This is a genomic window from Rhizobium sp. BK377 (assembly GCF_014193935.1).
In the GTDB taxonomy this organism is placed as follows: Bacteria; Pseudomonadota; Alphaproteobacteria; order Rhizobiales; family Rhizobiaceae; genus Rhizobium.
Map to the genome: position 1 here is coordinate 228725 of NZ_JACIAC010000004.1, position 115343 is coordinate 344067.

The 115343-nt window shown below is 60.3% G+C and carries 100 protein-coding genes and 1 pseudogene (2 of these 101 running past the window's edge); 44 read left to right on the forward strand and 57 right to left on the reverse strand.

What is annotated here, in order from left to right:
* Both rbbA and FHT92_RS18255 read left to right on the forward strand, forming a co-directional pair.
* On the forward strand, positions 1 to 2585 hold the 3' portion of the coding sequence (gene rbbA, locus FHT92_RS18250) for a ribosome-associated ATPase/putative transporter RbbA (RefSeq protein ID WP_183827975.1). It extends 136 nt beyond the left edge of the window; 2585 of the gene's 2721 nt are visible here — the last part of the coding sequence; the start codon falls outside the window, past its left edge; the stop codon is at positions 2583 to 2585.
* A 1-nt stretch (position 2586) separates the two neighbouring features.
* Positions 2587 to 3708 carry an ABC transporter permease gene (locus FHT92_RS18255; RefSeq protein WP_183828503.1) on the forward strand — a complete coding sequence of 374 codons (1122 nt, stop codon included), beginning with the start codon at positions 2587 to 2589 and terminating at the stop codon, positions 3706 to 3708.
* Positions 3709 to 3828: 120 nt separating this feature from the next.
* Here FHT92_RS18255 and FHT92_RS18260 read toward each other — a convergent pair whose 3' ends face one another.
* Entirely contained in the window at positions 3829 to 4260 is a 432-nt protein-coding gene (locus FHT92_RS18260) for a universal stress protein (RefSeq protein ID WP_183827978.1), read from the reverse strand.
* Positions 4261 to 4442: 182 nt separating this feature from the next.
* On the opposite strand from FHT92_RS18260, the gene FHT92_RS18265 reads away from it, so the two are divergent.
* Complete coding sequence (locus FHT92_RS18265) at positions 4443 to 4892, forward strand: hemerythrin domain-containing protein (RefSeq protein WP_183827981.1); 450 nt, start codon at positions 4443 to 4445, stop codon at positions 4890 to 4892.
* Positions 4893 to 5055: 163 nt separating this feature from the next.
* Here FHT92_RS18265 and FHT92_RS18270 read toward each other — a convergent pair whose 3' ends face one another.
* The 3 genes from FHT92_RS18270 to FHT92_RS18280 all read right to left on the reverse strand — a co-directional run bounded on the left by FHT92_RS18270 (position 5056) and on the right by FHT92_RS18280 (position 6577).
* Complete coding sequence (locus FHT92_RS18270) at positions 5056 to 5619, reverse strand: LysE family translocator (protein WP_183827984.1); 564 nt, start codon at positions 5617 to 5619, stop codon at positions 5056 to 5058.
* Between the two features lie 339 nt (positions 5620 to 5958).
* Positions 5959 to 6423 (reverse strand): hypothetical protein, encoded by a 465-nt coding sequence (locus tag FHT92_RS18275; protein WP_183827987.1) that lies wholly within the window; start codon positions 6421 to 6423, stop codon positions 5959 to 5961.
* Complete coding sequence (locus tag FHT92_RS18280) at positions 6407 to 6577, reverse strand: twin-arginine translocase TatA/TatE family subunit (RefSeq protein ID WP_183747872.1); 171 nt, start codon at positions 6575 to 6577, stop codon at positions 6407 to 6409. The genes FHT92_RS18275 and FHT92_RS18280 overlap by 17 nt, the downstream gene beginning before the upstream one ends.
* A 286-nt stretch (positions 6578 to 6863) precedes the next feature.
* Between FHT92_RS18280 and FHT92_RS18285 the strand changes: the two genes are divergently transcribed.
* Positions 6864 to 7151 carry a hypothetical protein gene (locus tag FHT92_RS18285; RefSeq protein ID WP_183747875.1) on the forward strand — a complete coding sequence of 96 codons (288 nt, stop codon included), beginning with the start codon at positions 6864 to 6866 and terminating at the stop codon, positions 7149 to 7151.
* A gap of 210 nt (positions 7152 to 7361) precedes the next feature.
* Here FHT92_RS18285 and FHT92_RS18290 read toward each other — a convergent pair whose 3' ends face one another.
* The 3 genes from FHT92_RS18290 to nirK form a co-directional block, all read right to left on the reverse strand.
* Positions 7362 to 8057, reverse strand: a complete 696-nt coding sequence (locus FHT92_RS18290; RefSeq protein ID WP_183827990.1) for a Crp/Fnr family transcriptional regulator — start codon at positions 8055 to 8057, stop codon at positions 7362 to 7364.
* Positions 8047 to 9009: an SUMF1/EgtB/PvdO family nonheme iron enzyme gene (locus FHT92_RS18295; RefSeq protein WP_183828004.1), complete on the reverse strand. Its 963-nt coding sequence runs from the start codon at positions 9007 to 9009 to the stop codon at positions 8047 to 8049. The genes FHT92_RS18290 and FHT92_RS18295 overlap by 11 nt, the downstream gene beginning before the upstream one ends.
* Before the next feature lie 83 nt (positions 9010 to 9092).
* On the reverse strand, positions 9093 to 10241 hold the full coding sequence (nirK, locus tag FHT92_RS18300; RefSeq protein WP_183828007.1) for a copper-containing nitrite reductase: 1149 nt from the start codon (positions 10239 to 10241) through the stop codon (positions 9093 to 9095).
* 200 nt (positions 10242 to 10441) lie between these two features.
* On the opposite strand from nirK, the gene FHT92_RS18305 reads away from it, so the two are divergent.
* Complete coding sequence (locus FHT92_RS18305; RefSeq protein WP_183828010.1) at positions 10442 to 11641, forward strand: NnrS family protein; 1200 nt, start codon at positions 10442 to 10444, stop codon at positions 11639 to 11641.
* 154 nt (positions 11642 to 11795) lie between these two features.
* Here the strand turns inward: FHT92_RS18305 and FHT92_RS18310 are convergent, their stop codons facing one another.
* The 6 genes from FHT92_RS18310 to FHT92_RS18335 form a co-directional block, all read right to left on the reverse strand.
* A complete protein-coding gene (locus tag FHT92_RS18310) occupies positions 11796 to 12233 on the reverse strand; it encodes a CBS domain-containing protein (protein ID WP_183828013.1) in 438 nt (145 codons plus the stop codon).
* A 182-nt stretch (positions 12234 to 12415) separates the two neighbouring features.
* Positions 12416 to 12703: a DUF6522 family protein gene (locus FHT92_RS18315; RefSeq protein ID WP_246735508.1), complete on the reverse strand. Its 288-nt coding sequence runs from the start codon at positions 12701 to 12703 to the stop codon at positions 12416 to 12418.
* Between the two features lie 102 nt (positions 12704 to 12805).
* The gene (locus FHT92_RS18320; protein ID WP_183828016.1) at positions 12806 to 13111 is read right to left on the reverse strand and encodes a metal-sulfur cluster assembly factor; all 306 of its coding nucleotides are present in this window, start codon (positions 13109 to 13111) and stop codon (positions 12806 to 12808) included.
* On the reverse strand, positions 13098 to 13625 hold the full coding sequence (locus FHT92_RS18325) for a DUF2249 domain-containing protein (RefSeq protein WP_183828019.1): 528 nt from the start codon (positions 13623 to 13625) through the stop codon (positions 13098 to 13100). Before FHT92_RS18325 ends, FHT92_RS18320 begins: the two co-directional genes overlap by 14 nt.
* On the reverse strand, positions 13609 to 14982 hold the full coding sequence (locus tag FHT92_RS18330) for a hypothetical protein (RefSeq protein WP_183828022.1): 1374 nt from the start codon (positions 14980 to 14982) through the stop codon (positions 13609 to 13611). Before FHT92_RS18330 ends, FHT92_RS18325 begins: the two co-directional genes overlap by 17 nt.
* Before the next feature lie 15 nt (positions 14983 to 14997).
* Positions 14998 to 15282 (reverse strand): DUF2249 domain-containing protein, encoded by a 285-nt coding sequence (locus tag FHT92_RS18335; protein ID WP_183828025.1) that lies wholly within the window; start codon positions 15280 to 15282, stop codon positions 14998 to 15000.
* A gap of 256 nt (positions 15283 to 15538) precedes the next feature.
* On the opposite strand from FHT92_RS18335, the gene hemN reads away from it, so the two are divergent.
* On the forward strand, positions 15539 to 16891 hold the full coding sequence (gene hemN, locus FHT92_RS18340) for an oxygen-independent coproporphyrinogen III oxidase (protein ID WP_183828028.1): 1353 nt from the start codon (positions 15539 to 15541) through the stop codon (positions 16889 to 16891).
* Between the two features lie 144 nt (positions 16892 to 17035).
* On the opposite strand, the gene FHT92_RS18345 is transcribed toward hemN, so the two are convergent.
* The 6 genes from FHT92_RS18345 to FHT92_RS18370 form a co-directional block, all read right to left on the reverse strand.
* The gene (locus FHT92_RS18345; RefSeq protein WP_183828030.1) at positions 17036 to 18922 is read right to left on the reverse strand and encodes a nitric oxide reductase activation protein NorD; all 1887 of its coding nucleotides are present in this window, start codon (positions 18920 to 18922) and stop codon (positions 17036 to 17038) included.
* Between the two features lie 7 nt (positions 18923 to 18929).
* A complete protein-coding gene (locus FHT92_RS18350; RefSeq protein ID WP_183828033.1) occupies positions 18930 to 19742 on the reverse strand; it encodes a CbbQ/NirQ/NorQ/GpvN family protein in 813 nt (270 codons plus the stop codon).
* Between the two features lie 27 nt (positions 19743 to 19769).
* Positions 19770 to 21110, reverse strand: a complete 1341-nt coding sequence (locus FHT92_RS18355; RefSeq protein ID WP_183828036.1) for a cbb3-type cytochrome c oxidase subunit I — start codon at positions 21108 to 21110, stop codon at positions 19770 to 19772.
* An 18-nt stretch (positions 21111 to 21128) separates the two neighbouring features.
* Positions 21129 to 21581 (reverse strand): c-type cytochrome, encoded by a 453-nt coding sequence (locus FHT92_RS18360; protein ID WP_183828039.1) that lies wholly within the window; start codon positions 21579 to 21581, stop codon positions 21129 to 21131.
* 231 nt (positions 21582 to 21812) lie between these two features.
* Positions 21813 to 22094, reverse strand: a complete 282-nt coding sequence (locus tag FHT92_RS18365) for a cytochrome C oxidase subunit IV family protein (RefSeq protein WP_183828042.1) — start codon at positions 22092 to 22094, stop codon at positions 21813 to 21815.
* Positions 22091 to 22633: a cytochrome c oxidase subunit 3 gene (locus FHT92_RS18370; RefSeq protein WP_183828045.1), complete on the reverse strand. Its 543-nt coding sequence runs from the start codon at positions 22631 to 22633 to the stop codon at positions 22091 to 22093. Before FHT92_RS18370 ends, FHT92_RS18365 begins: the two co-directional genes overlap by 4 nt.
* 161 nt (positions 22634 to 22794) lie before the next feature.
* Here FHT92_RS18370 and FHT92_RS18375 point away from each other — a divergent pair, with 161 nt between their 5' ends.
* Positions 22795 to 22950, forward strand: a complete 156-nt coding sequence (locus FHT92_RS18375) for a hypothetical protein (RefSeq protein ID WP_007823775.1) — start codon at positions 22795 to 22797, stop codon at positions 22948 to 22950.
* A 34-nt stretch (positions 22951 to 22984) separates the two neighbouring features.
* On the opposite strand, the gene FHT92_RS18380 is transcribed toward FHT92_RS18375, so the two are convergent.
* From FHT92_RS18380 to FHT92_RS18405, 6 genes are all read right to left on the reverse strand, one after another.
* Positions 22985 to 23260 carry a hypothetical protein gene (locus tag FHT92_RS18380; protein WP_183828048.1) on the reverse strand — a complete coding sequence of 92 codons (276 nt, stop codon included), beginning with the start codon at positions 23258 to 23260 and terminating at the stop codon, positions 22985 to 22987.
* A gap of 87 nt (positions 23261 to 23347) precedes the next feature.
* A complete protein-coding gene (locus tag FHT92_RS18385; RefSeq protein WP_183828051.1) occupies positions 23348 to 24937 on the reverse strand; it encodes a copper resistance CopC/CopD family protein in 1590 nt (529 codons plus the stop codon).
* A gap of 23 nt (positions 24938 to 24960) precedes the next feature.
* Positions 24961 to 25488, reverse strand: coding sequence for a YcnI family protein (locus FHT92_RS18390; protein ID WP_183747929.1), 528 nt, complete (start codon positions 25486 to 25488; stop codon positions 24961 to 24963).
* A 59-nt stretch (positions 25489 to 25547) separates the two neighbouring features.
* Positions 25548 to 26000 carry a pseudoazurin gene (locus FHT92_RS18395; RefSeq protein ID WP_183747932.1) on the reverse strand — a complete coding sequence of 151 codons (453 nt, stop codon included), beginning with the start codon at positions 25998 to 26000 and terminating at the stop codon, positions 25548 to 25550.
* A gap of 291 nt (positions 26001 to 26291) precedes the next feature.
* Positions 26292 to 28217: a PAS domain-containing sensor histidine kinase gene (locus FHT92_RS18400; protein WP_183747935.1), complete on the reverse strand. Its 1926-nt coding sequence runs from the start codon at positions 28215 to 28217 to the stop codon at positions 26292 to 26294.
* Positions 28218 to 28234: 17 nt separating this feature from the next.
* Positions 28235 to 28963 (reverse strand): Crp/Fnr family transcriptional regulator, encoded by a 729-nt coding sequence (locus FHT92_RS18405; RefSeq protein ID WP_183747938.1) that lies wholly within the window; start codon positions 28961 to 28963, stop codon positions 28235 to 28237.
* 232 nt (positions 28964 to 29195) lie between these two features.
* Between FHT92_RS18405 and ccoN the strand changes: the two genes are divergently transcribed.
* From ccoN to FHT92_RS18480, 15 genes are all read left to right on the forward strand, one after another.
* Positions 29196 to 30818, forward strand: a complete 1623-nt coding sequence (gene ccoN, locus FHT92_RS18410) for a cytochrome-c oxidase, cbb3-type subunit I (RefSeq protein ID WP_183747941.1) — start codon at positions 29196 to 29198, stop codon at positions 30816 to 30818.
* An 8-nt stretch (positions 30819 to 30826) separates the two neighbouring features.
* Positions 30827 to 31561: a cytochrome-c oxidase, cbb3-type subunit II gene (gene ccoO, locus FHT92_RS18415; RefSeq protein WP_183747944.1), complete on the forward strand. Its 735-nt coding sequence runs from the start codon at positions 30827 to 30829 to the stop codon at positions 31559 to 31561.
* Positions 31562 to 31569: 8 nt separating this feature from the next.
* Entirely contained in the window at positions 31570 to 31722 is a 153-nt protein-coding gene (locus tag FHT92_RS18420) for a cbb3-type cytochrome c oxidase subunit 3 (protein ID WP_183747946.1), read from the forward strand.
* A 1-nt stretch (position 31723) separates the two neighbouring features.
* Complete coding sequence (gene ccoP / locus FHT92_RS18425) at positions 31724 to 32587, forward strand: cytochrome-c oxidase, cbb3-type subunit III (RefSeq protein WP_183747948.1); 864 nt, start codon at positions 31724 to 31726, stop codon at positions 32585 to 32587.
* Positions 32588 to 32601: 14 nt separating this feature from the next.
* Positions 32602 to 32787, forward strand: a complete 186-nt coding sequence (locus FHT92_RS18430) for a hypothetical protein (protein WP_183828054.1) — start codon at positions 32602 to 32604, stop codon at positions 32785 to 32787.
* A gap of 258 nt (positions 32788 to 33045) precedes the next feature.
* Entirely contained in the window at positions 33046 to 34614 is a 1569-nt protein-coding gene (gene ccoG / locus FHT92_RS18435) for a cytochrome c oxidase accessory protein CcoG (RefSeq protein WP_183747950.1), read from the forward strand.
* Positions 34611 to 35096 carry a FixH family protein gene (locus tag FHT92_RS18440; RefSeq protein WP_183747952.1) on the forward strand — a complete coding sequence of 162 codons (486 nt, stop codon included), beginning with the start codon at positions 34611 to 34613 and terminating at the stop codon, positions 35094 to 35096. The genes ccoG and FHT92_RS18440 overlap by 4 nt, the downstream gene beginning before the upstream one ends.
* Entirely contained in the window at positions 35093 to 37375 is a 2283-nt protein-coding gene (locus FHT92_RS18445) for a cation-translocating P-type ATPase (protein ID WP_183747953.1), read from the forward strand. The genes FHT92_RS18440 and FHT92_RS18445 overlap by 4 nt, the downstream gene beginning before the upstream one ends.
* Positions 37372 to 37530, forward strand: coding sequence for a cbb3-type cytochrome oxidase assembly protein CcoS (gene ccoS / locus FHT92_RS18450; RefSeq protein WP_183747955.1), 159 nt, complete (start codon positions 37372 to 37374; stop codon positions 37528 to 37530). Before FHT92_RS18445 ends, ccoS begins: the two co-directional genes overlap by 4 nt.
* Before the next feature lie 278 nt (positions 37531 to 37808).
* The gene (locus tag FHT92_RS18455) at positions 37809 to 38537 is read left to right on the forward strand and encodes a response regulator (RefSeq protein ID WP_183747957.1); all 729 of its coding nucleotides are present in this window, start codon (positions 37809 to 37811) and stop codon (positions 38535 to 38537) included.
* Between the two features lie 63 nt (positions 38538 to 38600).
* A complete protein-coding gene (gene ccmI, locus FHT92_RS18460) occupies positions 38601 to 39752 on the forward strand; it encodes a c-type cytochrome biogenesis protein CcmI (RefSeq protein WP_183828057.1) in 1152 nt (383 codons plus the stop codon).
* Complete coding sequence (ccmE, locus tag FHT92_RS18465; RefSeq protein WP_183828060.1) at positions 39749 to 40351, forward strand: cytochrome c maturation protein CcmE; 603 nt, start codon at positions 39749 to 39751, stop codon at positions 40349 to 40351. Before ccmI ends, ccmE begins: the two co-directional genes overlap by 4 nt.
* Positions 40348 to 42345 (forward strand): heme lyase CcmF/NrfE family subunit, encoded by a 1998-nt coding sequence (locus FHT92_RS18470; protein WP_183828063.1) that lies wholly within the window; start codon positions 40348 to 40350, stop codon positions 42343 to 42345. The genes ccmE and FHT92_RS18470 overlap by 4 nt, the downstream gene beginning before the upstream one ends.
* Positions 42342 to 42809: a cytochrome c-type biogenesis protein CcmH gene (locus FHT92_RS18475; protein ID WP_183828065.1), complete on the forward strand. Its 468-nt coding sequence runs from the start codon at positions 42342 to 42344 to the stop codon at positions 42807 to 42809. Before FHT92_RS18470 ends, FHT92_RS18475 begins: the two co-directional genes overlap by 4 nt.
* A gap of 74 nt (positions 42810 to 42883) precedes the next feature.
* On the forward strand, positions 42884 to 43576 hold the full coding sequence (locus tag FHT92_RS18480; protein WP_183747968.1) for a CBS domain-containing protein: 693 nt from the start codon (positions 42884 to 42886) through the stop codon (positions 43574 to 43576).
* A gap of 88 nt (positions 43577 to 43664) precedes the next feature.
* Here FHT92_RS18480 and FHT92_RS18485 read toward each other — a convergent pair whose 3' ends face one another.
* Genes FHT92_RS18485 through FHT92_RS18495 form a run of 3 tightly spaced genes read right to left on the reverse strand, consistent with a single transcriptional unit; the run spans position 43665 to position 45150 of the window.
* A complete protein-coding gene (locus FHT92_RS18485) occupies positions 43665 to 44228 on the reverse strand; it encodes a DsbE family thiol:disulfide interchange protein (protein WP_183828068.1) in 564 nt (187 codons plus the stop codon).
* On the reverse strand, positions 44229 to 44384 hold the full coding sequence (locus FHT92_RS18490; protein ID WP_183747974.1) for a heme exporter protein CcmD: 156 nt from the start codon (positions 44382 to 44384) through the stop codon (positions 44229 to 44231).
* Between the two features lies 1 nt (position 44385).
* On the reverse strand, positions 44386 to 45150 hold the full coding sequence (locus FHT92_RS18495) for a heme ABC transporter permease (protein ID WP_183747976.1): 765 nt from the start codon (positions 45148 to 45150) through the stop codon (positions 44386 to 44388).
* A gap of 262 nt (positions 45151 to 45412) precedes the next feature.
* On the opposite strand from FHT92_RS18495, the gene FHT92_RS18500 reads away from it, so the two are divergent.
* Positions 45413 to 47263: an ABC transporter transmembrane domain-containing protein gene (locus tag FHT92_RS18500; protein ID WP_183828509.1), complete on the forward strand. Its 1851-nt coding sequence runs from the start codon at positions 45413 to 45415 to the stop codon at positions 47261 to 47263.
* A gap of 92 nt (positions 47264 to 47355) precedes the next feature.
* On the opposite strand, the gene FHT92_RS18505 is transcribed toward FHT92_RS18500, so the two are convergent.
* Complete coding sequence (locus FHT92_RS18505) at positions 47356 to 48546, reverse strand: ROK family transcriptional regulator (RefSeq protein ID WP_183828071.1); 1191 nt, start codon at positions 48544 to 48546, stop codon at positions 47356 to 47358.
* Between the two features lie 172 nt (positions 48547 to 48718).
* On the opposite strand from FHT92_RS18505, the gene FHT92_RS18510 reads away from it, so the two are divergent.
* The 5 genes from FHT92_RS18510 (at position 48719) to FHT92_RS18530 (ending at position 55153) form a co-directional block, all read left to right on the forward strand.
* On the forward strand, positions 48719 to 49993 hold the full coding sequence (locus FHT92_RS18510; protein WP_183828074.1) for an ABC transporter substrate-binding protein: 1275 nt from the start codon (positions 48719 to 48721) through the stop codon (positions 49991 to 49993).
* 69 nt (positions 49994 to 50062) lie between these two features.
* Positions 50063 to 50947 carry a carbohydrate ABC transporter permease gene (locus FHT92_RS18515; RefSeq protein ID WP_183828076.1) on the forward strand — a complete coding sequence of 295 codons (885 nt, stop codon included), beginning with the start codon at positions 50063 to 50065 and terminating at the stop codon, positions 50945 to 50947.
* The gene (locus FHT92_RS18520) at positions 50947 to 51798 is read left to right on the forward strand and encodes a carbohydrate ABC transporter permease (RefSeq protein ID WP_183747987.1); all 852 of its coding nucleotides are present in this window, start codon (positions 50947 to 50949) and stop codon (positions 51796 to 51798) included. The genes FHT92_RS18515 and FHT92_RS18520 overlap by 1 nt, the downstream gene beginning before the upstream one ends.
* A 52-nt stretch (positions 51799 to 51850) precedes the next feature.
* The gene (locus FHT92_RS18525) at positions 51851 to 52996 is read left to right on the forward strand and encodes an ABC transporter ATP-binding protein (RefSeq protein ID WP_183747990.1); all 1146 of its coding nucleotides are present in this window, start codon (positions 51851 to 51853) and stop codon (positions 52994 to 52996) included.
* A gap of 18 nt (positions 52997 to 53014) precedes the next feature.
* Positions 53015 to 55153, forward strand: coding sequence for a beta-galactosidase (locus tag FHT92_RS18530; RefSeq protein ID WP_183828078.1), 2139 nt, complete (start codon positions 53015 to 53017; stop codon positions 55151 to 55153).
* Positions 55154 to 55342: 189 nt separating this feature from the next.
* On the opposite strand, the gene vapC is transcribed toward FHT92_RS18530, so the two are convergent.
* Positions 55343 to 55741, reverse strand: coding sequence for a type II toxin-antitoxin system tRNA(fMet)-specific endonuclease VapC (gene vapC, locus FHT92_RS18535; RefSeq protein WP_183747996.1), 399 nt, complete (start codon positions 55739 to 55741; stop codon positions 55343 to 55345).
* On the reverse strand, positions 55741 to 55974 hold the full coding sequence (gene vapB / locus FHT92_RS18540) for a type II toxin-antitoxin system VapB family antitoxin (RefSeq protein ID WP_183747999.1): 234 nt from the start codon (positions 55972 to 55974) through the stop codon (positions 55741 to 55743). Before vapB ends, vapC begins: the two co-directional genes overlap by 1 nt.
* A 181-nt stretch (positions 55975 to 56155) precedes the next feature.
* Between vapB and FHT92_RS18545 the strand changes: the two genes are divergently transcribed.
* On the forward strand, positions 56156 to 56479 hold the full coding sequence (locus tag FHT92_RS18545) for a hypothetical protein (RefSeq protein WP_183748002.1): 324 nt from the start codon (positions 56156 to 56158) through the stop codon (positions 56477 to 56479).
* A gap of 326 nt (positions 56480 to 56805) precedes the next feature.
* On the opposite strand, the gene FHT92_RS18550 is transcribed toward FHT92_RS18545, so the two are convergent.
* From FHT92_RS18550 to FHT92_RS18575, 6 genes are all read right to left on the reverse strand, one after another.
* Positions 56806 to 57867: an ABC transporter ATP-binding protein gene (locus FHT92_RS18550; RefSeq protein ID WP_183748005.1), complete on the reverse strand. Its 1062-nt coding sequence runs from the start codon at positions 57865 to 57867 to the stop codon at positions 56806 to 56808.
* Positions 57868 to 57888: 21 nt separating this feature from the next.
* Positions 57889 to 58743, reverse strand: coding sequence for a sugar phosphate isomerase/epimerase family protein (locus FHT92_RS18555; RefSeq protein ID WP_183748008.1), 855 nt, complete (start codon positions 58741 to 58743; stop codon positions 57889 to 57891).
* A 31-nt stretch (positions 58744 to 58774) separates the two neighbouring features.
* Positions 58775 to 60013, reverse strand: a complete 1239-nt coding sequence (locus FHT92_RS18560; RefSeq protein WP_183828079.1) for an ROK family transcriptional regulator — start codon at positions 60011 to 60013, stop codon at positions 58775 to 58777.
* Positions 60014 to 60053: 40 nt separating this feature from the next.
* Complete coding sequence (locus FHT92_RS18565) at positions 60054 to 60896, reverse strand: carbohydrate ABC transporter permease (protein ID WP_183828081.1); 843 nt, start codon at positions 60894 to 60896, stop codon at positions 60054 to 60056.
* Positions 60893 to 61822, reverse strand: a complete 930-nt coding sequence (locus FHT92_RS18570) for a carbohydrate ABC transporter permease (RefSeq protein WP_183828083.1) — start codon at positions 61820 to 61822, stop codon at positions 60893 to 60895. Before FHT92_RS18570 ends, FHT92_RS18565 begins: the two co-directional genes overlap by 4 nt.
* 85 nt (positions 61823 to 61907) lie before the next feature.
* On the reverse strand, positions 61908 to 63206 hold the full coding sequence (locus tag FHT92_RS18575) for an ABC transporter substrate-binding protein (RefSeq protein WP_183828085.1): 1299 nt from the start codon (positions 63204 to 63206) through the stop codon (positions 61908 to 61910).
* Between the two features lie 276 nt (positions 63207 to 63482).
* Here FHT92_RS18575 and FHT92_RS18580 point away from each other — a divergent pair, with 276 nt between their 5' ends.
* Positions 63483 to 64529: a Gfo/Idh/MocA family protein gene (locus FHT92_RS18580; protein ID WP_183828087.1), complete on the forward strand. Its 1047-nt coding sequence runs from the start codon at positions 63483 to 63485 to the stop codon at positions 64527 to 64529.
* Between the two features lie 15 nt (positions 64530 to 64544).
* Here FHT92_RS18580 and FHT92_RS18585 read toward each other — a convergent pair whose 3' ends face one another.
* On the reverse strand, positions 64545 to 65681 hold the full coding sequence (locus FHT92_RS18585; RefSeq protein WP_183828090.1) for an ROK family transcriptional regulator: 1137 nt from the start codon (positions 65679 to 65681) through the stop codon (positions 64545 to 64547).
* Positions 65682 to 65929: 248 nt separating this feature from the next.
* Here FHT92_RS18585 and FHT92_RS18590 point away from each other — a divergent pair, with 248 nt between their 5' ends.
* Together FHT92_RS18590 and FHT92_RS18595 are read left to right on the forward strand one after the other, a co-directional pair.
* The gene (locus FHT92_RS18590) at positions 65930 to 66256 is read left to right on the forward strand and encodes an avidin/streptavidin family protein (RefSeq protein ID WP_183828093.1); all 327 of its coding nucleotides are present in this window, start codon (positions 65930 to 65932) and stop codon (positions 66254 to 66256) included.
* Between the two features lie 154 nt (positions 66257 to 66410).
* Positions 66411 to 66683 (forward strand): annotated as a pseudogene (locus FHT92_RS18595) (YybH family protein); the annotation flags it as partial.
* A 321-nt stretch (positions 66684 to 67004) separates the two neighbouring features.
* Here the strand turns inward: FHT92_RS18595 and FHT92_RS18600 are convergent.
* From FHT92_RS18600 to FHT92_RS18635, 8 genes are all read right to left on the reverse strand, one after another.
* A complete protein-coding gene (locus FHT92_RS18600) occupies positions 67005 to 69107 on the reverse strand; it encodes a beta-galactosidase (protein WP_183828095.1) in 2103 nt (700 codons plus the stop codon).
* Between the two features lie 108 nt (positions 69108 to 69215).
* Positions 69216 to 70091 (reverse strand): 2-hydroxy-3-oxopropionate reductase, encoded by an 876-nt coding sequence (locus tag FHT92_RS18605; protein ID WP_183828098.1) that lies wholly within the window; start codon positions 70089 to 70091, stop codon positions 69216 to 69218.
* A gap of 7 nt (positions 70092 to 70098) precedes the next feature.
* Positions 70099 to 70878 carry a 2-oxo-tetronate isomerase gene (gene otnI / locus FHT92_RS18610; protein WP_183828101.1) on the reverse strand — a complete coding sequence of 260 codons (780 nt, stop codon included), beginning with the start codon at positions 70876 to 70878 and terminating at the stop codon, positions 70099 to 70101.
* A gap of 10 nt (positions 70879 to 70888) precedes the next feature.
* Entirely contained in the window at positions 70889 to 72598 is a 1710-nt protein-coding gene (locus tag FHT92_RS18615; protein WP_183828104.1) for an ABC transporter ATP-binding protein, read from the reverse strand.
* A 10-nt stretch (positions 72599 to 72608) separates the two neighbouring features.
* The gene (locus FHT92_RS18620) at positions 72609 to 73796 is read right to left on the reverse strand and encodes an ABC transporter permease (RefSeq protein WP_183828107.1); all 1188 of its coding nucleotides are present in this window, start codon (positions 73794 to 73796) and stop codon (positions 72609 to 72611) included.
* A gap of 10 nt (positions 73797 to 73806) precedes the next feature.
* The gene (locus FHT92_RS18625; RefSeq protein WP_183828110.1) at positions 73807 to 74793 is read right to left on the reverse strand and encodes an ABC transporter permease; all 987 of its coding nucleotides are present in this window, start codon (positions 74791 to 74793) and stop codon (positions 73807 to 73809) included.
* Positions 74794 to 74890: 97 nt separating this feature from the next.
* Positions 74891 to 76999: a family 10 glycosylhydrolase gene (locus FHT92_RS18630; RefSeq protein ID WP_183828113.1), complete on the reverse strand. Its 2109-nt coding sequence runs from the start codon at positions 76997 to 76999 to the stop codon at positions 74891 to 74893.
* 86 nt (positions 77000 to 77085) lie between these two features.
* Positions 77086 to 79011 carry an ABC transporter substrate-binding protein gene (locus tag FHT92_RS18635; RefSeq protein ID WP_183748033.1) on the reverse strand — a complete coding sequence of 642 codons (1926 nt, stop codon included), beginning with the start codon at positions 79009 to 79011 and terminating at the stop codon, positions 77086 to 77088.
* Positions 79012 to 79195: 184 nt separating this feature from the next.
* Here FHT92_RS18635 and FHT92_RS18640 point away from each other — a divergent pair, with 184 nt between their 5' ends.
* Entirely contained in the window at positions 79196 to 80242 is a 1047-nt protein-coding gene (locus FHT92_RS18640; RefSeq protein WP_183748035.1) for a LacI family DNA-binding transcriptional regulator, read from the forward strand.
* Between the two features lie 149 nt (positions 80243 to 80391).
* Here FHT92_RS18640 and FHT92_RS18645 read toward each other — a convergent pair whose 3' ends face one another.
* Positions 80392 to 81618 (reverse strand): multidrug effflux MFS transporter, encoded by a 1227-nt coding sequence (locus FHT92_RS18645; protein WP_183748037.1) that lies wholly within the window; start codon positions 81616 to 81618, stop codon positions 80392 to 80394.
* 192 nt (positions 81619 to 81810) lie between these two features.
* Here FHT92_RS18645 and FHT92_RS18650 point away from each other — a divergent pair, with 192 nt between their 5' ends.
* Entirely contained in the window at positions 81811 to 82461 is a 651-nt protein-coding gene (locus FHT92_RS18650; protein ID WP_183748039.1) for a TetR/AcrR family transcriptional regulator C-terminal domain-containing protein, read from the forward strand.
* Between the two features lie 696 nt (positions 82462 to 83157).
* Here the strand turns inward: FHT92_RS18650 and FHT92_RS18655 are convergent.
* Together FHT92_RS18655 and FHT92_RS18660 are read right to left on the reverse strand one after the other, a co-directional pair.
* On the reverse strand, positions 83158 to 84405 hold the full coding sequence (locus FHT92_RS18655) for a type II toxin-antitoxin system HipA family toxin (protein WP_183748041.1): 1248 nt from the start codon (positions 84403 to 84405) through the stop codon (positions 83158 to 83160).
* Positions 84398 to 84733, reverse strand: coding sequence for a helix-turn-helix domain-containing protein (locus FHT92_RS18660; protein WP_183748043.1), 336 nt, complete (start codon positions 84731 to 84733; stop codon positions 84398 to 84400). The genes FHT92_RS18655 and FHT92_RS18660 overlap by 8 nt, the downstream gene beginning before the upstream one ends.
* A 617-nt stretch (positions 84734 to 85350) precedes the next feature.
* Between FHT92_RS18660 and FHT92_RS18665 the strand changes: the two genes are divergently transcribed.
* Together FHT92_RS18665 and tkt are read left to right on the forward strand one after the other, a co-directional pair.
* Positions 85351 to 88386 (forward strand): glycoside hydrolase family 38 C-terminal domain-containing protein, encoded by a 3036-nt coding sequence (locus tag FHT92_RS18665; protein ID WP_183828116.1) that lies wholly within the window; start codon positions 85351 to 85353, stop codon positions 88384 to 88386.
* Between the two features lie 202 nt (positions 88387 to 88588).
* Positions 88589 to 90619, forward strand: a complete 2031-nt coding sequence (tkt, locus tag FHT92_RS18670; RefSeq protein ID WP_183828119.1) for a transketolase — start codon at positions 88589 to 88591, stop codon at positions 90617 to 90619.
* A 100-nt stretch (positions 90620 to 90719) separates the two neighbouring features.
* On the opposite strand, the gene FHT92_RS18675 is transcribed toward tkt, so the two are convergent.
* From FHT92_RS18675 to FHT92_RS18695, 5 genes are all read right to left on the reverse strand, one after another.
* Complete coding sequence (locus FHT92_RS18675) at positions 90720 to 91223, reverse strand: GNAT family N-acetyltransferase (RefSeq protein ID WP_183828122.1); 504 nt, start codon at positions 91221 to 91223, stop codon at positions 90720 to 90722.
* 14 nt (positions 91224 to 91237) lie between these two features.
* A complete protein-coding gene (locus tag FHT92_RS18680; RefSeq protein ID WP_183748051.1) occupies positions 91238 to 92116 on the reverse strand; it encodes a carbohydrate ABC transporter permease in 879 nt (292 codons plus the stop codon).
* Positions 92117 to 92121: 5 nt separating this feature from the next.
* On the reverse strand, positions 92122 to 93012 hold the full coding sequence (locus FHT92_RS18685; RefSeq protein ID WP_183828125.1) for a carbohydrate ABC transporter permease: 891 nt from the start codon (positions 93010 to 93012) through the stop codon (positions 92122 to 92124).
* Complete coding sequence (locus tag FHT92_RS18690; RefSeq protein WP_183748055.1) at positions 93009 to 94103, reverse strand: ABC transporter ATP-binding protein; 1095 nt, start codon at positions 94101 to 94103, stop codon at positions 93009 to 93011. The genes FHT92_RS18685 and FHT92_RS18690 overlap by 4 nt, the downstream gene beginning before the upstream one ends.
* Before the next feature lie 105 nt (positions 94104 to 94208).
* The gene (locus FHT92_RS18695) at positions 94209 to 95465 is read right to left on the reverse strand and encodes an ABC transporter substrate-binding protein (RefSeq protein ID WP_183748057.1); all 1257 of its coding nucleotides are present in this window, start codon (positions 95463 to 95465) and stop codon (positions 94209 to 94211) included.
* A gap of 163 nt (positions 95466 to 95628) precedes the next feature.
* Here FHT92_RS18695 and FHT92_RS18700 point away from each other — a divergent pair, with 163 nt between their 5' ends.
* From FHT92_RS18700 to FHT92_RS18730, 7 genes are all read left to right on the forward strand, one after another.
* Positions 95629 to 96420: a GntR family transcriptional regulator gene (locus FHT92_RS18700; protein ID WP_183748059.1), complete on the forward strand. Its 792-nt coding sequence runs from the start codon at positions 95629 to 95631 to the stop codon at positions 96418 to 96420.
* Positions 96421 to 96788: 368 nt separating this feature from the next.
* Positions 96789 to 98123 carry an epoxide hydrolase family protein gene (locus FHT92_RS18705; protein WP_183828128.1) on the forward strand — a complete coding sequence of 445 codons (1335 nt, stop codon included), beginning with the start codon at positions 96789 to 96791 and terminating at the stop codon, positions 98121 to 98123.
* 228 nt (positions 98124 to 98351) lie between these two features.
* The gene (locus FHT92_RS18710; protein WP_183748063.1) at positions 98352 to 100604 is read left to right on the forward strand and encodes a CDC48 family AAA ATPase; all 2253 of its coding nucleotides are present in this window, start codon (positions 98352 to 98354) and stop codon (positions 100602 to 100604) included.
* Positions 100605 to 101287: 683 nt separating this feature from the next.
* Positions 101288 to 102433, forward strand: a complete 1146-nt coding sequence (locus tag FHT92_RS18715; protein ID WP_183828131.1) for an extracellular solute-binding protein — start codon at positions 101288 to 101290, stop codon at positions 102431 to 102433.
* A complete protein-coding gene (locus FHT92_RS18720) occupies positions 102433 to 103323 on the forward strand; it encodes an ABC transporter permease (RefSeq protein ID WP_183828134.1) in 891 nt (296 codons plus the stop codon). The genes FHT92_RS18715 and FHT92_RS18720 overlap by 1 nt, the downstream gene beginning before the upstream one ends.
* Positions 103320 to 104141 carry an ABC transporter permease gene (locus FHT92_RS18725; RefSeq protein WP_183828137.1) on the forward strand — a complete coding sequence of 274 codons (822 nt, stop codon included), beginning with the start codon at positions 103320 to 103322 and terminating at the stop codon, positions 104139 to 104141. The genes FHT92_RS18720 and FHT92_RS18725 overlap by 4 nt, the downstream gene beginning before the upstream one ends.
* 23 nt (positions 104142 to 104164) lie before the next feature.
* Positions 104165 to 105244, forward strand: a complete 1080-nt coding sequence (locus tag FHT92_RS18730) for an ABC transporter ATP-binding protein (RefSeq protein ID WP_183828139.1) — start codon at positions 104165 to 104167, stop codon at positions 105242 to 105244.
* Positions 105245 to 105250: 6 nt separating this feature from the next.
* Here the strand turns inward: FHT92_RS18730 and FHT92_RS18735 are convergent, their stop codons facing one another.
* The 3 genes from FHT92_RS18735 to FHT92_RS18745 form a co-directional block, all read right to left on the reverse strand.
* Complete coding sequence (locus FHT92_RS18735) at positions 105251 to 106084, reverse strand: inositol monophosphatase family protein (RefSeq protein WP_183828142.1); 834 nt, start codon at positions 106082 to 106084, stop codon at positions 105251 to 105253.
* Positions 106085 to 106215: 131 nt separating this feature from the next.
* On the reverse strand, positions 106216 to 107943 hold the full coding sequence (gene poxB, locus FHT92_RS18740; RefSeq protein WP_183828144.1) for a ubiquinone-dependent pyruvate dehydrogenase: 1728 nt from the start codon (positions 107941 to 107943) through the stop codon (positions 106216 to 106218).
* Between the two features lie 228 nt (positions 107944 to 108171).
* Positions 108172 to 110031: an adenylate/guanylate cyclase domain-containing protein gene (locus FHT92_RS18745; protein WP_183828512.1), complete on the reverse strand. Its 1860-nt coding sequence runs from the start codon at positions 110029 to 110031 to the stop codon at positions 108172 to 108174.
* Between the two features lie 480 nt (positions 110032 to 110511).
* On the opposite strand from FHT92_RS18745, the gene FHT92_RS18750 reads away from it, so the two are divergent.
* Positions 110512 to 115343, forward strand: the 5' portion of a protein-coding gene (locus FHT92_RS18750) for a DUF4082 domain-containing protein (protein ID WP_183748077.1). The gene runs 1477 nt beyond the window's last position; only the first 4832 of its 6309 coding nucleotides appear in the window; it begins with the start codon at positions 110512 to 110514; its stop codon lies beyond the right edge, outside the window.

Here is a 115343-nt window from a genome sequence, read left to right on the forward strand (position 1 = left end):
CGTTGCTTGCCCTTGCGGCGGGTATCACTCGCATCCAGCAGGGGCATATCGAAGTGCTTGGCGGCGACATGGCCGATTGGCGCTATCGCCGTGCCGCCCGTGCCCGCCTTGCCTTCATGCCGCAGGGCCTCGGACGCAATCTCTACCCGACGCTGAGTGTGGCGGAGAACCTCGATTTCTTCGGCCGCCTTTTTGGTCAGGACGGTCTGCAGCGGCGTGAACGCATGGACGCACTATTGCGAATGACGGGCTTGCTGCCCTTTCGCGATCGGCCGGCTGGCAAACTTTCGGGTGGCATGAGGCAGAAGCTCGGCATCTGTGCCTCGCTCCTCCATGATCCGGATCTGCTGATCCTCGACGAGCCGACGACCGGCATCGATCCGCTCTCGCGGCGACAGTTCTGGCAGCTCGTCGATCACATTCGCGAGCGGCGGCCGCAGATGAGCGTGATCGTTGCCACCGCCTATATGGAGGAGGCCGAACGCTTCGACTGGCTTGCCGCATTGCACGCCGGCAAGCTGATCGCCACCGGCAGCCCCGGCGATATCATGCAACAGGCCCGGCAACAGACCCTGGAGGCGGCCTTCACGGCACTGATGCCGAAGACCGGCAAGCTGAATGGCAGCCCGCTGACCGTCACGCCGCGTGTGATCGTCGACGAAGCGCCGGCAATCGAGGCGGAAGGTCTGACGTGCCGCTTCGGCGATTTCGTCGCCGTCGATCATGTCAGCTTCCGTATTGCGAAGGGCGAGATTTTCGGTTTCCTCGGCTCCAACGGCAGCGGCAAGAGCACGACGATGAAGATGCTGACGGGACTGTTGCCGGCGAGCGAGGGCGTTGCGAAGCTCTTCGGCCAGCCGCTGAAGGCCGGCGACATCGAGACCCGCAAGCGCGTCGGCTACATGTCGCAGGCATTCTCCCTCTACGGTGAGCTGACCGTTCGCCAGAACCTCAGGCTGCATGCGCGTCTGTTCGGTTTGGCGGCTGCAGATATCGACCGGCGCGTCGGCGAGATGCTCGCCGAATATGATCTCGGACAATTCGCCGACCAGCGGCCGGAAGACCTGCCGCTCGGCATTCGCCAGCGTCTCCAGCTTGCGGCCGCCGTCATCCACAAGCCCGAAATGCTGATCCTCGACGAGCCTACGTCCGGCGTCGATCCGGTGGCTCGCGACGCCTTCTGGCGATCGCTGATAACGCTGTCGCGCCGCGACGGCGTTACCATTTTCCTGTCGACGCACTTCATGAACGAGGCAGAGCGCTGTGACCGCATCTCGCTGATGCATGCCGGCAAGGTGCTGGCGATCGGCAGCCCTGGCGAACTGCGCGCGCAGCGGGGCAAGGCGACGCTGGAGGAAACTTTCATAGACGTGCTGACGGAGGCGGGTATGGGTGAGGGCGCCGACGCCGATGCCGGAAGCCCTGCGCTCGCCGGCGGGACCGCGCTGCCCACACGGCTCTTCGATCCCCGCCGGCTCTTTGCCTATGCGCGACGGGAGACGATCGAAATCCTGCGCGACCGGGCGCGGCTCGTGTTCGCTCTGCTGGGGCCGGTCCTGCTGATGCTCACGTTCGGATACGGCATCTCCTACGATGTCGAGCATTTGCCTTTCGCCATATACGATCAAGATCAATCTTCAGAAAGCCGGCAGCTGGTGGAGAGCCTGCAGAGCTCGCGTTATTTCCAGGAGCGGCCGCCGATTGCCTCGGCGGGGGAGCTGCAGCATCGGCTGCAGGATGGCGAGCTGATGGTGGCCATCGAGATTCCGCCCGATTTCGGCCGCGACCTCATGCGGCAGGAGGCGCCGGAGGTCTCCGCATGGATCGACGGGGCGATGCCGTTCCGTGCCGAGACCGCGCGCGGCTATCTTTCCGGTCTCGTCTCCTCCTATCTCGCTGATGTCTCGGCGCGGCGCTCAGGACGCTTCGAACAGCCCTATCCCGTCGATATCGAAAGCCGGTTCCGCTATAATCAGGATTTCAAGAGCGCCAATGCGATCGTGCCGAGCGTGATCATGCTGATGCTCGTATTGATCCCAGCCATTATGACCGCGCTCGGTATCGTCAAGGAGAAGGAAACCGGCTCCATTGCCAATTTCCAGGCGACGCCGGTCACGCGAATTGAATTCCTGCTCGGCAAGCAGCTTCCCTATGTGGCGATCGCCTTCGTCAGTTTCCTGATGCTGGTGCTGATGATGCGCCTCGTCTTTGACGTACCGATCAAGGGCTCCATCGGTTTGCTTGGCGTGAGTTCGATCCTCTATATTCTCGCGACGACGGCCTTTGGTCTCTTCGTTTCGAGCTTCGTGCGCAGCCAGGTGGCCGCGATCTTCGCGACGGCAATTGTTGCGGTCGTCCCGGCCGTAAATTTTTCCGGTCTGCTGGTGCCGGTCTCGTCACTCTCGGGGGGCGCGCGGTTCATGGGGCTGCTCTTTCCCTCGGCCTGGTATCAGCCTGTGAGCGTCGGCGTCATCACAAAAGGTCTCGGCCTTGCCGAACTTTGGCCCAACCTCATCGCCCTTGCCGGTTTTGCTGTCGTGTTCGTCGGAGCTGCCCTTGTGGCACTCAGAAAGCGGAGTGCCTGACATGTGGGGCAAGCTCAATCGGATTTTCCGCCTCGGCATCAAGGAGCTCTATAGCCTGAAGGCCGACCCTGTGATGATGGTCCTTATCGTCTACACCTTCACCATCGCCGTCTATACGGTATCGACCGGTGCCAAGCTCGAAGTCGCGAACGCCTCGGTCGCCATTGTCGACGAGGACCGGTCGATGCTCTCGACGCGTTTACGGGATGCGATGCTTCAGCCCTTCTTCAAGGAGCCGGTATTGATCAGCGCTGAAGAGGTGGATACGGCCATGGATGCCGGTCGATTCGTCTTCGTGCTGGAGATCCCGCCCAAGTTCGAGGAGGATGCGATTGCCGGTCGCAGGCCAACGCTGCAGCTCGATATCGACGCGACGGCCATGGCGCAGGCCGGCAACGGAGCCTCTTATGTTCAGAGCATTATCCTGCAGGAGATGGCGACGGCCTTGCCGAACAACGCCGTTGCGCTGCCAGTCAATCTCGTCGTCAGCACGCGATTCAATCCCAATCTGCAATCGACCTGGTTCACGGCGGTCATGCAGGTCATTAACAATGTGACGATGCTTTCGGTCATTCTGACGGGTGCGGCGCTGGTCCGCGAGCGGGAGCATGGCACGATCGAGCATCTCCTCGTCATGCCGGTCACGCCGGCGGAGATCATGATGTCGAAGGTCTGGGCGAATGGGCTTGTGATCGTCGTGGCGGCGGTGTTGTCGCTCGTCGTCGTGGTCGAACGCCTGCTTTCGGTGCCGATTGCCGGCTCGCTTTGGCTTTTCATCTTCTGTGCGGTGCTCTACCAGTTCTCCGTCACATCGCTCGGCATCCTGATCGCCACGGCGTCCAGCTCCATGGCGCAATTCGGGCTGATCTCGATGCCGATCCTGATTGGCATGAACCTGCTTTCCGGCAGTACGACGCCGATGGATAGCATGCCGCTCTGGCTGCAATATGCGATGGTAGTTTCGCCGGCGCCGCATTTCGTCTCGCTGTCGCAGGCGATCCTCTACCGCGGCGCGGGCTTCGATGCGGTCTGGCAGGAGGTGGCGGCGCTCACGGCAATCGGCGTGCTGTTTTTTTGCGGCGCGCTCATCAGGTTCCGGTGGGCGCTGGCGGATGCGCGGTAGAGACGATGGCGATGCCCGTGCCTTGCGCGCAGGCTGCCCGTTCCCGCCTGTATCTTTGCGTCAGCTACAGGGAGACGGACGACAGAAATGCGATCAGTGCGCCACTTCTCAACCGTGCGGTCAGCTTATGTCCTGGACTTTCTTGCGATCGACGAGGACCGAGCATTTGGCGTGACGAACCACGCGATCGACCACGGCTCCGAAAATATAGTCGGTAATATCTGCCACATGGGTCGACAGGATGATGAGGTCGGCCTCCTTCTCCCGCGCCGCCGCCAAAAGCACCCTGGCCGCGCTACCGGCATGGACCTCGATGAGGGCGGGGATATTCATCTGCCGACAGAGCAGGGTTAGCTTCTCCTCCGCATCCTTTATGGCGGCGGTCTCAAAGGCGTCCGGTAGGCTCGTGGTCATGTAGCGTGGCATGGCTTCGACGGCATGGATGACGAAGATCGAGCCATCCTTGTCGAGGAGGCCGGCTGCCTTGTTCAGAATACGCTCGGCCGTTTCGCGCGGGCCGTTGCCTATTGCGCAGACTATCGTTCGGTACATATCGGATCGTTGCCTTTGTCCGCCGGATGGTCAGCCAACTCTAGCCTTCTCCAGGGATCATACATTGACCGATGTCAAGAAATGATCCTGCATCATATTTCATGCAGGCAAGTTTGATGCAGGACAAGGCGGCTGCGGCAAGCGGGGTCTAATTTCCAGTCGCCGTTTCCAGGGGACCCGATATGGACATGATCGCGACGCAGCCACCGCTTGCCGAACTCGAAGAGAAATACCGCGAACTGGCATCGTGGTGCGATGTCATGCAAGCCCTTGCGGATTTCCTGCCCTGCCATATCGATGCGCAGGTATCGGATAACATCCGTGCCAATCTTGTCGCGCTCGTCGATCGTATTCACGGACTGGAAGAGGCGTTTCTGTTTCCGGCGATTGCTGGCTGTTATGGCTGCGAAACGGCGGCCGAGATCGCCATCGAGCGGCGGCGGAAGGACCGTCAGCATGATCGCGACGCCACACAGAACCTTGTCAACATCTTTCACGATCTGCAAAGCAACAGTAGCGAGCTGCGCTCCGAAACCATTGCCTATACGCTGCGCAGCCTGGCGCAGCGAATGCGCCGCCATATCGCTGCCGAGAGCGAATTGTTGAACCTCTTGAGGCGGAAAGCAGCCTAAGACGCGGCCTGGCTTGTTCACGGTTTCCCGGCTGGTCGCGACGGCGAGGCGCTGGCGGGCAGGCGGCGGCAGCTTTGCCGCTTGGACCGTATCGAGAATGGCCAGCGCGATACATGACTTAGAGGAAGTCAGCCGAACCGCTAGCGCGACCGCCTCACAGTTCTCAGGTCCAAAGAGCGCTGATCGCCAGTGTCACGGAGAATGCGACCAGCACCGCGCAACCGCAATGGCGCGCAAGAGCCGGCACTTGCGCACGACGTCCAACGAGCAGGCTGCCAAGGCCAAGCCAGATCGCCGACGTCACCGTCACGCAGCAGACGAACGCCACCATCGCTGCGGGTATTCCGGCTTCGACAGCGGGCACCAGCGTGAGGCCGATGATGATGGCTTTCGGATTGAGCAGCGTGGTGATGAAGAGCTGAACGCTGCCGAGCCTGTTCCGGCCACCCGCAGGCGCAGGAGCCCACAGCTTGATTGCAAGATAAAGAACCCAGATTGCCGAGATCAGCTTGATGATGCTGGCGATGCCAGGATGGTCATTGAGCAGCGGAGCGGCGATGCTCGAAACCGGACCGATAGTTGCGAGATAGGCGAGCACCACCGCGGCGATGAGCGACAGGAACCGCCTGACGGTCAATGCTGTCGACGCCATGGCCAGAACGGCATTGGTGGGACCTGGAAGGATCAGCAGCGAGAAGACGGCGATAGCGAATGTCGGCAGGTTCATCAAATTCGGTCCCCGATCGTCTGCCACCCTTCTCATGAATCCTGATAGACGGTCTTGATCTATATCAGTTCAAGCATTGCTGCGGCCAGATTGAGATTTGTCAAGGACGAGCGAAGCTCTAGCATCACATAGCTATGTGAACTCATCCTCGAAAAGCGGGCCCGTGCCAAAATGCTCCTGAGAGATATCGATCCAGCCACCGCCAGGCGCGTCCTGGACATTTATGAGGGTATTGCAGAGGCATCGTGGTTCAATCGCAACCGTGCCACCGAATGGGAGCTGCTCAAGCTCGTGCTTCACCATCTCACGCCCCATCAGGACGAGGAATATGTTCGGAAACTATGCACCCGCGAAGCGTTCGAGCGTTTCTGCCGAAGCGTGTAGCTCGCCCGAGGGATCGGTTCGGCAGGGAAAGGGGGTGAAGGCGCCGCCGATACCTTGCCACGTCCACAGCGGTTCTGACCGTGCATGGCCGCGGCGCCAGCAACTTACCTCGGTTGCAGTGACGACAACGGCCTGCGCACGCCTCGGATCGCATCTGCCATAGGCGAGGGCGATCTCGCAAAAGCTATGCAGAAACTGGAAAAGCCGCGCCTCGTTCGCCCGCGGGGGTGAGGCAACGCTCAACAGCGATCGCCTGGTGACGATCACGTGCCGGGTTTGGTCAGCGACTTGAAGATCGATGCGGCCGCATTTTTCCGCGTCGTCGAATCGGGCCGAGATGATCGAATACGCCACCTTGCGCTCTCCCGGACGTTCAGCGTGACCGAATATGCTTCGATCCGGATCAAGGCCGATCTGCATCGCCGTTCCCGTCCTTCTCGTCGTCGATGCCCTTCTTGAAGGCCCGGATCCCATGGGCGACGTCGCCCATCAGTTCGGGGATCTTGCCGCGTCCAAACAGGATAAGGACAATGGCGAGGACGATCAGCCAATGCCACGCACTAAAGCTTCCCATTCCGATGACTCCCTGCAATATGACGAGCTTAGAGTTTTCGGCTCGATCATGATTGATCTGGCGCAAACGCAATGATGATTTTGAAATCGGTGATCAATCACGGGCCACGCTGTTGAGAACGCCGACTCGCGGACATAGATACCCCTCATGACCGCCGCGCCTGCGTGACCGTTCATTTTCCCCGGTATTCGCGCGGGACATTCTTTCTCTTTGATGTCTGTCAAAGACGCCGAAACGCTATCCGGTATGCTCTGATCCATCATGGACGAAAGAGGAGGGAGCCCGGATGTTGCCGAGGTTCATCACCGCATTCCTGAAATCCTCCGGAGAAACAGGCGTCGTGCTGATGGAGCACGAAGGTGCGCAGCGCGTTGTCATCATCGATCGCGACGCCTTGCTCCAGATCAGCAATCCACCGCGCGCAGACGAAACCCGGCTGCAGGAGCATGTCGGCACGATATGCGAAATCGCCGCATCGAAGATGCTTCTGCAGCCGCAGTCGACATTTTCCCCGATACACGTATCGAAGGACGATATCGCCGCGTGGAAGGAAGCGCATGACACGTTTCATTAGGACAAAAGCTGAACCGTGACATTGCCGAACTCGGCTTGGAGGTACGTCCAGTCGGGCGCAAGGCTCGACGTTTCCGCTGCGGAAATACCGCCGGCTGCGGCCATCCCGGGCTTGAAATAGGGGCGACCGCCGGCCTCATGGCCGCATTTAGCACTCCGCAGTCAGGCCGCGACGCGTTATCCTCATATCTCACTCTTCAGACTTCGGCCGCTAGTCGCTCTTGCCTTCTGCAAGCTTCAAAAGACGCTGTGGATCAGTAACCGTCAGCTTCTGCCTGCCGCCCACGACGATGCCCTTGCCTTCCCATGCGCTCAGGATTCGCGATACTGTATGCAGTGTCGTCCCCGTCATCTCAGCAATATCCTGTCGAGATATCGGGAAATCGATTTTGATAGCGGTTCCCATCGCCTTGCCGGCCTGTTTGGACAGACGCAGCACCGCATGGGCGACCCGCTTTTCCACTTCTTCAGTAGACATTTCGCGTATGCGCGTATGCGCTTCCTCGAGCCGCTGGCCGATCGTCTGCATCGCAGTCACTGCCAGGCGAGGATTTTGCTCGACGAACCGCGACCACATGTCGGTCGGCCACCCGAGGATGAGACTTTCCGCTGCGGCGGTGGCCGTTCCCGGATAGTCCTGCCGGCGCAGCGCCATGGCGAAGCCGAACAGATCGCCTGGATGGACCATTCTGACAATGATCTGCTGGCCGTCATGCGTGACCTGCGTGACCTTGAGCCTGCCGTGGAGCAGAAGGAAGAACGATTTCGCAGACGCTCCCTGCTCGAAGACCGCATCACCCTGGGCGATGCGGCGCGGTGTGGCATGCTCGAGCATGGCGTCGAGGTCGGCATCCGTCATGCGCTCGAAAAGCGCCAGCGACTTCAAAACTGTACGGTCAACCTTCATCGTCGTCCCGCTGAACTCCTTTGAAAAGGACGTCGCCGATCATATCGGCGACGACACGGTGCGTGAAGTCTTCGATGCTCTCGACGAAGCCCGGCTGCCGGACGAGCCGAAAACCGAGATTGTCGGGCGGGCTGCCGACCGAGCATCCGCCGCCTTTGGGATTTCGCACGAAAGTGCTCATCGGAGCGCGGTGCCTGCCGGCGGCGATCATGATGCCGCAGTCTGCGGGGTCGGGGTCGTCGATGACGGCTTCCTTCTCGAGGTCGATACGCTTGTTGCAGGTCGAGGTCCATTCCCAGATGTTCCCGCCGAAATCGGCAAGCCCGGTCCGGCTCACGCCGAACGATCCCCTCGGCTGCGGCGCGGGGTCGCTCGAGGCGGCGCGGCGCGCCTCGCGTTCATAATCGGCAAGCCAGCGCAGCGCGGGGTTCTTGCTGTCGGCATCGACACCGAGCGCGTCGTCGGGAAAACGATCGGCGGCAGCGTAGGCCAGTTCGAAATCGGTCGGAAGTCGCCAGGTCTTGCCCGTCTTCTGCGATAGCCAGTTCGCGTAGCGCAGTGCGTCCTCGTAGCTGACGCCGGTCACCGGCGTGTCGTCGCCGGAGGTGGCGCTTCGCCCTTCCGGCTCGGAGCAGGCGCCATCGGCCACGCAAACGTCATACTCGGAAAGGCTGGTCTGATATTTCATGATCGCCAGAGGTGTGCGGACATTGGTCTTGCGCTTCGGCGCATCGACAGCCAGGCCGCGGCGAAAATACTCGGTCGCGTCGCGATATTGGAATTGATGGGGTGCAATAGTGACGATCTCGGGAGCGGCTAATGCGGCCTCGCGCCGCTCGATATTCACGAACCCGGTCTCAACCGCAAGCGCTGCGGAAAGGACCGCAAGAAGCGCAAGCGGAAGTGCGATCGATATGCCGGAAACTCCTGTGGTCTCGGCGTGCGGTGTCATGTCCTTTTCGCAACATGCGCCCCCTTTTTTAAGAAATCATACTGTGCAGGCCGCCCTCACGGCCTGCACAGTCCCCTTCAAGGTCAGCTGGCCGACGGCGACTTCACCGAAGTCATCAGATCGTCGTTCCAGTCCCCCGTGACCTTGAAGTGGGCAGCCGCACCGAGTTCGAACGCCTCGATGAGGTTGTGGTTGACATAGGCGTAGATCCCCGGCTGTGCGAACGTATAGAGTGCCGCACCTGCCGTGCCGCCCGGGATGAACCAGGTCTCCTGGTCGATGTCGGGCACGTTGGCGAATTTACCGGTCGCCCAGACATATTCGCCGTGGCCGCCGATAAGATGCGGTCGCGTATCGCGGTTGGCCTGCGAATGCACGATGAGAACGGTCTCGCCGACCTTGGCCGTCATCGCATTTTCGCCCGTCAGCGCGCCGACGGCGCCGTTGAAAACGACGTGGGTCGGTGTCAACGTCCTCATGACCGCAAGCGTATCCTCATAGGCCTCGCCAGGGCTGTCATACTTCTTGAATTTGCCGTTCTCGTCACGTGGAATGTAGAAGTCCTGCTCGCCGACATAGTAGATCTTGTCGTAGACGAGAGGTTTCCCATGGCCGTCGGTGAGACCTTCACGCGGAAGAACCATGATTGCGCCATTCATCCCCGATGTGACATGCCAGGGCACCATGCCGGGAGGTGCGCAGTGGTAGACGAAGACGCCGGCCTTCGTCGCCTTGAAGCGCAGGACGGTGCTTTCACCGGGATTGACGACGGTCAGCGCACCGCCGCCAAGGCCGCCGGTCGCGGCGTGAAAGTCGATATTGTGCTGCATGGTGTTCGTTTCAGGATTGACCAGCGTCAACTCCACATAATCGTCCTGGTGGACGACCATCAGCGGGCCGGGCACCGATCCGTCGAACGTCATCGCGTTCACCTCGGTCCCATCTTTGTCGAGCACCATCTTCTTTTCCTGGATGGTCAGCGTGAATTCCTTGATCTTCGGGCCACCCTCGGCCTTCTGGCTATGCGAGTGGACGAAGGGTGGCTTGACCAGCTCGACCTTCTCGCGCTGAAGCTTGGCGAGGTCGGCGGCCGGCGCTTTTCTGGGCGCGTTCGCTGCCATCACCTCCTCCGCATGAGCGGAACTATTGACGATGAGGATGGGCGTCAGCGCTCCTGCGACAGCAGCGCCCGTAAGCATCGTGCGACGGGTCATTTGCAGAGTATTCGTCATCTCTAATCTCCTGTAGTCGAAGAGCGAGCGCATGCCGCCCGGTCGAGAAGCAAAATAGTAGAAACCCCGTCGGACTCTTTGATTTGGAGCAAACTGACTGTTTGTGTCAGCGCAAAGTTCTGCCGCCGCTATTTGCGTAATCTCAACGACCACCCCGACAATCTTTGGCATTTCTGTGTGGTCAATTTGGAGACATGGAAATGAAAAACACTTCGGATGCCGCGCGAGATCTTCCGCGCGGCATGTCGCGAACCGGACCGGTGCTCTTCTCCTACGGCTTCCGGCCCTTCTTTCTGGCATCGGCGCTCTTTGCCATCGCAAGCATCGACATATGGGTTGCCCATCTCAGCTTCGGGGTTCCTGTCGCACCGGATTACGGTACATTATACTGGCATGCGCATGAGATGCTGTTCGGTTTCGCGCCAGCGGTTCTGGCCGGGTTCCTGCTGACGGCGATCCCGAACTGGACCGGCCGCCTGCCGATCGCCGGCAGGCCGCTTGCGATGTTGTTTGCGATCTGGTGCGCCGGTCGTATCGCCATGCTGCTCAGCGGTTCGATCGGGATCGTCCTTGCAACCGCTATCGACAGCCTGTTCCTGCCGGTGATGCTCCTCGTCTGCGCGCGCGAGGTCGTGGCTGGAAAAAAGTGGAAGGACTTGAAGGTCATCGCCGGGCTTTTTGTCCTCTCGCTTGCAAATGTCCTCTTTCACATCGCCGTCATCGAGGGCATAGGGCCCGAACTTGCGATACGTCTTGGGATCGGCGCCTACGTGCTGCTCGTGACGATCGTCGGAGGCCGGATCCTGCCGAGCTTCACCCGTAACTGGATCAATCAGTCCGGCCGCACGGACTTCCCCGTGCCCTACAACAGTTTCGATGCGGCAACCATCATCATCGGGGCGGTCGTGCTCGTTCTATGGGCATGCGCCCCTGATGCCATCGCAACGTGCGGGACGGCGGTGGTGGCAGCTGTCCTAAACACGATCAGGCTTATTCGCTGGCGCGGCTGGACCACCTGGCCTGAATCCATTCTGTTTGTCCTGCACGCCACTTTCTTATTCGTGCCGATTGGATTTGCTGCCATTTCACTTCAGGCATCCGGGTTGCTGCCCGAAGTGGCCGCACTGCATATTTTCGCGATCGGTACGATTTCGATGATGATGCTCGCAGTGATGACGCGGGCAACACGCGGCCACACTGGGCGGAAGCTAAAATCAAGCCGGATGGCCAATATATCCTATGTGTTGCTTGGCTGCGTTGCACTTGTTCGGCCGCTTGCCGAACTCATCCCTACGCTGAGCACGGAGATCCTTGCCCTGGCAGCGATCGGCTGGACGGCGGCCTTCGGATTGTTCGTGGTGGAACACGGCCCGCTTTTGTGGTCGGAACGCAACCTCTGACGATGAGGGGAGGGTGATCGTGCTTTAGGCGCCCCAGCTTGGCAGCTGGGGCGCTGCATGCATCCAGGCCCTCGCGCAGGGCTATGGCGCGAAGGCTCAAATGAGGAATGGCCGCGAGCAAGCCGGCAGTTTTGCGTTGGAGTTGCGCAAACCGTCAATGGGCTGTCTGCGAATGCGCGCCGCCGCGTTGGGAGATGCCGCCCAGCGCCTTGCCTGTTTCCTTGGCACTGCCTTTCATGGCGAGATCGCCAAGCGAGATGATGCCGACGAGCCGCTTTTTTCGGTTCAGTACCGGCAAGCGCCGGACCCTAAGATCACCCATATTATGAAGAACGTCTTCCACGTCTTCGTCCTCGAAGCAGTATTTGACATCGGTACTCATCACGTCTCGTACCTTTGTCTTCGGGCCTCTTCCCTCTGCCACGCCGCGGATCGCGATGTCGCGATCGGTGATCATGCCGACCAGCCGGTCATTCTCACCCACCGGGAGAACGCCTGTGTCGAGACGTCCCATCATCAAGGCGACATCCTGCAATGTATGCTCCGGATCGGTGATCTGGACGTCCGTCGTCATGCAATCGCTGATTTTCATGATAACCTCCCTCAGGTTGCCCACGCCGAATAGCTTGGGTCCAAGAACGAATAACGCGCACCAGTCGGAAACGTTCCGGACACGGGCCCAGCAGACCATCGTGCGAGGCTCGCTTTGCGGCCACTGTGGAGCGTCAAAGCGGGCCATATGTCCCGGGCGTGCATCGCTCAGCCGCGCTCGCCTCACGACGTCATGCGCAAAAACCGCATTTCTTCGCTGAGCACGCAGCCGTCTTCGCTGACGATCGCAACCCAGATCCGATTGCCGATGCGGACGGAGAGACGCCGCTTGCCGGCGTCGGCACCAGTGCCGACCTCCACTCTCGAGCGGACGAGACCGCGGCGCAGATGATCCATGAGAAGGTCTGGCGCAAGGTTGAAACGGTCGGCAAGGACGGCAGCATCGACGATGGGGCTGCCGTCTTTCTGCAATCCGAAAAGGCCCGTCCTATCCACCGTGTCTTCGCTCATGGGCTTCCAACCAGAAGGGAGGCAGACTAACCGTCCCGATTCGATATGATTCTGCTCGTCGGGCGGCAGTTCCGCCATCCGAATAATGTGACTGCAAAGCGTTCATGTCCTCGGCAGACCGAAGAGCGAGACCATATCCGGCGACCAGGCGGGTTCGTAGACGAGGTCGACGACGGCTCGGCTTATGCCGTCAATATCCTCAACCCGCTGACGCACCGCATCGGCAATATAGCCGGATGCCGGACAGAAACGGGTCGTCGTCGTCATCTTGATCTTCGCGACTGCGGGCTCGGTCATATCGATTTCGTAGACCAGACCGAGATCGATGATACTCGTTCCCATCTCGGGGTCTTCTATCTCGCGCAGCGCATTGCGAATGTCCTGTTCCGTCACCTCAGGCACCAGCATTGTTCTGTTCTCCCGTGGTCGTCCTGATCATGATCCGGTAGGTCTTGCCGGACGAATCGAAATTGCCGATCCATTCGTGGCCCCGTGCCTTCAATTCGTTGAAGAGGAAGACGGGTTCTCGGTTGAGAAGGGCAAACAGAACCTCGCCGTCCTCCATCGTTTCCAGCCGGGACAAAATGCGCTCCATCGGCTCGGGCGGGGCAAGGTCCGTCAGATCGAGGTTCCAGACCGGCTCGGGCCAGACCGCTTCCGTCGCGGCGACGGCGGGTTCCGATCGCTGAATGGGCTTGTTCGGGATGAATTCGATTTCCCAATCATCTTCAGCCAGACGCGTTGCGACATGTGAATAGCCGCGTTTTTCAAGTTGGCGGATCAAAGGGACGGGCTCGAATATTGCGCGCAGCTTCAGACCCTCATCGGGATCGAGGCCGGCGAACGCATCCATGATGAGCTGGAATGGCATGCCGCCATCGCGCAGGATCTGTCGGACGTCGAGTTCACGGAACTGAACCATTGGCGTTACCTCTTTGGTTTGCGGCGAAAAACAGCGCCGGTTTGTGAAATGGTGCGGTCTTGATCTCTGGTTTTACATTCGCGAGCGCGCGGGCGAGCACCAGCTCGATGATAAGAGCGAGCGTCGATGCGGTTTGAACGATCGCGAACACACGAAAACCCAAGTCCCATCCAGCGCAGAGCGCGGCTGCAGCGCCGACTACCGAAACGTAGAAGATGCCAAGCCAGACACCGGCGCGACGCCCGTTGATCAGTTCGCCAAGCTTTGGCGTCGGCCTGCGGCCAAGAAGCGGACCGAAGGCTTCGATCCAGGTGAGAAATGGAACGATCTTCAGAAGCTGGGCGAGCCCGAAGCCTGTGAGCCAGCCGAACACGAAAAGATAGACTATTGCCGATATGATACGCGTCTCGGCACCGAGGAAAAGGGACAACGCAAGAAGGGAGACGGAGAGGCCGAGCATCGCGAAGGCCGGCAGCGATCCCAGCGTATTCAGCTCGAGCGTGGGGCGGCGCCTGGCGCGATATGTTCCGTAAATTTCGAAGAGATAGGCAGCTACGATCAGGCCAAACAGCACCGCGGCCGACAGGAAAACGGCGCGCGCAAAATCGGGTTCGACGACGGGCGCGATCGCTGCCATCGACAGGAGAAGGACCGCCAGCGTACTCGATCGGCGAATGAGCTGCGCCTTGCGCATATCGTTGGACAGCAGGAACATCGGAAGCAACTTGTAGCTGACGCCGATCGCCGCAAAGGTCATCCAACCGCCGAGGCCGAAACTCGCATGAAAAGCGACCGCATCCATGCCATAGGCGACGACTTCGGGTGCTTCCACCTGGCCGGAGATCGTCAACGCAAACAGGGCGCCGAAGGCCGTCGTGACGAGCAGGCATCCGATACCGACGAGAACGATGAGGGAGGCGGCATGCACGCGTCTTCCTCGCCAGAGCAGGGCAGACAGGGATAGCATGACAGCGGCGATCGAGAGTGAAATCGTCGCGGACGCGGCAATCATGACCGGGCCGGCCGCAACGGAACCGAGGCTGATCAGGTGGAAGCCGAGCATGAGAAGTGCCGGACCGGCGACCATGCCGGCAAATGCAATCAGATCGAAGCGGCCGGCTGGTCTGTCACTGCCTGTCAGGACCGGCGCGAACTGGAGCAATGATCCGATCATCAGAAGCAAAAGCCATCCGAGCGTCACGGCATGCACGATGGCAAGCGCTCCAGGTTCGGCGACGTCTAGGGAGGGCGTCCAGACGCCTGCTGCCAGCAGGCACTCCGCCAGCAGCAGGTAAGACAGTGCCGCGCCGAAATACGACATCGTCCACCGCGACAGGGTCGCGCCCACTGGCATCATGGCGCCTCTCCTGCGCTAGTGGCTGCCGCAGCAGCAGTCGCAACCCGCATCGAGGCGGGTGATCTCCACGCGCCACACGTCCGGTCCCTGTTCCAGATATTCGAAGGAGAATTTTCCCGGCAGGGCGGTGTCGAGTTGGTACTGCAGAGGGCGGGGCTCGTGGTCGCTGGTAATGTGGAGGCTCTGGCCCGGTGTCAGCGAATTCAACGTGCCGAAGATCCGGGGATGGCGCTCGACGGGCGGCAGGATCCGCACATCGATGTGCGCAATCGTCGTCTGCGTGGCTGGCGCGTCTGTCATTATGGCTGCTTCCTTCTGCCGCGGAATGACTGATGACCGGACCGCGGCGCATCCGGTGTCGAGGCGGAAGATAGCCGGGTGCGGGTCGGGCGACTTTGACAGCGAGCAAACAGCCGGACGATTGTTGCCGCCGGACTCGGACTGCTGCCGAACTTGCCATCGTCAACTTTACACGGGTCGTTGTTGATCCAGGACAAGGAAGCTTGCCCCTTCGTCGGCTTATGAACATCATGATTGTCTCATGAAGGAAGCCGAAATGTCCGATGTCCTGGTCGCCAAATATGGCGAGGCCCGCCTGCCGCGTTACACCAGCTATCCGACCGCGCCTGCGTTTTCGCCGGTCGTCGGGCCGGAGCAATATGCGCATGGTCTTTCCGACGTCGCAGCTTCCGGACCCGTCTCCGTGTACCTGCACGTTCCCTTCTGTCGCTCCATGTGCTGGTATTGCGGCTGCCACACGACGATCACGCGCCAGGATGCACCCGTGCTGGAATATCTCGATGTCCTGAGCCAGGAGATCGAACTCGTATCACAGGCAGCCCGAAACGAGGTTCCGGTCAAAAACGTTCATTTCGGCGGCGGCACGCCGACGATCATGAAGCCGGACGAATTTTCGAGCCTGATGGACAAGCTCAAGAGCGCGTTCCAGTTTACCGGCGACAGCAGCGTTGCAGTCGAGATCGATCCGCGGACGCTGTCGGGCGCAATGATTGCCGCTCTCGGCGAGAACGGCGTCGACCGCGCAAGCCTCGGTGTCCAGAGTTTCGACCCGGTCGTTCAGAAAGCAATCAACCGGATACAGAGCTTCGAGCAGACGCAGGCGGCTGTGACGGGGCTCAGGGGTTACGGTGTGACGAGCATCAATTTCGACCTCATCTACGGGCTCCCCTATCAGACCATCCAATCCTGCATCGAAACGGTAAGAACGGCTGTCGAGTTGCGGCCCGAACGTTTCGCAGTCTTCGGATACGCCCATGTGCCGGCCTTCAAGAAGCATCAGCGGCTGATCGATGAAGCAGCGCTGCCCGATGCCGCGCAGCGCAACGAGCAGGCCGAGGCGATTGCACAGGAACTTGAGAGCGCCGGTTATGTTCGTGTCGGTCTTGATCATTTTGCATTGCCCGACGATCAGCTCGCGATCGCCTCGGTTTCGGGAACCCTGCGGCGGAACTTCCAGGGCTACACGACCGATGAATGTGAAACCTTGATCGGGCTCGGCGCGTCGGCGATTGGCCGGCTGCCTGATGGCTACGTCCAGAACCATGTCGCTCTTGGTCGTTACGCAGAGCGGATCAGTTCGGGGATCCTGGCGACTGCCAAGGGATATGAGCTGACCGATGAAGACAAATTTCGGGCGAGAGTGATCGAACGGCTGATGTGCGACTTCAAGGTCGATCTGGCAAAGCTTGGCGCGGAGGCCGGCTATGATGCCGGCTTTCTCCTCGAGCGGAACGACCGGCTGGACAGCCTCGCGTCGGATGGTGTGGTGACGATCGAGAATGGTCGCGTCACCGTCTCGAAGGAGCATCGCTTCATGGTCCGCGCCGTCGCAGCAGCCTTCGACGCCTACTTCGGTTCCTTCGGCCGGACGCACAGCAAGGCGGCATGATCTCTTCCTGACGGCCATGTTTCGATAGGCGGCCGGTGACAACGGCGATATGCCCGCCGGCCATCCTCCCCAAAATCAGAAAAACCAGGCTGGAAGCGATTCCGCCTGGTTTCTGCGCGTGAAAAGGCTCGGCTTTTCGCTTTGCTATGCCGTCAAGCTCCGGTAGATCGCCGGCAGTGCGCTCGGCAATTTCGAGATGTTCGACACGAGGGCAAACCCGGATCTGCCGAAGATGGCCGGAAGATAGTCGCCGGCGCTGCGGTCGACGGTCACGGCAAAGACGGCCTGTCCTTTCGTGCGAGCCTCCATGACGGCTTTGCGGCTGTCTTCGAGGGCGAAGCGACCCTCGTAGTGATCGACGTCGTTGGGCTTGCCATCTGTCAGGATAAGCAGCAGCTTCTTTCGTGCGCCGTCGCTCTCTAATTGCCTCGATATGTGCCGGATGGCCGCCCCCATGCGCGTGTAATATCCGGGCTTGAGATTTGCGATGCGGCTGGCAGTCCTGGCAGAAAAAGTCTCGTCAAAATCCTTGATCGTGTCGACGCGGACCCAGTCACGGCGCCGTGACGTAAAGGTTTGAATGGCGAAGCGGTCGCCGCACGATTGTAGGCCACGGGCAAGGACGTCGAGCGCCTGCATTTCGACGTCAAGAACCCTGCGATTGTCGACCCAGGAGTCCGTCGACAAGGAGACATCGACGAGGATCGAGGTCGCAAGTTCGTGACTGGCGGGGCGGGCACATCCGTAGATGCGGTCATCCGGCTGGCCGGTGGCGATGAAGTCGATGCGGGAGCGGATGGTCGCTTCGAGATCGATCTGGTCCCCGTCCAGTTGTGCCCTTCGCAGCTCCCGCTTCGGGCGCAGCGTCTCAAACTGGCGTCTGACCTTGCGCACAAGAGCGGCGTCGCTGACGATTGCCTGATCCACCTTGTCTGAGGGCGAGCCGACCACCACGCGGCAGTGGTCGGCAAGATATCGGTTTTTCCGGAAATCCCATTCCGGATAGATGAATTCGCCGGCTATCGTTGCCGGGTCGACGGCTTCAGGCGAGAGGTCCAGGCCGAAGTGGAAACTGGATTTCGGCCGCTCGCGCGTTTCGCTGAGTGTAATTTCTTCAAGCTCGTCAGCCGCAGCAGGATCGTGCTCCTCACTGTCATCACTAGGTCGGTCGACATTGACCATCTCAGCCATGGCGAGGATTTTCTCGAAGCGGTTCAATATGAAGGGATCGCGCTTGCGATCGTCGGCGTCGCGTTTGCGCGTTGCCTCATGCGATGGCCGTGCCTGTTGATCGTCACCCGCCTGATCAGACGGAAGGTCATCGCGCTCTGACGAGTTCGTCTCACTGCGGCCCCTGAAATCCGGCCAGATCGGCAAAGGCAGCATCGGCAGATAACCGGCAGGGGCGGCACGTATCTTCGGGAGGATGGCGTCGGGAAGGGAATGGTGCAAAGGAACGGTGAGTGCCAGCTGGGCGAATTCCTCGACCCATCGTTCGGCCTGTGGAAGCGTTCCGCGCCTGCGGCAGCCAAGCAGCGCCTGGGTCAGCCGGACATAGCGTGCCGCCGTTCCAGGAAACCTTTGGAGGACCAGAGCGGAATTTTTCCGACCCCTCTCGATCCGCCACAGATCGGCAAGAGCCGGATCGGCGGGGGACAAAGCGCACGGTGCGGTCGCCACATAGGCAGCCAGCCAGAAATAAAGATCCCGATTGAGCGCACGGTCGTCGAAAAGATCGATGGTCGCCGGCAGATGGATCGCCGTGCCGTCCCAACTCGGATGATCCGATCTTTCTTCGCCGAGGCCGATGACTTGCCTTAGCCGCAGTCTGTGCAGCGAGGTTTTCTGTCTTGCCCTCTGGATCTGCAACGTCGCGTCCCCGCCAAAAGCCCTGAAGCAGACGGCAAGCTGCAGTCTGAGATCGGCGAGGTGAACGGCTTGAGCAGGATGATGCGGCCATGAACTGGTGTCGCCGACAAGCCGATGCCAGGCGCGCCCCACCGTCTCCTCGAGTTCCAGAAATTCGAGCATGTTCCACCTATCCGATCGTAGCCCTGGCGACCTCGACCAGGGCGGCCTTGACGTCCGGATCGTCTGTCAGCGGCTCGATGATGGCCGCCCGCACAGCCTCGATCGTCGGCAGGCCGGCGTCTATGAGAGTGGCGCAGTAGATCAGCAGGCGGGTCGAAACGCCTTCCTCCAGATCCTGGCCCTTGAGAGCGCGCAGGCGCCGGGCAAGTTCGACGAGCGGTGCAACCCTGGCCTCGGCAAGGCCGCTTTCCAGAGACACCGTGGCGATTTCCCGCTCGCGCGGCAGGAAATCGAATTCGATCGAGACGAAGCGCTGACGCGTGCTGGGCTTCAGCGCTTTCATCAGATTCTGGTAGCCGGGATTATAGGAGACGACGACCATGAAACCGGGACCGGCTTCCAGGATTTCGCCGGTCCGCTCGAGCGGCAGGATGCGGCGATCGTCCGTCAACGGATGGAGGACGACTGTCACGTCCTTGCGCGCCTCGACGATTTCGTCGAGGTAGCAGATACCGCCGTCCCGAACGGCCTTGGTCAACGGGCCATCCATCCAAACCGTTTCGCCGCCCTTGAGAAGATATCGGCCGGTGAGGTCGGCGGCCGTGAGGTCGTCGTGGCAGGAGACTGTCGATAAAGGCAGGCCGAGACGGGCGGCCATGTGCTGCACGAAGCGTGTCTTACCGCAGCCGGTCGGCCCTTTCAGCAGGATCGGGAGCCGCCGGGTCCAGGCGTGTTCGAAGAGTGCGCACTCGTTTCCCTGAGGCGCGTAGTGCGGGATCTCGACGTCCGGATTAAGCGGATGATTGAAGGCTATCGTCATCTTTGTTCTCCAGGAAAATGGCCCGCCTCATTCGGCGGGCTGGACCAGTGGGCTTGCGACGCGCGTCCGTCCGGGAACGAGCACCGACCAGATGAACATCAGGGCGCTGATGAACACGAAGATGCCGGAGCCGAGTCGCACCCAGTAGAAGAGGGCGAGCTGATCCTGGACGTCCATGTATGACTGGCCGAGAACCCGCTGCAGATGCACCTGAATGATGCCTGCAAAAGTAAGCGCGAAGGTCATCACCGACATGGCAGTGCACATGATCCAGAAACTGGCGATCGATAGCCACTGATTATAGGGGGTGCGGCCGCGGATCTGCGGGACGGCGTAGGCCATCGCCGCGAGATTGAGCATCACGTAGGCGCCGAAGAAGGCAAGATGTCCATGGGCTGCGGTGACCTGCGTGCCATGGGTATAGTAATTGACCGACGAGAGCGTATGCAGGAAACCCCAGACTCCTGCGCCAAAGAAGGCCATGACCGAGCAACCGATCGACCAGAGAAGAGCAGCCTTATTCTCGTGCTTACGGCCGGCCCGCCAAGTCATGACGAAGGTGAATACGACCATGGTGAAGAAGGGTGCGACCTCAAGCGTCGAGAAAAGCGATCCGATCCACTGCCAGTAACCGGGGGCACCGATCCAGTAATAATGGTGGCCCGTGCCGAGGATGCCGGAAAAAAGCGCCAGACCGATGATGACGTAGAGCCACTTTTCGACCACTTCCCGGTCGATGCCGTTCAGCTTGATCATCAGGAAAGCGAGCACCGATGCCATGATCAGTTCCCAGACGCCCTCGACCCACAGATGGACGACATACCACCAGTACATCTTGTCGAGCGCCAGATTGGCGGGATTGTAGAAGGCAAAGAGGAAGAAGATCGCAACACCCCACAGACCGAAGAGCAGGATGTTGGTGATCGTCGTCTTGCGCCCCTTGAGCGCGGTCATGGTGACGTTGAAGAGGAACATCAGCGCGACGATCACGATCCCGACCTTGATCGCGAAGGGCTGTTCCAGGAATTCTCGGCCTTCGTGAATATGAAAGAGATAGCCGACGACGGCGACTGCTGCGGCTATCAGGAAGATCCAGAACTGCGCGATTGCGATCTTGGTGCTGTAGAGTTCGGTTTCGCATTCTTCCGGCAGCAGGAAATAGGTTGTTCCCATGAAGCCCATGAGCAGCCAGACAATCAGCGCATTGGTATGGATCATGCGCACGATGTTGAAGGGCAGTTCGACAGACAGCGTATTGGGCAGCACGTAGATGGTGCCGGCGAGCACGCCGAACAGGAGCTGGGCCATGAACAGGCCGAGAGTTCCGTAAAAATAGAGCATTGCGACGCTCTGGGTCTTGTACTTCATTTTTATAGCCTCTCGCTGTCAGCCGGCCTGGTTCGGGGGCCAGTTCTGAGTGTTGGTCTTGCTGACCCATTCGAGGAAGTCGGCGAGGTCATCGACCTCCTGGTCCGTCAGGTTGAATTGCGGCATCTGCCGTCGACCCTCGATGCCGGAGGGTTGCGCCGCCATCCACGCGTGGAGCGCTTCGCGGGCATTGGCCGGATCCTTGTCGCCACCCCAGCGGATCCAGACATTCGAGAGCTCCGGCGCGAAATAGGCGCCTTCGCCATCGAGCGTGTGGCAGTTGATGCAGGCGTTCTTTTCCCAGATGTGTTTCCCGCGGGCGACGCTTTCCGTCAGCTTGGTCTCATCGGTGGAGACCGTGCGGATGTAATAGTGACTGTGGGCCGTCAGGCCCACGAATATGGCGAAGAAAAATGCCGACCCGCCGTAGAACACGTTTCGGGCCGCGGTTTTTGTCAGGCGTTCAGCCATTGATCATCCTTTCATGTCAGTGGCGGTGCCGCCGTGACGTCGGAAATCGAGCCAGCGGGCTCGCTGGAAGGGAATGGCGGAATTCGACCGGGTGCTCTTTGCTCATTCGCAAGCAAGCCGACGAATGTGCTAGCAGAATGCGCAGTCGGGCATGCCAGCAAAGCCGCAGCCGCAGCCGCAGCCGCAGCCGCTTGCAGGTGCGCCCAGTTTTTTAGAAAGAGAAGCGAAATGTCAGACAGACAATTGCAACGCGGTGCGCACGACCGCAATCAGCAGCACGAATGCCGCCCAGGACCATAAGGCAGCGGTCAAGGGCGTGTTGGCTCCACGAAGCCCGAGAAAATCCAATACGACGAGCCGGACCTTGATGACGGCGATCGTGGCGATCATCACCGCCGCCAAAGCCGGCGGTATTCCGTCCGGCAGGGCGCGCGTCAAGACGAACATGCAGCCCGTCAGGGCGAGCAGAAGCAGCAGGGCGCGCGAGCAATTCGGGTGATCGGAATGCCTCATAACAGATAGATCACCGGAAACATGACGAGCCAGACGATGTCGATCACATGCCAGAGCGTGGTGATCAGATGGATGTTCTCGCGGGTCGGAAAGACTGCGACGAGGACGAGAATCATCGATCCAAACGCCACATGCGTCAGATGAAACCCGGTGATGAGAAGATAGAGCTGCGAGAAGGGATCCCCGGAAAGAAGTGACGCGCCTTCGAACACATATTCCAGGCATTTGAGACAGGCGAAGACGACCCCTCCCAGGGCCGCCAAAAGCAGCATCAAACGCCGGCCAGAGACTGCGCTCTGCTCAGTTGCTCTGGCGGCAAACCAGCCGCTTGCCAGAAGTACGATCGTGTTGACGACCGGCAGGATATGATGAAGCTTCGCCTTGCCGGCTGCGAATGTTTCCGGTTGCAGCGCGGAGGCGACGACGAAGGCCGTCAACAGGGCTCCGAAGGCGACCAGTTCGCTCCAGGCAAGGATCCATACCAGCAGATCGCCACTATCGGTATCGCGCGTCTCGCGAGTTGAGATCATCGAGGTCATGTTCTCAAGCTTATGGCGAGGCTGAGCGCCCGTCTTTGTGAAACCGCAAACAGCCGTGTGTCCCCTCCGGACGGGCCGCTCGCCGAGCGGGAATTTTCTTTGACCGATCTCAAAGAAGCGCCTGCCGCGGCTCGCTATCCTGCGCCCGCAAAGGAGACCTTATGAGCGACGCGCAAATCGGACTTTCGATAGCAACACCTGTCATCGTGATCTTCGCGATCATGCTTTATCGGATGGGCGTGCTGCAACGGACGGGTGTCGTGACCGCGGTCATCGCCGCGATCGCCATTGCCGCGAGCCTGTTTCTCCAGAGGTGAGCGATGACCCGCCCGACATCGGTATTTCACGAGCTTAAAGCGCGTTACGGCGAGCTTTTGTCCTGGGCGCGATCTTCTCGAGGCGATCGCCGATTTTCTGCCATGCCGCATCAATGAGCGGCTCTGCGTCATCGTCGCCGCCGGGCTCCTTCCTCTGCTTCTGACCAGTCATCGGCTGGAAGAGCAGATCGGTTACGACTGGTGCAGGATGTGGTTGAGGGTTGCAGGCGCTGCAATGTCGCCGCTGCTCGCGGTCCTTCGACGCGGTCAACTCCCTGCTCAGATCGTTCTTCTGTGTTTGCGTCGGCATATCGCTGCCCAGCGTCGGATCATCAGGCGGATAGACGAGGCATCCAGGGCCGAGCTCGGCGCGGCGTGATCCAGATAGGCCTGTGATCTAGTCGGTTTCTGCCGGGAGGTCGCCTTCAAGATGGACGAGGTTGAAGTCGTCGATCAGCACCTGAACGTCCACGCTCCAGCCCGCAATATCCGAAAGTGGCAGGTTTCTTGCAACCCATGTGCCGTCGGCAGCATTTGTCAGCCCGTACTTGAGAGGCTCGATCCCACGCAATGTGTTACGCAGGCCCAGAGATACGCTTCTTGGCTGCATCGGATCGAATTCCGATGTCAGGATCGAAACGCGAATATCGGCCGTGCCGTCAGGCTGCGGCGTCATTTCGAGTTCCGCCATTGCCTTCTGCCCATGCAGATGGAGCGACACCGGCGGTTGGGCATGCGCGTATTGATACTGTTCAGGACCGGCGAAACGCCATAGCGAGGCGGCAGCGACGATCAAAAGTGCGAGCCCGATCTCACTGCCGATACTCCAGCGCAGCCTGCGCCGGGCGACAGGATCTCCCGCGAGCGCCGGAGCGGTCAACCAGAAGCGATTGTAGAGCGCGAGCCCGCAGAGAACCGCAACAAGACCGACCTTGACGGCCAGCACGCGCGCAAACAGTGACGACCATGCGATCTCGATGCGGGGTATTTCCATCACTGCAAGCAGAAGTCCCGCCAGCAACATAAGGACGAAGGGGATCGGTATCAGGCGAGAGAAGAACCGCAGGGGACGCGGGTCTTCAGTAGACCGGCTGAGACTCATCAGCGGCGGCAGGCTGCCGATCCAGAAGAGCAAGACGGCAGCATGCAAGAAGATCGACGCCTGTGCGATGAAGCGCGGTTGCGCAATCGAACTATGGCCGGTCAGTGTGAAAGCGAGTGAGGCAATGACGAGTGCGGCGGCCGAAGCTAGACGCGCAGAGCGCGGATGACGGGCAAACGGCAAAACCGCAAGCACGATCGCCACAAGCTTGAGGCACTGGGCAACCCCAGTTTGGTCGGAAAAGACCTCGGCGATCGGCTCCAGGCCGCTCCAAACGAGGCCCACGCCAAGGTCGTCCAGTCCTTGCAGATAAAGTCCCGCCAGCACAAGCATGATCGCCATGGCCGTAAAGGTGGGGGATTGCCGGCGCGCGCCTGCCGGGGAGAACCAGCAATTGAAAAATGCGCCGCCGACGATAATGGCGAGACCGAGTGTTGAACCGATAGTAACGAGCCAGATGACGACATGCAGCGCCTTCGCCGATATATCGGAAACATCGCTGGAACGGGCCGACGGTTTGCCGACGTGAAAGACAATGGATCCGCCGATCGGATGGCCGTCCTCCGACACCACTCGGTAACTGAAGATTACTGTGCCGTCTGCGAGGGGATCGGGAAGGACCGCTTTGACTTCAGCACCTGTCGAGTTTGCTGAAATCCCTCTGGTCACTCCATCGGCGGCGACCATGCTGAAGCGAACGGCTCTCACCGCTTCGTTGAAACGCAGCAGGACCTTTTCCGGCGGCACGGCAAGAATATCGTTATTTGCGGGCGAGGATGCGATCAGGACAGCATGGGCGTCTGCCCCAGTCCCCAAAAGAAGGAACAGCCCCGCGACACGCGCGAGCAGGCAGAAGGCCGCCCATAGGGGGAAATTCCGCGCCATAGGCGACCCGTCCCTGGCCCGTCTCAGGAGTGAGGCTGCGCGACGATGTCGAAAAACGGCGCCGGCGTTTCATAATCATCGGATGTCTTGCCGGCCGCGGGAATGTCAATCCAGCGCTCGACCGCACCTTCGGCGCACTCCTGGACGACGGGGACATAAATTCGTGTCGCTGCGGGCAGTTCCTTCGCCACGGTGGCGCGAAAGATGAATTCGTCATATTCGTCGTCGGCAAGCTGGCCGCCTTGCCATACGATCTCGGTCAGGCCTTCCTTGACTGACTTGCCGTAGAGATCGTAGCTCTTTTCGTAGGTTCCGCGGATTTTTTCCACCGTCCAGCCCGCTTTGGGCATCGGTTTGGCAGACAGCAATCCTTCGGGGATTTTTACCCTAATCCGGACGGTTGCCTTGCCTTCGCAGCCGTGCCCCACGCGCAGCACGGCCTTGTAGGCCTTGCCGGATACCACTTCGGCCTGCTCGAGAGTGATATGGGCCTGCGCCGATCCGGCAATACAAAATATGCCCGCCATGGTGAGCGCCAAGTGTCTGATCATCACATGTCTCCTGGTCCGCAGGTGGGGCGCTTGGCGCCGCCACCTGTGAGGGCCTTGCATTATTGCGTGACCTGCGTGACCTGGCCGAGATCGGCATCAAGGCGTTTGCGCACCATGTTCGGAAGCTTAGCGGTCTTGATGGCTTCGAGGTTGGCCGGGTTGTCGCCAACCTGGATCAGCGCCACCATCCCCATGCCTGCGTGCGGCGTGCACTTGATGACATAGGCGCCGGGCACGTCGAACTTGGCCTGGTATTGCTCGCTCGGCTTGGATTTGAACTCAGCAGCCCCATCTGGAATAAGACCCTTGTAGGTCTCGACATTGTGGCTCTTGTCGGTCGGTACGAAGGTAACGGTGTCGCCGGGCGCGATCTTGACGAATCCCGGCTCGAAGACCATCGCGCCGTCAGCGCCCTTGTTGAGCATCTGGATCTGATGGTCGGCGGCCATGAGCGGCGCTGCCGATGTCATCAGAACCGCCGCGGCAGCGATCAGTCCAAATTTCAGACGCATTGCATTTCTCCTATCGTTCGGGGCCGATCTTGGCCTCGGCTGCGGTTGTAGGACATGCAAGCCCCTCACTCTTTGATGCCCGTCAAATTGGCGGTGCCAATTCAGGCGACAGGCGGCTCTCTTTGTCCGGTTTCGGCGACACGCAGGAAAACGGGAGAGCAGCGCTGAATAACGTTGATGACAGCATCCACGTTAAGGCAGGCGTGGATGCAGGTCTGCGTCCGCGAAACCGTCAAGGGCCTCGGCTGACAATCAGATTGCTGGATTTCTTGGAGGGTTTAAGCGCTCAAATCACCGAGCGTCGATGAGCTCACGTACTTTCAGAGCGAGGTCGCGCGCAGTATAGGGTTTTCGGAGCCATTGTGCGCGGGCGATGACCTCGTTTGCCGCCAGGGCCGGCTCCGAATATCCCGACGTGAAGAGCACGGCGAGGTCAGGCCGTTCGAGGCGGGCAGCTCTTGCCAGTTCGTCTCCGGTCATGCCGCCGGGCATGACGATGTCGGTGAACAAAAGCGCGACATCGGGCTCGTTCTTAAGCAATTCGAGCGCCCGGTGGCCGTTGTCTGCCTCGATCACCGAATATCCCATCCCGGCCAATCTGGCGACCGCAACTCTGCGGACGCGCGCGTCGTCCTCGACCACGAGAACACGTTCGTTGCCACCCGGCAGTGCCGCCTCGACCTTTTTATCGACTGCCGCCTCGTCCCCGGCACTGACGCTTGAAAGAGCCGGCAGGTAGATGCGGATCGTCGAGCCGCGACCGATCTCGCTATAGATCTGCAGGTGGCCCCCAGATTGCTTGACGAAGCCGTAGACCATGCTGAGGCCCAGTCCGGTTCCCGATCCCACTTCCTTGGTGGTGAAGAACGGCTCGATCGCGCGCTTCTTGACTTCCTCGCTCATTCCGACACCGGTATCGCTCATGGAGACGAGGACGAAATTGCCGCTGCGGACTTCCGGGTACATTTTTGCGTAGTCTGCATCGAGCCGCACACGTGAAACCTCGGTGGTCAAAGTGCCGCCTTTCGGCATGGCGTCGCGCGCATTGAGAGCGATGTTGAGGATCGCGTTCTGCAATTGAGAACTGTCGACCAGTACGTTGAAATCGGATCCTGAAAGGACAGTCGACAGTTTGATGTTTTCTCCGAGCGTCCTTCGCAACAGGTCCGAAAAGCCGGTGACGAGTTGGCCGAGATCGGCCTGCCTCGGGTTCAGCGGCTGGCGCCTGCCGAAGGCCAACAGCTGTCCCGTGAGCTTTGCGCCGTCGGCCGCCGCATCCTGTGCCTCCCGCAGCATGTCGCGCAGCGGGCCTGCCGGGAGCTTGTCCTCGATCATTTCGAGATTGCCGCTGATTACCGTTAGCAGATTATTGAAGTCGTGCGCCAGCCCGCCGGTCAGCTGACCCACGGCCTCCATCTTCTGGGCCTGGCGAAGGTCTTCCTCGATCTTGAACCTGCTGGTCAGATCGCGAACGAAACCGGTGAAGATCCGCTCGCCATTCGCCGTCGCCTCGCCGACATGGAGTTCCATCGGAAATTGACTGCCGTCGGCGCGCTGGCCCGTCACGACGCGACCGTACCCGATGATCCGCTTTTCACCTGTCTGAATATAATGGTCGATGTATCCGTCATGGGCTGCGCGGTAGGGTTCCGGCATCAGCCTTTTGACGTTATGGCCGCAGATTTCTTCCGAGCGGAAGCCGAAGAGCGTCTCGGCCGCCTTGCTGAACGACATGACGTTGCCGTGCTGGTCGATAACGACCATCGCGTCCGGCACCGTGTCGAGGATCGACGACAGGTGCGCCTCGCGCGCCCGTACGGCCTCTTCCGCCTTGCGCAGGGCGCTGACGTCGCTGTTTGCCTCGATGACGACCGGATCACCGTCGGGAAGATTGACAAGCACGCAACGCGTTGCAACGAATATGTCGCGACCGTTCTTGTGACGATGAACGACTTCGCCTTGCCAGAAGCCGCGCGTCGTCAAATGCGCGCGTATGGTCTCCATCGGCTCAGGGAAACGGGTATCGAGCAAACTGTAGACGGTCTCGCCCACGGCCTCTTCACGGGTCCAGCCGTACATCGTCTCACTGCCAATCGACCAATGGGTGATCGTTCCTTCGAGCCGGTGCACGATGATGTCTGCCCCGTCGAGAACATGCACGAGCGCGTCCAGTTCCTGGGGCGATGCAGTGCGCGGCGAGATCAGGCGGTGAGGCATGGGCATTGGTTCCGCAATCAGTGGACGCTACCCCTATGGCAGGTTCTTTCAGAAAAATCATCTACATTGCCCGACAATTGCGCGAGGCGGGCAAGGTTGACGATGCGCAGATTGTGGCGCCCATCCGGAACGACGATTTTCCTCTGGGCGAGCTTGCTGATCGAGCGCGAGACGGTCTCGATGGTCAGACCGAGATAATCGGCGATGTCCTGCCGGCTCATCGGTACCTCGAGCAGTCCCTGGCGAAGCGACTGGTCGTCCCGGGTTGCAAGCTTCATGAGGAAGGTGCAGAGGCGTTCCTCGGCATTTTTCCTGGACAGGAGCACGAGCTGATCGTGGGCCGACGCAGTTTCCCGGCAGAGCAAGTTGATATAAGCCGGCCGCAGAAGCTCGGAACGCTCAATTTCTTCCTGGAACTGCTTGCGCGACAGGCGGCGGATCTTGCAGTCCGTCACGGCTTCGGCGGTAAAAAGGAAATCGCCCTGCAGGAAAGAGCCGACGACGTCGCCGGCGAAGTGAAAGGCGGTGATGACCCGGCGTCCGTCGCCGATGATGCGATGAAGACGCACGACCCCCTCGGTAATCTGGAACAGATGCCGTGCGGCATCCCCCTCCCAGCAGATCGCCTTTCCTGCTTCGACCGTTTCTGTGGCCGACGTCTGGAAAAGCGACGACAGCGAATTGCCCTGAACCGCTTTTGCGCCAAGATCGACGTTCTCGAATGCCTGTTGGCCCTGCATCAACATTCCAATGATCCCCGTGTCCGATTGAATGTGAGACCAATAGAAAGGCGTTCGGTCACAGCCGAATGAGCGGACGGTGCCAAAGGGTAAGGCTCTGTAACAGTCTGTAACAACGCACAAAGGCGAGGTTCCGTTGACCTGGATCAAGGAACGGGCGAGCTCTCCATGACACTCGTTCCTCAAAGTACGAGAAAGGCGACCGCCCTGTGGCCGTCTGCGCACTGGGGACGTCATCATGAACTACACTACGGAAACCATGGTGGTCGCCGTGGCAGCATTCCTGGCACTGCTTGGCGCTGCTTTCGCCCACGACCATCTATTCGCAATTCACATGGGAATACTGAGCTTCTGCCTTTTCGCGGGGACCGTGCTTCTTGTGAGAAACGTGGATTTCTCGCCTGCGGGCCGGCTGCCGAAAGCCGAGCCGTCCGGCTATTTCGACGAGGTCATCCGCTACGGTTTGATCGCCACCGTGTTCTGGGGCGTCGTCGGTTTCCTCGTCGGTGTCGTCATTGCGGCCCAATTGGCGTTCCCGGATCTCAACTTCGCTCCCTATCTGAATTTTGGCAGGCTCCGGCCCGTCCACACGTCTGCGGTGATCTTCGCCTTCGGCGGCAACGCGCTGATCATGACGTCTTTCTACGTCGTCCAGCGCACCTGTCACGCACGCCTCTTCGGTGGCAGTCTCGCCTGGTTCGTCTTCTGGGGTTATCAGCTCTTCATCGTCATGGCGGCGACCGGCTATGTTCTCGGTATTAATCAGGCGCGCGAATATGCAGAGCCTGAATGGTACGTCGATCTGTGGCTGACGATCGTCTGGGTCGCCTATCTCGCCGTCTTCCTCGGCACCATCCTGAAGCGCAAGGAGCCGCATATCTATGTGGCGAACTGGTTCTATCTCGGCTTCATCGTGACGATCGCGATGCTGCACGTCGTCAACAATCTCGCCGTGCCGGTCTCCTTCCTCGGCTCGAAGAGCTATTCGCTGTTTTCAGGCGTTCAGGACGCTCTGACGCAGTGGTGGTACGGCCACAACGCTGTCGGTTTCTTCCTGACTGCGGGTTTCCTTGGGATGATGTATTATTTCGTGCCCAAGCAGGCCAACCGCCCCGTCTATTCCTACCGGCTGTCGATCATCCATTTCTGGGCGCTGATCTTCATGTATATCTGGGCCGGGCCGCATCATCTCCACTATACCGCGCTCCCCGACTGGGCACAGACCCTCGGCATGGTCTTCTCGGTCATGCTCTGGATGCCCTCCTGGGGCGGCATGATCAATGGCCTGATGACGCTGTCGGGCGCCTGGGACAAGATCCGCACCGATCCCATCATCCGTATGATGATCGTCGCCATCGCCTTTTACGGCATGTCGACCTTCGAAGGCCCGATGATGTCGGTCAAGACCGTGAACTCGCTCAGCCACTATACCGAATGGACCATTGGTCACGTGCATTCGGGTGCACTCGGCTGGGTCGGCATGATCACCTTCGGTGCGATCTACTATATGACACCGAAGCTTTGGGGCCGCGAACGCCTCTACAGCCTGCGCATGGTCAACTGGCACTTCTGGCTCGCAACGCTCGGCATCGTCGTCTATGCGGCGGTCCTGTGGGTTGCCGGCATCCAGCAGGGCCTCATGTGGCGCGAATACAATTCCCAGGGTTTCCTCGTCTATTCCTTCGCCGAAACCGTCGCTGCGATGTTCCCCTATTACGTGCTGCGCACGCTTGGCGGTGGTCTCTATCTGGCCGGCGGCCTCGTGATGGCCTGGAACGTCTTCATGACCATCCGCGGCCATCTGCGCGACGAAGCCCAAATTCCTTCTGCCTACGTGCCGCAGGCACAGGCTGCCGAGTGAGGTGACACATGGCATCAATCCTGGACAAACATCAGATCCTCGAGAAAAACGCGACCCTTCTTCTGGTCGGCTCGCTGCTCGTGGTCAGTATCGGCGGTATCGTCGAAATCGCGCCGCTGTTCTATCTGCAGAACACGATCGAGAAGGTGGAGGGCATGCGTCCCTATACGCCGCTCGAGCTGGCAGGCCGCAACGTTTACATCCGTGAGGGCTGCTATCTCTGCCATAGCCAGATGATCAGGCCGTTCCGCGACGAGGTGGAGCGATACGGCCATTACTCGCTGGCCGCTGAATCCATGTACGACCACCCCTTCCAGTGGGGCTCGAAACGCACGGGTCCAGATCTTGCGCGTGTCGGCGGTCGTTACTCCAACGAGTGGCACGTCCAGCACCTGTCGGACCCGAGAGCCGTCGTGCCGGAATCGATCATGCCGAGCTATGCCTTCCTTAAGGAGCGCGAGGTCACCGTCAAGGATGTCGGCATGGACCTGAAAGCGAATGTCGATGTCGGCGTGCCCTATAGCGACGACATGATCGCCAGCGCGGAAGCGGACATGAAGATGCAGGCTGACCCCAACGCCGATACGACAGCGCTTCTCGCGCGATATCCCAAAGCCAAGGTCGGCGACTTCGATGGAGATCCGTCGAAACTCACCGAGATGGACGCCCTTGTGGCCTATCTGCAGATGCTCGGCACGCTCGTCGACTTCTCGACCTATGACGACGCCACCGGCTATCGATGAGGTGAAACATGGAAACCTACACCGCAATGCGGCACTTCGCCGACAGCTGGGGCCTTTTGGCAATGACGGCCTTCTTCATCGGAGCGATCATTTTTACGCTCCGTCCCGGCGGCAAGCAGGCCGCCATGGATGCCGCCAACATTCCTCTGAAGGATGATTGAGATGTCGGAAAAACATATTGATGAAATCAGCGGCGTCGAGACCACCGGCCACGAATGGGACGGCATCCGTGAATTGAACAATCCAATGCCCAGGTGGTGGGTCTGGACCTTCTATGCAACGATCCTGTGGGCGATCGGCTATGCCATCGCCTATCCGGCCATTCCGATGATCACATCGGCCACGAAAGGCTATTTCGGCTTTTCCAGCCGTGCCGAGCTGCAGCAGGACCTTGACCTCGCTAAGGCTTCCCAGATGAAATTCCAAGACATGATCGCCGCCAAGACCGTGCAGGAAATCGACGCCGACCCGGCGCTTCGCGAGTTCGCGATCGCTGGTGGCGCCTCGGCCTTCAAGGTCAACTGCGCTCCGTGCCACGGTTCGGGTGCAAGTGGCGGACCGGGTTTTCCCAACCTCAACGACGACGACTGGCTCTGGGGCGGCGACCTTGATTCCATCCAGACGACGATTGCCCACGGCATCCGCTTCGACAGCGATGCCGACACACACGTCTCCGAAATGCCGGCTTTCGCCGACATGCTCGACAAGGATCAGACCAGGCAGGTCGCAGCCTATGTCTGGAGCCTGACGAACAAGCCATCGGACGAGGCCCTAGCAGAAGCGGGTAAGCAGGTATTTCTCGACAACTGCGCAGCTTGTCACGGCGAGGATGCCAAGGGCAAGCCGGAGATGGGCGCACCTGATCTTGCCGATGCCATCTGGCTGAAGGGCAGGGGTGAGGATGCCATTATCCGTCAGGTCACGGCTCCGAAGCACGGTGTCATGCCGGCCTGGTCTGCGCGCCTCGGAGACACAACCGTCAAGGAACTCACCGTCTTCGTCCATGCGCTCGGCGGCGGCCAGTAAGAGGAGCCGACACGATGACGAACCATGACCATAATGCCCTCCTTGAACTCTATGGCATGCCGCGCGCTGTCATCCACGCGCGCGTGTCGATACGTGCAAAGGCCACTCCGCCGGCCTGCGAGCAGGAAGATCCAGCAAGGATCGGCAGTTCGATCGTAAGCTTGATCTGCCTCAAAGATCACAACCCGACGAGCCGCTAGATCTGCAAGCGAGGGCGTCCCAGCGGCTTTCCCCCGTTGTCCTCCAGGGCCGTGCCCACCTCTCGGGCGCGGCCCTTGCTATTTGAGCAAGCGCAAAGAACGGCCGCACTCAACAGCCTATGTCTGGCGATTGCGCGGGTCCTTCAGGGCTCACCCTGCCCGGCATGGCCTTCTCCCCGCAAACCACGTTCTTGACATGAATCAAGGATCGTCAGCGGGAAACGGAGGAGAAGGGCAGTCACAAACCGGAACAGGCCCATGAACCTCTACACAGCACCCGATCCCAAATCAGTGGAACGCGTCAATGCGGAGCCGGTCAACGCCCGCCGCAACCGTCAGCCGCTTTATGCGGCGCGCAAGAAGGTCTTCCCCAAACGGGTCGAAGGACGTTTCCGCCGGTTCAAATGGATCGTGATGCTGATCACGCTTGCGATCTATTATCTTGCGCCCTGGATCCGCTGGGATCGCGGACCCTATGCGCCCGATCAGGCGATTCTGATCGACCTGTCGTCGCGTCGTTTCTTTTTCTTCTTCATAGAGATCTGGCCGCAGGAATTCTACTATGTTGCCGGATTGCTGGTTATGGCGGGTTTCGGGCTGTTTCTCGTCACCTCGGCCGTTGGCCGCGCATGGTGCGGTTATGCCTGTCCGCAAACGGTCTGGGTCGACCTCTTTCTCGTCGTCGAGCGTGCCATCGAAGGCGATCGCAATGCCAGAATGAAGCTCGACGCCGGACCGTGGACCTTCGACAAGCTCCGCAAGCGCCTGCTCAAGCATGCGACCTGGCTTCTCATCGGCGTCTTCACCGGGGGTGCCTGGGTGTTCTATTTCGCCGATGCACCGACCCTCGTCAAAGGGGTTTTCACCGGGCAGGCTCCCGCTGTCGCTTACGCCACAGTGGCCATTCTGACAGCCACCACCTATGTCTTCGGCGGGCTGCTGCGGGAACAGGTGTGCACCTATATGTGCCCCTGGCCCCGCATCCAGGGTGCTATGCTCGATGAAAACTCGCTGGTCGTGACCTATAATGACTGGCGTGGGGAACAGCGCTCGCGCCACGCCAAGAAAACGCAAGCGGAGGGACAGGTCGCCGGCGACTGTGTCGACTGCAACGCCTGCGTCGCGGTCTGTCCAATGGGCATCGATATCCGCGATGGGCAGCAGATGGAGTGCATCACCTGCGCGCTCTGCATCGATGCCTGTGACAATGTCATGGACAAGATCGGCAAACCCCGCGGCCTAATCGCCTATGCGACGCTCAGCGAATATACCAGCAACATGAACATTGCCACCGCCGGAGGCAAGACGCCCGTCCAACCGGCGCTTGTCAGAAATCCGGACGGCTCCTTTGTCGACGGCATTCGCCACTTCAACTGGCGCATCATTTTCCGGCCTCGAGTTGTCTTCTATGCCGCCGTCTGGGCCTGCATCGGGATTGCCATGGTCGTGCATCTGTCGATGCGCGAACGACTGGAGCTCAATGTCGTTCATGATCGCAATCCGCAATATGTGCTGGAAAGCGACGGATCGATCCGCAATGGCTACACGCTGCGTGTTCTCAACATGGTTCCCTCGCCGCGCAAGATCGAACTGAGCCTGTCGGGCCTCGATGGCGCGACGATGCGCATTCCGGAGCTCGGCAAGGAGGAGGCACGTCAGTTCACCATCGATGCTGCCCCCGATGCCGCGACGACGCTGAAGGTGTTCGTAACCCGTAAGCCGACTGGCGACGCCGTCAACGAATTCCTCTTCTCGATCGAAGATACCGGCCATGCCGACCGCGCGACCTATCGCGCTGCATTCAACGCCCCAGGAGATGTCAGATGAGCACCCGCACACAAGGATTTACCGGAACGCATATGCTGCTGACGACCTGTGCCTTCTTCGGCGTGATCATCGCCGTCAACTTCACAATGGCCTGGTATGCCTCGTCGAGCTGGAGCGGGCTCGTGGTTGAAAACACCTATGTCGCCAGCCAGCAATTCAATGAGAAGGCTGCCGCCATGAAGGCTATGGCCGCCTCGGGGATCACAGGCAAGTTGTCGCTGCAGAGGGATGAAATCCATTACGACATCCGCAACAGGGACGGCTCGCCTGCTAATGTCGACGACGTCGTGGCCAACTTCAAACGGCCGGTCGGGGATCACGAGGATTTTCACGTTGCCCTGACCGAGCTTTCGCAGGGGCGGTTCGAGGCGGATCACGCGGTCGCGACAGGCGACTGGATCGTCGAGGTGACCTCGCGCCGCGGCGGCGAAATCGTCATGCACGAGGCTGTGCGAATCGACACTGCGGAGTTCGGCCAATGACCTGCTGCACTGTGGATGCAGACGGCGTCCTGGCAATGAGCACGACTTCCTTCAGCGCCGAGGAGATCGCACTCGCCAGCCACGCGCTCGGTGGCGGTCTTCGTCAACTCGATCTCAGCGTACCCGACGTCCACTGTGGCGCCTGCATATCGACCATCGAGCGGGCCTTGTCGGCTCTGCCCTATGTGCGCAAGGCCCGGGTGAACCTCACCTCAAGGCGCGTGAGCTGCGTTTATGCGGAGGAGATGGACAACAAGCTGGTCGATCCGACCGGCATCACTTCTGCGATCAGCGCGACCGGATACAGGGTCCATCTCTTCGCGCCGCTTGCGGCCGAAAGCGACAAGACACGGAATCAGCTTCTCCTTGCGGTCGGGGTTGCCGGCTTTGCGGCGGCAAACATCATGCTGCTGTCGGTCTCCGTCTGGTCCGGCGCGGATGCGGCAACGCGCGACATGTTCCATTGGATATCGGCGATGATCGCTGCTCCTGCCCTCGTCTATTCCGGTCGGTTCTTCTTTCGATCGGCCTGGAACGCGTTGAAGCGCGGGCGCACGAACATGGATGTGCCTATCTCGCTTGCCGTGACGCTCTCCTATGCGGTTTCGCTCTGGGAGACGATGCATCATGGCGAGCATGCCTGGTTCGATGCCACCGTGTCGCTGCTGTTCTTCCTTCTGATCGGCCGTACCCTCGACCACGTCATGCGCGAGAAGGCGCGCGCAGCGATCAACGGGCTGGCGCGGCTTGCCCCGCGTGGGGCGCTGGTGCTGGCAGCTGATGGTTCGAGACGCTACGTGGCGGTCGAGGAGATCGCCATCGGCGACGAGATTGCCGTGGCCGCCGGCGACCGCGTCCCCGTCGACGGTATCGTCGCCGGCGGCGAGAGTGATCTCGACCTGTCGATCGTAACCGGTGAGAGCAGCCCGGTGGCCGTCAAGCCTGGCACGGAAATCCATTCCGGAGCAATGAACCTGACAGGTTCGCTCACCGTTCGCGCTACCAAGCTCGCACGCAACTCGTTGCTTGCCGAGATCATTGGACTGATGGAGGCCGCGGAAGGCGGACGGGCGCGCTATCGGCGGATCGCCGACAGGGCCGCGGCGCTCTATTCGCCCGCCGTGCACCTGCTTGCGCTGGTGTCGTTTCTGGGTTGGGGGATCATCGGCGGAGACTGGAAGCAGGCGATGCTCGTCGGCGTCGCCGTTCTCATCATTACCTGCCCATGCGCTCTCGGACTGGCCGTTCCGGTCGTGCAGGTCGTTGCAGCCGGCGAGCTCTTTCGCAGGGGCGTCATGGTCAAGGACGGTTCGGCGCTCGAGCGGCTCGCCGAGGTCGACACCGTCGCCTTCGACAAGACCGGTACGCTGACGCTCGGGCGACCAAGGCTTGTGCGAACCGAGGCCGGCAATATCGGTGGCATAGCGATCGCAGCGGGACTTGCTCAGCATTCCAGGCATCCGCTCTCGCAGTCGCTTTCGCGTGAGGCAGTCGTGGCCGATCAGTTCGAGCGCGTGGTGGAGGTTGCAGGCGGCGGACTCGAAACCTCGCGCGGGAATATCGTCTACAGGCTCGGAAACGCGTCCTTCGCCTGCGGCGAGGCCGAGCCTGTGACATCAGACAGCCCGCTTTCCGAGGTCGTGCTTTCGGCAAACGGGGTGGCGCTGGCGCGCTTCTTCTTCGACGACACGCTTCGTCCGGGGGCAGGCGAGGCGCTGGCCGATCTGGAATCGGCCGGTTGCCAGACACTGATTTTCTCAGGCGACCGCCAGTCCGTCGTCGAAAGCACGGCACACAGGCTCGGCGTCGATCGCGCCCTTGGCGCACTGACACCGAAGCAGAAAGTGGACGCTTGTGAAGCCCTGCGAGAAGAAGGTCGCCGCGTTCTGATGGTTGGCGACGGCATCAACGATGCGCCCGCGCTCGCCGCAGCCCATGTCTCGATGGCGCCGTCCAGTGCTTCCGACATCGGACGCCAGGCGGCCGACCTCGTCTTCTTCAACGAGAGGCTCGATGCAGTCCCCGATGCGATCCGGATCGCCAGGCGCTCGGCCGCGCTCATCCGGCAGAATTTTGCGCTTGCGATCGGTTACAACATTCTTGCCGTGCCGATCGCAATCGCCGGCCTTGCGACACCGCTGATCGCTGCCGTGGCGATGTCCACCTCCTCGATCATCGTCGTCTCCAACGCCTTGCGTTTGAACGCGTTTACTGCCCGAAGCAATCCTCTGCCCGCCTCGGACAGGTCTGTCCGCCATGAGAGGGTTGAAGCCACATGAATATGCTGGTTTATCTCATCCCCATCGCGTTGTTCATGGGTGGCCTTGGGCTCGCTGCGTTCCTCTGGTCCCTGAAAAGCGGTCAGTACGACGATCTGGAGGGCGCCTCCTGGCGGGTGATCGCCGACGATGATTCCGATCCGACCGCGACGTGATCGCGTCAGCCGGGAAAAGCCGGACGCACTTCACGGACGAGAAGCTTGCTCAGTCCGATCTGTTCGACGGACTGAATCACGAAATGCGTGCCGCTCCAATCGCCGCGGCGTGGTAGGGTTGACACGAACGCTGGACAATTGCGGCGGCGCCCCACCCGATTTCACAAGGTCATCACCAGCTTTTCCTCGGAACCACAGCATAAGGCTGCACGGAGCGGTGGCGCAGGCCGAATTCCTGCGCTATCTGTTCGGCAGGGCGAAACAAGATCACGAGAGCAATGGAAGCGGACCGTATTCTGGTTGTCGATGACGACGCGCGGATCAGGCAGATGCTGGTGCGTTACTTCGAAGACAACGGATTTAAGGTGAACGCGGTCGCGAATGGTGCGGCGATGCGTTCCGAACTTGCCAAGGGCTCTTACGCGGCTATTTTTCTCGATCTGGTGCTCCCGAACGGCGAGAATGGCCTCGAATTGCTTCGGGAGCTTCGAAGCACGTCCGACGTGCCGGTCCTCATGCTGACCGGTCAGGACGATGTCACGGACAAGGTCGTCGGCCTCGAGGTCGGCGCCGATGATTACATCGCCAAGCCCTTTCATCTGAGGGAGCTGCTGGCTCGCCTGAGGACAATCCTGCGCCGCCGCACATCCTCGGACGCGACCCACGCCTCCAATGGAGAGGACGAAACGCTCGCTTTCGAAGGCTGGTCCCTCGATGTATCGCGAAGGCGATTGACTTCGCCCCAGGGCAGCGACGTTGCCTTGACGACGGGCGAGTTCGACATGCTGCTCGTTTTCGTGCGCAATCCCGGCCGAGTCCTTTCGCGCGAGACCCTCATGGATCTGACAAGGAACCGCAATCTCGAAGCCTTCGATCGCGCAATCGACGCCCAGATCGTCCGCTTGCGCAAGAAGATCGAGGATGATCCCAAGAGCCCGGATCTCATTCAATCGGTGCGGGGCGTCGGTTATGTCTTCACCGGTCGACCGGGACGAACTTCGAGATAATTGATTCTCGTCAATGTCCGTGCTGCGGCTCAGACTATGAGTTGAGCCATTATGGCTGCAACAATGACGATCTGGATTCTTTTCGCGGTGATGACGACCGCAGCGACTGCCATTCTGCTTCATCCGCTTTCGACGGCAGGTCGGAAGGCTGCGAGCACCGACGCGGATGCCGGCAAGATCTACCGCGACCAGCTCTGTGAACTCGACGACGATATCGTCTCCGGACGCATTTCGTCGGACGAATACGAACTGGCCAGAGCGGAAACGGCGCGACGCCTGTTCAGGGCAGCGGACGACCACCGGGCAAGGCGGAGCGCCCAACGCCCTGGCAGATGGCTGAAACATGCTATCGCCGCGTTCTTGCCGTTGCTGAGCATCGCTCTTTACCTCTCGCTCGGCTCTCCCGATCTGCCATCCCGTCCGCTGGCCATGAGGCTTGCCGAGCCGGGTGAGGATCTCGCAATCCTCGTGAAGAAGATGGAGGATCACCTGGCCGATAGGCCTGAGGACGGGCGTGGATGGGACGTTATCGCTCCGGTCTATCTCAAGATGGGCAGGGTCGATGACGCGGCAAAAGCCTATCGAACCGCACTTCGCCTCGGTGGAACCAATGTTTCCCGCCTGGAAGGACTGTCGGAAACGCTCATGGCCACCTCAAAGGGCATGGTGACGGCAGAGGCCTTAGGTGAGCTCAAACAGATCCTCACGCTTGAGCCGAACAACCCGCGTGCCCGTTTTTACGTTGCCCTGAGCATGGAGCAGGCGGGGCGGCCGGAAGAGGCGCGGGGCGCCTTCGAGGCGCTGGCCAAGCAATCGCCTGCCGATGCCCCCTGGCTGCCGCTGGTCAACGAGCATATCGCCAAGAACGGCGGCACGGCCGTTGCAGGGCAAGTACCGCCTGCCGCCCCACCGTCCGTTCCGGGCGGCCCGACTTCCGAGGATGTGGCGGCAGCTGAGACGATGAGTAGCGGTGACCGTCAGCAGATGATCCGCGGCATGGTGGAAAGCCTGGACGCCAAACTGACCGCCGATCCTGATAATTTCGAGGGCTGGATGCGTCTTGTCCGCTCTTACGCCGTATTGAACGACAAGGATCGCGCCGCGGCTGCCGTAAAGCGCGGGCTTGCCGCCTTCCCGGCATCGGGGGAAGAGGGCAGGCAGCTTTTGGCGCTGGCAAAGGAACTCGGCATCGCCACGGAAGGATCGGTTGAATGACGCGCAAGCAGAAACGCCTGGCGGTGATTGCCGGCGGCATGAGCTTCATCCTTGTCGCCGTGCTGCTCGTGATGTTCGCCTTCAGCCAGTCGGTCGCCTATTTCTACATGCCCGGCGATCTCGCCAGCAATCCGATCGCCCCCGGCACCCGCATCCGCCTCGGCGGCCTCGTCGGCGCGGGCAGCGTCCTGCGCGGCGAGGGTTCGGTGGTGCGCTTTGCGGTGACCGACCCGAGCGGTGAGATCGTCAATGTCCGCTACCAGGGCATCCTGCCGGACCTGTTCCGCGAGGGGCAGGGGGTAGTGACCGAAGGCACCTTCGAGACCGGCAGCAACGTCTTTACCGCCGATACCGTGCTTGCCAAGCATGACGAGACCTATATGCCGAAGGACGTGGCCGACAGGCTGAAGGCGCAGGGCCTGTGGGAAGAGGGTAAGGGAGCCGCACCGCAGGGTGAGCCGCCGCAAGGTGCTGAAGCCAAGGGTCCGGAAGCAAAGAGCCAGGAAGCAAAGGCGCAACAGACAAAGGCCCAGGAAACGAAGGCCCAGGAAACGAAGGCCCAGGAAATGAAGGCCCAGGCAACGAAAGCAACACCATGATCATCGAGATCGGCCACTATGCGCTGGTTCTGGCGCTCGCAACGGCGATCGTCCTGTCGCTCGTGCCCGTCATCGGTGCAAGGCGCGGCGATCAGGCGATGATGGATGTCGCGCCCTTGGGCTCCGTTCTGCTCTTTGCCCTCGTCGCCTTCTCCTTCGGCGTGCTCACCTATGCGCATGTCGTCTCCGACTTCTCCGTTCAGAACGTCTGGGAGAACTCGCATTCGCTGGTGCCGCTGATCTACAAATATTCCGGCGTCTGGGGCAATCACGAGGGCTCGATGATGCTCTGGCTCTTGATCCTGGCCCTGTTCAGCGCGCTGGTGGCGATCTTCGGGCGCAATCTGCCGGAGACGCTGAAGGCCAATGTTCTCTCGGTCCAGGCCTGGATCTCGGTCGCCTTCATCCTCTTCATCCTTCTAACCTCCAATCCCTTTGCCCGCCTCGATCCGGCCCCCGCCGAGGGCCGGGATCTCAACCCGGTGCTGCAGGATGTCGGGCTGGCCATCCATCCGCCGCTGCTCTATCTCGGCTATGTCGGCTTCTCCGTCTGCTTCTCCTTTGCCGTCGCCGCCCTCTTGGATGGCCGCATCGATGCTGCCTGGGCGCGCTGGGTGCGGCCCTGGACGCTTGCCGCCTGGACCTTCCTGACGCTTGGCATCGCCATGGGCTCCTACTGGGCCTATTACGAACTCGGCTGGGGCGGCTGGTGGTTCTGGGATCCGGTGGAGAACGCCTCCTTCATGCCCTGGCTTGCCGGCACGGCCCTGCTGCACTCGGCGCTCGTCATGGAAAAGCGCGAGGCCTTGAAGATCTGGACGGTGCTGCTGGCGATCCTCACCTTCTCGCTGTCGCTGATGGGCACCTTCCTGGTGCGCTCCGGTGTCCTGACCTCGGTGCATGCGTTCGCCAGCGACCCGAGTAGAGGCGTCTTCATCCTCTGTATCCTCCTGATCTTCATCGGCGGGGCGCTGTCGCTGTTTGCCTTGCGCGCGCCGCTGCTCTCGGCCGGCGGGTTGTTTGCGCCGATCTCGCGCGAGGGGGCGCTCGTCGTCAACAACCTGATCCTGACGGTTGCCTGCGGCACGGTGCTAACAGGCACGCTCTATCCGCTGGTCCTGGAAACGCTGACCGGCGACAAGATCTCCGTCGGCCCGCCCTTCTTCAACCTGACCTTCGGCCTGCTGATGGCGCCGCTTTTGATCATCGTGCCCTTCGGCCCACTGCTTGCCTGGAAGCGCGGCGATCTGCTCGGCGCGCTGCAGCGGCTCTATGTCGTGGCCGGCCTCGCGTTTGTAACAGCACTCGTCTTCTTCTACATCCAGCACGGCGGTCCGGTCATGGCCGTGCTCGGCCTTGCCGCCGGCCTGTTCCTGATCTTAGGCGCTATCGCCGATCTCTGGTATCGCGCCGGCATCGGCAAGGTGAAGGCGGAGATCGCCTGGCGACGGTTGACCGGCCTGCCGCGCTCGGCCTTCGGCACCGCCCTTGCCCATGCCGGGCTTGGCGTCACCGTGCTCGGCATCGTCGCGGTCACCACCTTCCAGACCGAACATGTGGTCGAGATGAAGCAGGGCCAGTCGACGGAAGCCGGCGGCTACAGCATCGTCTTCGATGGTATTGAGCCGGCGACCGGCCCGAACTATAGCGAGGACCGCGGCCATTTCTCGATCCGCCGCGCAGGCGCAGAGGTCGCCGATGTCTGGTCGGCCAAGCGGCTCTATACCGCCCGCCAGATGCCGACGACGGAAGCCGGCATTCTCACCTTCGGGCTCAGCCAGCTCTATGTGTCGCTCGGCGACGCGACGAAGGATGGCGGCATCGTCGTGCGCATCTGGTGGAAGCCGTTCATTCTCTGCATCTGGGGCGGAGCGCTCATCATGGCGACAGGCGGCTTCGTGTCGCTGACCGACCGGCGTCTGCGGGTCGGAGCGCCGAGCCGTAAGGCAAAGCCAGCCAAGCCGGCAGCACCCGCCATGGAGCCGGCGGAATGATCAAGCGTTTCCTGCTTGCTCTGACCCTGATCCTCTCGGCGGCACCAGCCTTCGCCGTCAACCCCGACGAGATGCTCGCCGATCCCGCGCTTGAGGCCCGGGCGCGAACACTGTCGGCGGAACTGCGCTGCATGGTCTGCCAGAACCAGTCGATCGACGATTCCAATGCCGATCTCGCCAAGGACCTGCGCCTTCTCGTGCGCGAGCGCATCGCCGATGGCGACAGCGACGACGAGGTGCTGAACTACATCGTCTCGCGCTACGGCGAGTTCGTGCTCTTGAAGCCACGTTTCAGTGTGCGCACATTGCTGCTCTGGGGTGCCCCCGTGCTGCTGATCCTCGCCGGTGGGGCGTCGCTCATCGTCTTTGCCCGCAAACGGGCCGGCAAACCCACCGGCAGCAAGCTGACGGCCGAAGAACAGGCAAGGCTCGACGAGTTGCTGGATCCGACACAGCGACTTTGATGGAGGTCAAGGTCAGCCCGTCCGATCCGTCCTACTCTCACGGCATCAGATGTTTCCGGAAAGGAAGGTGGCTCATGCAGGCCAAGGACATTATGACGAGCAACGTCGTTTCGATCAGCCCGGAGGCAGGGATTCGTCACGCCGCCGCAGTGATGATGCAAAACAACATCAGCGGGCTGCCCGTGGTTGATGACGAGGGGCGGGTTTGCGGGATTCTGACCGAAGGCGATCTATTGCTGCGCCGGGAGATCCGGCTTGCGCCGCGTATTGCGCGCACTGCGGAAGTCACCTCCGATGTCGATCTGGACCGGTACATCCGCGGCAACGGCTGGTCCGTCAGAGATATCATGTCACGCGACGTTATCGTCGCTAGCCCGGACAGTGAGGTCTCCGATATTGCCGAGAGCCTTGAAATTCATCGCATCAAGCGTATTCCGATCGTCGATGCCGGACGGCTCGTAGGTGTTGTCAGCCGGCGCGATATTCTCGCTTTGATAACAGACGCGCCGACGCTCCGGTTGCCGCGTGAGGATGATGCGATCCTGCTCGCTGTTCGCACACGGCTCAAATACGATCTCGGCCTGACGCCGCAAAAGATCCGCGTTTCTGTACGCAATGGGCAGATCAAGCTCGAAGGGAATGTGGAAACCGATTTGCAGCGCCGGGCCGTCCTGGCGCTCGTTGAAAATCTCGGCTCAGGGGGCTGCCTTGATCGGTTGCAGCTTGTCGCCGGTTCAGATGCGGAAAAACGGTCGCAACCAGCTTGAGGTTAGAATCATCTTCCGGGCAGAGCTTGGGATGGGCCAAAGGTGATCTGTGGCTCTCTCAGCCGATTTTAGACGAAGGAGCTTTCGGTCAGCCGCCGGCGGCCAACGCCGCGTCGATTGCGGGACCAAGGCCGGCCGACAGGACCTTTTCGTCAAGGGGACCGATCTGCTTGAAGAGGATTCGGCCGTCGCGGCCGATGACGAAAGTCTCGGGCACGCCATAGACACCCCAATCGATGGCCTCCCTTCCGGTCTGATCGACGCCGACGGCAGCATAGGGATTTCCATTGTCGCGCAAGAAGGTCAGGGCGTTACTGCTGTCGTCCTTGTAATTGATGCCTATCAGCTCGATACGCGGGTCCTTGGACAGCCGCATGAGCGCAGCATGTTCCTGCCGGCAAGGGACGCACCAGGACGCGAATACGTTGACGATTGCGACCTTGCCTGAGAGCCCGCTGTTCTGAAGTCGGGGAGACTGCAAACCGGCGAGCGGCGGCAGATCGATTGCAGGATGTGTCTGACCGATCAGCACGGAGGGGAGGGTGGAGGGCGAATAACCCTCCATCGCCTCCCGATAAAGCATGCGCCCGGCGGCTCCGGCGATCGTAGCAAAGACGAACAGTGGCACAGCTGCCAAGAGATAACGGCGCACCTAGCGCGCCTCGTGACGAGCGCGAGACCTAGTCTGCGCCAACACCTCGACCTGGCGCCGATAGGTGCGGCCGCGAAACCAGGTCGTCACGCTGATGACGATTGCGACGGAGAATGCGACGGCATAGGCTGTCAGCACATAGTCCTGATGTGTCATTTCAATTCTCCCTTTGTGCTGCGGCCCGTGCGGCCAAGCGGCGATGCGATATGAGTTTGCGCCGCCAGATTTCGTTCCTGATCGAAGCAAGATGAAGGGTAAGAAACAGTGCTGCGAAAGCTAGCCCCATGGTTAAGAGGGGGCGAAGGAATTCAATGTCCAGAGCGGGGCCATTCAGCCTGAGCACGCTTGTCGGCTGATGCAGAGTGTTCCACCAATCGACCGAGAACTTGATGATCGGAATGTTGACGAAGCCCACCAGAATGAGGACCGCCGTGACGCGCGCGGCGCGCGTCGGCTCGTCGATCGCGCGATTGATCGCCAACAGGCCAAGATACATCAGGAAAAGCACGAACATCGAGGTCAGACGTGCGTCCCAAACCCACCAGGTTCCCCACATCGGCTTGCCCCAGATGGCGCCGGTGACGAGCGAAACGAAGGTAAAGGCGGCGCCGATTGGCACAGCAGCGCGCGCGGCGACGTCGGCAAGCGGATGGCGCCATACTAGGGAGCCGATGGCGTTTGCTGTCATCACCGTATAGCAGAACATTGCCATCCATGCCGCCGGGACATGGACATACATGATCCTGACGGTTTCACCCTGCTGGTAATCGCCATCGGAAACGAAACTCAGATACAGTCCGGCAGCGAAAATGAGGGCAGTGACTATCGAAAGCCCGGGCAAGGCCCGATCTGCCAGTTCCAGGAATCTGGCGGGCTGTGCAAGCCCGGTGATGTTGTCTTTGATGCGTCTGACGTAGGCCATGGCCCGCTTTAACCTCCAACGCCAACAGGTTAATTGACCCGGATCAAACTGCGACCATTGGTGCGGTTGTCGCCTCGTTCACTCTCCTACTATGACGCTCCGAGCCCGGGCTGCCGGTGCGGCAGACTTGCCGCGACGTTTTGCGGGACCTTCTGCCGCGGCAATGCTCCTGCGGAACTCATCGATAATTGATCGCGGTCAAAGACGATTGTCGCACAAGTGCCAAAAAGGAGGCATTCCAGTTCAGGAGACCGCCGCCTTGATGATTGCCGCGCACGACCGATCCGCTACTCCTCCCGCTGACGTGACTGCGGGCTCCAGGCCGCAGCCCGGGAAAAAGAAGCATGCCGTCTCCGGCCTCGTCCGGTTGCTGCCTTTGCTGCGGCCTCACCGGGGCGTGGTACTATTGGCAGTCACCTCGCTCTCGGCCGCGGCGGTGATCTCGCTTGCATTGCCGATGGCTGTCCGCCGCATGATCGACCATGGTTTCGGACAGTCCGACGGTGGGTTCATCAATAGCTATTTTCTGATGCTTCTCACGCTTGCGGTCGCACTCGCCGTCGCAAGCGCCTGCCGCTATTACTTCGTCACGACACTTGGTGAGCGCATCGTCAGCGATCTGCGTGTGAAGGCTTTCCGGAATGTGACGCGGCTGCCGGCCAGCTTTTTTGACGCCAACAAATCCGGCGACATCGCATCACGGCTGACGGCGGATGCCGCCCAAATCAAGTCCGCGCTCAGTCTCGCAGCATCGGTAGCCTTGCGTAATTCGCTGCTATGCTTGGGCGCGCTGGTGATGATGTTCGTCACGAGCCCCGGCCTTTCCGCCATCACATTGGGTGCCATTCCGCTCGTGGTCGCACCGCTCGTCCTTTTCGGCCGCTCGGTTCGCAAAAAATCGCGTGCAGCCCAGGACGCGCTTGCGACCGCATCTGCCTTCGCCAGCGAAATGATTGCCGGAAGCCGGACGGTGCAGGCCTTCAACGGAGAGGCGGCTGCCAGCAAGAGATATGCTGATGACGTCGAAATGTCCTATCGCAGCGCCGCTTTCGCCGCCCGCTCTCGCGCGTTCCTGACCGCTGTCGCCATTGCCTTGATTTTTGGAAGCGTCGTCGGGGTCCTTTGGATCGGCGCCCACAATCTGCTTTCCGGAACGCTGTCGGCCGGAAGCCTCAGTCAATTCCTCCTCTATTCCGTCATTGCCGCAGGATCGTTGGGTTCGCTCTCGGAGGTCTGGGGTGAACTGGCGCAGGCTGCGGGTTCTGCCGAACGGCTTTTCGAATTGCTCGATGAAGATGCCGGCGAGAGTGAACAGGCCTCCCGTGCTGCGCTCAGCCAACCCGCAAAAGGCGCGATCGAAATCCGAAACCTGCATTTCGCCTATCCGGGCACTCCGGACAGGCACGTTCTCACAGGTCTCTCGATGACTATCCGGCCCGGTGAGACAGTAGCGCTTGTGGGTGCTTCCGGCTCGGGAAAGAGCACGATCTTTTCGCTCCTGCTCGGTTTCTACAACGATTATGTCGGCGATATTTTGCTGGATGGCTGCGATGTGCGCACGACCGCCACCGCCGCGGTGCGAAGGGAAATCGCTATCGTACCGCAGGACGTGACCATATTTGCGACGAGTATCGCAGAGAATATCAGTCTCGGACGACCCGATGCATCGCAGGACGAGATCGTTGCTGCGGCCACGATGGCGAGGGCGCATGGTTTCATTTCCGAGCTGCCGGACGGCTATCGCACCGTGGTCGGCGAGCGTGGCCTGACGTTGTCCGGCGGACAGCGGCAAAGACTAGCAATCGCCCGCGCGGTCCTGAAGAACGCGCCGATCCTTCTGCTGGACGAGGCGACGGCATCCCTCGACGCAGAAAACGAAATGCTGGTGCAAAGGGGGCTCGACGAGCTGATGTGCAATCGCACGACGATCGTGATTGCGCACCGGCTTGCTACGGTCCTCAAGGCGGACCGAATTCTGGTGATCGATGGCGGCCGGGTCATCGAGGAGGGAACACATGCCGCGCTGATCCGCAAGGGCGGAGCATATTCCAAGCTTGCCGAACTGCAGTTCGATCTCTCGGGATCGGCAGCCTTGGAGCATGACGCGGCGTGAGAATTGTTCGCATCGATGGTCCTATCGCACCGGCTCTGTGGGCGAGATCAATCCTTCGCGTGCCGATCGTTACTGCCAGCTATCGAAGCCCGCTATGCGAATGATTGGAAGGGTTTCGCAACGCCTCCCACCGATTCGAAATCGAACATCTTCTGCGTTACCAACGCTGCGGCGCCGCGTGCCCAAGAATTGTCCTCCCAATCGGGAAGAATGGGCGGCGGCGTCCTGAAGGTTCGGCGCGCCAATGCTTCCTGAAGAGGCGTCAGGAAATGTTCGCCGAGTGAAACAGCTTCTCCGCCCGCGACAATAACTTCCGGATCGGTCACATTGACGAGATTGGCGAGAGCCGTTCCGATACCGCGGCCTGCATCTTCGACGATCCGCACAGCCGTCGGGTCCTCTGCAGCAAGCGCCTGGCGCAGCTCGGGCGCTCCCAGATATTCACTCCCGCCTGTCGCCTCGCGCCAGCGCCGCAACATCGATATCTCGGAATGGTAGGCCATCAGGCAGCCGCGCTTGCCGCATTCGCAGAGGCGGCCGTTCTCCTCGTAGAGCGTGTGTCCGAACTTGCCGGCTGCGCCGTTGGCGCCACGATATAGCTTGCCTTCGATGACGAGGGCGCAGCTTATGCCGACGCCGACTGCCAGCACGGCCATGTTGCGATGCTGGCGGCCGAGGCCGAACAATTGCTGTGCGATGGCGTAGGCATTGGTATCGTCCTCGAGCCAGACGGGAACATTCGCACGATTGGCGAGAAGGGATGCCAGCGGGACGTTGTCCCATTTGAAGCGATGGCTTCTGATGCACATCGTTTGCTCATGGTTGATAACGCCCGGCATCGATATGCCGATGCCTGTAAGCTTGGCGTGCGTGCGCCCGGCAAGCCCGACGAGTCTGGGCACCGTTGCGGCCAACAGATCTGCGACATCATCCGGCGCCCGGCTGGGCATCGGAATCCTGATGGCGGCGAGGGGGCTCGTCGCGAGGTCCGTCGCGACGCATTCCACTGTGTCTGACATGAGCTTGAAACCGATCGCCAGCCCGTGCCCATAGTTGATTTCTACCGGGATTGGCCGACGGCCGGTGAAGCTTGAAACCGCCTCACCCTCTGTGACGATACCCTCCTCCACGAGGTCACCGACGACGAAGGTGACGGCGGCGGGACTGAGCTGGGTGATCGTTGCCAATTCGGCACGGCTCTTCGGTCCTTCCTGCCTCAGCAGGTTCAGGATCAGACGCCGGTTCATGGCCCTGGCAGTCGTCTGGTCACCTTTGAGCTTCACGATCGAGTTCCTTTATTTTGTAAATAAACTATTGCGACGCTTCCTAATCTATGCATAAGTTTGCCTCGTCGATCAACTCGGAATGAAGGGATCGGCGCGTTGAATGCCCGGCGCCACCGTTGTGGAGGACGACCGTCGGGACGTGTTGATCTGCTCAACTGGGAGGAATTCAATGGCATTTTCCAGGCATTTTTCGTCGACCACGCGCCGAAGCTTTCTGAAGGGCGCAGGCATGGCAACTGCGGCCGCGGTTGCAGGCGGCTTGCCGATCCCGGCAATCGCCCAGGCTCAGGAAGTCAATGTGATTTCCTCAGAGAATAATGGCAAAGCGCTCGAAGCGCTGAAGAAGATCGCCGAGGACTTCGGCAAGCAGGCCGGTACGAAGGTTGTCATCAATAATATGGATCACGAGGCCCACAAGACGGCGATCCGCAATTATCTGACGGCAGGCGCACCGGATGTCTGCTTCTGGTTCTCGGGCAACCGCATGCGGGCTTTCGTCAAGCGAGGCCTGTTCGACGACATCTCGGATCTGTTCGAAAAGGAGAAATACAAGGACGTTCTCGGCGCAAGTACCGGCGCCGTCACCGTCGACAACAAGCAATACGGTCTGCCCACCGGCGGCACTCTCTGGGGCATGTTCTACCGCAAGGATGTCTTCGATCAGAACGGTCTGACCGCGCCGACGACGGCGGACGAATTTTCGGCCTATTGCGACAAGGCAAAGGCGGCGGGACTGACGCCGGTCGCCATAGGCACGAAGGAGCTCTGGCCGGCAGCCGGCTGGTTCGATCAGATGAACCTTCGAATCAACGGCCTCGACAAGCATATGGCGTTGATGGACGGGCAGATGAGCTATCTCGACCCGGCCCTGACGCCGGTCTTCGATCAGTGGGAAGCCATGATCAAGAAGGAGGTCTTCACCCCGAACCACACGTCGTTCGGCTGGCAGGAGGCGGCAGCCCTGCTTGCTCAGAAGAAGGCCGGAATGATGAACCTCGGTGCCTTCCTGCGCTCCGCCTTCACGGAGGCGGACCTGCCGCAACTGACTTTCGCACCGTTCCCGATCCTCGATGCCAATGTTCCCCGGTTCGAGGAATTCTCGCTGAACTCAGTCCATATTCCGGCGAACGGCAAGAACAAGCAGGGTGCGCGCGAATTCCTCGCCTACTTCTACAAGCCGGAAAATCTCGCGACCTATCTGGAGCCGGGCGGCAACGTGCCGCCGCGCAGCGACCTGCCGCCGAGCAAGGATCCGCTGGTCAATGCCGCGGTCGAGTCCTTGAAACAGGTCAAGGGAACCTCGCAATATTACGACCGCGACAGCGACCCGGATATGGCGCAGGCGGGTCTGGTGGGCTTCCAGGAGTTCATGGCCAAGCCCGACCGTCGCCAAGCGATCCTGCAGCGCCTCGAAGGCACTCGCAAGCGTATCTACAAAATCTAGTTCTCCTCCCGGCGACCGGGGAGCGGAACCGTGGTTCCGCTCCTTCTATCTTCCATGAGGTTCTGGACAATGTTGATGTTATGGCGCCGCCAGCGTTGGTGGCTCACCCCGACTTTGCTTATCGCTCCGGCCATCATCCTGTTCTTCACGGTCATCCTGCTGTCGGCCGTCCGAAGCCTATGGATCAGTCTCCACGACTGGGACGGAATGGGGCCGATGACATGGATCGGTTTCGGCAACTATGTCGAACTCTACAACGATCCGCAGTTTTACACGTCGCTGAAGAACAATCTGATCTGGCTGGTGATGTTCATGGCCGCACCGCCGCTCGGACTGGCGATTGCCCTTCTCGTCAATCAGAAGATCGGCGGCATGCGCTTTTTAAAGTCGCTGTTCTTCATTCCGCTCGTGCTCGCCTCTGTGACCGTCGGCGTAGTCTTCACCTGGGTCTATACACCGGAGTTCGGACTTCTTGCGCTCGTCTTCAAGGCGTTTGGCGCGACGGCACCTGCCATGCTGTCGGACGAACATTTCGTCACTTTCGCAATCGTCATCGCAGCTCTCTGGCCGCAGATCACCTTCTGCATGGTGCTCTATCTTGCCGGTCTCAATAATTTGAGCGAGGAGCTTATCGGCGCCGGGCGCGTCGATGGCGCGAAGGGATGGAACATGCTCTGGCACATCGTTCTTCCGCAACTGACGCAGGTCACGTTCATTGCGATTGCCGTGACAGTCGTCGGCGCCCTTCGGTCATTCGACATGGTATCGGTGATGACGCGCGGCGGTCCTTTCGGCTCGTCATCGGTGCTCGCCTACCAGATGTTCGAGGAGTCCATCTTCTCTTATCGCTTCGGATATGGCGCGGCGATCGCATCGGTCCTGTTCGTGATCATGGCAATCTTCATCGTCTGGTACCTCTCGCGGATCATCCGCACCGAAGAAAGGGGCGGCTGATGTATCCTCGCCCAATTCCCGAGACGGCCGTCTGGCATCGCCGCTTTTATTTTCTGGCCGTGCTCGCCGTCCTTCTCCTGTGGCTCTGCCCGCTCTTTGCCATCATCCTGACCTCGTTTCGGTCGACCGCGGATGTAATGGGCGGCAACCTATGGGGATGGCCGACCGAGTTCGGCCTTGTCGACAACTACACCGCCGTCTTCACTCAGACGCCGATGGCGCAGTACTTCCTGAACAGTCTGACGATCACGATACCCTCGGTGATCGGCGTCCTGGTCCTGAGCACGCTCTCCGGCTTCGTTCTCTCGCGATACCGGTTTCCGGGAAACATGCTGATCTTCGCACTCTTCGTCGGCGGCAACTTCCTACCCCACCAAATCATGATGATCCCGGTGCGCGACCTGATGGTGCGGCTCGATCTCATCGATACAACAACGGCGCTGATCATTTTCCACGTCGCATTCCAGACCGGCTTTGCGACGCTCTTCATGCGCAACTTCATTGCCGCTCTGCCCGACGAACTGTTTCAGGCAGCAAGGGCGGAGGGAGCCTCGCCATTCCAGACACTCATTCATGTCGCGGTCCCCCTTGTCCGGCCGGCACTGGCGGCACTCGCCATTCTCCTCTTCACCTTCATCTGGAACGACTACTTCTGGGCAGTCGTCCTGACGGTGAGCGATTCTGTCAAACCGGTGACCGCCGGCCTTGCCAACCTGCGCGGTGAATGGGTCTCGGCCTGGAACCTCATCTCGGCCGGAACGATCGTCGTCGCCGTCCCGCCGGTGGTGATGTTCTTCCTGATGCAGCGGCACTTCATCGCCGGCCTGACAATGGGAGCGGTCAAAGGATGAACGCCCTCAGGTATCCCGAAATCAGATCTTCATAAGCAGAGAGCCAGGAAGCATGACCAGCCTCGAACTGCGACAGATAAACAAGAACTACGGCGCCTATCACGCCCTCAGAGGGATCGATCTTTCGGTGGAAGAGGGCGAGTTCATCGTCATGGTCGGTCCGTCCGGCTGCGGCAAGTCGACACTGCTTAAGACGATCGCCGGTCTTGAAGGCATCACCTCGGGTCAGATCCTCATCAAGGGACGCGATGTCAGCCGTGAGGAGCCCGGCGACCGCGGCATCGCGATGGTCTTCCAGTCCTATGCCCTCTATCCGCACATGACCGTTGCCGAAAACATGGGCTTCGGCCTTCGCATGGCGAAAAGACCGAAGGCGGAGATCGATGCGGCGGTTACACGCGCGGCCAGAATTCTGCGGATTACCGATCAGCTCGAGAAACGGCCGAAGCAACTGTCGGGCGGCCAGCGCCAGCGTGTGGCGATCGGCCGCGCGATCACGCGCTCGCCGGATGTCTTCCTGTTCGACGAACCGTTGTCGAACCTGGATGCGGCACTGCGCACGCAAATGCGGGTCGAACTGTCCAGCCTGCATTCCGAACTCGGTGCGACCATGGTTTACGTGACCCACGACCAGGTCGAAGCCATGACCATGGCGAGCCGCATCGTGGTCTTGAATCAGGGCGTTATCGAACAGGTCGGATCGCCGCTCGAACTCTATCGCAATCCCGACAACCTGTTCGTGGCGGGATTCCTCGGCGCTCCGAGAATGAATTTCCTGTCCGTCACGGTCGATGAGGTCTCGGGTCACCAGGTCAGGGTTTCCGCGCCGGGACTGGCGCCGACGACGGTCGAAGTCTTAGATCCCGCGACGCTCCGGAAGGGTACGAACCTTACGCTCGGCGTGCGGCCGGAGAACATCTCCGTGGTTGCGGATGAAGCAGAGAGCGGCGCAGTGCACGGTGTCGTCCGCCTGGTCGAGCATCTTGGCCGTGAAACGATCCTCTATGTCGACGACGGCGATCTCAGGACCGTCGCATCGGAAAGCGGAACCGGAAACATAACGATCCAGCTCAGCTACGTCGCTCCATTCAAGGCCGACCAGCCCGTGACGCTCAAGCTCGACACCGCCGAACTCTATCTCTTCGCGCCTGACGGGGGCCGCACGATCAGCACCCACAAGGCAATCATCGACAAATAGGTATCAGGATAGACGCCCGTGTCTGAAAACAAGTCAGCAAAAATCTCTGCCTGGAATCCGGTCAAGACCGACCGCTTTCTCGTTGGCGCTCCGCATTATCCCGAACATGTCGACGAAAGCTATTGGGAGCGCGATGCCGAGCGTATGGCCAAAGCCGGCTTCAATGTCGTCAGGATGGCGGAATTTGCCTGGCACATTCTCGAACCTGAGCTCGGCCGTTTCGATTTCGACCTGTTCGACAGGGCGATCGCCGTCCTCGGTAAGCACGGTATCGACACGATCATGTGCACGCCGACGGCCACTCCGCCGCGCTGGCTGACCGTCGCGCATCCCGAGATCCTGCGGGTGGATGGCAAGGGCCGGCCGATGAGCCACGGGTCACGCCAGCACTGCGACACCGCAAGTCCGCTGTTTCGCGAGCATAGCCGGCGCATCACGAAGGCGATGGCAGAGCACTATCGTGACAATTCGCGCGTCGTCGGCTGGCAGACCGACAACGAACTCAACACCAGCATGCCGGAGAGTTTTTCAAAGGCGACGCTTAGCGAGTTTCAGGTCTTTCTCGCCGAGAAATACGGTGCAATCGACAAGCTCAACCATGCCTGGGGAGGGGATTTCTGGGCAACCGCTTATCAGAGCTTCGACCAGGTGGTGCTGCCGATCGATTTCGGGCCGACCTTCCCGAGTCCCGGCCATGTGCAGGACTATCATCGTTTCCTGGCCTTCTCGACGGCGCGCTTCCAGCACGACCAGGTCGAGATCCTGCGTGCCGTCAATCCATCATGGTTCGTCTTCCACAATCTGGGCGGGCTGCGCGATATCGACTTTCGCGGACAGTTCACGACCGACCTCGATTTCGTCGGTTACGACATCTATCCGATGCTCTACGACGAGTTCCAGCGCATCGGCAATCACGCCAAGGTGCAGGCGCTCCATCTCGACATCTGCAGGGGCTTTTCCGGCAACTATATCGTGCCCGAACAGCAATCGAGTTTCGGCAGCCAGCCGGGCTTCTGCACCTTGACGCCGGAGCCCGGAGAGATGCGTCGCATGGCGATGTCCTCCGTTGCGCGCGGCGCCGACGGGCTGATGTTCTTCCGTTGGCGGCCCGCCCATTTCGGCGCCGAAATCTACTGGATGGGGATCATCGATCATGACGACGTCCCGCGCCATCGCTATGACGAAGCGAAGCGCTTCGCCACCGAGATGACGGCGCTGCAGGATAAGATTCTTGGCACTTATGTGCGCATGGACGTCGGTATTGCCGGATCGGATTTCGACAATCAGGAGGCTCACAAGACCTATCCGATCGGCCTGCCGAGCCCTCAAGACGATGCCGTCCTGCTGCATCAGTATTGCTACGATCGAGGCATTGCCTGCGGGTTCATTCATCCTGAAGACGATCTCTCGAAGCTGAAACTCCTCTACGTGCCGCACTGGGTCATGTGGAAAGACGAATGGACGGAGCGACTGAAGTCGTTCGCCGAAGAGGGCGGCACGGTGGTGTTCGGCGCGCGGACGGGGACGCGCGACGAGAACAATCACGTCATCAGGGAGACCGCGCCGGGAACGGCGCTTTCGAAGCTGACGGGGGTCAGGGTGGAGGATTTCGGTCGGCTTGCGGCACCTGGCGCCAAAGGCCTCTTCGAGGTCATGGAGCGATCAGGGGGACTGGTGGTGCCGCCGAACAGGCCGGCTGAATCCCACCGGCGCGAACGCCGCTTTAAGATCGGTAATCGTGAGCTGACGGCTTGGCACTTCTACGAGAACCTGAGCGTCGACGATGACGTCGAGGTGATCGCCACCTGGTCCAACCGCTACGCCGAGGGAAGGCCGATGGCGACATCCAGAAAGGTCGGCAAGGGCCGCGTCGTCTATCTCGGCACCTATCTGACGCCGGATCTGACAGAGGCCTTGTCGGAACGTCTGTTCGGCGATGCCCGGATCGAACCGCTCATCGCCGACTTGCCCGAGGGTGTCGAGGTGACGATGCGCATGAACGAGGATCGTCGCCTTCTCTTCATCCAGAACTACTTGGACAAGCCAGCCAGGATCTCTCATGTTCCGGCCGGCATCAATCTCTTGGATGCGGGCAAAGAGGTGGACGGCGCGCTTGCGCTCGAAGGTTATGGCTGCGCCGTGGTGCAACTCTCCTGAAACATGTTGCGGCCGGAAACGCCGACGCTCCGGCAGGTTAGAAATGAGATGATCGAATAAGCATGGAACTCGCTGGGGCATCCTTAGCCCTGGCGGGATCATTTGCGACTTTTTGTGTCCGTGTTACTCAATCAAGAACGGGTCGGGTGGAGGCAATCGCCGCCCTCGACCTGGATCCGCGTGTGATTGCTACACCCAGTTCTCAGTCCTGACTCCGGGCATGCGAACGAACTCACGCATGTTGTTGGTGACGACGATCAGCCCTTCGGCACGGGCATGACCACCAATTTGCATGTCATGGGGGCCGCAAGGAGTGCCGGCCCGCTCCAGATCTGCCCGGACCTGTCCATAGTGCAAGGCCGCCTTTTCTCCGAACGGGAGGACTTCCAAGCGCGCCGTGAAATGTTCAATAGCTGTCAAATTTTCAATGCGACGAGCGGATTTCTCCGCGCCGTAGTACAGTTCAGCGAGCGTGATTGAGGATATGCAAAGCTGCTCGGCAAGCAGGTTGAATTTCTCCCGGAGCTCCAGCGGATAGTTCTTCATTACATAGATGCAGATATTGGTGTCGAGCATGTAAGCGAGCATCAGAACGGCTCGCGCTCTTCGGTCTTTGGCTGCTCGCGCTCGTTCATGAAATCCTCGCTCACACGTGGGCCTGTGAGGAATAGATCGTCCCAACGCTTGCCTTGGGGCACTATTACGCGGCTGCGGCCGATTTTGATAATATCGACCTGATGCACATCTTCCGGAAAGGCGACAGCCTTCGGAAGCCGGACGGCCTGGCTGCGATTGCTTGTAAACACTGTAGATCTCGTCATGTCAGCCTCCTGTATATCCGATTGGGATATACGTAATACGCGAGTTTAATAGTTGCAAGTCGATGCCGAGTTCAGAACGCCGCACAGCGGTGGTATTCCGGCCGTTCGACTGTGAGCCAGGTTGACAGAATCGCACTTCTCAATGAGAACGTAAAGCGAACAAATGGGAAGGTGAGCATTTATGATACGTTTCGCGCCGAAGATCCAGCAGAACGCTGCCGCAGCAATCAAAAAGCCGAGCGGCAACACGCGACCCGGCATCGGGCTATCGGACACTTCAGTCGCTGCCGCCGAGAATGAGGCCGGCAAGATGGAGGGGCTGGCTGCCACGGCGGTATCGGGATCTGTCGGGCCTGCCGCTAAACTCCTAGAGTTGTCAGGGGAGTTACCTTCGAAAGGCAGAAAAACAGGTTCCAGAAAGCGCAAGGAGGTCGCGCGCCCGGAGCAACTCGATGTCGGCAACCGCGGCCACGAAGGTGTTGGCGATTTGCTGCTCGACCTTTGACATAGGCTTCGAGTACTGGTGCCAATGCTTTTCTTGCGCTTATGATTTCTTTTTGGATTCTAAGGGGTCATGTCACTTTCGCCGGATGACCCGAGATCAATTCCAACTTGAAAAGCAGCTCATCGGTAGTCTGGCACCGACGGATAAGCCCATCAACATCGTGCAGCCGATCCATCGGTCACCGTCGCAGCTGGTCGATGTTTTCGGGCCGAATTTGCCCGGCAAGCAGGGCCGATGGAAACCTGGCTTGCCGCCGTCATTTATCGCCAATCACGTCGTCGAAGCAGACGAAGTCGGGTGGGTCACCGCTGTCCTGTCACTTGTAACTAGTTCAGCACTGGTTCGCCCGCGGTGATGCGTTGTCCGCCCTCGTCGAACAGGTGAACGGCATCATGGAGCGGAGCGATCCTGAGCACATCGCCGGGGGCTGCTCTGATCCGTTCCCGGAAGACGCAGCTGATCGTCTGGGTGCCAAGACGGGCAATCACCAATGTCTCGGATCCCGTCGGCTCGACAACGACTGTTGTCACCTCGATTCCATCTCGATCGAGCATCATGTGCTCAGGGCGAATGCCATAAGTAACCGCGCCGGATGGGCGTCGTTCGCTCGGTAGAATAAGGCCGTCTGTGGTCCGGAAACCCTCATTCGTCATGCTTCCCTCGATGAAATTCATGGCGGGAGAGCCGATGAAGCCGGCGACGAAGAGGTTATTTGGCCGGTCGTAGAGTTCGAGCGGCGAGCCCGACTGTTCGATCACGCCGTCCTTCATCACGACAATCTTGTCTGCCATTGTCATTGCCTCGATTTGGTCGTGCGTGACATAGATTGTCGTCGTTTTCAGCCGCTGATGCAGCTCCTTGATCTCGGAGCGCATCTGGACGCGCAGTTTGGCATCGAGGTTCGACAGCGGCTCGTCGAAGAGGAAGACGGCAGGATCCCGGACGATGGCGCGGCCCATCGCAACACGCTGCCGCTGGCCGCCCGACAATTGCTTCGGATAGCGCTGCAGAAGCGCCTCGAGGCCGAGGATCTTGGCGGCATTGCCGACGCGCTGATCGATCTCCGTCTTCGGCATGCGCTTCAGCCGCAACGAGAAGCCCATGTTTTTGGCGACCGTCATATGCGGATAAAGCGCATAGTTCTGGAACACCATCGCGATATCGCGGTCTTTTGGCGCCAGTTCGTTGACAATATGCTTGCCGATCTGAATCTCGCCCGAGCTGATGTCTTCCAGACCAGCGATCATTCTGAGCAGGGTGGATTTGCCGCAACCTGAGGGGCCGACAAGGACCACGAACTCCCCGTCGCGGATATCGACCGACACACCTTTGATGGCTTTGAATGCGCCATAATCCTTGCGCGCATTGTTCACTCTAACATGAGCCATTTCCGTCCTCCCCGGTCGCTGTCAAAGCGTGTTCAAGACATTTCTGAGATAGGCGAGGCCAAGACGTTCACCCTCCTTTCGGGCATCGAGATCCTTGCCCGGCCATCCGTAGGCGGCGTCCTCGTGCTCGATCGAAAGTGTGCCGTCGAAGCCATTGGTCCGCGCCTGGCGCAGGAAACGCTGCCAGTCGAGAAGGCCCTGGCCCGGCAGTTTGTACTGCCACCAGCCCTTGCCGTGATAGCCGACGGACTGCTGCATGGCGGCATCAATCGCGGTATCCTTGGCGTGGAGAATGGCGATGCGATCCTTGACCGCGTCCATCGCGGCATAGGGGTCGACGCCGATGCGGATGAGGTGCGATGGGTCGAATTCGAGACCGAAGCGCCGGTCGGGTATCCGCTTGAAGAGCTCCTGCCATCCCTTCGGCGTGGTTCCGATGAAGTTGTCCTTCGGGCCTGGCCAGTTTTCGATCGCAAAGACGAGACCGCTTGAGGTCGTCCTTTCGATCAGCCGGTTGGCGAATTCGGCAAAATCCTCATAGTTGGCTTCGTCGTCGCAATTGTCGTCGCGTCCGGGAAAGATCACGAAGATCGGAACGCCCGCTTCGCCGATCGCTTCGGCAAATTCCTCCGTGCGGGCACGAAGATCATTGCGCTTGCTGCGATCAGCGTCGAGCTGATTGCCGAAATAGGTGATCGAGGAGACGAAGAGGTTACGCTCCCGGGCAAGTGCTACGGCAGCCCCCACTCTGTCCGGGGTCTTGATATGGCCGCCGACATCGATTTCGATCGCATCGAAACCGGCCGACGCCGCAAAATCCGCCACTTCCTCGAGCGGCCGGTCGTTGAATGTCGACGTATAAAAACCAATCCTCATCAAGATCCTCCCAGCGGTCTTGCCGGCTGATTCAATTGTTCAGGCGGTCCATGAATTTGAGGGGCGAACGAGTGCGTTGAACGGCGTTGGCTGAAGCGAGCATCAAGGCTGCGGCCATCGGCATCGCTGCCGCACCGAGCGCCGAGGCATCCTCACCGATCGAGGCGCGATGCAGCGTGGGCAGAGTAGCGTCTCCGGCCGTCAAATGTTCGTGAACGTAGCGGAGCAACTCGTCGATCATGCGGATCGGCAGGCGCCCACCGATGATGATGGCGTCAGGATCGACGATCATGCCGATATGCTTGACCGCTATAGCCAAATGCGCGCTCATTTCCTTCAGCCACTTTGAAACGAGTGCCCTGCCGTGCGCGTCGAGTGAAAGAAGGTCCTGGGGCACGCTTGCGCGAATGCCATGTTCCGCCAGAAATTTATAAAGGAAGAACAGCGTTACCACCTCGCCGAGAAGATCGACCTTCTGTGCTGTCTTGTCCCGGTGGTTGGCAATCGGCAGCCAGCCGATTTCGCCGCTAAGTGCCATGGCGCCGCGATGGCCATTGCCATCGAGCACGAGGCCCCCGCCCAGGCAGGCATTGATCGCGATATAGAAAAAGCTGCGGCTTTCCGCCCCGAGGCCGTAGTCAAGCTCGGCAAGCGCTGCGGCATTGGTCTCATTTTCGATGAAGACCGGATGCTGCGTCAGGTTTTCGAGCGCAGCGCGTACGTCGAATGCCGTCCATTCGGAATAGTCGTCCGGCATGCCAAGAAAAGGGATTTCTCCAAGCCAATCCGGCATCGCAAGGCCGATCCCGGCCAGATGCGCGTCGTCGACCAGGCGGCTTCGGTGGAAATGCGATATGGCATCGGCCGTCAGCTGCATGAACTCGGCCGGACGCACATAGCGTTTCTCGTGGTGTACGCGTGCGCGCACGTTGCCGACGGCATCGACGGCCAGGATCGTAAGGTGGTCGCGATCCATGTCGATGCCGATCGCGAAAAACGCGTCGGGATTTATTTCGAGCTCGATTGCCGGCTGCCCCCTCAGCCCGTGCCGCCGGCGAGCCTCTATGATCAGGCCCTCATCGAGCAGGCGGTCGACGATCCGGGCGATTGCCGGCTTGGTGAAGCCGGTCTGCCTGGCAATCTCGGCGCGTGAAATTGGCGCCTGCCTATGGATGCAGCGTATCACCACGGCTCTGTTGTGCTCGCCCGCATCCTCGACGTTGGCCCCCGTCAGGTCGGGAGAAAATCTGGCGCCGGTCGCCTGGTTCATGCTCGGAATCTCCTATCAGCCACAGACACGCAACCCGGCTCTATCCCTTCACAGCGCCACTGGTCATGGCGCCGAGGATCAGCCTCTGGAGCGACAGGAAGGCCACGATCGCCGGAACGACGGAAATCAGGCAGGCGGCCGCAAGCAGCTGGATGGACGAGTCGGTCTGCATGCCACGGAAGTTAAAGATTCCGACACCGATCGGCATCAGGTCATTTTTAGTGAGCAGCAGGAAAGGCACTAGGAATTGCGACCAGCCGGCAATCACCGTGATGATGAAGACGGAGGCAATGCCCGGCGCCGACAAGGGCAGAATGATGCGCCAGAAGACCGAGAAGCGGTTGCAGCCATCGATCATCGCGGCTTCGTCGAGGCTACGCGGAATGCCGTCGACGGTGCTCTTCAACAGCCAGGTCGCAAGGGGGACGCCGAGCGCGATGTAGACCATGACGACGGCAAAATGCGTGTCGAGCAGGCCGAGACGGTTCATGTAGCGATAGAGCGGCACCATGATGACGAGCGGCGAGATCATCTGGAAAAGCAGGAGCCCCATCATCGACAGGCCCTTGCCGCGGAACTGGAAGCGAGAGAATGCGTAAGCGGCAGGCAAGGCAACGATCAGCACGCCGAACCCGCTCAAGGCCGCAAGCTTCAGGCCGTTCCAGAGATAAATTGGAAAATAGCTGTTGTTGAGAACGGTGATGAAATTCTGGATTGTGGGATTGTCGGGGATATAACGCGCCGCGCCGCGATAGACCTCACGCTTGTCACGCAGCGCCATCGACAGGAGATAGGTGAGGGGGCCGGCAAAGAAGACGAACATCACCAGCATGAAGAGATAACTCATGGCATCGCCGAGCGGTGTTCCTGTGCGTCTGCTCATTGCTCTTCCTCCTTCGGCAGGAACGACGCGTAGACGAAGGCCAGGCCGAGGCTGATGATCAGCATCAGCACCGAAAGCACGCTGCCGCCGGAAAGATCGTAGTTTCGGAAGACGATGTTGAAGACGTAGAGGGAGATCACCTCGGTCGCGCGTCCCGGTCCGCCGCCTGTCAGCGTGATGATCGCATCGAAGGTGTTGACCGTCTGGATGGTGATCAGGATCATGTTGACGAGAATTGCGGCGCGCAGCTGCGGCAGCGTCACGAAGAAGAACTGCTGCGAGGCGCTGGCGCCGTCGACCTCGGCGGCTTCGTAGAGCGAGGGATCGATCGATTTCAGCGCCGCATACATCACGACCATCGAAAAGGCCGTGCCGCGCCAGATGTTTGAGATCAGTGTCGACCAGGGCGCCATCGCCGGATCGGAAAGCCAGGCCACTGTCGGCATGTGCATCAGCCTCAAAATGCTGTTCAGTGCGCCATAAGGCGCTTCGGAAAACAGCATCTGCCAGATGATACCGCCGGCAATGCCCGGCACGACCCAGGCGACCAGCGCCGTCGTTCTGAGAATCGTGGTGCCGAACAGGCCGCGCTTTTCGCCGCGGATGACGGTGACAGCGACCGCGAGACCGAGAATCTGCTGGCCGATGACACTGCCGCCGACGAAGATCAGCGTCGCCCAGAGAATGTCGGGCAGTTGCGGCGAACTGAGTGCATTGGCGATCGAACCCAGAGTATAGTCCTGGTTTTCGCCGATCAGTGTCGCATTGGTGAAGGAAAGCCGGAAAACGTCGATGACGGGATAAAGGTAGAATATGCCGATGACGACGATCACGGGCATGATCCAGGGCAGGGGCGCACCGGCGAACCGGCGCATGAACGTTCTGCTTTGAGGCGGGGTGTCAGCCTCGATGGCAATAGGGCTCATTGGCTTCTCTGTCCGGGTTTGACACTGTCGACAGCGCCTCGAAGGCAGGCGCCGCCGTAATCTGAAGCGTCAGAACTGCGGGCGGTCAGAGACGCTTGTAGGCCTCCATCGCCGCGCTGAATGCGGCATCCAGGGCTTCTTCCGGTTTCTTCGTTCCCGAGAGCACATCGCCCATCATGATCTGGATCTGGTTCGAGATCTCGGGATAGATCGGTACGCCGGGACGCGCCTGGCCGTTAACCAGCGCATTGGCGAAGGTCTTGTTGGCTTCCGTCGAGAAGACCTCATACTTGTCGAAGAGCGATTTCCGCGTTGGCAGCTGCTGCTGCAGCGCGTTGGCCGGCCCCATATAGACCTCGCGGGCGAGATTGGCGCACATTTCCACCTTGTCCTTGTCCTTGCTGAAGGATGCGACCGTCCATCCGCCGGTGCCTGTGGAGCGTTGATCGGCGGTCGGGCCGGGGATCGGCGAGAAGGTCCAGTTCTTGAATTCCTCTTCGTCGAGGGTCGCCTTCAGCTGCGCATATTGCCAGTTGCCGCCGACGAAGAGCGCCGTCGTCGCCGCTGCCGCCGCCGCGTTCATGTCGTCATAATTGGCGATGGTGGTGACGCGCTTGGGGGCCGCACCGGAATCGACGAGATCCTTGAAGTAGTTCAGCGCCTTTAGGAATTTCTCCTTGTTCTCGCCTTCGCCGAAGACCGGCTTGCCAGAGTCGTCGACGAGCTTGCCGCCGAGCGCCCAATAGTTTGCCAGCCAGTCAAAGGTGGTGCCTTCCCAGCGCCCGCCGTTGAAGAGGACGCCTTCCATGCCTTCCTTGGTGGAGGCAAGTGCGGCCTTCTTCAGGTCGTCCCAGGTCTGCGGCGCATCGGCGACGATGGACTTGTTGCGGTAGAGCACGCGAAGGTCCGTATCCCACCACCAGGCGCGGATCGTCTGATCCTTGTCGGTGATGCCGCTGCGGATGAAGGGGAAAAGATCGTCGACTTCTTCCTTGGAGAAATAGGGCGTGAAATCCGCCAGCACCTTATTGACCATAAACTGCGAGAGCACGAAGGAGTCGACGGCAGCGCAATCCGGCGCGTTCCCGGCCTTGGCCTGCTCCAGCATCTTGGCCTGTTCCGTGCCGATGTCGGAGGACATGAACTGCATCTGCAATTTCCAGTCCGGATGCTTCTTGATGAAGTCGACAAAGAGTTTCTGGTAACCCTCTGCGATATTGGGGTCGGAATTGTTCGGGCTGTCGTTGGTGAGCCGGACGACAAGGGTTTTTGGCGCATCTGCAGCGCCGATCCTGTCCTTTGTCGCAAGCTCCTGGGCAAATGCGGCAGGCACTGAAAATAACATTGTGCTCAGCGCTAACGCGCTGACGAACGCTCTCTTCATGATGGGTCTCCTCCCCATTTTAAACGGATACAGCCTGGTGGTCGGTTGACCTCTCCTCATTTCCATGCTGCATTAATTAGATTAAGTTACTTTGATTTGATGTCAAGCCGCAGCATTGGGAGGATTGAGATGCCGGCGACATTCAACACAAGTTAGCGGACCGCAGCCGCACTTCCAGATCATAAAAAACCGACCACTCCGCCATCAGCGATGGCGTGGAGAGGTTTTGCCTCGGCTATGTGAGGATAGCCGAACCTGACATCTATGGAGGATCAGATGCGCTTACTCATTCTCGGCACGGGTGGCATGGCCAACCAGCATGCGGCGAATTTCAAGGCGATTGAAGGCGTCAGCGTCGTGGGCGGCGTCGATGTCGTGCCGGAGCGGCTGGCGGCCTTTTGCTCGGAGCACGGTATTCCAAACCATTTCAGTTCGCTGGAGGAAGCTATCGCCTGGGGCGAGTTCGATGCCGTTGCCAATGTCACGCCCGACCGCGTTCATCACCCAACGACGCTTCAGGCGATAGCGGCAGGCAAGCATGTCTTTTGCGAAAAGCCGCTGGCGACAGACGCCATAAAGGCGATGGAAATGACCGAGGCCGTCGAGAAGGCCGGGAAGGTCGGTATGGTCAACTTCACTTACCGCAATTCGCCTGCGCTGCAGAAGGGTCGGCAGATGGTGCTTGCCGGCGAGATCGGAGAGGTACGGCACGTCGAGGCATCGCACCTGCAGAGCTGGCTCGTCGGCCGCCATTGGGGTGACTGGAAAACCGAAAGCAAATGGCTGTGGCGGCTTAGTAAAAAGCATGGATCGAATGGCGCGCTCGGCGATATCGGCATCCACATCGTGGATTTCGCGTCCTACGGTTCAGGGCTTGATGTCGCCCACGTTTTCGCGCGGCTGAAAACCTTCAACAAGGCACCAGGCCACAAGATCGGCGAATATGATCTCGATGCGAATGACAGTTTCACGATGAATGTCGACTTCACGACGGGTGCGATCGGCACCATTCAGGCGACGCGAACCGCCGCCGGCCAGATGGATCAGCTGCGTCTGAGAGTCTATGGCGAGACCGGTTCGATCGAAATGATCTACGATACTGGAAAGTCGACACTTCGCGCCTGCCTTGGTGAAGACGTTCATACCGCCACATGGCGCGATATTCCCTTCGACGCGGTCGAGACCAACTACCAGCGCTTCGTCCAGGCGGTGAGGGCAGGCAAGACGCAGGAACCATCGTTCCGCAGGGCGGCGAATATCCAGAAGGTGCTCGACAAGGCGCTTGCTTCCGATATCAGCCATAAAGACGAGGCGCTTGGCTGAGCTGACGCGGGCCGTTTAGGCAGATACCGGCGGCAGCAGGGTGTTGAGGAAGGGCAGCAACGCCGCCCCCAGCGCCACGCCGCCGCCGCTGAAGCTTGCCGGCTTCATCGGCGAAATCCACGGCGTCAGGAAGGGACGCTTGGATGTGTCGCGCCGTTCGACGGAGAGCTGGTGGATCAGCGCCTCGATCACGCTTCGCGGCAGGTCGCCGCCGATCATGATGACACCAGGCGCGATAAAGCCGGCCATAGCTATAATGGGGTCGAGCAGGTGGCTTGCGGCATCGCGGATCCACTGCGTCAATTGAGGGGAAGAGGACTTATCGCCAGCGATGAGGCGCTCGAACTCGTCATCGCCGACCAGAGCGCGCAGCGCGCCGAAACCGACCACCGTGTTAAGCCGTACATTGTCGGGGCCTGTCAGCATCTCACCGATGCTGCCTGCGCGTCCGTGGACGCCTGAATAAGGGATGCCGCGAACGAGGAAGCCGGCTTGTACATCTTCATCGATGATGATCATCGCCAGTCCGCCTTCGGGGGCAGGCGCGCCGATAGTACGCTCGGCAAGCAGGCTTGCGGTGCACTCGTTTTCCACGTGACTGACGGGAAGCGCGGATGCAGCCTCAAGCTTATCGCTTTCCTGCGCGGTCCAGTCGTTTGAGCCGATCCCCAGGCCGATGATCGGCATGCCCGCGTGCTTCCTTGTCATCGTCTGGACCACTGAAAGGACCGAGGGCGCTCTCGCTGCCGGATTGAGGGGAAAGTACTGGCGATCATGGACCTGGCCGCTGAGGTCGATGAGCACGGCTTCGCCCCTGCTATGGCGGACCTTGACGCCGATCGAAAATGCGCCGTCGGGGCGTAATGCGAATTCGGTGGCGGTTGCACCGCTGCCCGCTCCGTTGCGCCGGTGCGATGTCACCAGGCCCCCGTCACTAAGGCGGCGCAAGATATTGGTAATGCCCGGCCCCGTAAGCCCGGAATGCTGTCCGAGTTCCATGCGGGTCAGCGGGCCGTGCCGGCGAATCGCCTCCAGGATGACGCGGATATTTCTGTCGGCGATTTCTCCCGACCTCAGACCGATTGTTTTACCCCGCGTAACGGCCGTTTCCTCTGTCTGACGTCGCCGCGGCCCGGATCGAAGATACCGCATGACCGTGTTTCCTAAGCACCTGAATGCTTGTGTATCACAGGTAACGAGAAAACAGACCACAAGCCTTTGATTCCCGTCGACATTAAACAAAGCCTTTCCAACATAAAGGACGGTTTTTTCCGGCTCCACACGCGACGCTGGCGCAAATCCTCATATCCTGCCGTGAGAACTGCGCAGAACTGCCTCGACGAACAAACACATTCATCACGCGTTCCTGCCACGTCGCAGCATTGCATTTGGAGACGTTCATGGATTGGCGAGGCACGTGGGTCAACCAGTACGGATCGGTCGTTCGGATCGAAGACGACGCGGCCGGTAGGATATCCGGGACATTCGAGACGGCCTTGGAGGACAGCGGCTTTTACGGCGAGATAGTTCCGATCGTCGGCGTAGCGAGCGGAAACTGCATTTCGTTTGCGAGCGTCTGCAAGGGGAAAGCCGGCGACATGGCCGTGGCCTACACGGGGCTTCTGCGGGAAGGGCGCCTTGAAACGGCCTGGCACTATGTCGCCGACGACCGGCCGTGGTGGAAGGCGGTCATCACGAATACTAACACGTTCGAGCGTCGCAATTGAACCGAGGAGGAACGGTCATGCCGGTGTTAAACGAAAGCTTCGAGGAGTTCATGAAACGTCGCGAAAGCGTTTCGCTCGACTACATTAATGGCAGCAGCGAAACCTTGATTGACATTTCGACGTCGCACGATCCCGCCACGTTCTTCCGCCTTCCGGGGAGCGCATTGTGGGCGCCCAGGCTGTCAACGAAGCGAACAGAAAAGGTGCCGCCTCCTTCAAGGAGGGAAGCACCGGCGAGTTCGAAGTCCTCCAATCTGCTGAAAGCGGCGACATCGGTTTCTGGACGGGACTTCAACATGCCAAGGCGATGCTGGAGGGGAAGAGCGAGGCTGTTCCGATGTCCCTTCGCGTGACCGAGGTATTCCGGCGGGAGGATGGCGAGTGGAAGCTCGTCCATCGGCATGCCGACTTGGCGAAATCCGGCTAAGGTCGGATGGCGAGGCGTGGTCGGAAGGATCGTCTCCCGACGGCGATCGCTCCGGCTGGTCAACAGATCGGCAGCACTAACTCGAATGGGTAAAAAAGCATCGGCCGGATCGTCAAAAGGCAATGTCCAGCCGACGTTCCGGGCCGCGCGACCCAGTCTGGCTGTTTCTACCACCGTGCGCGATGTTCGGTGGGGACAAAGTGCTTCGGAGGCCTCGGCGAGATAGATAGCTTCTCTTAGTCCATCATGCGCATCAGCGCGTCTGTGACCTTGCGGCGATCAGCTCGTGCGGTTCCTCAAGCTTGCTAATCGCCGATCTGACTACTCGAGCGGCAGGATCAATGCGTCCCGAGCGGGGATCTCGATGCTGTCTGGGTCATAGACGTATTCCACCGGCCAGGCAGGCTCTCCGCCTGACAGCTTCCCATCGGCAAGGGTGACGGTCGTCGTCTGCGTCTTGCGCGTCGGATTGACCAGCCATAGGAAGCCGCCGTTTTCGCCTTTGTGGACACGGGCATAGACCGCATCGTTGGAAAGCGCCACATGGCGCGTCCTGCCGCTCCATTTCACCAGTTCGGCGAAGAACGCGGCATTGGCCTTGCCATCGGTACGTAAGAAGGCAACGGAGGGATTGGTGCCGATCAGAAGGGTGCGGCCCTTGCCGAAGCGATTTTCGACGACGGCAAGACGGCCGCCATCGAACGCGCCTCGGCCGGTGCCGCCGGTCAGGCGGTAGGATTGCAGGAGACCGCCGCCATCGACGGCCATATCGTCGAACTTGAAATGGATGCGATCCCCGATATCGGGCATGAATTCGACTTCTTCCTCACGGGCGCCGAAGACCTCGTCAAGCCCCATATTCGGCTGCACCTGGCCGACATGGCCGCGGTCGCCGAAATAGCCGGGGCAGGCTTCGGCAATCAGCGTGCCACCTTTTCCTACCCAGGACTTGAGACGCGCCGCCTGCTCGGCGGTAAACATGATCGGGTAGGGGAAATAAAGGAAATCGTAGGCGTCGATATCGTCGATATGGACCCAATCCGGCTGCAGGCCCTGCGCGAGGAAGGCACGGTAGGCGCCCCACATGGCTTCCGGATAGGGCTTTTCCTTGCGGTCGTAGTTCAGCAGGTAATCCCATTCCTGCGTTTCGGGGACGACGAGGATGCCGACTTCGCCTCGCACCGGCTTTGCGTCCCAGAGCGTCTTCTGTGCCGGGTCGTTTGCCCATTTCGCCATGGTGCTCTGCATATCGGAACGCGGCGTGCGGCTGCCGTCCATGCCATAGGCACCGAATGCGCCGAAGAGTGGGCCGTCGAGCAGCGGTCGCCAGCGCAGGTTCAGAACGCCCCGAGCGCCGCCGGCAAAGGAGGTCATGCTCCAGATGCGGATATCCTCGGGCTCGGCGACACGGCCGTCTTCCTTGTCGCGGCCGATTACCTGCGGCTGCAGCCAGAGCGGGCCGCCTTGGCGCTCGGCATGCCAGAAGGGCTTGCCGCGGGCGGCGGCGCGGTTGATGTCGACGCCATACCAAGTCTTCCACGGCTCGGTGCCCTTGCGCGCCTGGATCCAGGTGAAACCGTAAATTTCCACCTTGGAGGCGGCGAGCCAGTCGTCGCAGCCATTGGCGGCCATGTTGGGGATCGCGCCTGATATGCCGTGGGCGGCAATGACGTTCTTCTGGTCGACGGCACGGATCGTGTCGATGCGCCACTGCATCTGGTCGTAGAAGTTGTCACGCTTGAACTGTAGCCAGTCGATGCATTCCGGATAGGGGGCCATGTGGACCGGCGGCTCGATATCTTCCCATTCGGCGTAGCTGTAGCGGTGCCAGGCTTTGGCGAGCACTTTCAGGCTGCCATATTTTTTCTCCAGCCATTTGCGGAAGGCGGCCTTCGCATAGCTGCTGTAATCGACATCGGCGGAATAGTTGACCTCGTTCCAGACGTCATAGCCGTAGATCGCCGGATGGTCCTTGTAGCGGGTGGCGAGTGCCGTCAGGAACTTTCCTGCGGCTTCCTTCACTTCGGGGCAGTTCAGTGTCAGCGCACCGGCGCCACCGCCATTGTTGGAAAAGCCGCCGGTCGCTGCCGAAACGCCCATGTAAGAGCCGAGCTTGGTGCCGTCGGCATTGACCTGCAGCGCATCGGCATATTTGCGCACCGCCCAGTCGGGCACCGCATGAATGAGCTCGGCGATAACCGTCTTGATGCCGTTCTTGGCGGCGAGATCGAGCTGGCGGTCATATTCTTCCCAGTCGTAGACGCCGGGGGCGACCTCGATTGCGCCCCACATGAACCAGTGGCGGAAGATGTTGAGGCCGTCTTCGCCAGCCGTCGTGTAATCGCGCTCCCAGTCGTCGCGCGGCGGGTTTGACTTGCGGAAATAGACTGCGCCGAAGGGGAATTGAATATCGTTTCTGAGCATTGTCCTGTCCTTCTCTATCGATGTCCGGACATGGCTTCGCCCTCCGGAGACGTGGCTCCGGCAGGAGGCAATCGAAGATGTCGTCCGGGTGTTCTAGGTGATCCTGATCTAGCGTGGCCCTCCGGCGAGGAGCTCGAGCGTACGGATGAGGGCGGAATGGTCGCGTTCACCGTCGCCATTGGCAACAGCGGCATTCATGAGCTGTTGGGTGGCGGCCGTGTTCGGCAGCGACAGATCGAGCGCGCGGGCGGCATCGACGGCGAGCGTCATGTCCTTGCGGTGCAGGCGGATACGGAAACCGGGGTCGAAGGTTTCCTTGACCATGCGTTCGCCATGGACTTCCAGAATGCGCGAGGCGGCGAAGCCACCCATCAGGGCTGCGCGCACCTTGGCCGGGTCGGCGCCGGCGCGTTTGGCAAAGAGCAGGGCTTCTGAGACAGCCTCGATGGTGAGGCCGACGATGATCTGGTTGGCAACCTTGGCCGTCTGGCCGTCGCCGACGCCACCGACGAGCGTGATGTTCTTGCCCATCTTCTCGAATAGGGGGCGGGCGCGTTCGAAGGCCTCATCCTTGCCGCCGATCATGATCGTTAGCGAGGCGGCCTTGGCGCCGACCTCACCACCGGAGACGGGCGCATCGAGATAATCGCAGCCGAGCGCTTCGATGCGTTTGGCAAAGCCCTTGGTGGCGACAGGCGAAATCGAGCTCATGTCGATGACCAACTTGCCGGCGGAAAGACCGGAAGCCACGCCATCTTCGCCGAAGAGAACGGCTTCGACGTCGGGCGTATCCGGCAGCATCAGGATGATGATGTCGGAGGCTTCAGCGACAGCCTTTGCGCTGTGGGCAGCCTTGCCGCCCTTGGTGACGAGGTGCTGCGAGGCTTCCCTCACGCGGCTCAGATGCAGCGTATGGCCGGCATCGATCAGGTGTTCCGCCATCGGGCGGCCCATGACGCCCAGTCCGATAAAACCGATATTCATATGACGCTCACTTCCGATAGGGTTTCATCCAACCGAGGCCTTCGCTGGTGCCGGCCTTGGGCTTGTATTCGCAGCCGACCCAGCCGTCGTAGCCGAGGCGGTCGAGTTCGGAGAGGATGAAACCGTAATTGATCTCGCCCGTACCGGGCTCGTTACGGCCGGGATTGTCGGCGATCTGCACATGGGCAATCCGATCCTGCAGCCTTGTGAAGGTCGGGATCAGGTCGCCCTGCATGATCTGCATGTGGTAGAAATCATACTGGATGTAGAGATTGTCGGAGCCGACCTTTTCGAGGATGCGCTCGGCGTGGTCGGTGTTCGACAGGAAGAAGCCGGGAATATCGCGCAGATTGATCGGCTCGATCAGCAGCTTCACGCCGGCGTCGGCCGCGCGCTCGGCGGCATATTTCAGGTTTTCGACCAGCACCTTTTCCAGCGTTGCGAGATCGGCACCATCAGGCACGAGGCCGGAGATGACGTTGACTTGCGGGCAGGCGAGCGCCTTGGCATAATCGAGCGCGAGCGAGATGCCGCTCCGGAACTCCTCGATGCGATCCGGCAAGCAGGCGATACCGCGCTCGCCGCCGGCCCAATCTCCCGAGGGCACGTTGAAGAGCGCCTGCTTCAGACCGTTTGCCTGGAGCGCATCGGCGACCTTCTCCTTCGGTTCGGCATAGGGGCCGAGATACTCGAGAGCGCCGAAGCCGTCCTTTGCGGCGGCGGCAAAACGATCGAGGAAGGCAAGATCCTGATAGAGGAAAGAAAGATTGGCGGAAAATTTCGGCACTGGAACATCCTCAGGCATTGGCGGGAGCGACGAACCGATGCCGGTGCAGCATGCGCTTGTCGCGTGGGTCGGGATTGGGGACGGCTGAAATAAGGCTCTTCGTATAGGCTTCCTGCGGCGCGGTGCAGATCTGCTCGGCTTCGCCGAGCTCTACGATCTTGCCGCGGTGCATGACGGCCACACGGTCGCAAAAATAGCGTACCACGGAAATATCGTGCGAAATGAAGATGAAGCTCAGATTGAGCCGTTGGCGGATATCGAGCAAGAGATCGAGGATTTGGCTGCGGATCGAGACGTCGAGCGCCGAGGTCGCCTCATCGGCGATGATGATGCGTGGATCGAGGGCAAGTGCGCGAGCAATGCCGATGCGCTGGCGCTGCCCCCCCGAGAAGGCGTGCGGATAGCGCTCCATGCCCATCGGATCGAGGCCGACGAGGCGCATCAGTTCGGCGACGCGATCTTCCAGCGCCTTGCCCCTGGCTAGGCCGTTGACGATCAAGGGATCGGCGATCACCTCCTTGACGGTCATGCGCGGGTTCAGTGAGGCGAAGGGATCCTGGAAGACGAGGCGGACTTCGCGATGGAAGTTGCGCAGCTCCTTCTTGCCGAGCTTGGTGACGTCGGTCTCACCGCCATCCTTGTCGCGATAGAGGACGGTACCGATCGTCGGCTCGACGGTGCGCAGGATTAGGCGACCGAGCGTCGTCTTGCCGGAGCCGCTTTCGCCGACGATGCCGAGATTTTCGCCGGGATAGAGATCGAAATTGGCATCATCGACGGCGCGCAGCGTATTGGCATTGCCATGCCAGCCGAAGGTCTTGCTGAGATTGCGTACCGACAGGATCGGCTGCGGTGCTTGTGAAGAGAGGGCGATGGCCGGCAGCCTGCCTTCGACATGGTGTGTGAGCTTCACGGTCGAGGCCAGCAGTTGCCGCGTATAAGGATGGGTGGCTGCATGGTAGATCGCATCGACCGGGCCACGCTCGACGATGTGGCCGAAGCGCATGACGGCGACATCATCCGCAACTTCCGCCACCACGCCCATATCATGGGTGATGAGCAGCATCGCCATGCCGCGATCGACCTGCAGGCGCTTGATAAGGTCGAGGATTTCGGCCTGCGTCGTCACGTCGAGAGCGGTGGTCGGCTCGTCGGCGATCAGGATATCGGGATTGCCGGCAAGCGCCATGGCGATCATGGCGCGCTGGCGCATGCCGCCGGAGAATTCGAATGTGTAGCGGTCGGCCATCTTGTCGGGATTGGGGATTTCCACCTGCCGCAGCAATTCGACCATGCGGGCGCGCGCTGCCTTCTTGTCGAGATTGCTGTGCAGACGGATCGCCTCGATGATCTGTGAGCCGATTGTGTGGACCGGTGACAGCGAGCTCATTGGTTCCTGAAAGATCAAGCCGATGCGCCGCCCGCGGATCTCCCGCATCGCGCGGCTGCCGGGCTGTAGTGTGGCGATATCGGCGATCTCGCTGCCGTTGCGCAACAGGATGCGGCCGCCGACGATGGTACCGGGCTTGTCGACGATCTGCAGCAGCGAGCGGGCCGTGACGCTCTTGCCCGAGCCGCTTTCGCCGACGAGGCAGAGCGTCTGGCCGCGCTTGAGCTGGAAGCTGACATCTTCGACGGCGTGCAGGATATGCGTGCGCAGCCGGAAATCGATCGAGAGGTTCTCAACCGAGAGAACGACGTCATCAGGAAGATCGGTCATGGCAACCTCCTCAATTGTCATAGGGATCAGCTGCATCGCGCAGGCCGTCACCGAAGAAGTTGAAGGACAGGACGGCAATGACGACTGCCAGAGACGGCCAGATCAGCAGCCAGGGCGCGGTTGCGACGGTTCGGATATTCTGGGCGTCCTGCAGCAGCACGCCCCAGCTGACGACGGGTGGCTTAAGGCCGATGCCGAGGAAGGAGAGCGAGGTCTCGGCGACGATCATCGTCGGTACGGCGAGGGTGACGACGGCGAGGATATGGCTCGTCAACGAGGGCAGGATGTGGCGGAAGATCAGCCGTGCCTCGCTTGAGCCGTCGAGTTTCGCCGCGGTAACGAAGTCCTCGCTGCGTAGCGCCAGGAAGCGGCCGCGCACTTCGCGGGCCAAGCTTGTCCAGCCAAGCAGCGAGACGATGATGGTGATGACGAAATAGACGTTCACCGGCGACCATGTGAGCGGGATCGCCGCCGCAAGGCCGAGCCAGAGCGGAATGGTCGGCATCGCACTGACGACTTCGATGACACGCTGGATCAGCGTGTCGACCCAACCACCATAAAAGCCGGAAATCGAACCGAGCACGACGCCGAGCACCAGCGACATGGCAACACCGACGAGGCCGATCGACATGGAAATGCGGGTGCCATAGATCAGCCGGGTGAGAACGTCTCGGCCAAGGCGATCGGCACCAAGCAGATACATAGGGTCATTGGGATTGATCGGGCCGAAGAAATGCGTGGTCATCGGCATCAGGCCCCAGAGATAATAGGCCGGGCCTTTGACGAAGAAGCCGACCGGCACGACCTTGGTGTCGTCGACGACGAAGGTGCGTCGCAGCGCCACCTTGTCGATCTCCACCTTGTAGCCCTTCACATGGAAGTTGAATTCGGAGCTGCCATCCGGCTTGGTGACGAAGAAGCTGAGGTCCTGCGGTGGTGCATAGGTATATTGCGGCTTCGAGGTTGCGGGCAGGGAAGGCGCCAGGAATTCGGCGAAGAGGCCGATGAGATAGAGCAGGAGGATGATCACGCCGGCGACCATCGCCACCTTCTGGCGGGTGAGCTTGCCGGCAATCAGCCGCCACGGGCCGATGGCGGCCGTCGAGACGGTCTTGCCCTGTTTCAATGGGCTGATCGAGGGGCCGTCGGCGGCGACGTTCAAGGGGCCGGTATGGGTTGCGAATGTTTCGTGCGTCATCGGCGCCTCCTCAATTGAACCGGATGCGCGGATCGAGCAGCGCAAGCAGCAAGTCCGACAGGAGCATGCCGACGAGGGTCAGCGCCGAGAGAAGCAGGATGAAGCTGCCGGCGAGATACATGTCCTGTGAGACCAGCGCGCGGAAGAGCAGAGGACCTGCGGTCGGCAGGTTGAGCACGATGGCGGTGATCGTCACACCAGAGACGAGATGCGGCAGCACCCAGCCGATGGCCGAGACGAAGGGGTTGAGTGCAATACGCACCGGATATTTCATGATCACCTTGTATTCCGGCAGGCCCTTGGCGCGAGCGGTGATGACATAGGGCTTGTGCAACTCGTCCGTCAGATTGGCGCGCAGGATGCGGATGAGGGCGGCCGTGCCCGAGGCGCCGATGATGATGATCGGGATCCAGAGATGGGCGAGGAAATCGCCGATCTTGGCAAGGCTCCACGGCGCCTCGGCAAATTCCGGCGAATTGAAGCCGCCGACGCTCTGCCCGAGATAGCGATAGGCAACATACATCAGTGTCAGCGCCAGGATGAAGTTCGGTACGGCGAGACCGATGAAGCCGAAGAAGGTGAAGACGTGGTCGCTGATCGAATGGCGGCGCACGGCGGAGTAGATGCCGATCGGTAGTGCGACGATCCAGACGAAGAGAAGGCTCAAGAGCGAGATGACCAGCGTCGAGCCCATGCGTGCCCAGATGAGGCCGGAGACGGGCTGGTTCCATTCGAAGGACCAGCCGAAATCGCCGCGGCTGACGATACCCCACATCCATTTGAGATACTGGACATAGAAGGGGTCGTCGAAGCCGTAGATCTCTTTCAGCCGCTCGATCTGCGCAGGATCGACAGCCTGGCCGCTGTCGCTCATCGTCGCGATCATCGAGGTCAGGTAGTCACCCGGCGGTAGCTGGATGATCAGGAACGAGATCAGCGACATGCCGATCAGCGTCGGGATCATGTAGAGCACGCGCTTGAAAATATAGCCAAGCATCGGAATGTTTCTCCTCCCGTTGACAGCGCCCGATCAGGCGCTTCCTTCGGATCTCCATCCGCTTTCGGCCCCTTCAGGCCGAAAGCGCTTCAGCACCTCATTTCCACGTGAGGTGCAGCACCTCCAGCCGTTCGATGCCGGGCACCTCCACCTGTGCACGGCCGTCCTTGACGCTGAAATTTGCGGCGCGGTCGGTAATAACAAGCCATGCTTTGGCCACCGATTTGCCCGGAGGAATTTCCACCGAAACCGTCTGGGCCGCCAGAGGGTAATTTTGACGTATCGGGCCCTTCATCATCATCGGATTGGTGAGATTGAAGAGGCTGAGCGCAATTCCTTCGGCGTTTTCGCGCAGTGCAATGTCGATGACGCCGGGGCCTTCTACGGTCACGCGTGGCGTCTTGCCGAGCGCCCAGCTGATAGCATTGGCAAGCAGCTTGCCATGATCGACCGCAAAGACCTCCCAGAAGATTTCGCCGATATTCCAGGGGATGTAGACGGTGCGGCCACCCTTGCCGGTTTCGCGCGCGATGACGGCAGCACCTTCCGGCGCCTTGCGCGGATAGACTTCTTCCATCGGCAGGTCCGGAAAGTCGGGCACGTAGAGAAAGGGCGCCGTCGCATTGCCGATGGGATCAGCGTGGATGAGACGCGTGCCGCCCATGATGCGCTCGGCACCTTCATAGCCTTGATTGACCGGATGATCGCCCGAGAGCGCCACATAGGTGTTCTTAACGATGCCACGCGGGCCGGAGACGAATTTGGCGCCGAGCACGTCTGAGAGGCCGAAGTCGGCGCGCGTCTTGCCGAATTCGTCGCGCAGCGACGTTTCGTAGGAAGCGAGGACGCTACCGCCACGCTCGACATAGGCGCGGATCGCCGCGTTCTGCGCATCCGAAAGGCAGGAGGCGTTGGCAAGGATGATCAGCTTGAAGCGGTCGAGGTTTCCTTGGGTCAGAACCTGATCCGAGAGAAGCTCGAAGGGCAGACGGGCTTCGACGAGGGCATGATAGAAGCCGAGATCGTGCTTCTCAGCGTTGTGGCGCTCTTCCGGCGCCCAATGGCGGAGCGTCGTCGAGGGGTCGATGACGGCGATTTCTGCCGTCGGATGCATGCTTTCCAGGACAGGCTCGACGGCCGCCTGCAGGGCGAAGGCATCGGCGACCGGTTCGACCCAGCGCTTGTCGGGTACGACGCCGTTGAACTTGGTGAACCAGGCATAAAGGCCGTGGGCCGTGCCATCATTGATCCAGAGCTGCATTTCCTCGCCCGAGGTAACGGCATCCTTCCAGCGATATTCCTCTTCCGGACCGATCGAGGTGATGAGCACCACCGGGCGGTCGGGGAAGGTGGCGCGAATGCGCTTGCCGTTGCGCCCGGCCGACCAGCCGAGTTCCAGACCCTTGCGGCCCTGATGGTCGACGACGAGGAAGGGGCAATGTTTGGCGATGACCGAGAGATCGAATTCCATGAGCGAGGCGCCGCCCATGTTCGGGATGAAGCTCGCATGCGGGCGGATCGCTTTGACCGCATCGTCCCATTGGGCGATCATGTCGGTCAGAACCCGGCGGCGCCACTGTAGCCAGGCCTGCCAGGCCGGGTCGTCGGCATCCGGCTTCTTCGGCAGCGCGTGGCCGAACATATCTTTAAAGCGGCGCGCGCTGTCTTCGCTGTAATCGACACCGTGACCCTGCCAGCGATTGGCGAAGACCGCATCGATATCGTATTTGCGCACGATCTCCTTGACCACTTCAGGCATGAAGACGGTGTTGTAATCACCATAGGCATTGGTGACCCAGACATCCGGATAGGCCCAGTGGCGGCGCGGCGTGCCGTCGGCATTGATCATAACCCATTCGGGATGCGCCTTGGCGGCATCGTCGTGAATGGCGTGCGGATCGACGCGGGCCATGACATGCATGTCGAGCTTGCGGGCGGCATCGACGAGCGCGCCGAAAATATCCTTGTCACCCAGATATTTGCTCACATAGTGATAGGGCACTTCGCTCGGGTAATAGGCGATGTAGCCGCCGGCGCTAAGGCAGACCGCGTTGGATCTCGTGCGCCTGAAGACATCGACCCAGAAGGCCGGATCGTATTTTTCCGGGTCGTCTTCCACGAAGGTCAGCTGGGTCCAGCGGGTCGCGGTCTTAAACCAGTCCGGCGAGCGCAGCGTGTCGGTATTCTGTCTTCTGGCGTCGAGCATCGTTTCACCCAATCATTGGCAAAAGAAGGCCATCGCGCCGACCGGTAGAGCCGGCGCCTGGAATGCATCATTGCTGTCGCAGGCCATCAGACCTTGTAGAACTGCTCCGGCATCGTGGGAGCGGGAGTCGGCCAGCCGAAGGAGTTCGGCATCGTCTTGGTGATATTCTTCATGTTGTTCTTGACGATGCCGTAGCCATCCGGCGGCAGGGAAATGCCGAAGACATAGAAGTTGTCGGCGGCACCCTGCAGGATCTGCTTCATGATCTCCTGCTGACCTGCGGGGTCGGAGGTCGATTTCAGCTTGTCGTAGAGCTCAAGCTGTTTCTTCGTTTCCTCCGGCGGCTCTTCCGCATTGGCATTGTTGCGGTCGAGATACCAGAGCTGCCAGGCTGGAGCGTACATAGCGTTCGAATCCGTCGGCACATAGTAACGCGGATCGAGCATGGCGGCGACACCGCCATTGGCACCGAACTGGTGAGCCGTCGCATCGAAATCGCGGCCCTGGCGCACGCGGGTTTCCCAGAGCGAACGGTCCATTGTGCGCATCTGCGCATCGATGCCAACGGCCTGGAACATCGGAATGACCAGCTGGAAGAGATCGAGGAAGACGGCGCGCGCCTGGTCGATCTCGAAGATCACCGTCAGGCGGCGGCCCTTTTCATCGAGACGGAAGTTCTGGTCGTCGCGCTTCGGGATCAACGTGTCGAGCATGGCATTCGCCTTGTCGACATCGTAGCTCGTAAACTGGGTGGCAAGCTGCTCGTTATAGAGCGGATCGCCCTTTTTGATGGACGGCTGGGCAGGAGCGCCCTGGCCAACGAGCACGGCATCGATCAGCGACTGGCGGTCGAGCGCCATGGAGAGGGCTGCGCGGAAATCCTTGTTGCGGAAGAGCTTGCGCTTAGTCTCGTCATTGTGGTTCAGGTTGAAGATGAAGTTCATCACGTTGGCTTCGGTCGAAGTCAGCGTGTAGAAATCATACTTGCCCTGCTCGCGCGCATCGTAGAGCACCGACTTGTTGTTCGGTGTGGCAATATATTGGTCCATCAGGTCGACTTCGCCCTGCATGACCTTCAAGAGCAGCACCTGCGGATCGGCGACCATCTGGTAGACGATGCGATCCATATAGGGGAGTTGATTACCCTCCGTATCCACCTTCCAATAGAAGGGGTTGCGTTCGGCGATAGCACGTTCGGTATTTTCGCCGGGCGCCGTCGTGAACATCCAGGCGTGCAGGCACGGCTTCTTCGAGGAGTTCAGGAAGAAGGCGTTGTCGTCGCGGAAACCCGATGCGGTCTGGAAGGCGACAATCCAGCTTTCGAAGCCGCGCTCCTTGGCCAGTTCATCGGCCTTCGGATTGAAATCGATATGGAATTGCTCGAGATAATGCTTCGGGCAGCGCGTCGTCTGGTCGTTATTGGCCCAGGCAATCTGTAGCGGGAACATACCGTTAGGTTGGGCGAAGATAACTTTAAACGTCTGTTCGTCAACGATTTCGAGCTTCGCGGGCTTGCCGCCGCTCTTCCAGTGGCCTTGCCCTGTGGCGGCCACGCGTTTGTCGGTCAGAACGGTGTCGTACCAAAATCTGACATCGGCGGTGGTGTAGGGCTGCCCGTCGGACCATTTCATGCCCTTGCGCAGGCGGATGGTATAGACGGTAGAGTCGGCATTGCTATCGAAGGCTTCGGCGACATTTAGTGTGACGCCCGACCAGTCCGGTGTATAGCGCAGCAAGGGTTCGTAGGCTTGATAACGGAACAGCATAGATAACGAACCGCCGCCGACGAGCGCCATGTTCCAGTCGCCGCCGTATTTTCCGACGCTTTCGACAGGCTTGATGACGAGCGGATTTTCCGGCAGCCGGTCCTTCAGGGCCGGCAGCGCGCCGCTTGAAACCTTCTCCTTCAGAATGTCCGCTTCTTTGAAGTCAGCGGCGAAAACCGGCAGGGCCGGCAGGATCAGAACGGCCGAAGTTCCGGCCAGAAACGCACGACGTTTCAGCTTGATCATAGGGTTCTCCTCCAAAAATCCTCAGCCCTTATCGTTATTTTTGCTCTCGGGCTCGGATAACAAAGAGAATACATTTGGATATTGTTAGGTAAAGCGTTATGTTTCGTTATTGCAAAAATTTGCAATCGTGGCAAAGAGCGTGTAGCGAAGCGGTCCGAGCGCCGGGTGAATAGCGAGGTGGAGAGTGGGAAGCAGGGGGCGGGTTACCTTACAGACGATCGCGCGAGAGGTCGGCCTCTCGAAATACGCGGTGTCGCGCTCGTTGGCCGGCAAGAGTGGCGTCAGTGACGAGACACGCGCGCTGATCCGCGCGACGGCAGAGCGATTAGGTTACACACGTCCTGCGGGCCAATCCCAGACAAGCGATATCGCTGTCGTTTTCCACGATCTCGATGCCGTCAACAGCGAACTCTACATGCAGATCCAGAATGGCGTGCAGCGTGAGGCGCATAGGCTAGGCATGGCACTGCGCATCCGTTGGACGCATAGCGCCGATCAGCTTGAGGAGTTGGCACGTTCCTGCGCCGGGCTGCTGCTTGTCGGCCCGCATGACCGGGAGGCAATCGCCGCAGCAACGGCAATCGGGGTGCCGATTGTGCGTTTCGGCTGGGTTGACCCGCTGGAGCAAGCTGACCAGATCACGGGCACGGACCATGAGGCGGGACAGGCGGTGCTTCAATATCTGATCGAACTCGGCCATCGGTCGATCTGCTATGTTAATGGCACGCCCGGTTTCCGAGGCCGCCGCGAGCGCTTTTACGGCGCACGGGAGATCGCCGAACGCTGCGAGGATGTCACACTGCATGTGCTGCGGTTCGATGAGCAGGCCGGTTTCAGTGAAGCCTTCCGCGACCTCAAGACAAAGGGTATTCATCCGACAGCCTTCTTCTGTGCCCATGACGGTCTGGCGCTGACGGTGGTTTCCGAGTTGCTGGGCCAGGGCTATCGCATTCCCGATGACGTCTCGGTCGTCGGCTTCGGCGACTTTTCGCCCGCCACCCAGATTTCCCCGCCGTTGACGACGGTAAAGATGGAAGGACTTGAAGGCGGCGCCGTCGGCCTCCGGCTGCTCCTCGAACGCATCGAGAATCCACGACTGCCCGGCATGCCGGCCCGGCGTGTCATGATTGCCTCACGCATCGTCGAGCGTCGTTCTGCGGGGCCTTGCCGCGCTCAACCCCTCTCGAACGAGGCTGGCGAAGTGCTAGTAACACCGCGACTGACCTTGTAGACATACAGCGACCGGTCGATCTCTAATACCGGACGTGCACCCGGATCGAGACTTCCCAGTCGCCTTGACCATGTCGAGAAGCTTGCGCCTGCGGGAAGGCCTAAAGCTTTTTTTGACGACACAGGCCGTTGCAATCCTGGCAGCAAGATCTATTCAGCCGCAACCGCATACCTGCTCTTCAGCACTGCGACCGAAAGGACGAACACGATGGCCGAGCAGATCGCGATGACGACCACCATCGGTCTCGCCGTACCGTCCATAAACATACCACTGACGCCAACCACCAGCGCTGATGTCATGAACTGGACCGTCCCCATCATCGCCGAGGCTGTGCCAGCGATGCGACCATGGTGTTCAAGCGCCAATACCGCTGCATTGGGCACGATCATTCCAAGGAAAGCGTAGCCAGCAAACAGGAAGGCCGCCATTATGTCGAGGTGATCGATGCCACCGGTCATGAGAACAGCAAGGGCCACCATCGTCAGCGCATAACCGGAAACTGCACCGCGAATTACCTTGCGCAAACCAATGCGGCGGGCAAGCCAGCCGTTCATCTGCGACATGCCGATGAAGCCAACGGCATTCACCGAAAAGACCACGCTGTAAAACGAAGGAGAGAGCCGGTAATGACCGATTAGTATGAAGGAAGAGTTGGCAACATAGATCATATAGCTCGACATCCCGAAGGAAGCCATCAGTACCAGACCGAGGTAGTACGGGTCCTTAAGGAGTGTTCCATAGGCTTTCAATGCCCCGCCGAGACTGCTTTCATCGCGAGCGGCGGCCGGACGAGTCTCCTCAAGGAAAAAACGGCCCGCGACGAAACCGACAACGCCGGCGAAGACCATGACCCAAAAGATCAGTCGCCAGTTCCCGAACGCTGTCACGATGCTGCCCGCGAGCGGCGCCAGGATGGGTGAGATACTGAAGACCAGCATAAGCCGCGACATCAGTTGCGCGGCGGCGGCCCCCGTATGCAGGTCGCGCACGATGGCGCGGGCAATCACGACACCGGCACAGGCGCCGGTGCCCTGAATGAAGCGGAAGGCGACCAGCCAGCTAATGTCGGTGGAGAGCGCGCAGCCGATCGCGCCAAGGATGTAGAGCGCAAGACCGACATATAGAGGCCGCTTGCGGCCAAACATGTCAGAGAGTGGACCATAGATAATCTGTGACACGGCCATGGCGGCGAAGAAGGAGATCAGGCTTGCCTGAACTGCGTGACTATCAGCGTGAAGATCCAGGCTGATCGTTGGCAACGCGGGTAGATACATGTCGAGGGCAAAGAGACCGACCGCGGATAGAAGGCCGAGGACGATGGCATGGTGAGCGCCACCGGCCGCCCTGGGGGGTGAAACGATATTCTTGCTCTGCATGGAAAAAACCTTTCCCGCACATCATCCCCCGACGAAGCAAAGCCTGATACAAAAAGCATGTGACGGGGATTGAGTGGGCGATTATATCTGGGACAGTGGAAAGACGGAGACGGCTCCAATGCATAGCTCGTCATTCCTGTAAAATATTTTGGACATCATTGTCCAATTCGTCAAGTCCTTTATAGTGGTGTCATGAAAACTTCGCCCGCAGCGGTTTCTTCCGAGACAGAGAGCCCACCAGCCACGAGCAAACGTCAGGCGATCTTGAACGCGGCCGCGGATGTTTTTGCCGAGGAAGGGTTTGCGGCGGCGAGCATCGATGCCATTGCAGCAAGGGCCGGCGTGTCGCGTCAGACGGTGTACAATCAACTCGGCGACAAGGATAACCTGTTCAAGGTTGTGGTTGGGGAGATCACGGAGAAGTCGAGCGCCGACTTCTTTCGGGTGCTGGACACATTTCCCGTGGCACCTATCGATCTTGAAAAGGAACTGACCGAATTTTCGGCGCGGCTCCTGCGCAAGGCGGTTTGTGATGCGAATGGCCGTTGGCTACGCAAGCTCGTCGAGACTGAAGGCAGCAGATTTCCCGAATTGTTCGAGACCTGGAAGGAATACGGACCGGGCAAGAAATACCCCGCCGTTGCGGCTCGCCTGGCGCAGCTCGCGCTGGCCGGCCATCTCGACATAGAGGATCCCGCACTTGCCGCGCGCCAGTACATGGCTCTTCTCGCAACAGATCTGCGGATCAACCAACAGATCGGCCGTCCAACTCCAGACGAAGAGGTCGACCGCATGGCAAGAGAGGCAACGAAGACCTTTCTGCGCGCATTCGGCAAACGCTAATGGCATCGCCGCCGCAATTGCAATATGAAACACGAGGCTCTCGCAGGCAGACTTCTCGTCCCATGCTGCGCGTTAGACGTAGCCCCTGGTTACGGGACATAATATCCTGCGGAAAAGCGGGTAGCCGGTTCCGACTGTTGGTTGTGCTCCATACGGGGCTGCGTAATGCAGGCGTGACTGCTGCCACCACGAGCCCAATGGTCGGGACGATGAGCCCATACGGCTTGCCCGCGGTCTTCATCAACTTTGCGATGCGGAGCTCGACACCAACCACAGTCTGGCAGAGATTGCCAAACGCGTCCCGAAAGCCGTTGGCTGCCTTGTTGCGGCCTTCGCTTTCCACGGCTTAGTGTGTCAGCTTCAAACGAAAATCTGACTTACCAGAGGCCGCTAAGATTGGGATCCGCAACCCAATGGCCCTGCTATGGGCATGGTACGTTTCACACCCCCTTCTCAACGAAAGCGTCGCACGCTGCTACGGCTGCCAGGTTGGACAAATGAGTTCTTTGGTCGCCACCGTCGGGGGGGAGTGATGACAATCGATTGCACTGACGAAGTAAAAATCAGGCGCGGCGGTTCGTGTCCCTTCAACTGCAAAAAAGCCATCGTTTTGATCGACGTTTTTTGCCAAATCTCGGAATTCACCCAATGGCTGTCACGCGAATGTGCTGGGTTGCTGTTGGAGGAAGGTTCTTGTCATAGGGCTAGCGCTCGTCGCAAATCATCGTGCTCGAACGCACTGGCCATGCGGTTGATCTCCGCCGGCCGTGCACCGACGGCTTTGGCGGTCTCGCGCCACGTCGCAGTGGAGGTAGCGACTTCCTTGATGATGGCGCGAGCCTGTGCAAGCGTGAGGGCGAAGTATCCGGCAGCTTCCTCCAGCAGATCAAGCGAGCAGGTGCTTTCATCGAGGTCGATATTGGTTGTCAGGACGCGTGCTTTGACGTCGGTCGGCACCGGATTGAGATCATAGACAGGGGACAACGACCAGCCGGCTTTGCCGAGCCAGAGAAAGCCGTGATTTCGCAGGTGGTCGTCGACGTTGGAGATGAGCACGTTGAAGGTGACGCGGCGATAGAGCGCTTGGGCATCTGTCTTTCCCTGTGCGCCATGCTCGGCCAGGGCGTCGACGATCTCGGGGTAGCTGCCTCGCTCACCGTCCTTTGCGCCCATCATCGCCATGGCGGAAAGGAATGGTGTGCGAACACCTCTATCGCGGTCGAAGCGACGCGAGAGCATGACCTTCTTTCCGGCGATGTCAATGAGTTCGTGTACGGGAGTGACTATGCCGGCTCGTTCAGCCAGTCGCATAGCAATCTCTTCCCATGTTTCTATGCTGTAATCGTCGGTTTCCTTGGGAAACTTAGCGATTGAGAGATAGCCATGTTGATCGATGACAGAAGCTTTGGGCCGCGCTCCACCAAGCGACGAGCCAGGCGCGAAGATAAGTTGGAGGTCTTCGTCGGTTTCCTCATCGCGCAGAATGCGCTCGGTGATGTGCAGCAAACGGCCGAGCTCGATGAGGGCGGGAACGCCGGTGCGGATCGGCGCTTGGAATTCCTCCCCGCCAGCCCAGCGAAAGCGGAGGGCGCCGAGCCGTGTCTCGTCCGCGACGCCAAGCAGATAGTCACTTTCGGCGAGTGTGCGAACGGGCCGGCCATCGCGCTCGGCGGTACGCCGCTCCAAGCGTTGCATCAGGCGCCGACCCCAAGTATCGGGCGCAGAGTCGCCAATGGAGCCAAAGGTTGCAAAACCGGCAGGTGGCGCGAAAGCGCCCCGCGTCAGGGCTAGCGCCGGCTCCAGCGAGAAGCGGTCGGCGTCCTCAAGCCAGGCTCGGTCATACTCGAACATGATCGTCTCGGAACCGCGCGCGCGGTTACTCCGCGCCAGCCCGATCGGACGTGTGCGGCCGTGTAGGTCGAGATGAACTTCGAAATCAGTCATTACGCGACGATCCCCGCGACCGCTTCGGATGCACGTGCTTAGGGAGTTCCGCACTGGCGAGCGACTGACCAACGCTGTCGTTACTGATGTCGGCAACTCGGCTTAGTCCCTCTAGCAAGCCGAGGGCCTGAAGGACGCCTGCATATATGCCGACGCTGACATTGGTGTCCCCGGCTTCGATCTTTTGAAGCGTTGAGCGTGAGGTGAAAGCGCGCTCGGCCACAACAGCCATAGGCAGACGGCGACGCCGGCGAGCGTCGTGTATGTCCGCGCCGAGTTTGCGCAGTGCGCGCCGCACGGCGGCCGGAGGATTATGAGGTGTCGGCATTTTGTCGCCTTCGTGCTACATATCTGCCTGATAGGTATCACGAAGCTTACAATCACACTAGAGAAGTTAAGGCTCAGATCAGATTGCTTTGTCCTGAGCACGGCAATTTACATGGTGCAGACGCTTGGCTTCGCCGGAGATGGTGCGTCGGTTTCATCTGCGGACGTCAGCGATGCGAGCCGGAGCCGGGCGGTACGGTGCCCGATGCCCTTGCTGACCCATGGACGAGGAGGAACAATATCGCAAACGTTCCTCGCTACGCCTTCAATGCTTGTGCTTACGAGGGGACCCGCAGGAGCGTGGCAATCCTTTAAACGAATGGATCTCATGAAGCGTTCGGCGCTGTCACTAGGGGCAAGAAGCAGCCGCTCGTCAGTGGACGTGAAACGACTTCCGGGAACATCCGGAACGTAACCGGTGCAAAAACTGAAAACATCGGGACATCGACAAAAACTCTTGCATCTTATTTGTCGTCCGCTTGACGTGAAAACAAAGTTACTTAATCTAAGGGCTGCCACGCGCCCCGCTTGGAGGAGACGGGATACTGTGCAGCGGCCAATTTGCGCGGCCAGATTTTCTCCCCGCCCGTCAGTTGCCGACTTCCGATAGGACCCGCCATGTCTCTCACCATTGCCCAACGCCTCGATCGCCTGAAGGTCCGTACAGCCGAGCTCGCCCACTGGCGCGACAGGCAAAGCATGGTGATCGATGGCTGGACCTTCGACGGCGAGCCGATCGCCCATCATCAGGATTGGCCGCACAGTGAGGGAGCGGTTCATTTCGCAGCATCGGTAACGGCTCCGCACGACTGGCCGGTCGATAAGGTTCGCCTGCAGCTCGATCTCGGCGGTGAGAGCTTGATTACATTGCACTATCCGGGCGGCCAGTCCGAGACATTCGGGCTCGACCCATATCATCAGGAATTCCCGATCAAGGGCAGCCAATTTTCGATTGCGACGGAGAGCGTCGCGCGCTTTCCTTTTGGAGAGCCGAACCGGGCACCGAAGCTCAATAAGGCGCGGCTGATCTGGCTGGACGAGCCGGTCCATAAACTGCATCTCCTGTTGCGGCAGGTCGGCGAAGCTGCGGGCGCACTCGATAGCCATGAAGTGGTGCCGCACCTGATCGGGGCGGCCGAACAGGCACTGCGCAGCCTTGATTGGCCCTCGGACACATCAGCTTATATTTCGCGTACGTCCAATGCGGTCATGCAGCAAAAAATCTGGGAGTTGCCAGAACTTCAGACAAATCCGGCCGGACTGACAGAGGCGCAGAGCGCGTCGGCAGGTGCGGCATATGATGCGCTAATTTCGGAATTGAAGGAGCTTCAGACGCGTTTCCCGCAAAATGGCGAGATCCTGCTCACAGGCCACGCCCATATCGATCTTGCTTGGCTCTGGCCCTATCGCGAGACGCGCCGAAAGATGCGCCGCACTTTCAATACCGCGCTTTCGTTGATGGAGCGATCGGACGACTTCCGCTTCAATCAATCGACGGCCCATTATTATGCGCAGATGGAAGAGGACGATCCGGAACTTCTCGAGCGGATCAAAAGGAAGGTTGCCGACGGTAAATGGGAAACCGTCGGCGGCATGTGGGTCGAACCCGACACCAACATGCCGACCGGTGAAAGTCTGGCGCGGCAGGTGCTTTACGGACAGCGCTATTTCGAGAAACACTTCGGTTCGCGCCACACCGTCTGCTGGCTGCCGGACTGCTTCGGCTTTTCGGGTGCCTTGCCTCAGATTTTGAAGCTTGGCGGGATCGACAGTTTCTTCACGATCAAGGTCAACTGGAGCGAAACCAATCACATCCCATCCGACCTCTTCTGGTGGAAGGGCCTGGATGGTAGCAAGGTGCTGACCCATACTTTCGACAATCCGATGCAGGGCTACAATGGTTTTGTGCAGCCGGACTGCATCGTGCCAACCTGGAAGAACTTCCGCGGCAAGGCGCAGCACGACACGTCGCTCTTGGCAGTCGGCTATGGCGACGGCGGTGGCGGCGTGACGCCGGAAATGGTTGAACGCGAGGTGCAACTGCGCGATTTCCCGGCGATCCCCAAAGCCCGTTGGGGCACGGTGAAGGGCTTTTACGAAAAGGCCCACCAGACTGCAGCACAAAAGGAGCTTCCGGTCTGGGATGGCGAAATCTATCTCGAACTGCACCGCGCGACGCTGACCTCTCAAAGCGGCGTCAAGCGCAAGCACCGCCAGGCCGAGCGGGCACTGATTACGGCAGAGACGATCGCTTCGCTTGCGCATCTCTTGGGTGCCGCCAAACCGCAAAGCCTGGAAGCGGATTGGCGCGTTGTCCTGAAGAATGAGTTCCACGACATCCTTCCGGGCTCGAGCATCCGCGAAGTCTATATCGACGCCGAGCAGGAACTCGACGGCGTCATCGGCAATGCCAAGGCGGAACAGGCCAAGGCTCTGAAGACCCTATCGGCTCATCTTCCGGCGGGCGGCGTGACGGATGCGCTGGTTGTCGTCAACCCATCGCTTGCGCCGCGGCCACTCACGGCAAAGCTTTCTGATGGAACGGTCATCTCATCTGCCGATCCCGTGCCCCCTCTTTCTATCGCTGTCTTCGATCGCAAGGCCGTCAAGCCTGCCGGCATGCTGAAGGCCGGTGCGCAGAGTCTCGAAAACGAACATCTGTCCGTCGTCATCGGTAAGGACGGCGCGGTTTCCAGCCTTATTCACAAGGCAACGGGCAGGGAAGCTCTTGAGGGTTCAGCAAACCAACTCTGGGTCTATCCGGCAGATAAACCGCGCAACTGGGATGCCTGGGATGTCGACGCCGACTATGCCGAAAAGGCTGTCCGCCTTGAGGCGCCGGAAAGTATTGCCGTCGTCGAACAGGGGCCACATCGTGCCGCGATCCGCGTTGTCTATCGATACCGGAATTCGACGGTCACTCAGCTTTATGTGCTGACTGCCAACGCTCGCAGGCTCGATATCGAGACGACGATCGATTGGCATGACCGGCGTACTCTGCTGAGGACGTTGAATCCCGTTGCTGTGCGCTCGCGCACCGCCACCTTCGAATGCGCCTACGGCGTTGTCGAGCGGCAGACACATACAAACACCTCCTGGGAGCAGGCGATGTTCGAGGCCGCGGCACACAGGTTTGTCGATCTCAGCGAACCGGGCTTTGGTGTCGCTCTGCTCAACAACGCCAAATACGGGCACAGCGCGCGTGGCAACATCATCGGGATGAGCCTCGTGCGTTCGCCGATCTATCCCGATCCGCTTGCCGACGAAGGCGAGCAGACCTTTACCTATTCGCTGATGCCGCATGAGGGAGCCTGGCATGAGGGCGGCGTCCTCCAGGAAGCGATCGATCTCAATCAGCCGCTCGTCATCATCGAGGCTACTGACCTCGCCGCGAGCACCCTGTCGCCGCTCGGCGTAGACGGTGTACCGGTCGCTCTTTCGGGGCTAAAACCTGCGGAGGAGGGGGAAGGCCTTATCCTGCGGCTTTACGAGCCGGCGGGCCGGCGCGGCCGACTTTCGCTGGCCTTGCCCTCGGGCTGGCAGGCTTCAGGACCTCTGAACATTCTCGAAGAGCCGATCGAGCGTACAGCCCCTGCCGAGATCATGCCATTTGAAATTCGGACCTGGAGGCTGCAGCGAAGTTCATCGCGTTAGAATTTGGAACGCTTTCGCTACGTTCCGAACCTCTTGGCGATGATCGCCCAGAGGGATCGCTGTAGGCAGCGTGGATGGCACGATCGAGCGATTTAGTCGTTGGATCAGAGATCCCGGGAAAAGTTTCAACCTGTGCAGTGGCCCGGCTCGCGCCGGGCACTATCTTCGGGCTGGTCTTTCACCACCTCCCGAGGAAAAGATCATGACGGAATCTGTGAAGTCCGTACCGGCGCCCCGCGATCAGCACCTGCGCGACATGGCCAATTGCATTCGGTTCCTCTCGATGGACGCCGTCGAGAAGGCCAAGAGCGGGCACCCCGGCATGCCGATGGGCATGGCCGACATTGCCGTCGTGCTCTTTTCCGAGTTCCTGAAATTCGATGCCGAAGATCCCTACTGGTTCGATCGGGACCGTTTCCTGATCTCCAATGGGCACGGCTCGATGCTGCTCTATAGCCTGCTCTACCTGACCGGCTATCAGGATATGACGATCGACCAGATCAAGAACTTTCGTCAAGTCGACAGCAGGACGGCAGGTCATCCCGAATATCGCCATGCGACGGGCATCGAGACGACCACCGGGCCACTGGGACAGGGAATTGCCAATTCGGTCGGTTTTGCGCTTGCAGAGCGCATCATGAACGCCAGGTTTGGTGACAATCTTTCGAGCCACTACACCTATGTATTTCTGGGTGACGGATGCCTGATGGAAGGCATCAGCCAGGAGGCCATATCGCTCGCCGGTCACTTGAAGCTCGGCAAGCTGATCGCGTTCTGGGACAACAATTCGATATCGATCGACGGCGCGACAAACCTCGCCGAGTCCGACGATCAACCGGCGCGGTTTCGCGCTTCGAATTGGCATGTGCAGGAGATCGACGGACACGATACCGACGCGATCCGCAACGCGATCGTCGAAGCCCAAAGGGTCACCGATCGCCCATCCATGATCGCCTGCAAAACCATTATCGGCTTCGGCTTTCCGACCCGCGCCGGCACGCAGAAGGCCCACAGCGATGCGCCCGGCGAAGAGGAGATCGCCGGCGCCCGCAAGCTTCTCGGCTGGAACGCGCCTCCCTTCGAGATTCCGTCTGATCTCCTGGAAGACTGGAGAAAGATCGGCGCGAAGGGGCGCAATGCCCGCATGGCCTGGGCAGTTCGGGTCCAGACAGCAAAGGCGGATATCCGCCAGGACTTCGAACGCCGCATGAAGGGCGAACTGCCTTCGGGCTGGACCAAAGCGATCGAGGCTGCAAAACAGGAGCTTCTGTCTGCTGAAAAGGATCTGGCAACAAGGCAGGCGAGCGGGATTGTTCTCAACCACCTTGCCGAGTCCATCCCCGAGCTCATTGGCGGATCGGCAGACCTGACGCCTTCGAACAATACGAAAGCCAAATCCATGACGGAGATCGCGCCGGGGCAATATAACGGCTCCTACATCCACTACGGCGTGCGCGAGCACGGCATGGCGGCGGCCATCAACGGCATCGCCCTTCATGGCGGGCTGATCCCTTATGGTGGCACCTTCCTGACCTTTTCCGATTACGCCCGGCCGTCAATCCGGCTGGCGGCGATGATGGCGGTGCGGTCGATCTTCGTGATGACCCACGATTCGATCGGTCTCGGCGAGGACGGCCCAACCCACCAGCCGGTCGAGCATCTGACGGCGCTGCGCGCCATTCCGGGCCTTGCCGTGTTCCGCCCGGGCGACCCGATCGAGACGGCCGAATGCTGGCAGGCCATTCTCGATGCCCCGCGGCAGGCCGCACTGATCGCCTTGTCCCGCCAGCCCATGCCGCTTCTAAGAAAGCAGCAGGGCTCTGAAAACCTGTCAGCAAGGGGCGGATATGTTCTGCTTGAAGCCGAAGGTGGCGTTCGAGAGCTGACGATCATGTCAACCGGATCGGAATTGCACTTGGCCGTCGAGGCAAGGGCGAGGCTGCAAGCGGAAGGCGTTCCGACCGCGGTTGTTTCCATGCCGTGCCGTCTTTTGTTTGAGGCGCAGGCGCCGGACTATAAGCGTGAGGTTCTCGGAGACGGGACTGCGCGTGTCGCCGTGGAAGCGGCCGTCCAGGATAGCTGGGACCGATATCTCGGGCTTGACGGCCGGTTCGTCGGTATGCACAGCTTCGGCGCGTCGGGCAAGATCGACGACGTCTACAAAAAGTTCGGCATCACCACAGACGCAGTTGTGAAGGCCGCGCAAGAGGCAATGGGTCTTCGCGGTCGCTGAGTGATGGCAGCTGCGGGCGGCTTGCCGCCGCCCCTTCGCAACAAAGGGATCATAGCCTTATTGATTTGAGAATCGTGAATCTCACAAATCGCGACACGCTTTAGTGGCCCGATTCCGAAATGCCTCTCGGCTGGGCAAGCGGCAGCATGCCTTGATAGATGCCCGGGTCCGAGCCTTCGATCGGGATTGCCCCAACGCTTCGACGGTAGAACTCCATTGGACCGGCGCCCCCGATGACCCCGTAGGCATAACCCTGCGCGTACATATCGAGAAGCGTGGTCAGCAGCAGAGCGTGGCCGACGCCTTTGCCGCGGGCGGCCGTATCGACGCCGGTCGGCCCGAAAAAGCCCTTGGCGGTTGCGTCGTGACAGGCAAAGCCGATGAGTTCGTCGTTCTGGATTGCGATGAAGCAAGTGGGCGGCTGGCGCATGGTGGCAACCGTCGCTTCAGCGACCCAGCCGGATCCGAAGCGCGGTTCGATCCAGGCCGTCAGAGCGCTCAACTCCGGCGCAAGGACACGCCGGATGGTGATACCCTGTTCGGCGATGCGTTTATCGAGCGCAAAATCGGCCTTCAGCTCGTAGAGTTTTACCAGCATGTCCATGGTTTAGTCCTTTGTCAGCCCTTGATCGCGCCTGCCGTCAGGCCGGCAACGATACGTCTCTGGAAGATCAATACGACGATGATCAGCGGCAGCGTCACGGTAACGGATGCGGCCATGATCTGACCGAACGGATATTCGTACCGGCTATTGCCTGCAATCAGGCCGATCGCGACCGGCACGGTCCGGTTCTCGTCCGTCAGGGTGAAGGTCAGCGCGAAGAGGAACTCGTTCCAAGCCAGAATGAAGGCAAGAATGCCCGTGCTGGCGAGCGAAGGCCCCATGAGCGGCAACAGGATCTTCATCAGAATTCTAAAATGTGAGCAGCCGTCGATGATCGCGGCCTCTTCGAGCTCGCGCGGAAACTCGCGAATGAAGGTGGTCAGGATCCAGGTCGTGAAGGGTACGGTCGACAGGAGATAGGTAAGGACGAGCGCGCTTGGCCGATTGAACAGGCCCATCCAGTTGATCAGCTCGAACATGCCGGAGAGAACGACGACCTGCGGGAAGATCGAGATCATCAGCACGATCATCAAAATGGTACGCCGTTGCGGAAAGTCGATGCGACCCAATGCATAAGCGGCGCTGAGCCCGATGACGAGCGACAGGAACGTGGTTGAAACCGCGACATAGGCGGAGTTCAGAAGCGAGCCCATGAAAACAGGATTGTCGATCAGCTGGCGATAGTAGGTGAAGTCGAACGCCGGCATCAGCGCCGATTGATAGAGCGCCGAACCCTGCTTCGTCGAAGAAACGAAGGCCCAATAATAGGGAAACAGCGTGTAGAACAGGACGAGCAGAAGGGCCAGGATCTGCAGGCTTCGCACGACACGGCGCCGTATCCTAAAGTAGGAGGCAGGTTTGCGGATGGTCTTCGGGATGATTGCATCGGCCATGTCGCTCAGGTCCCCGCGGCTCTGTCGAGGCGAAGGACCCCGATGATGATGATGGCGACAAGCGCGACGAGCAGGAAGACCCAGGTCGATGCCGCCGAGCCGATGCCGAGCTCCTGAAAACTGATCAGCCGGTCGCGCGCATAGATGGAGACGGTCATGACGCTCTCGTTGCTCGCCGCCATCACATAGGCAAGGTCGAACATCCTGAGCGCATCGAGGACGCGGAAGAGGACCGCTACGCCGATTGCCGGACGCAGCATCGGCAGGGTGATCGACCAGAAACGCTTCCATGCCGGAATACCATCGACCTCCGCTGCCTCGAATATCTCCGGGGATATCAGTTGCAGGCCCGCCAGGATGAGCAGAACCATGAACGGGGTCGTCATCCACACGTCGACGAAGATCACGACGCCCATCAGCAACGATCCGCTAGCCGTCCAGGGAACGCCATGATCGATGAGGCCAAGCCCGATGAGAACCTTATTGATAACGCCGAACTGATCGTTCAGCATCCATTCCCAGATCTTCGTCGAGACGACGACCGGGATTGCCCAGGGAACGAGGATGGCGGCGCGCGCCAGCCCGCGGCCGGGAATCGCTTCGTTGACGAGGAGCGCGATCGCCAGGCCGAGAACCGTCTCGATTGCGACCGAGATGACCGTGAAGATCAGCGTATTCTTGACGGCAATCCACCAGCTGCGATCGTTGATGACCTCAAGGAAGTTGTCGATCCCCGTCATTGAATAGACGGAGGGGTCGTCAAGATAGGCATCGGTGAAGGCGAAGAAAAAGGTGCGACCGAGCGGCCAGAGGGCGACGACCAGCATGACGATGATAACCGGCAGCAGAAACAGCCAGGCCGCACGATGGTCGCGGCGGGCGAGTCGGGCACTCATTGCCGCGCTCCTTCGATCACGCCGGCCTGGCGGTTGAGAATGAGGCGTTTTCCATCGGCGGCGAAGGCAAAGATCGCAGTATCCCGGAAATTGAGGCCGACCTCGCTGCCGATCAGTTCCTTTGGCGGCTCGACATTGACGCGGATGACCCAGATGACGTCGCCGTTGATGCGGCAATAGGCAAAATGCTCATGGCCAAGATCCTCAATACGTTCGAGCACGCAGGTCATTCGTCCGTCCGCAGCGTTCACCAACTGGATCGCCTCCGACCGTATGCCGATTTCGGTGATGCTCTGGCCCTCGGTGCCTGCATCGATAACGAGGCCGCCCGGTCCGGTCACTTTGGCTGATGTTGCCTGCACGGGCAGAAAGTTCATGCGGGGACTGCCGATGAAGCCTGCGACAAACCGGTTGTCGGGGCTGTGGTAGAGTTCCTTCGGCGTGCCGACCTGCTCAATGCGCCCGTGATTGAGAACGACGATCCGGTCGGCAAGCGTCATCGCTTCCGATTGGTCATGGGTGACATAGATCATCGTCGTCTTCAGATCATCGTGGAGCTTAGCGATCTCCATGCGCATCTCCATTCGCAGATCCGAGTCGAGATTGGACAGCGGCTCATCGAAGAGGAAGATTTCGGGCTGGCGCACCAAGGCGCGGCCGATCGCCACGCGCTGGCGTTGTCCGCCGGACAACTCGCGGGGCCGGCGTTCGAGCAGATGATCGACCTTCAGCATCCGCGCGACCGATCGCACTTTCTCGCTGATAGCGGCCCTGTTCATGCCGAGGGTCTCAAGCGCGAAGCCGATATTGCGCGCAACGTTCATATGCGGATAGAGCGCGTAAGACTGGAAGACGAATGCTACGCCTCTCTGAGAGGCCGGCACATCAGTCACGTCGTCGCCGCCGATCCTCACCACGCCATTCGATGCGGAAATCAGGCCGGCGACGATGCGAAGAAGCGTTGACTTGCCGCAACCGGAGGGGCCGACGAAAACGACAAACTCGCCGTCGATGATCTGCAGGTCGACATTCTGGATAACAGTATGCGTACCGAAATTCTTAGAAACGGATTCGAGCGAAACCGATGCCATTGTTCACCTGAGGATACGAGACGGCAGAGGCCTCGCCACCGCGTTTGGTGGCGAGGCAGCGACTCCGACAGCAGATCGTTCCCGCCGCCGGAGATCCGGAGAGCGTCAGCGGCTTTCCTTCAGTTTCTCAAGCCGACCTGCCAGCGACGTCAGGCTGGACTTGACCTCGGCACCACCGGAAAGCATGTCGTGAACCGAGCGGTAGAAGGCCTGCGAAACGCGGTTGTAGCTGGTGCCAGTGTAGCCGGATGGACGCACGGCGCTGTCGGCAAAGGCCTGCTGGTTATCCTTGAGGAACGGTATCTTCTCAAGGACTTCCGGATCGCTGTAAAGCGCCTGAATGGACGGATTGAGAGCCGCCTTCAGCGCACGCATCTTCTGCATGTCGGGGCCGGTGATGAAGTTCACAAAGTCGGCCGCGACCTCGGGCTTGGCGCTGTATTTGTTGACGCCATAATACATGGGGCCAAGGCATCCGCTCGACTTTTCGCCTTCCTTGCCGACCGGTAGAGGCATCACGCCGACCTTGTCGACGATATTGCTCCCCTTTTGATGCGAGGTGCCCCAGACATAGGGCCAATTGCGGTGGAAGACCGCGTTGCCGGATTCGAAGAGGGCGCGCGACTGCTCCTCATCATAGTTGAGGACGCCCTCGGGGCTGATCGAGCCGATCCAGCCCTTCGCTTTTTCGAGCGCTGCAGCAGCCTGTGGGTTGTCGATGGTCACCTTTCCATCGTCGGAAATGATGGTGCCGCCGCCGTTGGAAGCCACAAGCTCGATTGCGTCGCAGGTCAGGCCCTCATAGCTCTTGGCCTGCCAGGCATAACCCCACATGTCGGCTGAGCCTGCAGCCCGCTCCTTGTCCTGAATTTCCTTGGCGGTGGCAGCCAGCTCGTCCCAGGTTTTCGGCGCCGCCTTACCGTATTTCTCGAGCAAATCCTTGCGGTAGAACATGAGCCCGACGTCCATATAGGCAGGCATGGCAATGAGATTGCCGTCGAGTTTGGCCGCGTTGAGTGTCGAGGCGAAATGCTTGTCCTGGTCCGCCTGCGGGATCATTGTCTTGAGGTCGAGCAGATTGCTCTTGAACATGCCGAGCCAGATCACATCGAGGAAAAGGACATCGATATCCTTGGATTTGGCGGCGAGCAGCTGCTGATAGATCGGGATCGCGTCGTCCAGAAGCGCGGGCATCTTGTTGATCTTGGCCTCGTTGCCCGTCTTTTCCTTCCAGGCATTGGCAACGTTCGTGCAGAGCTCGAATTCCGTCGGCGCGCAAAACACGGAAATGGTTTCGGCATGCGCGCCGCCACCCCAGAGGGCCGCAGATATCGCCAATGCGGCAAGGCTTTTCTTCAGCATCGATTGTTCCCTTCGTTGATAACGGCATTATGCGGAGCTCTCTGACTCCTTGCTTCCAATAGGACTGGTTATGACCAGTCATGTCAACATGGACTTTGCCGCCGGTTGCATCGAAGATACAAAACGGCAAGAGTGCACCGCACAGGACAGGATCAGATTCAAGATGCAGCAAGCGCCGGCATCATTCATCGCGCCACAGGGCGGCATCGATCGTAACGACCCTCGCCCCTTGCACCGGCAGGTCTACGAAGCCCTTCTGGCGTCCATCCGCGATGGCAAGCTGCCGCTGCGCGGCAAGCTGCCGTCAGAACGGGAACTCGTCGATCTCTACAATGTCAGCCGGATCACCGTGCGCCATGCCGTCCGCGAATTGATTCAGCAGGGCGTGATACACAGCCAACCGGGAAAAGGTCTCTACGTCGCCGAGCGTGGTGGCGGCTTCGAACTCCAGGTTCTGAAAAGCTTCACCAGCATCGCGATAGCGAGCGGTCGAAGTCCCGGCCATCGGCTGATCGAGGCCAGCATCGTGCATGCGCCGCTTGAGGTGAGCCGTCCGCTTTTCCTGGCGCCTGGCGCCGAGGTGGTTCTCTTGTCGAGGCTTCGTCTTCTCGACAACATACCTGCTGTCGTCCAGACCGATTGGATACCGGCTGCACGCGTTCCGGGTTTGCTTGATCTCGACTGGGCTGTTGCCAACCGGTCGCTCTATGCCGAGCTTCGCGAGCGCTATGGCATTCATCCGAAGCGCGGGCAGACAACGCTGAGCGCGCGCCTTGCAACGGATCAGGAGGCTGCGATGCTCGAGTTGCCTCCGCCAGCCGCCGTTCTCACCGTCGATCAGATCGCTTTCGACGATCGCAACCGCCCGGTCAACCTGACGGCGCTGGTCCATCATCCTGCCCGCTATCCTCTGACGCTGCTTCAGTCGGAATCGGGCGATTTCACGCAGTATTGAGCGACTCTGTCCTGCTTATCGGGGGGGCACTTTGAAGCTTGCCGGTGGCGCTCCAACGTCTTTTGCATTGTCCGATTTTCCAAAGGATCCCAACCTGCGTTTGCAGCGCTACCTTCGCCCCCAACAGCCGCGCTTCTGTTGTTTGGGGCGCACCGGTGGCAGCTGTCAGATGCAGTCGAGCGCGCATCATGGGATGGATACGCTCGGGGAGAGCCGTCGGTAACCTCTTGATTTGTATCCCGGCGCGCCACTGCTACATGTTGATACACTTCAGCCGATTTTCGAAATATGCAGGACACGTCCGTCCTTGAAACCTCTCTTCGTTGACAAGCGCCGCGAATGCGGCAGCAATCGAAGGAAAGCGTTTCATGACCAAGACCGACAATGTTTCAATTCGGCGCAGTGTTTCCGATCGAGCGATCGCCGTGGCGCTTGGCTCGCTGTTGCTCGTTCCGGTGATCTATGCACTACCGGCCCATGCCGCCGATCCTGCGTCGAATGTTTCTACGACGGCGAGCGCTGACGAAAGCGTCCGACCATTCCAGATCCACGTTCCGCAGTCGCAACTCGACGACCTGCGCAGGCGCATCGCCGACACCCGATGGCCGGACAAGGAGACGGTCGGCGACGACTCACAGGGTATTCAATTGTCACGCGTTCAGGATCTGGTTCGCTACTGGGGTACAGAGTACGACTGGCGCAAGACCGAGGCGCAACTCAATGCATTGCCGGAATTCGTCACGACGATCGACGGTGTCGACATCCAGTTCATCCATGTTCGTTCGCGCCATCCCAATGCTCTTCCGATCATTCTGACTCATGGCTGGCCGGGATCGATATTCGAGTTCATCAAGACCATAGGTCCTCTCACGGACCCGACTGCATATGGCGGCCGGCCGCAAGATGCGTTCGACGTCGTCATCCCCTCGATACCGGGCTACGGATTTTCCGGAAAGCCGACCGATCAGGGCTGGGGGCCGGACCGGGTTGCCCGCGCTTGGGACGTCCTGATGAAGCGGCTCGGTTATGACCACTATGTCTCTCAGGGTGGCGATCATGGTTCGGTGATCTCCGACGCGTTGGCGCGCCAGGCGCCGAAGGGGCTGCTGGCAATCCATCTCAATATGCCCGCGACGGTGCCGGGCGACCTCATGAAGGCTATCAACAGCGGGGATCCGGCCCCTGCGAGCCTGTCGTCGCCGGAGCGGGAAGCGTATAATTCCCTGAGCACCTTCTTCGGACGAAACGCTGCCTATGGTGCCATAATGGTGACCCGGCCGCAGACGATCGGCTATTCACTTTCCGACTCGCCGGCTGGCCTGGCGTCCTGGATTTACGAGAAGTTTGCCCAGTGGAGCGACAGTGGCGGTGTTCCGGAGCGCGTTTTCTCCAAGGACGAAATGCTTGATGATATCACGCTCTATTGGCTGACGAACACCGGCGCATCGTCTTCGCGCTTCTACTGGGAAAACAATAACAACAATTTCAGTGCCGAAACGCAGAAGACGAAGGACATCAAAGTCCCGGTCGGTATCACTGTCTTTCCGAAGGAAATCTACCAGGCCCCGGAAAGCTGGGCCAAGCAGGCCTATCCCTCGCTGACCTACTATCACCAGGTCGAGAAAGGCGGGCATTTCGCTGCCTGGGAGCAGCCGCAGCTCTTCGCCGAGGAAGTCAGAGCCGCTTTCAAGTCCGTACGCTGACGACGTCGAAATGGGTGGTCCTCGTTCGAGGGCCACTCACTGGCGTCGCCGTCACGATCCGTCGTTCATGATTGCAGCGACTCTGCACATAAACCTCGTCCATGCCGCGGCTCGAAAACCGGGATCAACGCCCTATACTTTGATCCACTTTCCAACAGGCGATCGGACGTAATAATCCTCCGGTGGCGATGCTTATGCGTTTCAGTTCTCGACTTTTATGGAGGCTCTATGTCCGTTGCAGATGACCAGATACTCACATTACAAGTGGCAAACATGAGACCGCAGGATGCGGGAACAAGCATTGCGCGGCTTTCTTCGAGCGCGATGAGCAAGATTGGTATTCGAGAGGGCGACCTTATCGAGCTTATCGGTAAGCGTCATACCGCTGCGGTCGCCATGCGCCCGTATCCCGACGACGAAGGGCTAAACATCGTGCGCCTCGACGGCCTGCAACGTGTGAATGCCGGAGTAACGAGCGGAGACCACGTCGAGATACGTAAAGCCGAGGCGCGTCCGGCGACAAAGGTGGTTCTGGCGCCAGCGCAGAAGAATTTGGTGCTGCAGGGCTCGGGTGAGGCTCTGCAGCGAACTTTCCTCCAGATGCCGATGGTCGCAGGGGACGTCGTGTCGACTTCCGTGCAGCAACGGATACGGGATCCGCGCTTCAGCCTTCCGGCTTACGGTCTGCAAGAAATCAGGCTCGTTGTCGTCTCGACGCAGCCGCGCGGTATCGTCCAGATGACAGAGCAGACAACAGTCGAGTTGCGTCCGCAGTTCGAGGAGCCGAAGGAAGCCCGCCGCGCTGACGTCACCTATGATGATATTGGTGGTCTCGGCTCGTCGGTCGAACAGGTCCGCGAGATGGTGGAGCTTCCCTTGCGCCATCCGGAGCTCTTTCAGCGCCTCGGTATCGATCCGCCGAAGGGTGTTTTGCTCTACGGGCCTCCGGGAACCGGCAAGACACTGCTTGCCCGGGCGGTGGCGAACGAGACGGAGGCCAACTTCTACCACATCGCCGGACCGGAAATCATGGGCAGCCGATACGGCGAGTCTGAAGAACGGCTGAGGCAGGTCTTCCAGGAAGCCTCGCAGAATGCTCCCTCCATTATCTTCATCGACGAGATCGACTCCATCGCGCCGAAGCGTGAACAGGTCACGGGGGAGGTCGAGCGGCGTATCGTTGCCCAGCTCCTGACCTTGATGGACGGGCTGGAGCCCCGACAGAATATTGTCGTCATCGGTGCGACCAACAGGCGCGATGCGATCGATGAAGCGCTGCGGCGCCCAGGACGTTTCGATCGCGAGATCGTCATCGGAGTTCCGGACCAAAATGGACGGCGCGAAGTGCTGGCCATCCACACTCGTGGCATGCCGCTTGCGGAAGATACGGACCTCGATGAGATCGCCAGAACGACCTACGGTTTCGTCGGCGCTGATCTGGGGGCGCTCGTTCGCGAAGCCGCCATGGATGCGTTGCGGCGCGTGCTGCCCGACATCAATCTTCGGGAAGGCATCCCGAGCGAGGTTCTGGAGAAGCTGACGGTTTCACAGGATGACTTCATGTCGGCGATGAAGCGTATTCAGCCATCGGCTCTGCGTGAGATCATGATCCAGGCACCCAACGTGCGCTGGGACGACGTCGGTGGACTGGACGAAGCACAGATGAAGCTGAAGGAGGGCGTGGAACTGCCGCTGCGTGCACCGCAGTCCTTCAAGCGCATGGGCATTCGTCCGGCCAAGGGTTTCCTGCTCTTCGGGCCGCCGGGAACGGGCAAGACGCTCCTGGCGAAAGCCGTGGCGCGCGAGGCGGAGGCCAATTTCGTGGCGACGAAGTCATCCGATCTTCTGTCGAAATGGTATGGCGAATCCGAACAGCAGGTTTCGCGGCTGTTCGAGCGCGCCAGGCAGGTCGCGCCAACGGTCATCTTTATCGATGAAATCGACTCGCTTGCTCCGGCCCGTGGCGGAGGATTGGGTGAGCCGGCGGTAACGGAACGTGTGGTCAACACGCTTCTGGCAGAAATGGATGGCCTGGAAGACATGCAGGGTGTCGTCGTCATGGCGGCGACCAACCGGCCAAATCTTCTCGATCCTGCGCTTCTGAGACCGGGCCGTTTTGACGAGCTGGTCTACGTTCCGGTGCCTGATGCGAAAGCACGGCGAAAAATCCTCGGTATCCATACGAAGAAGATGCCATTGGCAGAAGATATCGATCTGGATGAACTCGCCGAACAAACGGTGCGCTTTACGGGAGCTGACCTTGAGGACTTGACGCGCCGCGCTGGTCTCATCGCGCTGCGCCGATCGCTCGACGCCTCTACCGTGATCAAGGAGGATTTCTCCAAGGCTCTCCAGGAAGTCCGCCCGTCCGTCACCCCGGAAATGGAGCAGGAATACGAGGAGATGCTTCGGACCCTGAGGCAAGAAAGCCCGCAGCGACGACAGATCGGTTTCACCCCATTGCGGCAGGCTGCGGAGTAAAGACGATGGAGGCGGCCAAACCTCGGTTTTTATTTTCCTGAGGGATGACGAACCCCGTCCACGGCAACCTCGTCCGGTCCTGGAACTCCGTCCATCAACGGCAGGTTCTGGACGGGGTTTACAGAGGTGGAGGGTGTATGGACGGGGTAACCCCATCCAGCTTAGGCGGTTGATGCGAAACGATTATCCTCTGCTGGAGGGGGTGGACGGGTTGTTTGCTGAAAGGTGTCGGAAACGGGTTATGCCGGCTTGTAAACGGCGAAATATAGGGTGTTTCCGGATACTCTTGGGAAATGCGTTTTAACCCCGTCCACCGCCTCCGCATCGTCGCCTCCAATCTCTTGGTCTGACGCGCAAACCGCTCGAGCGGACCAAGGAAGCCAGCTATAGGCCCAGCATCGGCTTAACTAAGAGCTTTCTCACGCCCACGCGATCAAGTCGCGTGTTGACCAATCCTTGGTGCCAGGCCTTCTGGCCGGCTGTTTCGCTCAGGAAATACCGAACTTGTCTGACGAATTTTCCTGGGTCGATAATGCTGCCCGGAACCGAGTATCGGCCTCGTCTACCGCATTTGGCACACGTGTGCATTTTCTTCGCTTCTGTCATTCCGATGTTACGCGCCGGGGCTAGCAAGTCTCAGAACTCATCTGGGGCGAAGCCTCGATAGCGAGGGGAGACAGGATATGAATAGACGCGAATTTCTGATCACATCGTCGGCGGCAGCGAGCCTTCTGGCCCTTCCGCGCTTCGCCTCGGCCGCCGCAGGCACGATCGACCTCTACAGCGGGTCGGATTCCAATATCATCGACCTCTGGAACAACATCATCCGTCCGGCTTTCGAAAAGGCGCATCCGGAAGTCGCGCTGAAGGTTACCGACGCCGGCGACAACAACGGCCTTCGCGCCATCGGCGACCGCGCTCTCGCTGCGCTTAAGACCAAGACCGATCCGCAGGCCGACCTCTTCGAATCCTTCGATCCGCGCCTTCCGGCCGGCGGTATCGATGCCGGTCTCTGGGTCAAGTTCTCCGCTGAGAGCGTACCCGGCTTCGAGCGCGTCAACCCGCTCGCTATCGACACGCCCTACTCGTTGCCCTATCGCGGCTCGCAGGTTCTGCTCGCCTATGACAAGACCAAGCTCGACCCGAAGGATGCGCCGAAGACCTGGGAACAGCTGACGGCCTGGGTCAAGGCTAATCCCGGCCAGTTCATCTATAACCGTCCGGACAAGGGCGGTTCGGGCGGCAATTTCGTTCGCCGCGCCATTCATGAAGCCAACGGCCGCGACCCGAAGAAATTCAAGATCGATAATTTCACTGCCGATTTTGCCGAGCAGTCGCTGACGCCGGCCTGGAAGATCCTCAACGATCTCGCGCCGTCGCTCTATCAGAAGGGCGCCTATACCGCCGGCAACACGCAGTCGATCCAACTGCTCTCCCAGGGCGTCGTGACCATGGCTCCTGTCTGGTCCGACCAGGTTCTGCAGGCGATCTCGCAGGGTGTCCTGCCTGAGACGACCGGCCTCGTCCAGCTCTCCGACCTCGCGCTTTGCGGTGGTTTTTCGGCCATGACGATCTTCACCAACGGCGCCAACAAGGATGGCGCCCTCAAGCTCGCCGCCTTCATGCTGACGAGCGAGATGCAGGAAGCCATCATCACCGAAATCGGCGGTTTCCCAGCCGTTTCCTGGGATCACATTTCCGAAAACCTGCGCAAGAAATATGCCGACGTCATCCCGGCGACCATCCCGACCTTCCCGGGCGGCGACTGGGAAAAGGCAATCAACGACGGCTGGTATCGTGCTGTCGCTCCCGGTATCAGCCGCACCTGATGGCGCTGGATGCCGCGCAGCCTGCGGTCGCGCACCGCGCGCCGCCTCTCGGCAGGGGGAGCCTCTACGGGCTCCTCCTCGTCGGCATGCCGGTCTTTCTGGTCGGCTGGCTGATCATCTTTCCGATCTTTTCGGCGATCGCGACCACCGTCTTCGTCCGCCAGCCGGGCGGGACGACGGAGTTTTCGCTCGCCTCCTACCATTTCTTCTTCAGCGACGCCTACAGTCTGAACAACCTTTGGCTGACGCTCTGGACGACCTTTGTCTGCGGCCTGCTCCTGCTTGCGATCGGCCTTCCGATTGCTCTTTATCTACGCTTTTCCGACAGTCGTCTTGCCGGCTATGTGCAGGGTCTCGCGATCTTTCCGATGTTTGTTCCTTCGATCATTCTCTCCTATGCGCTGATCCGCACGATCGGGCCGAATGGCACGGTCGACATCCTGCTCAATGCCGTGGGGCTGCCGAAGCTGCCGAGCCCGTATCTGACGCCCTGGGGGCCGGTTATCGGCCTCGTCTGGGACAATCTGCCTTTGACCGTGCTGATGCTGACGGCCGGGCTAACGTCCGTTTCCAACAGCTCCATCGAGGCCGCCCGCGATGTCGGTGCGACGCCTCCAAGGGTGTTCATCTCGATCATTTTGCCGTGCATGGGCAACTCGCTGCTGGTGACCGCTTCCTTTGCCGTTCTCGGCATATTCTCGGCTTTCACCTTGCCCTACGTGCTCGGCCCCGCCTCGCCGGAGATGATGGGACCCTTCATGCAGCGCACCTTCGCAGATATGAATGACCCACTGAACGCGCTGACACAGGCGGTCATCAGCTTCGGCTTCTGCCTTCTCTTCGGCATCTTCTATGTCTGGTCGATCGCCCGCAACCGCGAGGGCCGATGATGCCTCACTCGCCGGCGCTGAAATTCGACTGGACGGGGCTGCTGCTGGCATTGCTGCTGACGCTTTTCATCGCGCTGCCGCTGCTGGTTGTCGCAACCTGGGCCTTCACCGAGATCTGGCGCTACCCTTCCGTCATTCCCCAGCAGTTCGGCCTGCGTTTCTGGTCGCAGACGCTCGCGCGCAAGGATGTCTGGGATGCGCTGTTCCTTAGCCTGCGGCTGACGGCGACCGTAACGCTTCTCTCTGCGATCATCTGTCTTCCGGCCGCCTATGCCTTTGCTCGGATGCGCTTTCCCGGCCGCAACATTCTGTTCCTGTCGTTCCTCGCCTCGCATGCCTTTCCGAAATTCGGTCTGCTGGTGGCGATTGCCGGCATCTTCCTGCAGTTGGGGCTGATCAGTACCTTCTGGGGTGTGGTGCTGATCCAGCTCGTCGGCACGCTGATGCTGATGATCTGGATCCCGGTCGCGGCTTTCCAGAATGTCGACCGGCGCATGGAGGAGGCCGCGCGTGACGCGGGCGCCACGCCACTTCGCGTCTTCTCGTCGATCACGCTGCCGCAGGCCGCTCCGACCATATCAGCGGCCCTGCTCCTGACCTTCGTCGGCACCTTTTACGAGACGGAAGGCGCCTGGCTGATCGGCGCGCCGGAAATCCGCACGATGCCGGTGCTGATGATCAGCTTCATCAACAACCAGATCGTCGTGCAATACGGTGCGGTCCTCTCCGTGATGCTTTGGGTGCCGTCCTTTGCGGCATTGATGTTTGCGCGGCGCGTTATCGGGACCGGCGCCTTTGCGCGGGGCTTCGGCGCCTGAGCGCCGGCAGAAAGGACTTAACAATGGCACATCTGGCGATCGAAGGCGTCTCCAAGAGCTTCGGCCATACCTTTGCCGTCAGCGATTTTTCGCTTGAAGTCGGTGATGGCGAGCTTGTCTGCCTGCTCGGCCCGTCAGGTTCCGGCAAATCGACGTTGCTGCGTATGATCGGCGGTTTTGAACGGCCGACTGGCGGCAGCATCCGCATCGACGCCAAGGATGTGACAACCCTGCCGCCGGAGCGGCGCCCAACCGGCATGGTCTTCCAGAGCCATGCGCTCTGGACCCATATGGATGTCTTCAACAACATCGCCTTCGGCCTCAAACTGCGCCGCTTGCCGAAGACCGAAATTCGAGAGCGCGTCGAGAACGCCCTCGCTCTGGTCGGTCTCGCAGATTACGGGAAGCGCGCGGTTACGCAGCTTTCCGGCGGTCAGCAGCAGCGTGTCGCACTTGCCCGCTCGCTCGTCCTCGAGCCCAAGATCCTGCTGCTAGACGAACCCTTCGCCAGTCTCGACCAGCATCTGCGCGAGCGGCTGCGTGAGGAAGTGCGCGACATCCAGCAGCGCCTCGGCATCACGACATTGTTCGTCACCCACGGTCAGGATGAAGCGCTGGCGCTTGCCGACCGCATCGTCGTCATGCGCGACGGACGCACGGAGCAGGTGGCGCCGCCGAGCGTCATCTACCGCGAACCGCAGACGGCTTTCGTCGCCGGCTTCATCGGCTCGATGAATTTCGTCGAGAGCGAGATCCGAGATGGGATCTGCACGCATCCGCTTTTCGGTTTTTCCATTCCGGTCGCAGATGGTCCCGTGATGCTTGCGATGCGCCCGGAAGCCCTGACTGTGCATCCGGCCAGCGGAGCGGCAGGTGCAATCGTCCACCGCGTCACCGACTTCGGTACGCACAAGATCGTCGATATCGATCTCGCCGATGGCACCAGGCTGAAGGCGATGGTTGCGCCGGGCGATATGATCCGGGCCGGAATGACCGTCGCTCCCAGCTGCTCGGGCTTCTTCGCCTTCCGCGACAATGCGCTGATTCACCAGTCGGCTGGCGCACAGGCGGCTGCGATAATGCAGCCGCTCCATACGGCTTGAACGGTCTCAGGCTTTCGGCTGAAAACCTTCCCGCAGCCAGGGATAGAGTGGCTTGCTTGCTGCGAGGATGTCGCCTTTGCCGGTCACAGCCGCGCCGGAAAACCGTGTGACGACACCGCCTGCTTCCTCGACCATGAGTGCCGAGGCACCGAAGTCATGGACCGACAGGCCGTCCTCGAAGAAGCCGTCCAGTCGGCCGCAGGCGACATAGGCGATCGAAAGCGCCGCCGAACCGAGCCGACGCACGCCGGCGGTATTGGCCATCAGCCGCTTGACGGCGTCGAAATAAAACTCTTCCGGGACCGCCTTGACCTGGCCGGGGATCGGCAGGCCGGCGCCAACGAGCACGTTCTGGATATCGGCCACCTCAGCGCAATGGATCTGCTCGCCATTCAGCCAGGCGCCGCCGCCGGCCTCTGCACTGAAGAGCTCGTCCTGCATGGCGTCATAGACGACGCCTGAGACGACGCGGCCGGCCTCGGCGATCGAGATCGTCATGCCGAAATGCGGGATGCCCCAGGCGAAATTGGTCGTGCCGTCGATCGGGTCGATATAGATGACCGGCGCGTCCGCGTCGGCCTGCCTGTTGCCGACTTCTTCCTCGCCCTTAATCGCATAGGTCGGGAATGCGCTCGTCATCTCTTCGACGATGATCCGCTCGACGGCGACATCGATTTCGGTCTGATAGTCGCGAGGCGCCTTGTGGACCATCTCGGCCGCATTGCGTCGTCTGAGTGCCTTGCGCGCCGTTTCGCCCGCCTTGAGGACGGTTTGGGCAAGCATGAGAAGACGGGGCGAAGCGGCCGGCGACAGGCGCGCGGCGGTCGAAGTCGATGTCATTAAGAGGGTCCGTGTGATGACTGAGGGTGGTAGGACTTGTTCCCATCGCAGATGCGCATGATGCTTTTATGAAGCCGGCGCACCTTGCATGCGGTGCTGCGCCGGCCGAGTTCAAGAGGATGTGTCCGACATCACCGAGACAGGAAGTTCGAGACCGTTAGGTCCACGAGTTCGTCTCCCCGGCCGTTCATCACAGCGCGAATGGCCCAGAGACCAAAACCTTTCACCTGTGCAGCTTCTATCCTCGGCGGCATCGACAATTCCTGCGTGTTCGTGACGACGTCAAGCAGTGCCGGGCCTGGATGCGCCAGGATTTCCCGGATGGCACCGTCAAGCTCGGCGGGATCCTCCACGCGAACGCCATGGACTCCGGCAGCGCGGGCAACCGCAGCAAAATCCGGGTTTTTGAGTTCGGTGCCGGTCTCGAGGAACCCCGAAGCCTTCATTTCCATAGCTACGAATCCGAGGACGGAGTTGTTGAAGACGACGACCTTCACCGGCAGATCCTGTTGAACGAGCGTCAGGAAGTCGCCCATCAACATTGCAAAACCGCCATCGCCCGACATGCTGATGATCTGGCGCTCCTTGTAAGTGGCCTGTGCCCCGATCGCCTGAGGAAGAGCGTTGGCCATCGATCCGTGAACCAGAGATCCGATCAGGCGACGTTTTCCATTCATTTTCAGGTAACGCGCAGCCCAGATCGTCGGGGTCCCGACGTCGAAGGTGAAGACGGCGTCGTCGGAGGCATGCTCGCTTAGAAGGCGTGCCACATATTGCGGATGAATCTTGCCACCCTCTCTGCCGGTTGCGAGGTCGTCGAGACCTTCACGCGCCTTCCTGTAGGCGGCAAGGCATTCATCCAGGTGATCTCGGTCCGTTCGCTCCGTCAGCTTCGGCAGCGTCGCCGCCAGCGTCGATTTCACGTCGCCGACGATTGCGAGATCCAGCGAAGCCCGACGGCCAAGATTTTCCGGTCGAATATCCACCTGCACGATCTTGGCGCCGGTCGGGTAGAATTGCCGGTATGGGAAATCTGTCCCGAGCATGAGAAGCGTGTCGCACTCCAGCATGGCCTTGTAACCTGAGGAGAAGCCGATCAGGCCGGTCATGCCAACATCGAAGGGATTGTCCCACTCGACATGTTCCTTGCCGCCGAGCGCATGGACAACAGGCGCCTTCAACCGGTCCGCAAAGGCGATCAACTCGTCATGCGCCCCTTCGCAGCCGCGTCCACACAGAAGGGTAACCTTCGAGCTGTTATCGAGGAGTTCCGAAAGTCGATCGATCTGCTCGTTCGCCGGCACGACGTTCGGCTGGGACAGGGTGAGTGCTTCTGGTGCCGAAATCTTAGCCGTGAAATCGGTCAATGCCACGTCGCCGGAAATCACCACGACGGCAACGCCCCGCTTTCCGATGGCCGTGCGAATGGCCGTTTCGATGACACCAGGCAATTGCTCGGGATGGCTGACAAGCTCGCAATAGTGGCTGCATTCCCGGAAAAGCTGGTCCGGATGCGTTTCCTGGAAATAGCCTCTGCCTATTTCGGCCGAAGGTATCTGCGCGGCAATGGCCAGCACCGGAACCCGTGAGCGATGGCAGTCGAACAGGCCGTTGATGAGGTGAAGATTGCCCGGGCCGCAGCTTCCTGCGCACACGGCCAATTCGCCGCTGAGATGGGCTTCGGCCCCGGCCGCGAAGGCGGCCGTTTCTTCATGGCGGGTATGCACCCACTCGATGTCGCCTCTTTTTCGCAGCGATTCCGTGAGCCCGTTCAGGCTGTCGCCGACTACGCCATAGATCCGCTTCACTCCTGCCGAATGCAGCACCTCTGTCAGGACATCAGCTACCTTGGACTTCATCGAAAGGCTCCCGGGCTTTGGGTTTCAGTTGATGGCAAAAGGAAGCTAGGCCTCGCTCTAAGCTTCTCAACCCGGAGAATTATCAGAGTGGCGGAGACGCCCAACTGAACCTTGGTATAGGCGCTGGCCCTAAAAAGCCGGCTTGCCTGATATACGAGGGGGCGGCCTACCGGCGGAGAGCATAGGTTTGTTCGACTCTCTCCGTTGCCTTCCTCCTTCTAGCGCGACCTATGCCTCGATCCGTTCCCGCTCTCTCGTTGCCTCCGCGATAAGTTTCATGAAGCGCGGATTCCGGCGCAGATTGTCCAGGTCGGAATCATGGGTGAACCATTTGATATGGTAGACCGAGCTGCGGGGCAGCAAGCCCTCCAGGATATCGATCGCACGTTCCACATGGCCAAGCACGGAGTGGACGCAGGCGAGATTATACTGGGCGACGATGTCATCGGGATCGATGGCGCTCGCCCGTGCGGCCCAGTCGCACGCCCGCGCTGCTTCGCCGAGATGGGCAAGGGCAAGCGCACCGCGATGGGCAGGGCCGGAATTTTCCGGGTTCTGATTGAGCGCCCGCTCGGCTCTTTCAATGCCTTTTCGCGCCCAGCTTTCCCGGTCCGCCATTCGCCCGAGAGAATGGTACGAGGACATCAGATGGATCGGCGAAACATAGTCATCGGGGCGGATTTCGGCGGCCCGGGTGAAATAGTGTACCGCCTCGGCGAAATTCCCGCGCATGAAGAAGATGCGGGCATAGTGGAAATTTGCTTCATAGAGGTTGGGATCGAGCGCGAGCGCGCGTTCGAAGCATGCCATGGCCTCGTCGTCCTCGCCGTTCTGATGCAGCGCCAGGCCGCGGGAGGCATGGGCCTCGGCAAGGTCGGGATCAAGTTCCAGGGCCTTGGCGCTCATGGCGAGGATGCGCTCGAGGGGCACATCATCAGGCGCCCAGTCGCGTATCGCCGCATCGCAATCGGCAATACCTGCATAGGCGCGGCCATAGTCCGGATCGAGCTCGACGGCCTTGTAGAACATGCGCCGGGCAAGCTGCAGATAGGATTTTGTCCAGGTATGGGAGAGCTGCCGGCCTCTCAGGTAATAAGTATAGGCCTCGACATTGGCCGTCGGCTCGGCGGCGATCGCCTTGCGCTCTTCCGGTAGCAGCCGCACTTTCAATTGGCCGACGATCGCGTTGGTGATTTCATCCTGGATGGCGAAGATATCGGTGAGGTCTCGATCATAGCGTTCCGCCCAAAGATGATCGCCGTTCATGGTATCGATCAACTGGCCGGAGATGCGGACCCGCGTGCCGACGATGCGCACACTGCCTTCCAGCATGTAACGCACGCCGAGCTCCTGGGCGACCTGCTTCACCTTCACCGATGTGCCCTTGTAGGTGAAGGCGGTGTTGCGCGGGACCACATGCAGGCTGGAGACTTTGGAAAGATCTGTAATGATGTCCTCGGTGATGCCGTCGGAGAAATAGTCCTGGTCGGCATCGCCGCTCATATTGGTGAAGGGCAGGACGGCGATGAAACAGGTGTTGCGATTCTGGGCGACGAGACGGGCGGAACTCGGCTTCTCGAAGGAAACCGTATAAACCTGCACCGGCTGGCGGATATTTTTGAACACGTGTTCACCTAAAAAATCGAAGCCGAGATTGAGGCGTGAGCCGACCTGATCCCGCACGATTGCCGACACGGCAACGCCACCGACCGGAGCAACGCTTTCCAGGCGCGCGGCAAGATTGACGCCGTCGCCGAAAATATCGTCATTTTCGACGACGACATCGCCGAGATTGATACCGATGCGGAATTCGACGCGCTCTTCCTTCGGCACAGTTTCGTTACGCACGGCCATGCTACGCTGGATTTCGGCGGCACAGGCCACGGCATTCACGACGCTCTGAAACTCGGCCAGAATGCCGTCGCCCGTCAGTTTGACGATACGGCCCTTGTATTCGGATATGCGGATCTCGACCAGTTCGCAGCGATGGCGGTTCAAAGCCTGCAGCGTGCCTGTCTCGTCCATGCCCATGAGCCGGCTGTAACCGACCACATCGGCAGCGAGGATGGCACTCAATCGCCGCTCCATGATCCTCTCCATGGATTGTCTCATGTCAGTGTCTCGCTTTTTCCAGATTTTGACCGCGCTAGGGCTCCCTCCCATGCAGCCGATATCTTTCGATTCGGCATGCTGTCACGGCGGCGCAGAGCCTATATCGTTACGGCGCAGCATCAATACTCCAACCGGGCGAAGATTGCGCCAAACGATAGCTCTTTCGGATGGGGAGGACCCCGGACATGCCTAGGTGCTCAATTTTGAGGCTGTGCATCGATTTTGGACGGCGTCTCGGAGGAAGGGCGTGAGTACATCGTTCGAACCGGTCTCGGTGCCCGTTGCTCGGCGAAAGGCAAGTCACGGCTCTGCGCGAAAGCCCGTTTGCCTAAAGGGATGTCGCCTGTAGGTCGAAATGGGTAGGATATACTCGCCTATTTTCGATTATAATCGGAGGTCCGTGTATCGAACGATCCTCATAGATTTGGTCCTGGCAATTTCGCGAGAGGGCACGCCATGTATCGCAACGCTCGCCGGTGGGCTCCGCGCTCACTACTGGTGGATTCGTGGGCTCCCCGGTGGTGGTCCGTCGGTGGAAAAGCGAAGCCACGCAAGAACGCCGATCAGCCTGAGGATAGCGCTCAACTTGCGACGTCGATTGGAGACAAGGGGGGCGGCCTTGCCGGCAATTCCGACAACAACTTTGTGCTCAGCGGACATGATAACGAACCAGGAGCGGATACGGTCGACGAAGCAGACGGTCGGGGCGATATCGACCATGTGTCCCCATCCTTGGCCGACGCTTTCGCAGCGGCGCGGGAATCGAGTTTTCGAAGCAGAGAGTCTGACGCGTCTGTGCTGTCGGCCCATAGTCCGGTTTTTGCAGCTTTCGGGCAGAACGCGAATGGTTCCCGCAGTTATGCTGGCATTGGCACCATGGGCGAGGATCCCCTGGCCCCGTATCTGCCGCAGAGCCCGGGACCGACAGTATCAGGACAAGGTTCCGCTGCCGTAGCAGGCAGGCGCGCTCACTCCGGCAAGGTGGTCATTCTTGAGTCGAGCCCGTCGGCAGCGGCGGTGGCCGCACACCACGGTGGATCGAATTCACTGGCGTTCGGCATGCCCTTTGGCGTCTGCGGCTGCGGCTACTTTACCTCCCCCACGCGGATTCTCGATTGGGCTCACGGCGGTGCCATGCTTCAACAGGATGGTCAATTGCCGGGGACCAGGCTGACTGAAGGGCCGGACTATGTAGCAACGATCAAGCGGGCCATCGGTGCCTCGGTCAGTGACCCGCTTCTCGATCGTGACTTATCCCCTCTCTCGGGCTGGCGCGGAACCGCAAAGTGGACGGATTCGACGATCTTGAACGGATCCCTGCCCGGCGGCGGGGAGATGGGAACGGCAACCGGCACCAAGGGTGTCGGCGTCCTTTCCGGCTCGGTCACCACACCGCCGACCACGCAGCGGTCGTTAACGACGCAAAATCTGGCAGCCACTGCGACAGCGACGGCCGTCAATGCGGTCGTGGCGGAAAACCAGAAGCCGGGCAATCCGCAGAGCGAGTGGGGTATCGTTGGCGCAGGCAGCTCCAACATCGAAGGATTCGCGACCGACATCAGCGTCGACAACGGCAAGACGATCAGCTTCAAAATCAATACCAACTCCAACAACTACCGGATCGATATCTATCGGCTCGGCTATTATGGCGGCATGGGCGCGCGCAAGGTCACGACCATTCAGCACACCGGCGTGCAGAACCAACCCAATCCGTTGCGCAATGCCACGACCGGCACGGTGGATGCCGGCAACTGGGCAGTGTCGGCGTCGTGGACGGTACCGGATGATGCCGTCTCGGGCGTTTATATCGCCAAGCTCGTGCGGCAGGATGGCACGTTCGGCGAAAATCAGATTCCGTTCATCGTGCGCGACGATGACAGCCACAGCGATATCGTTTTCCAGACCGCCGACGAGACCTGGCAAGCCTATAACGGCTGGGGTGGCGCAAACTTCTACGGCGGCAACGGTCCGGCGACCGGGCAGGGCGCTGGTCGCGCCTATGCTGTCAGCTACAACAGGCCGATTGCGACCCGCGGCGGGGTTGGCACTTATGCCGGTCCGCAAGACTATCTATTTGGCGCCGAGTATGCAGGCATCTACTGGCTGGAGCAGAACGGCTATGATGTTTCGTACCTGTCGGGTGTCGACGTCGACCGCTACGGCAGCCTACTGCTCAATCACAAGACCTATGTTGATGCCGGGCATGACGAATATTGGTCTGGACAGCAGAGGACCAATGTCGAAGCCGCGCGCGATGCGGGCGTCAACCTCATGTTCTGGAGCGGTAACGAGGTCTACTGGCGTACCCGTTGGGGCAATGCCTACAGCGCCGACGGCACGCCCTATCGCACGCTCATCTCCTACAAGGAGACGTGGGCGCCCGGTAGCAGCATTGACCCTTCCAATGAATGGACGGGCACATTCCGCGATCCGCGTCTCAGCCCACCCGCGATCGGGGGAGGCAATCCGGAAAACTCGCTGACCGGTCAATTGTTCAAGGTCGACGATGTCGGCAGCAATCTCGGCGCGATTACGGTCGGATATGACGACGCCAACCTGCGCTTCTGGCGCAATACGAGCGTTGCCAATCTTCAGCCTGGCCAGACGGCAACGCTCACCAAGAACTATCTTGGATACGAATGGGATGAAGCGGTTGACAACGGCTTTGATCCGGCCGGCCTCGTCAAGCTGTCGTCGACGACGCTTCCGGTCAGCACCTACTTGCTCGATTATGGAAACACGACCGGCAGTGCGACCGCGACCCACAATCTGACGCTTTATCGCGCGCCGAGCGGTGCGCTGGTGTTCGGCGCCGGTACTGTCTACTGGACATGGGGCTTAAGCAACAATCACGACAATGAGGCGACCCCGACCGATCCCCGCGTTCAGCAGGCAATGGTCAATTTGCTGGCCGACATGGGCATTCAGCCCGGGACGCTGCAATCCGGCCTCGTGGCCACGACAGGTTCCACGGATCACACTGCACCAACTTCTGTCATCACGGTGCCATCAACGGCGACCGTTGGCTCCACCGTCACGATTTCGGGCACCGCAACCGACACGGGCGGCGGCGTCATCGCCGGCGTCGAGGTCTCGACCGACAACGGGGCGAGCTGGCATCCGGCGACCGGCGACGAGAATTGGACCTATACGTGGTCGCCGCAGGTCGCGGGCAGCTACACGATCCTCTCGCGGGCCGTGGACGACAGCATCAATCTCGAAACGCCCTCGGCGGGACGCACTGTGACCGTCAGCGGACCAAGTTACACGTCTCTCTTCGGTTCGGCGACACCTGCCGTCGTCAACACCGGCGACACATCAGCCGTCGAACTCGGGGTTAAATTCCAGACCTCTGTAGCAGGCAACGTCACCGGCATTCGTTTTTACAAGGGCAGCCAGGATACGGGCACCCACACCGGTTCCCTTTGGTCGAGCGCCGGTACACGGCTTGCGACCCTCACCTTCACCAACGAGACCGCCAGCGGCTGGCAGATCGCCTACTTCTCGAGCCCGGTGGCGTTGACGGCCGGACAGACCTACACGGCGTCTTACCATACGAATACCGGCCACTATTCGACGACCGCCAACTACTTCGTCTCTAATGTGACGAGCGGCCCGCTAACGGCACCGGCCAGCGGCAACGGCGTATATGCCTATGGCAGCAACAGTCTGTTCCCCACGAGCACCTTCGAGCAGACCAACTACTGGGTCGATGTGATGTTCACCACGCCGGGCTCCAACACAACACCGACGGCAGTTGCCGATGCGGGTGACGCGACCGAGAAGGGCGGTGTGGCCAATGGTTCGGGCGGTGTGGTTGCAAGCGGCAACGTCCTGACCAACGACACCGATCCGGATGCCGGCGATACCAAGACGGTGACGGCCGTCACCTTCGGCTCGACGTCAGGCACGCTCGGTTCAGCACTGAACGGCACTTACGGCAGTCTCGTGCTCAGTGCCTCGGGTGCCTATAGCTATGCCGTCAACGAGACCAATGCCACCGTCCAGGCCTTGCGCCAGTCGACCAATACGCTGAGCGACGTCTTCAGCTACACGATGCGCGATGCCGCCGGGGCCACCGCCACGGCCAGCCTGACCATCACCATCCATGGCGCCAACGATGCACCGGTGCTCGCCGTTCAGACGGCGACCCAGAACGGCACCGTCGGCTCCGCCTTCTCCTTCACACTGCCGACCACGACCTTCACCGATGTCGACAGCGGCGAGACGCTGACCTACACGGCAACTTCTGCCGACGGTACAGCGCTGCCCGCCTGGCTCGCCTTCAACGCCTCGACACGGACCTTCTCCGGCACGCCGACGACAGGCGGAAACTATGGCGTCAAGGTGACAGCGACCGACCTCGGCGGTCTTGCAGCCAACGAGACCTTCAGCATCGCCGTATCGACGCCTGGCAACACAACACCGACGGCGGTTGCCGATGCGGGTGACGCGACCGAGAAGGGCGGTGTTGCCAATGGTTCGGGTGGCGTGGTTGCAAGCGGCAACGTGCTGACCAACGACACCGATCCGGATGCCGGCGATACCAAGACGGTGACGGCCGTCACCTTCGGCTCGACGTCAGGCACGCTCGGTTCAGCACTGAACGGCACTTACGGCAGTCTCGTGCTCAGTGCCTCGGGTGCCTATAGCTATGCCGTCAACGAGACCAATGCCACCGTCCAGGCCTTGCGCCAGTCGACCAATACGCTGAGCGACGTCTTCAGCTACACGATGCGCGATGCCGCCGGGGCCACCGCCACGGCCAGCCTGACCATCACCATCCATGGCGCCAACGATGCGCCGGTGCTCGCTGTCCAGACGGCGACCCAGAACGGCACCGTCGGCTCCGCCTTCTCCTTCGTGCTGCCGACCACGACCTTCACCGATGTCGACAGCGGCGAGACGCTGACCTACACGGCAACTTCTGCCGACGGCACGGCGCTGCCCGCCTGGCTCGCCTTCAACGCCTCGACACGGACCTTCTCCGGCACGCCGACGACATCAGGCACCTATGGCGTCAAGGTGACGGCGACCGATCTCGGCGGTCTTGCCGCCAACGAGACCTTCAACATCGCCGTGTCGACAGCACCTGCGACCTACAGTCTGTTTAACGCCTCCAGTACGCCGGCTCAGACGAACCTCAACGACGGTCAGCAGCTCGAGCTCGGCGTCAAGTTCCAGTCGAACGTTGCCGGCGACATTACCGGCATCAAGTTCTATCGCAGTGCCAACGACAACGGCCAGAACGTCGTCGACCTGTGGAGCTCCACCGGCACCAAACTCGC

Bases quoted from the DNA above. Each gene is read 5' to 3' on its own strand.
- FHT92_RS18255 (WP_183828503.1), top strand. From the start codon at position 2,587: ATGTGGGGCAAGCTCAATCGGATTTTCCGCCTCGGCATCAAGGAGCTC.
- FHT92_RS18260 (WP_183827978.1), bottom strand. From the start codon at position 4,260: ATGTACCGAACGATAGTCTGCGCAATAGGCAACGGCCCGCGCGAAACG.
- FHT92_RS18265 (WP_183827981.1), top strand. From the start codon at position 4,443: ATGGACATGATCGCGACGCAGCCACCGCTTGCCGAACTCGAAGAGAAA.
- FHT92_RS18270 (WP_183827984.1), bottom strand. From the start codon at position 5,619: ATGAACCTGCCGACATTCGCTATCGCCGTCTTCTCGCTGCTGATCCTT.
- FHT92_RS18275 (WP_183827987.1), bottom strand. From the start codon at position 6,423: ATGCAGATCGGCCTTGATCCGGATCGAAGCATATTCGGTCACGCTGAA.
- FHT92_RS18280 (WP_183747872.1), bottom strand. From the start codon at position 6,577: ATGGGAAGCTTTAGTGCGTGGCATTGGCTGATCGTCCTCGCCATTGTC.
- FHT92_RS18285 (WP_183747875.1), top strand. From the start codon at position 6,864: ATGTTGCCGAGGTTCATCACCGCATTCCTGAAATCCTCCGGAGAAACA.
- FHT92_RS18290 (WP_183827990.1), bottom strand. From the start codon at position 8,057: ATGAAGGTTGACCGTACAGTTTTGAAGTCGCTGGCGCTTTTCGAGCGC.
- FHT92_RS18295 (WP_183828004.1), bottom strand. From the start codon at position 9,009: ATGACACCGCACGCCGAGACCACAGGAGTTTCCGGCATATCGATCGCA.
- nirK (WP_183828007.1), bottom strand. From the start codon at position 10,241: ATGACGAATACTCTGCAAATGACCCGTCGCACGATGCTTACGGGCGCT.
- FHT92_RS18305 (WP_183828010.1), top strand. From the start codon at position 10,442: ATGAAAAACACTTCGGATGCCGCGCGAGATCTTCCGCGCGGCATGTCG.
- FHT92_RS18310 (WP_183828013.1), bottom strand. From the start codon at position 12,233: ATGAAAATCAGCGATTGCATGACGACGGACGTCCAGATCACCGATCCG.
- FHT92_RS18315 (WP_246735508.1), bottom strand. From the start codon at position 12,703: ATGAGCGAAGACACGGTGGATAGGACGGGCCTTTTCGGATTGCAGAAA.
- FHT92_RS18320 (WP_183828016.1), bottom strand. From the start codon at position 13,111: ATGCTGGTGCCTGAGGTGACGGAACAGGACATTCGCAATGCGCTGCGC.
- FHT92_RS18325 (WP_183828019.1), bottom strand. From the start codon at position 13,625: ATGGTTCAGTTCCGTGAACTCGACGTCCGACAGATCCTGCGCGATGGC.
- FHT92_RS18330 (WP_183828022.1), bottom strand. From the start codon at position 14,982: ATGATGCCAGTGGGCGCGACCCTGTCGCGGTGGACGATGTCGTATTTC.
- FHT92_RS18335 (WP_183828025.1), bottom strand. From the start codon at position 15,282: ATGACAGACGCGCCAGCCACGCAGACGACGATTGCGCACATCGATGTG.
- hemN (WP_183828028.1), top strand. From the start codon at position 15,539: ATGTCCGATGTCCTGGTCGCCAAATATGGCGAGGCCCGCCTGCCGCGT.
- FHT92_RS18345 (WP_183828030.1), bottom strand. From the start codon at position 18,922: ATGCTCGAATTTCTGGAACTCGAGGAGACGGTGGGGCGCGCCTGGCAT.
- FHT92_RS18350 (WP_183828033.1), bottom strand. From the start codon at position 19,742: ATGACGATAGCCTTCAATCATCCGCTTAATCCGGACGTCGAGATCCCG.
- FHT92_RS18355 (WP_183828036.1), bottom strand. From the start codon at position 21,110: ATGAAGTACAAGACCCAGAGCGTCGCAATGCTCTATTTTTACGGAACT.
- FHT92_RS18360 (WP_183828039.1), bottom strand. From the start codon at position 21,581: ATGGCTGAACGCCTGACAAAAACCGCGGCCCGAAACGTGTTCTACGGC.
- FHT92_RS18365 (WP_183828042.1), bottom strand. From the start codon at position 22,094: ATGAGGCATTCCGATCACCCGAATTGCTCGCGCGCCCTGCTGCTTCTG.
- FHT92_RS18370 (WP_183828045.1), bottom strand. From the start codon at position 22,633: ATGACCTCGATGATCTCAACTCGCGAGACGCGCGATACCGATAGTGGC.
- FHT92_RS18375 (WP_007823775.1), top strand. From the start codon at position 22,795: ATGAGCGACGCGCAAATCGGACTTTCGATAGCAACACCTGTCATCGTG.
- FHT92_RS18380 (WP_183828048.1), bottom strand. From the start codon at position 23,260: ATGCCGACGCAAACACAGAAGAACGATCTGAGCAGGGAGTTGACCGCG.
- FHT92_RS18385 (WP_183828051.1), bottom strand. From the start codon at position 24,937: ATGGCGCGGAATTTCCCCCTATGGGCGGCCTTCTGCCTGCTCGCGCGT.
- FHT92_RS18390 (WP_183747929.1), bottom strand. From the start codon at position 25,488: ATGATCAGACACTTGGCGCTCACCATGGCGGGCATATTTTGTATTGCC.
- FHT92_RS18395 (WP_183747932.1), bottom strand. From the start codon at position 26,000: ATGCGTCTGAAATTTGGACTGATCGCTGCCGCGGCGGTTCTGATGACA.
- FHT92_RS18400 (WP_183747935.1), bottom strand. From the start codon at position 28,217: ATGCCTCACCGCCTGATCTCGCCGCGCACTGCATCGCCCCAGGAACTG.
- FHT92_RS18405 (WP_183747938.1), bottom strand. From the start codon at position 28,963: ATGTTGATGCAGGGCCAACAGGCATTCGAGAACGTCGATCTTGGCGCA.
- ccoN (WP_183747941.1), top strand. From the start codon at position 29,196: ATGAACTACACTACGGAAACCATGGTGGTCGCCGTGGCAGCATTCCTG.
- ccoO (WP_183747944.1), top strand. From the start codon at position 30,827: ATGGCATCAATCCTGGACAAACATCAGATCCTCGAGAAAAACGCGACC.
- FHT92_RS18420 (WP_183747946.1), top strand. From the start codon at position 31,570: ATGGAAACCTACACCGCAATGCGGCACTTCGCCGACAGCTGGGGCCTT.
- ccoP (WP_183747948.1), top strand. From the start codon at position 31,724: ATGTCGGAAAAACATATTGATGAAATCAGCGGCGTCGAGACCACCGGC.
- FHT92_RS18430 (WP_183828054.1), top strand. From the start codon at position 32,602: ATGACGAACCATGACCATAATGCCCTCCTTGAACTCTATGGCATGCCG.
- ccoG (WP_183747950.1), top strand. From the start codon at position 33,046: ATGAACCTCTACACAGCACCCGATCCCAAATCAGTGGAACGCGTCAAT.
- FHT92_RS18440 (WP_183747952.1), top strand. From the start codon at position 34,611: ATGAGCACCCGCACACAAGGATTTACCGGAACGCATATGCTGCTGACG.
- FHT92_RS18445 (WP_183747953.1), top strand. From the start codon at position 35,093: ATGACCTGCTGCACTGTGGATGCAGACGGCGTCCTGGCAATGAGCACG.
- ccoS (WP_183747955.1), top strand. From the start codon at position 37,372: ATGAATATGCTGGTTTATCTCATCCCCATCGCGTTGTTCATGGGTGGC.
- FHT92_RS18455 (WP_183747957.1), top strand. From the start codon at position 37,809: ATGGAAGCGGACCGTATTCTGGTTGTCGATGACGACGCGCGGATCAGG.
- ccmI (WP_183828057.1), top strand. From the start codon at position 38,601: ATGACGATCTGGATTCTTTTCGCGGTGATGACGACCGCAGCGACTGCC.
- ccmE (WP_183828060.1), top strand. From the start codon at position 39,749: ATGACGCGCAAGCAGAAACGCCTGGCGGTGATTGCCGGCGGCATGAGC.
- FHT92_RS18470 (WP_183828063.1), top strand. From the start codon at position 40,348: ATGATCATCGAGATCGGCCACTATGCGCTGGTTCTGGCGCTCGCAACG.
- FHT92_RS18475 (WP_183828065.1), top strand. From the start codon at position 42,342: ATGATCAAGCGTTTCCTGCTTGCTCTGACCCTGATCCTCTCGGCGGCA.
- FHT92_RS18480 (WP_183747968.1), top strand. From the start codon at position 42,884: ATGCAGGCCAAGGACATTATGACGAGCAACGTCGTTTCGATCAGCCCG.
- FHT92_RS18490 (WP_183747974.1), bottom strand. From the start codon at position 44,384: ATGACACATCAGGACTATGTGCTGACAGCCTATGCCGTCGCATTCTCC.
- FHT92_RS18495 (WP_183747976.1), bottom strand. From the start codon at position 45,150: ATGGCCTACGTCAGACGCATCAAAGACAACATCACCGGGCTTGCACAG.
- FHT92_RS18500 (WP_183828509.1), top strand. From the start codon at position 45,413: ATGATTGCCGCGCACGACCGATCCGCTACTCCTCCCGCTGACGTGACT.
- FHT92_RS18510 (WP_183828074.1), top strand. From the start codon at position 48,719: ATGGCATTTTCCAGGCATTTTTCGTCGACCACGCGCCGAAGCTTTCTG.
- FHT92_RS18515 (WP_183828076.1), top strand. From the start codon at position 50,063: ATGTTGATGTTATGGCGCCGCCAGCGTTGGTGGCTCACCCCGACTTTG.
- FHT92_RS18520 (WP_183747987.1), top strand. From the start codon at position 50,947: ATGTATCCTCGCCCAATTCCCGAGACGGCCGTCTGGCATCGCCGCTTT.
- FHT92_RS18525 (WP_183747990.1), top strand. From the start codon at position 51,851: ATGACCAGCCTCGAACTGCGACAGATAAACAAGAACTACGGCGCCTAT.
- vapC (WP_183747996.1), bottom strand. From the start codon at position 55,741: ATGCTCGCTTACATGCTCGACACCAATATCTGCATCTATGTAATGAAG.
- vapB (WP_183747999.1), bottom strand. From the start codon at position 55,974: ATGACGAGATCTACAGTGTTTACAAGCAATCGCAGCCAGGCCGTCCGG.
- FHT92_RS18545 (WP_183748002.1), top strand. From the start codon at position 56,156: ATGATACGTTTCGCGCCGAAGATCCAGCAGAACGCTGCCGCAGCAATC.
- FHT92_RS18550 (WP_183748005.1), bottom strand. From the start codon at position 57,867: ATGGCTCATGTTAGAGTGAACAATGCGCGCAAGGATTATGGCGCATTC.
- FHT92_RS18555 (WP_183748008.1), bottom strand. From the start codon at position 58,743: ATGAGGATTGGTTTTTATACGTCGACATTCAACGACCGGCCGCTCGAG.
- FHT92_RS18560 (WP_183828079.1), bottom strand. From the start codon at position 60,013: ATGAACCAGGCGACCGGCGCCAGATTTTCTCCCGACCTGACGGGGGCC.
- FHT92_RS18565 (WP_183828081.1), bottom strand. From the start codon at position 60,896: ATGAGCAGACGCACAGGAACACCGCTCGGCGATGCCATGAGTTATCTC.
- FHT92_RS18570 (WP_183828083.1), bottom strand. From the start codon at position 61,822: ATGAGCCCTATTGCCATCGAGGCTGACACCCCGCCTCAAAGCAGAACG.
- FHT92_RS18575 (WP_183828085.1), bottom strand. From the start codon at position 63,206: ATGAAGAGAGCGTTCGTCAGCGCGTTAGCGCTGAGCACAATGTTATTT.
- FHT92_RS18580 (WP_183828087.1), top strand. From the start codon at position 63,483: ATGCGCTTACTCATTCTCGGCACGGGTGGCATGGCCAACCAGCATGCG.
- FHT92_RS18585 (WP_183828090.1), bottom strand. From the start codon at position 65,681: ATGCGGTATCTTCGATCCGGGCCGCGGCGACGTCAGACAGAGGAAACG.
- FHT92_RS18590 (WP_183828093.1), top strand. From the start codon at position 65,930: ATGGATTGGCGAGGCACGTGGGTCAACCAGTACGGATCGGTCGTTCGG.
- FHT92_RS18600 (WP_183828095.1), bottom strand. From the start codon at position 69,107: ATGCTCAGAAACGATATTCAATTCCCCTTCGGCGCAGTCTATTTCCGC.
- FHT92_RS18605 (WP_183828098.1), bottom strand. From the start codon at position 70,091: ATGAATATCGGTTTTATCGGACTGGGCGTCATGGGCCGCCCGATGGCG.
- FHT92_RS18615 (WP_183828104.1), bottom strand. From the start codon at position 72,598: ATGACCGATCTTCCTGATGACGTCGTTCTCTCGGTTGAGAACCTCTCG.
- FHT92_RS18620 (WP_183828107.1), bottom strand. From the start codon at position 73,796: ATGACGCACGAAACATTCGCAACCCATACCGGCCCCTTGAACGTCGCC.
- FHT92_RS18625 (WP_183828110.1), bottom strand. From the start codon at position 74,793: ATGCTTGGCTATATTTTCAAGCGCGTGCTCTACATGATCCCGACGCTG.
- FHT92_RS18630 (WP_183828113.1), bottom strand. From the start codon at position 76,999: ATGCTCGACGCCAGAAGACAGAATACCGACACGCTGCGCTCGCCGGAC.
- FHT92_RS18635 (WP_183748033.1), bottom strand. From the start codon at position 79,011: ATGATCAAGCTGAAACGTCGTGCGTTTCTGGCCGGAACTTCGGCCGTT.
- FHT92_RS18645 (WP_183748037.1), bottom strand. From the start codon at position 81,618: ATGCAGAGCAAGAATATCGTTTCACCCCCCAGGGCGGCCGGTGGCGCT.
- FHT92_RS18650 (WP_183748039.1), top strand. From the start codon at position 81,811: ATGAAAACTTCGCCCGCAGCGGTTTCTTCCGAGACAGAGAGCCCACCA.
- FHT92_RS18655 (WP_183748041.1), bottom strand. From the start codon at position 84,405: ATGACTGATTTCGAAGTTCATCTCGACCTACACGGCCGCACACGTCCG.
- FHT92_RS18660 (WP_183748043.1), bottom strand. From the start codon at position 84,733: ATGCCGACACCTCATAATCCTCCGGCCGCCGTGCGGCGCGCACTGCGC.
- FHT92_RS18665 (WP_183828116.1), top strand. From the start codon at position 85,351: ATGTCTCTCACCATTGCCCAACGCCTCGATCGCCTGAAGGTCCGTACA.
- tkt (WP_183828119.1), top strand. From the start codon at position 88,589: ATGACGGAATCTGTGAAGTCCGTACCGGCGCCCCGCGATCAGCACCTG.
- FHT92_RS18675 (WP_183828122.1), bottom strand. From the start codon at position 91,223: ATGGACATGCTGGTAAAACTCTACGAGCTGAAGGCCGATTTTGCGCTC.
- FHT92_RS18680 (WP_183748051.1), bottom strand. From the start codon at position 92,116: ATGGCCGATGCAATCATCCCGAAGACCATCCGCAAACCTGCCTCCTAC.
- FHT92_RS18685 (WP_183828125.1), bottom strand. From the start codon at position 93,012: ATGAGTGCCCGACTCGCCCGCCGCGACCATCGTGCGGCCTGGCTGTTT.
- FHT92_RS18690 (WP_183748055.1), bottom strand. From the start codon at position 94,103: ATGGCATCGGTTTCGCTCGAATCCGTTTCTAAGAATTTCGGTACGCAT.
- FHT92_RS18695 (WP_183748057.1), bottom strand. From the start codon at position 95,465: ATGCTGAAGAAAAGCCTTGCCGCATTGGCGATATCTGCGGCCCTCTGG.
- FHT92_RS18700 (WP_183748059.1), top strand. From the start codon at position 95,629: ATGCAGCAAGCGCCGGCATCATTCATCGCGCCACAGGGCGGCATCGAT.
- FHT92_RS18705 (WP_183828128.1), top strand. From the start codon at position 96,789: ATGACCAAGACCGACAATGTTTCAATTCGGCGCAGTGTTTCCGATCGA.
- FHT92_RS18710 (WP_183748063.1), top strand. From the start codon at position 98,352: ATGTCCGTTGCAGATGACCAGATACTCACATTACAAGTGGCAAACATG.
- FHT92_RS18715 (WP_183828131.1), top strand. From the start codon at position 101,288: ATGAATAGACGCGAATTTCTGATCACATCGTCGGCGGCAGCGAGCCTT.
- FHT92_RS18720 (WP_183828134.1), top strand. From the start codon at position 102,433: ATGGCGCTGGATGCCGCGCAGCCTGCGGTCGCGCACCGCGCGCCGCCT.
- FHT92_RS18725 (WP_183828137.1), top strand. From the start codon at position 103,320: ATGATGCCTCACTCGCCGGCGCTGAAATTCGACTGGACGGGGCTGCTG.
- FHT92_RS18730 (WP_183828139.1), top strand. From the start codon at position 104,165: ATGGCACATCTGGCGATCGAAGGCGTCTCCAAGAGCTTCGGCCATACC.
- FHT92_RS18735 (WP_183828142.1), bottom strand. From the start codon at position 106,084: ATGACATCGACTTCGACCGCCGCGCGCCTGTCGCCGGCCGCTTCGCCC.
- poxB (WP_183828144.1), bottom strand. From the start codon at position 107,943: ATGAAGTCCAAGGTAGCTGATGTCCTGACAGAGGTGCTGCATTCGGCA.
- FHT92_RS18745 (WP_183828512.1), bottom strand. From the start codon at position 110,031: ATGGAGCGGCGATTGAGTGCCATCCTCGCTGCCGATGTGGTCGGTTAC.